Genomic DNA, 115,343 nt, shown 5'->3' on the forward strand with positions numbered 1-115,343 from the left:
TCTCATCCAGCAGATTTCACTCCTGTATGTACTACAGAAATGAGCGGTTTTGCAATTAGAAAAAATGAATTTGATGAGCTAAGTACAGAACTAGTTGGTTTGAGTATTGATAGTATTCATTCACATTTAGGGTGGGTGAACAATGTAAGAGAACATACAGGAGTATATTTTGATTTTCCGATTATTGCGGATATTGATATGAAAGTTTCAAAATTATACGGCATGCTACAGCCAAATGAAAGTGAAACAGCTGCTGTTAGAGCCGTATTCTTTATCGATCCAAAAAAGAAAATTAGGCTTATTATGTATTATCCGCTTAATATCGGTAGAAACATGGATGAAATACTACGCTCTTTAGAAGCTTTACAAATTTCTGATAAGCATAAAGTAGCGATGCCATTAGATTGGAAAAAAGGAGATAAAGTAATCATTCCTCCTCCAAAAACATTAGCAGAGATGGATGCACGAATAAACGATGATACTTGTGAAAAAGTAGATTTTTATTTAGCCAAAAAAGAGTTGTCAAATTAATGGTTTCACAAAGATATGATGGTAGCAGTGCTGCCATCATATTTTTTATATGACTTACTTTTTATCTTTCTTAAAACCGTAGGTCATTTGCCCAATGAAATCTTTAGGAAACTTGTCATCGCCTTCAAACCCTAGATCAATAGTGCCGCTATCTTCGGGTATATAGTGTGTTTTAAAAATGTAATCCCATAAACTTAAACTTATTCCGAAATTTACACCGTACTTACCTTCAGGCAGTGTATAAGCGTGATGATATAAGTGCATTACTGGATTGTTAAGTATATATTTTAATGGACCCCAGGTAATTTTAATGTTAGAATGATTAAAATGGCCGATAGTAATGGCTAAAAAATGTACAATATAAGCTTGTTCTGGTTCAAAACCACCAAGTATCATCACCGCAAAAGTCTTAAGAGGTTTGTATAATAGGTTTTCCATCCAATGATACCTCAAATGTGCCGCAAACCCCATTTCTTTAACACTATGATGCACTTGATGATAACGCCATAATATTGGAAACTTATGCAGTAAAATATGTGTAAACCACTGTACGAAGTCTAAAATTATAAAGAAAACAAGTAGTTGAGACCACATAGGCCAATTAGCAATATGGAGTAGGGATAAACTTTTGGTTGTAATCCCAATATCTAAAAAGAAAACGCTAAGTAATTTATAGATTCCGCTAATAGCGATAGAAAATATAAAGAAGTTAAAGAACATATAGAATCCGTCCATCCAAAAATCCTGTCTAAACATAGATTGACGTTTTCGCCATGGGAAAGCCATTTCTAATAACCATACAAACAAAGAAATAATAGTAAGTCCCCAAAAATAATTTTCATAATAGGGTACTTCAAATAGTATAGATTTTAAAGTCCAATCTAAAGTTCCTTGAAAGGCATTAACAAACGCATCTACATACTTTTCCATATAAAACAAAAATACATTTATTCTATTTTGCAACCTGTAACAAAAGTCACAAAACTACAAACAGGTTTAAATACATACATAGTCGACAATAGAATCATACTATTACACGTTGATATAAAGTATCCTTCAATCACTATACAGAATAGATAGTTGTAACATGTGTCACATGATTTGTATAGCTATCATTATATTTTTGTTTAAATAATCGATTAATAATACCGAAATGAAAATCCATAAAGGATTTAAATTACTGATTGTATGCGCTCTTTGTGCTAGCCTAGTCGTCATAGCAATCATAATTATAGATTTTTTTAAACATTAAAAATAAAATTATGAAAAAGAATATGGGCGGCTTAGACCGTATTATTCGGCTGTTTGTTGCTGCTATTGTAGGTGTTCTATATTATACAGGTGTTATTCAAGGTACTTTAGCATATGTACTTTTAGGACTTTCTACAATTTTTGTACTTACCAGCTTTATCAGTTTTTGTCCGCTATATGCATTAGTGGGTCTTAATACTTGTAAGGTTAAGGCTTAATACCAAATTTGGGAAGCTGCCTTAAAAGCAAAACTTCGATATATCTTACTGTATTTAAGTTGGATATAATCGTCAAAATGTGATATATAAACTCAATAGTTAAAGGGTCTAATATGCACAATGAAGTGAACTTTCTAGGCAGCTTTTAAATCTTTGACCTTTTAGGGTCGAAGCCAAAGCAGATTAACTCATGAATTCCAACTTAAATACACACACAAATGAAAAAAATACTCATATTATTAGGAATCACGGCTATAGCATTCACATCTTGTGAAACGGATATAGTGAACTCAGAAAATGAAATACAAAATACAGAAGACGCTTCTTTAAAATTTGGATACTATACAGGCAATGAATATTTTATGGTAGCCAACAGAGGGGCTTCTACAGTTTCTGTTTTTAATGCCAGAACCACTGATTTTGTACAAGATATTGCCTTGCCAGACGAAGGTGCTCAACCTACATATCTTGCTCACAGTCGCATTAACAATAATGTATATGTTGGGGATTTTGCGAATAAAAAAGTGGTATACTATGATGGAGCCTCTTTTGAACAAAAAGGAGAAATTGAAATAGAAGAAGGGGCCTTTCATATGTGGATCAATGATTTTGCAGGACAATTATGGATAAATAATATAGTATCTAAAACTACCTCTGTTATTGATTTAAGATCAAATACGGTAATTAAAAATATTCCTTTACCTACACCAGAACAAATCCCAGGCTTAACAGAAAATGCCGTCCAACACGATGTTACACTTTCACCAAGTGGTTATGCTGCTTATGTAACAGTGTTAGATGGTCCAGATACTAGTTACGTGGTTATGTATAATACACGAACTCTAGAGTATATTAAGCATGAAACAGTAGGGGGTGATGCACATTTACTTCCTGTTGGGACAAAATTATATGTTCCTTCTCAAAATAGTAGTTTACTTACTGTATTTAGCAGATTTAATTTAAATAAACTAGGCGAAATTCCTTTTGAATCTACTCATGGTGTAGCAAATAGCCGTCGTTTTGTATTTACTACGGGCATTGCAGATAATAAAATAGGTGTTATAGATCGTTTTAGAAATAAGGTAGTGTCTGAAATTGATACTGATTTTAATACTCCACATAATCTTGCTGTAAATAGACGGGGTACTATTTTATTCTTAGCACATTCTGGAGGTACTGCAACAAAAGTTGTATTTTATAAGGTAAAGCGCAATGGTAAACTTGAAAAAATATCTGATTTTGATTCAGGATTAAACCCTTTTGGAGTGCTTAGGTATTAAACACCCGCATTAATATACAAAACCCATTTGCCATGGTAAATGGGTTTTACGTACTCATCAATCCTTCACGTTAGTAAAGTAATAACATAACACAAATCATAAAACCCAACTACAATGAAAGCAATTACAATAGTATTAGCCTTTTTAATGATAAGTACTTCATGTAAAGATGATGATGACATGTCACCTGGTACTAATCCACCAGAAGTCTTAGGAATGTCGTTTACACAAAGTTCAATAGTTTTTGATGAGTCGTATACCGCTTTAAAAAGTAGTATCGATGCAAACAATAATATTAATATCATTGCAGAAGTAAATCATACCATGAATGCCACATCGGTAGGATTAACACTTAATCCAACAAGAATAGTGTTTTTTGGAAATCCAGCTCTAGGAACCCCATTAATGCAGCGTAATCAATTAGCGGGTTTGGATTTACCTCAAAAAATATTGGTTTATGAAAATGACCTAAACGAGGTATATTTAGGGTTTAATAATACAGCCTATTTATCTGCAAGACATGGATTAGATAATGTAACTACTTTACCAACAATCGAGGGTGCGCTCACTAATTTAAGTACCGGTGCCGCTATGGGAGAATTAATGGCTCCTCAAAATAGCATGCCAGATCAAGGTGAAGGTATTGTTACAAAAACCAGTAACAAAACTTTTGAAGATACGTATGCTAGTTTACAAATGGCAATTGATACAAATCCAAATTTAAGAATTATTGCAGAAGTAAATCATGAAATGAATGCAATGGGAGCGGGAATGGATTTGAATCCTACAAGGCTTATCATTTTTGGAAATCCAAATCTAGGTACACCACTAATGCAAAATTCACAAACAACAGCATTAGACCTACCTCAAAAAATGTTAGTATGGCAGGATGATGCCGATGTAGTTCATGTATCTTATAACGATCCCGCGTATTTAGTAAAAAGGCATGGTATCACCGAGAATGAAAATATACTTAGTACAATCACTATGGCACTAGATAATTTGTCTAACGTGGCTATTATGAATTAAATATTATTGTAATAGGAATAGTAAACCCATTATGTATTTGCTTTTTTAAACAGCAAAGGCACAATGGGTTTACTATTTATTGTGTTCAATAGCTTTCAACCGTTTCTTTCATGACCTTAGGTCTAATTTACTTTTCGATAAATATCTTATTTTTCTTTTGAAAATATGTGTTTATACGTGTAAGAATTATTTTAGACTATGTAACAAAAGTTACAAGAATTGGTGGTGCAATCCAGTAGTTTTATAAAGTTTATCTAAAAAAACAACTTTTATGACTACACATCATCAAGTATTAATAATAGGAGGAGGCACTGCGGGCATTATGGTTTCGGCACAGCTTCTTAAAAAGGATAAGAACCTTGATATTGCAATTATTGAACCTGCAGAAACACATTATTATCAACCCGCATGGACATTGGTGGGTGCAGGAACATTTGATTTTAATAAAACTGCAAAAACTATGGCATCTGTAATACCACAAGGAGTGCAATGGATTAAAGATTATGCAGTATCATTTGATCCTGATGTAAATACAGTGATCACAAAATCCAAAGGCGATATTACATATGATTATTTAGTGGTAGCACCTGGACTGGTATATGACTTTTCATTAATAGATGGACTAAAAGAAGCTATTGATAAAGGAGTAGTATGCAGTAACTATACTGATCCAAATCACACTTGGGAGGTTGTTAAAAACTTTAAAGGAGGAACGGCATTGTTTACACAGCCAACTACACCTATAAAGTGTGGGGGAGCTCCACAGAAAATTATGTATCTAGCAGAAAATCATTTCAAAAACAAAGGATTGAAAGCTAAAACGGATATTATTTTTGCGACACCGGGTTCTGTGATTTTTGGAGTAAAACCTATTGCAAAAACATTAATGGAAGTGGTAGATCGTAAGGATATAAATGTACGATTTCATCATAAATTAATGCGCATAGATGCTGATAAGAAAATAGCTTGGTATGAATTGGCTAAAACTATAGAAGAGAATAAATGTGTAATTATATCCGATAAAACCGAGGGAAAAATCTTAGACCCATCGGTTCAGCATAATTACAAGAATGTAAAAATGACTATTGAAGGTAATCGCTATGGTATTCATTATGATATGTTGCATCTGGCACCACCATCAGTGGCTCCAAAATTTGTTCAGGATTCATCTTTGGTAAATGATGCCAAATGGTTAGATGTAGATCATCATACCATGCAACACAATACGTATGACAATATTTTTGGATTAGGGGACGTAGCAGGGTTGCCAACAGCAAAAACAGGTGCTGCAATACGTAAACAAGTGCCTATAGTGGTTGATAATATTGCCTTACTTATGAAATACAATAAAATTGGAAACCAATCGTATAACGGATATTCATCTTGTCCTTTAGTAACAGATTATGGAAAAATGGTATTGGCCGAATTTGATTATGATAAAAACTTTATTCCAGATCCTAAGTTAAAACAATTAATGATCAATGACTCATCAAAAGAGCATTGGAGGTTATGGATGCTTAAAAAATATATGTTACCTTATTTGTATTGGAACAAAATGCTAAAAGGTCTTAATGTCTGATACCTGTTTCTGAACTTGTGAAAGAGGCATTATCTTAAGTGTTTTGCCTCTTTTATGTATCGTATTGTTATGAAATTAAAGTTAAAAGATTATATGTTTGTTGGTGTTCAAGGAGTGTTATTTCTTGTGTATCTCCTTATACCAAATGTGATACCTTTTACTACAGGAGTATCCTTAGCATTTTTTGGGATATGCCTTGTTAGCATAGGGGTGGTTATCTTAATAATCGCAATGCTGCAGCTACATAGCAGTATTTCTCCTTTTCCTACTCCAAAATCTAATGCTACTTTAATTCAAAACGGAATATTTGCCTATATAAGACATCCTATCTATACAGGGATTTTGTTAAGTACGTTTGGTTATGGTTTATTTGTAGGGAGTTTATTTAAAATACTAGTAATGTTAGCTTTGTACATTCTTTTTCATTTTAAGTCGGTATACGAAGAGAAACGTCTAAGACTAATGTTTGATCAATACGCCTATTATCAAAAGAAAACAGGAAGGTTTTTTCCGAGGATACGATTACGCTAAGACCTCTTTTTTGGCCGAAGTTTTCAGGTAGTATAAAATTACCATAGAAAGTACCGCACATACCAAAAAACCAATAAATAAAGGAAGCGTAGAGCTACTCACAAATTTTCCGATATAAATACTGATTGGCACAGCCATGATAGTAGAAACAAATCCCGTTATAGCAGCTCCTATACCAGCAATATGACCAATAGGTTCCATAGTCATTGCGCGTAAATTTCCGAATAAAAACCCAATAGAAAAGAACTGTAATCCAAAGAATATTAATAAAATAATAATATTTGGATTGGGAGTGTTATAAAACAATATAATGTATGTCAGTGAAATACCAAAAAACGCAAGGAGGGAAGTAGTTATCAATTTTTCCATCCCATACTTTAGTACTAGAGTTCCGTTTAAATAAATGGCACTTCCGATCGAGATAGCTAATAGTCCAAATATATACGGAAATTCATTTTTTAAATGATATTGTTCTTCAAAAATCTGTTGAGAAGCACTTAGGTAAACCATAAAAGAGCCCATGATAAAGCCAGAAATTAAGGTGTATCCAATAGTAGTTTTATGTTTTAGTAATTCTTTTAGGCCGTTACTAAAAATAGAAGGTGTAAATGCGATACGTTTTGAAACCGCTAAGGTTTCTGCTTGTCGTTTCCAAAACCAAGCCGATACCAGGACACTAAACAATAGCTGTACATAAAAAATAGCTTTCCAATCGTAATGATCTAAGACAAACTTCCCCATAGCGGGAGCGATAATGGGCACCAAAATAAAAACAACGGTTATAAAAGACATAATTCTAGCCATATAATCACCGCTATAAATATCTCTGATCATAGCAATACTGATAGTTCTGGGTGCAGAAAGACCGATACCTTGTAAAATCCTGCCTACGACCATCATTTCTAAACTGGTAGCAAATACACAAATTAAACTAGCCACAATAAAAAGCGCAAAACCCATATATACCACAGGTTTTCGTCCGATACTATCTGATATAGGGCCAAAAAATAAGGGCCCAATACCTAATCCCAGAAAAATCATGGTAATTAATAATTGATTATCTGCAGGATCTGTGGTGCCTATAGTGATTCCTATAATATCAAGAGCTGGTAATAGAGCGTCTATGGCTAAAGCTACTATAGACATTAGGGATGCCATTAGCGTAATAAATTCGAATTGAGCCAGCTTCTTTTTTAACATCCCGCAAAAGTACACTATTATCTCATATCAATATTTATAGATCTTGTATATTGTTGTAACGTAATGCTCTTTTTTTAAGTCCTTTAGGATAACCAATACTAACATAGTATGAAAAATGAATATTTTTTAACCAATATCTCTAAAACAAAAAGAGTAAACAGATACTTTAAATTAAGTGCTTTAACTATTTTATTATTAAGTATTTGTAATAATTATAATTTATTTTCTCAACAAGAAAATCCGGTTGATAAAGATCCAAAAGTATCAATTTCTGATGCATCCTATGTAGATAAGTTAAACCCTGGGCAATATGCTACATTTACGATGGATTATAAAGTGAATTCTAATTTGTTTTTAACTTTAAGAGGTGAATTAAGATCGCACGGTTTTGTGCAAGTATTTAAAGTACCGCTTATGGCAAAGCAATATGTCACTAAACAGTTTTATGTTTTAGGAGGTGGAGAAATAGAGATCACTAGAAATTTAGTGGATCCTAGGTTTTTATCTGCTGAGGAAGGAGAAGAATTTGAAAACGCAGAATTAGAGATAGAAAATTCAAGAAATGACAGTCCGAAACCATATTCTGCAGAGATTTATTTTAAATACGGATTTGGATACGAGGTAAATTCTAATTTTTCCTTAGAAGCAACTCAAGAATTGTTTTTTAATAGTGATAATTTTGGTGCTTATTCAAACCCAAATATGTTTTCTCTAAAAGGTAAGTTTAAGTTCTAAATATCTAAAGGTTATAAGGTTAAATGATTAATTATTAGTTAAATAAAAATATGTGATCTTTGATTTTTGTACATTGTAAACTAGTAGGAAAAATTTATACGTATGAGATTTCTTTTTTTAATCGTTCTAGGAGTGTTGTTTACTGCTTGTGGTAGTACAACATCGACTGTTGTTGATGCCGAGAAAATCAAAGCTTTAGATGCTTTGGTAGCACAAAAGAATTTTGAAATAGTATCAGATTGGGCATATCCATTGGCAAATGCTAATGTTAATGCTGTTGCCATTAGTGGATTATTACCACCGGGAAGTAATGCTAATTCGATTAGTTTGGTAGGAAATCCTAATCATTTAAGAATATATGGAGATAGCGTATCCATTTCTTTACCATATTTTGGAGAACGACAATTACCAGGAAGTTACAATCCCAGAACCATCGGATTTGAGTATGACGGGATTGCAGAACGCCTAAATGTAAAGTATAATGAGAAAAAACAACGCTATCTGATTAATTTCTATATTAAAAACAGAGAAGAATCTTGTAAAGTGATGTTGATACTTTTTCCGGATTTAGAAAGTGATCTAATTATTAATAGCAGCCATCGAACAACAATTAGCTACAGAGGAAATGTATCGCAGCATTCAGAAAATACGACTACCATTACAGAAAATGAATAATTATACGCTTTAAGTTTTTACGATTTTTCAACCTTTCTGATATATTCTGTAGGTGTAAAATTTGTTATCTCTTTAAACGCTTTATAAAAGGTAGACTTGGAATTGAATCCAACTTCAAATGCAATAGAAATTAATGTAAATTCTTTATGTTTATTTTCATTTATTCTTTGTAAAAAACACTCAACTCGATATTCGTTAACCAGTTCATAAAAAGTTTTTTTGTAGATATTGTTTAGAACCCACGATAATTTATTGGTAGTAGTATTAATTTCATTTGCTAGAATTGATAAACTCAATTCTGGTCGGCAATAGCCTTTCTTTTCTTCTAAGAAAGTGTCAATTAGATTTTTAATCTTAATTATTTCTTTTTCATCAAGTTTATTCTTTTTTTTAGATTCGTTTTCCTTATTTAAAGGAAATCTAATTTTAAATACTTCTGGGTGTTTTAAATTATAAAAACCTACTATATAAATTTGTATACCAAATATTAAGCATGATATATCCCAGATCATTCTGATATCGATTGGTAATTTAACAACAAAGCGTTCAACAATACCTAACAACCAAAAAATCATATAGACCAACAAGCAAACAAGCATGATCTTTATATACTTTATAATGGTTTGATTAAAGGATAGTTCTTGTTCTTCATTCTTCTCATAGTAATTTAGTAATCTATTAGATTTGAATAAATAAGCCGAAATAACAATGAAAAATACGACATCGTTAAAAAACAATAATGTATTAAAATAACGGCTTAAATCCTGTATTGAATCATAAATATAAACATGAAAAAAACAGTATCCTAAATACAATAGTGCTGGCAAATAGTGATAGTATGCTAACTGATAATTTCCATTCTTATAAAAGAGTAACCGCCTAATATAGGTATAAACTAAAGGGCCAATAAAAAGATAAAAAGTATTAATGATATTACCATATAACCTCAAAAAATCTCTTTCAAATTGATGGCCCATAGCTCTTTCGAATAAAAAGAGACTATAAATTGCCAATAAGTATTGTATAGCTCTGTTTGCTCCTGTATGCTTTTTAGGGATATACTGAATAGCAAAAATCAAAAACACACACTGACCAATAACCAATACCAAAAAAAGCTCATATAGCGATACATTCATGCAATTAGAATTTTAGCATTGCTGCGTTTTAATATAAAAAAAAAGAGTTTACTCTTTTTTATCATTTCATTTAGTTAGAATCTGATTTTTATTTACGTACGGACTAAAAAAATAGTCTGATACTATAGTTTAGGACATCTAATGACGAAAATGGTTACATCTAATGATAAAAATTAATTTCCTTTACAAGAAACCAAATTACGAATATGAAATCTAATTATTTATTTATCCTTATTACATGTTTATTACTATCATGTAAAAACAGTGGTCAATCAAAATCGAGCAATACATCATCAAACGAAATTGAGAACTTATTTTTTTCAACAGTAGACTTTACAAAAGCTAAAATTTCTTCTGAAGCATATTCAAAAAACTTCGATTTACATAACGACAACTTCCTTAGTATTGCTTTCACCTTAGATAAACCATTGATAAAAAGTCTTCAAGAGTTGGCACCAAGCCTGTCTGAAGAAGAATTGTTAAGTAAAGGGAATTTTCAGTTTTCATATTTGATAGATGGAAAATTAATTTATGTAGAAAACTTAAACACTGGAGCAGGACCAAAAACTCGAAAAACAGAGATGCTTAAACAAGTAGTGCCATTAGTAGCACCAGAACGAATCGGTTTTTGGGGCTGGTATATGTGGCAAAGATTTATGAAAGTTAATGGCGGGTTAGATGCGTTTACCGAAGGAAATCACACGTTAAGTATAGCAATAAAGCCTTATTTAAAGGATGGTACATTAAAAGTTGGCCCTCTTTTGGCAAAAGGAAATATCGCTGTAAAAGTGCCTAAAATTTATATAGATGAAAATTTAGTTCCTGTTCAGAAAATACAACCAAATAGTGGTTGGGAAATCGCTAAAGATAATTTTGACAACAATAAAATTGAAGCACTCAATAGAAAAATAGCAGAAGGTAGGTTTGAAGATATTAATAGCATTGTGGTGATAAAAGATGGTAAACTTTTAATAGAAGAATATTTTAACGATGCAACAAGAGATAGTTTACACAACCCTAGGTCAGTAGGAAAATCATTTGCCTCTACAATACTAGGAATTGCTATTAAAGATGAATTTATAAAAGATGAAAACACTTTGCTAAAAGATTTTTATGATTTAAAATCATATAAAAATTATAGTGCAAAGAAAGATTCTGTAACATTAAAATCACTTTTAACCATGAGTTCAGGATTCCTTGGTAATGATTGGGATAACGACAGTCCAGGGACCGAAGATAAAATGCAATCTACCGATAACTGGGTGAAGTTTACTTTAGATTTACCCATGCATAAAGACAAAATCATAGGCAAAGACTATAATTACTTTACTGCTGGTTCTAATTTGTTAGGAGATATTATTCATAAATCCGTTCCAAACGGACTTGTTTCTTATGGCGATAAAAAATTATTTGCCCCATTAGGCATTACCGAGTATAAATGGTTTCATACCCCTCAAAATGTTGCATATACAGGCGGTGGTATAGAACTACGAGCTATTGATTTTGCTAAATATGGACAACTTTATAAAAACAAAGGACTTTGGAATGGTAAACAAATCTTAACTAAAGAATGGGTAGAAAAAAGTTTAGCCAAACAAGTATCACAGGATTACGGTGGAATAAAAGGGATGCATTACGGTTACCTTTTCTGGAATAGAGTATATACAGTAAATGATAAAGATTATGAAGTATCTTTTTGCACGGGTAATGGAGGCAATAAGATTTTTATTTTTAAAGATATTCCTTTTGTTATTGTCATTACGGCTTCGGCTTATAACAAACCTGGATCTCATGCCAATGTTGATAAAATGATGATTGATTATATATTGCCTGCAATAATAGAAAAACAATAAAACCAGTTGATATGCTGCTCTTAATTTTGCCTTGAAATAGTAAAGTCGTTATATCTGTAATTATGTAAAATACTACGTATGCGCCAATTTACGATACTATATTTGTATTATAATATTCTGATTTATAAAACTTTGCTTTTAACCAAAGCAAAGTTTTTTTTTAGTTATTTTAAAAGTTTTCTAACGCAATCGAAGAATGAGATTCATGAACTCCTCTAAAACAATAAAAACCTTGTGAACTAAATGTTTCTTTAAAAAAAGGTAATAGAATACTTATTGCCCGTTAGACGATAGGAGAGTAGGGGAATGTGTGTGAAATGGGTAACTACCCTAAAATGCTTAATTTCTGTCTCGCCTTTTCAATATGTTCAGTAAGTAAATACGTGTCTTTATCGAGTTTTAAGGCTATATTGAAGTTCTCCAAAGCTTTATTATAGTTTTTAGTATCAAAATAATATATCCCTAAATTCATATAGCAATAAGAATTTTCATCATCTAATTCTAAAGATTTTTTAATATCCATAAGCCCTGCCTGTAAATCACCTAACTTAATCTTTGCTAAACCTCTATTGTTTAATGCATACGCATAATTCTCATCAAGTGCTAAAGCTTTATTAAAATCTTCTATTGCGATTTCATATTTTCCTAAAAGATTATAAGTATACCCTCGATTATTAAAAGAATTTATATTATTCAGGTCTAATTTTAATGATTTAGTGTAATCTTTAATGCATTCTTCCAAACTACCTTTGTATGATTTAATTAATCCAGAATTAAAGTAATCATTAGATGAGAATTTTCTCTTATGCCTTTTTGAGAAATCTCTATTTATTACATCAGCCTTGTCATAATCTTTAATTTGCAAATATGATGAGATGGCTAACCGATAAACAAAGTCACGTTTAATCCCTGATTTTATAATTTTTTCAAAAAGCGCTCCAGATTTTTCAAATTCCTGATTGTTATAATATTCAACGCATTTATGATATTCTTCTGGCAAGTTGCGGTACTTAAGTAACAATTTTATTTGTTGACCATCATTATGAACTTGTTTACCACTATGTAATGTAATCGGCTCGGAGTCTGGAACAATATTATGATAGAAATCTAATAAAGAAGATACAGCAATCATCATTGTAATGAATGTAATACTATCAGAATTACTTCCAAATAAACCTATATAAAGACAAAATGAACCAATAATCAAAGAGGTCAATGGCCCCATAAATATAATTACAATTCCTTTATTGATTGAAATATCTATTTGCTCACGAACACATAAGCCATACTCCCAAAGTAAAGGATTGTATTTAAAAAAAATCTCCAATCTTCCTAATCTAAAACGTAAGCTTTTCTTTGGATCACCATAAGAACCAATATAGATAGTCACTCCTTCTTTAGTATATAATAATGCGGGTATTGCGTGCCCCATTTCGTGTAAAAAAGTAGTGAAAGGTCTTAAAATCGCAAGTGTGGAGATAAATACAAGATAATGATGAAATTTCATAGTGATTTTTAACTACATCAATAATTGACAATAAAACTAGAAAAATTAATGTTTAAATAGCAATTTTATATAATGCAAATTATGAATTACAATCTGTATCATAATGTACTTGCGTTATGTCACTTTGCTTTGGTCAAAAGCAAAGTTTTTATACCTCTACAGTTTATTTTAAAAGTTTTCTAACGAAAAATTCTTTTAAAAAGGTAATGGAACACTTATTATGCGAGCCGACGGCAGGAGGGGAGTGGAATGTGTGTGGAATGGATTATATGCTAAATTTATCTTTTTTAGTAACAAAGCCTTTCTCCTTAGCGTAAAAGACAATAGTTCCTAAAGATATAGTGGTGGGCAAACTGAAATTTCTATTATTATAACAATATTTAAGTAAATTTTTACTCTCAAGTTCATTATGTCTTTCTTTATCTAATTCGCACAAACTTAAATAATATTTTTCTCCAACGTCATAACTAAAAGCACTAGCAATAGCAACTGCCACTCTGAACCATTCATCAAATGAATTAGTGATGGAAAAGTTTTTTCTCTTTAAATATTTAATTATCAAACCAATTTGTTTTCTGTGTTCTTGTTTGTTTAAACCTTCTGTTGCAAAAGCACTTTTTGAAAGAGATTTATTAATTGGTTCTCGATTTATATTTTTTCCTTTTGATTCTAACTCAACTATTTTATCAGTATATATTTTCGAATCACTATTTAAATATAAATCGTCATCCCAAGAAACAAAACATAATCTTGTTACATCACTACCACTATTGTCTAGTTCTATATTGTAATTTGATTGAAAATAATGTTTTAAAGAGTCAAAACTTGATTTATGCTCACTTGGACTACTTTTTAATTTTACTAAAGCTTTCAATCCTTCTCCAGATGGTGATAACCAAACTGAAAAAATATAGTCATCCTTTTTCAATATGTTTTTTGTGGATTGGACTTCAGATGTCTCTATATGATCTATATCCAAAATCATAAGATTATTATAAACATCTAAGTCTTTTAATTTTCTTCCATTTATAAAAGTGCCACAAAATGTAACAATAGGAAGTTTTATTTTTAGACTTTTATAAACATCATAATTATTACTACTAGTATTAAGTCTACATTTTTGAATTATAGTTTTATATTTCCCTTGCCTAATATCTTCCAGTTCCTCAAGTAAATCTACCTGATACACTGTCATTGAGTATATATTTTGAAATTTAGAAACTTTCATTTTTAGGCTTAAATTTAAAATATAAATATAGTATATTTGGTTATAAGGCGTAAGCAAGAGTGGAATTTACTTCCATTATATTGAACAGGTATAAGATTTTAAAGTCTTTAGGTGTTAGTAGCATTAATTTTTATGATTATAACCGAAAACACTAAAACAATTTACGAACCTAATAATCCTGATGCTTATGGTTTCTGCTGTATTTGTATGTGCAGCAATGTATCTCAATCAAATTGATTTCTACGCTCTACGCCTTATTTTTATATGAAAGAACTAGAAGATTATTATACAAATTCAACAATCATTAAAATGCTCTGTAAACATAGAGCGGGTATCTCTCATAAAAGGCATAAAAAACATATGATAAGAGATATTAGTCTTCATAAAAAGACTAATAAAATATTGATTTCTGATAAAGACAAAGAATTCTATAGTATTCAGTCTCTATTTCCTACGAGGAGAAACTGGAAGAAACTTAATCAATATGAGAGGCTCAATCCAAATCAATTTAATAATAGTTTGGAGAGGAATGAAATGAGGTTGTGGAAATCTTATAAATATGAAAAGTACCTCATTAATTTTAAAGGAAAGATACCTGAAGTTTGGTATAATAATTTAATTACATTCTGTGATGATATAAGAAGTAAAGTAAATGGTATTTCATCAGATGATTATCATATAACTAAACCGCAAATATTCCCTCTTCCAAAGTCAAATAAGAAAGGTAAATATATTTATCGTCCGATTGCAAAATATTCTTTAAAAGATAAAATAATAACTTCTTTATTGTCTAGATACTTGACTGTTAATTTTGATAATATATTTTTAGATTGCTCCTATGCATTTAGAGCAAGAAAGAATGGTAGCATTCCAAATCACCATGATTCAATAATTGAAATTCTAAAATATAGGAAGAAGAATAGAAAACTTTGGGTTTCTGAATGTGACATTCAGAAGTTTTTTGATACTGTCCAGCATAAGCATCTCCAAAAAGTTTTTAATGAGACTATAGAAGAGTTAAATAAGCTAGGAATAAATATATCTTCCACGGCGATTAAATTATTTAATCTATTCTTAGATTCTTATTCTTTTAATGAAGATGTTCTTACGAAGAATAGTAATCCTAATTATTTCAAAAATAATGGAGTTCCACTTGGAGAGTTTGGCTGGGTTGAAAAAGAACTTGTAAGTAATTATAGTCAAAATTATATAGATGATAATAGAATAGGAGTTCCTCAAGGAAATGCTATATCTTGTTTTATTGCGAATTTAATACTCAATAAGATAGATAAAGATGTCAAGAACGTCAATAATGAAATATTATATGTAAGGTATTGTGATGATATGGTTTTAGCTCATAAAGACAGAGATATATGCAAAAAAGCTTTAGAAGTATATAAAAAAGGAATCCGTAATAACTACTTATTATATCACGAACCCAAGGAGTTTAGAAATTATAAAAACTCTGCAAAGTCATTTTGGAAAGTAAAATCAAAAGAACCATATTTTTGGGGTAATAAATTCACTAATGAAAAAAACGTTCCTTGGTTATCTTTTGTTGGATATCAAATAAATTATAAAGGAGAAATAAGGGTCAGGAAAAGTTCTATACAAAAAGAAATAAAAAAACAGATTAGTGAAACTCAAAAAATATTGATTTCACTAGGTATAGATAATAATAGAAACTTAAAAGATATAAATGAGTATTCACGAAAGAGCAAAAACCAGATTGTTTTTAGTCTACAACAACGTTTAATTTCTATGTCTGTTGGAAGAGCTACAATTTATGATTCTGCTGCCACTGAAAATATTAATCAAGGTTTGTGTTGGACGAATGGGTTTCATTTATTGGGAAGGAATAGTGAAATTAAAAAAAGGATTATAGCTAAACAATTAAAGGAATTAGACAAAAGGAGGGAGGAACAAATAACTTATTTACGTAGAATGATTGCACATTTAGAAAAAGAAACAGATGATCAAGATGATTTGCCAAAATATATGGAAGATTTATATTTTGGAGTACCATTTAGCTATTATAACTATGTCAATCCTTTGTTTAGTAAAAAAAACTAAAGTTAGATGAGAGTAAATGGTGGGACGAATAGTTGAAGATTATTAAATTTATTAATTGTAATTATCTAAATTAGCAATTGAAAATTTCCTTCATAGAGAATTTAATGATTGATAAAATACAAATAAAAGGTTATAAGTCTATTAGAGATATAACAATCAAATTAAACCCGATTAATATACTTATCGGTTCTAATGGTGTTGGAAAATCTAATTTCATTTCTTTTTTTAAGCTTCTATATAATGTTTATGAACAGAGGTTGCAAAACTATTCATTACAACAGGGAGCAAATAATTTACTACATTTTGGAAGAAAAGAAACAGATTTTATTTATGGGAAATTGTTTTTTAGAGATTCGCTGAACTCCAGTGATAGTAATAGTTATTATTTTAAGTTAATACCAACTGAAGATAATTCTTTATTCATTGAAACTGAAGGAAGTGGTTATCGAGCTAGTTGGGACAATGATACTTCTGATTATTTTTATGTTTCAGATAGGAAAGAGAGTCATATTAAAGATTCTGGTTCTTATAGAGACAAATATTTAAGATACTATTTTGAATCATTTAAGATTTATCATTTTCACGATACTAGTTCATCAGCTCCATTAAGAAGTTCTTGTCAAATTAATGATAACATTATATTAAAAGAAAATGGTTCAAATTTACCTGCATTTCTATATTATCTACAAAAAAGACATCAAAATAATTTTAAGAGAATAGAAAAGACAATTAACTCAATAGCTCCCTTTTTTGAAAGGTTCGAGTTAAAACCTGATAGATTAAATCCTGAACAAATTAAACTAGAGTGGATTGAAATAAATCAACCGGATAGTTATTTTAATGCTACACATTTTTCTGATGGTACAATTAGGTTTATAGCATTATGTACATTATTAATGCAACCAAACCTTCCAAAAACAATACTTATTGATGAACCAGAATTAGGTTTACACCCAGTTGCGATAAAAAAACTTGCTGGCATAATTAGAAAAGCATCGGCTAAAACTCAAGTTATCATTTCTACACAATCAGTTACGCTTGTTGATAATTTTGATCCGAATGATATAATTACAGTAGATAGAGAAGAAAATCAGTCAGTATTCTCTAAAGTTAACGAAAATAATCTAACCAATTGGTTGGAAGATTATAGTTTAGGAGATCTGTGGAGTAAAAATGTAATAAAAGGACAGCCTTGAGAAGATTATATTTTGTAGTAGAAGGTTATACAGAAAGAGAATTTGTAAATAAAACTCTTTTACAATATTTTGTATCTAAAGGTATTTATGATGTTAGAGCTGTAGAGATAACAACGAGTAAAGGACATAAAGGAGGTCTAGTGAATTATCAACACTTGAAAAATGATATTAATAATTTTTTAAAAAGTGAAAATCAAATAATAGTTACGACGTTTGTGGATTTCTTTAGGTTACCAAATTCAATGCCTAATTATAATCAGCTCGATACTAGAGTTGGAGTAGATGATAAAATTGAATTATTAGAGTTAGGAATGTCAGAGGATATAAATGATCATAGATTTCTACCATATGTTCAAAAGCATGAATTTGAAGCTTTATTATTTTCTTCAAAAAGTGGTTTTGAATTAATGTATGATAACCATCGTATTGTTAATGAGTTATCTGATATTGTTGATGAATTTGATAATCCTGAAGATATTAATACTAGACCAGAATTTGCTCCATCAAAACGTTTGATTAATATTCTTTCTAATAGAGGAGAAAGGTATGATAAAGTCGCTGAAGGTAATTTGATTGCAGAAGAAATAGGAATTGATGTAATATTGGCTAAATGTCCTAGATTTAAAAAATGGATAGAGAAACTTGAAGAATTGATAAAAAGTTAGTGCTTTAACATTATGTAAAATAGAACCTTTTTTTAACGGCCTCAGAAAAATTTGGTTAAAACAATAGGTAAAGGAGTGTCAATATTTTAGAGATTTAGTACTAAGGTTTAATCAAAGCTATTCATTTTCATTAAAGTTCTTAAGCGATCTTATTAGTTAGAATGCTTTCTAAAATATAGCGACTGCGCCGTACATTGTTTCCAAAGTTTTGTGAAGCCTTGATTTTTTGTTTAGCTCACGCGTTAATATTTTATTGGAGTTCGTGAATCTCCTAAAGTCGATTTCTTTTTGTATCAAGGAAAAAGATAATGCAAACTCTTAGAAAAGTTTAATTTGTGTTCTACAGTTAGCATGTGCATAGAAATTATCTCGTAGAGTAGTAATTTTATGCTTATGCGACAACGTCTCGAGAATCGCGTAAAAACTTTTTTCACGTATGTTTATCAAATACGCGATTTATAATACAACTAAAAGTTTTGCTTTTTTGGTGTGGCCAAGCGATGGCAAATTGTGTTTAAAAATAAATGCCATAATTGGTAGCCAACCACATCGACTCGCTAATAATTCAAAAGATTCTCAATCTTTAGAATTATTCCGTACATAACGGCAAATTATAGCTACAAATGTGAGCAGAATGTTTCAACAATGGATTTTTGAAATTATGATGACCCAAGTAGCTACGATTACTATGAAATAGAATTATCCTGGGATATTTTACACGAGTTTTTATAATTGATCACAAATCAATTATAAAAAGCTGCGGGTTGATGTAGCTGTGAACATTATTGCAGCATAGAAGAACTATAAATACCGTAAAACGGCTTTGACATAATATCTATCGATATAATACGCTGGCGCATACTTATATCTGATATTATATCAAATACGCGGTATCCGTCGTTTTGCTTCAATAGATACATTTGTACTATAATTTATATTATGTAAAATAGAATATTTCGAACCACTCCCGCACAACCTTTTCCTTTCAATATGATTTTAAGTCAAACAAACAACGAATACTTTACTTCTCATAACTTCATTAGAATTTAATATTTCGCACTACAATCCAGAAAATTTTAAATACGCGATTCTCAGCGATCGACATTTTGCCATAATTTGTACAGAATATTTCTCATAGCTATAAATCGCGTATTTGATACTTAGTTTTAAATTTTATCTAATTTTTATACCATGTTTTTATTTCCAGGTAATGATGTCTTCAAAAGCACGTCTAGATTTTGGGAATGCTGGATCTGCTTTTCGGTAACCAAAAGCCAACATAAATGATAATCCGTATTTATCTGTATCTACATCAAACTTTTCTCTTAATAAAGCTTCTGCTTTTTCTTGATGAAAACCTTCTATGGGACAAGAATCAATTCCTGTTAATGCAGCAGCAGTCATCATATTCCCTAAAGCAATATAGGTTTGTTTAGAAGACCAATCGAATAACTTCTTGTCTGTATCTAAATTAAAATCACGGTCTTGAAACTCTCTGTAAAACTTAGAATACGTTTTAATAACATCCTCTGGAAATTGTTTTACATCTTTCATCATATGTTTAATATAATCCGCATCGTGTTTTACCATTGGTGCTTTCATGCTTAAGCCTAATATAAAATGACTAGCTGTATCTAATTTTAAAGGGGCTCCCCAAGCAACAGGTTTTAATAACTCGCGCAATTCTTTATCCTGAACAACTATAAAATGCCAAGGTTCGAAACCAAAAGAACTTGGTGATAAATTGGCTGTTTTTAGGATAAAATTAATGTCTTCGTCTGATACTGTTTTGGTAGCATCAAATTCTTTGGTTGCATGTCTATAAGTAAATGCATTTAAAATTTCGTCTCTGGTAATATTTGGTATGTTCATTATTAAATGGTATAAGTTTAAAATATTTATACTATCAAAAGTATAGTTAGTTTTGATTTCTTACAATAACTATCAAAAATGATAGTATAAAATTTGGATAAATGAATTATTTAACTAACTGTATATCAATTAATTGTGTGTATGTTAAATTTGCTATAAAAAGTATAGTTGTATTATTTATTATAGTATCGTAATTTTGTAGCACTCAATACAATATCTTATGTATACATTTAAAGGAAAAGAATATCCATGTTGCGCAAGTCTAACTATGGGCATTATTGGCGGAAAATGGAAAACAGTTATATTATATCATTTAATTGAAGGTCCATTACGCTATAATGAGTTAAGAAAAGAGATGCCAACAGTTACAGAACGTACGTTAAGTTTACAACTAAAGACGTTAGAAGAAGATGGAATCGTTAAAAGAAAAGTATATACCTCTAAGCCGCCTTTAAAAGTAGAATATTCGTTAACCGATTTTGGAAAAACCCTAATTCCGGTAATCATATCTATTGCAGATTGGGGTGTTTATGCTGTTGAGAAAAAAGAAGAACTGGCAGTATAAAATCATCTAGACCAGAACTATACTATCCCATACTATACATAGTACTCCCCTCCTAACATTTCTTAGATGATAAGCGTTCTGTTGCCTCATTTTAAAGAAGTTCATAAACCTCTATTTCATTTGTAAAAGAATAAACAAAATCACTTTGAGCTCTGTCAATATGGTATGTATTGTAAACTTTTTGAGGATAAATTACTCTGTAATTTGATAATAATCAGGATTAGTACGTGCATAAGTGTAACAAAACGACTAAAATTCTATCTTATAGTTTATAAATCAATCAAAAAATCATTAAACATGTCTAATCAACAAAAAACAAAATTGGTACATCTTATGGGTACCATTTTTTTAGCTGCACTATTTTCTATACCGTCTTATGCAGCTTTGCCTACTATAGCTGTAGATCCTGTGATAACAAAAAAAGACCAACCAACCGATTCATTAGTATATAAACAGTTAGACGATTTGAGCCTAAATCAGTCAAAAACTCGTAGGGATAAAGGTGTTATTCGCTCTTTTAACGATCATCTTATTTCTAAATCTGAAATGGATGCTTTTATAAAACAGCAAATGGACTCACTTGATATACCAGGATTGTCTATAGCATTTATTAATGATGATAAAATTGTATATCACAACGCATTAGGTGTTAAAAACAACGAAACCCTAGAAAAAGTAGACAATGCTACAATTTTTGATGCCGCTTCTATATCTAAAACCGTATTTAGCTTTTTTGTTATGAAAATGGTTGATGACGGTCTTTTGGATTTGGATACACCATTATATACGTATATGGAATATCCAGATATTGCCTATGATGAGCGTTATAAATTAATTACTGCCAGAATGGTGTTATCACATACTAGTGGATTTCCGAATTGGAGATTTTTGGATCAAAATGGAAATTATAACCCCAATGGCAAACTTACCATACAGTTTGACCCAGGAACAAAATTTCAATATTCGGGAGAAGGCTATGAATATCTTGCTAATGTTGTTGCACATCTAAAAGGTGTGGATAAAAATGGATTACAACGTTTAATTAACACGAGCATTTTTAAACCTCTAGCGATTAAACATACAAGTTTTGTTTGGAACGACTATATAGAAAATCATCGTGCAGATGGTCATTTAAAAGGGAAACCAAATAAAGGATATAGCAGCAACGCCAAAGATCCTAATTTTAAAGCATCGGCTAGTTTACAAACAGAAGCAAAAGAATTTTCAAATTTTTTATTGGCTCTTATGAATGCTAAAATCTTGTCAGAAAAAAGCCATCAAGAGCTATTAAAAATACAGTCAAGCTCTGTAGCAACTAAGAAGTCAAAAGCTCGTAAATATGGATTGGGTATTGCTATAGAAAAATCTGATTATGGTACGAATTACTTTCATGGAGGCGATAATTTGAGCAGTACTGCATTATATATGTTTAATAAAGAAAAGAAAGTGGGTTATGTGTTTTTTACCAATTCAGAAAAAAGAAACAGCTTTAATAAAAATCTACGAGACTTTCTTTTAACCAAGTAATTACTTGTATACCTACTTAAAGCTCCAAAGCATAAACATATGCTTTGGAGCTTTTAAAGTATTGTCAAGTATGGGCATTACACTCCCCTCCTCTTATCGATTTATGGCTGATTGATTAATAGCTTCGTACGTTCTATTAATTTTGAAATTAAAACGTCATCATAAGCATCTGGATGTGCTTTTGCAAACTCCCCTTTTGGGTTGCCTTTATCGTTATCAAAATAACGCCCTGTTATGTCATTGTATTCTTCAGAAACAGCTAGTTCGTATAGTATATCAGATCCTTTTGTTGCCGGCGACCAATGTTGGCCATAGGCTTCATTAGCCATGCGTGTATTTAACAAAGAACCTGGGTTAACAGCTAGTACCGAAATATCATGATACTGTTTCGCTAAATCAAAACTCCACATCGTTAATGCCAATTTACTTTGTGCATATGCTTCACTAACAGTATGCATAGCTAACCCGGCTAATGTAGCATCAGTAACATGTGATTGTGCTGCAGAGCTTAAATTAATAATTCTTGGTGCCTCTGACTTTTTTATAATTGAAAGAATCCTATTGGTTAACACATAAGGTGCCAAATAATTTACAACTAATCTAACATCAAATCCTTTAGAACTACTGGTTGAAGTCTTAAATATACCGGCGTTATTAATCAATACATCTAATTTAGGTATTTTATCATTGATTTGAGCTGCCATTTTTTGAACATCATTTAAATCTGAAAAATCAGCAACAAAGCCATCGATTTTCTCGTTGTTTGAGAGTTCTTTAATTTCTAAAATTACAGTGTTTAGTTTTTCTTTATTTCTTCCGTGAACATAAATGGTATATCCATCTTTAGCCAGTTTTATGGCTGTTAACTTTCCGATTCCGTCTGTGCTTCCTGTAATTAAAATCGTCTTATTCATCTTGTTTTGTTTGATCTTTTGAATGAAATTCTGGCAATACATCTTTAGAAATTTTCTCTAAAGTTTTCTCTATATTCATCGTGTTAAAACGCAAGTTTAATGCTAAATGATTGACACCAATACTTCGTAATTTATCTAAATAATCGGTTAGATAATTTATTCCTAATCTAAACCCTAACTGAATCGGTTGTGGTTTGGTATTAGGATCTTTTAACACATCTAAATACATGGGTTGCATAAAAGGTTTGTCGTACTCTTGCGTTTCAGCCACCAATTCTCTGTATTGTCTAATTGTATTATTTTGGGTATATAAATCTCTTGGATAATTCATCCAACCATCTGCATTTTTAGCGTTCCACTCTAAAGTTTGCCTGCTACTTCCTGTCATTAATAACGGAATTTTATGGGCTGTTGGTTTTGGTAACATATCAATATTTCCTTGTAAAATACCGTGGTTCTTTGTTTCATAAATTGGAAAATCATTCTGAAGTTGTCGTATGTAGTTAAATGATTCTTGAAACAGTTCACTTCTATTTTCATAATCGATCCCCATTGCAGGATATTCATCATATCGGTCTCCAGATGCAACTCCTAATAATAATCTTCCATTAGATAATTGGTCTATTGTTGTTGCGGATTTTGCAATATTTAGAGGGTGGTGTAATGGTAAAGCAATACTTGAAACACCTAGGCTTATTTTGGTAGTTTGTCCTACCAAAAATCCTAAATAAGTAAACGGATCAAAAGTTTGACCTGCATCACCAAATGTAGGAACATGAAACGGAATATCTCTAATCCAGAGTGCTTTAAACCCTAAAGCTTCAATCTGTTTAACACGTTGTACATGATCTTGCATGGTTGGAATTGCGCTTGTCGAATAGTTCTCGATAGGCACCACTATACCAATACTCAGTTCATTTTGTTTAAAAACGGAATTATAAGCCTTATTTATCTTTTCAAATTTCATATAACGATACAATAAAAACGGATGTCATAATTTTAAATAGAGCATCCGTTTTGAAAAAAATACTACTAATTAATTTCTTGCAAATCAATTAACATAGATTCCCAATTTTTTTGATTTTCATGATCAAATTGAGCTCCATTTTCATCAGCAATTGTAAAACGTTTAATCGCTGGTGTTTTACTTGTCGCTTGGAATAATTGATAAGCTTCTTCTTTTAAAGCTTCCTTAATAGGCAAATCAATTGAAGCATATATTGCGCGTTTACAAGCAGTAATTGAGTTTGCGGGAAATTTTGAAATACGTTCTGCCAAAGCATCTACATAGGGTCCAATTTCACCTGAATCGAGTGCTTTATTAATTGTACCATATTTTTCAGCTTCATCTGCATCCCAATCTCTGGCTCCTAGAATAATCTCTAGTGCTTTACCAAGGCCTGCTTGTCTAGCCATACGTGATGCACCTCCACCACAAGGTAAAATCCCCATACCGACTTCCATTTGCATGAATTTAGCTTTTCCTCTAGCGGCAAAACGCATATCAAGGGCTAATGCCATTTCGTGCCCGCCACCTCTGGCAAAACCTTCAATTTTAGCTATGGTTGCTTGGGGTACATTGCTTAGTCGCTCTAATACTGACTGTAAGTCTAATAGTTCTACTTCGTTTCTTGGCACTGCTTCGGTAGACATATCTCTAAGTAAATTAGTGTCATAATGACATACCCAATAGCCAGGGTTTGAAGATTGAAAAACGACTACCTTAACACTTCTATCTCTTTCTAATCGTAAACATAGACTGCTTAAGTCTGCAAGCATCTCCTGTCCTTGTACGTTTACAGGTCCAAAGTTGATATCAATTATTAAAATCCCGCCTTTTTGCTCGGCTGTAAATGTTTGAAAATTTTTATACTCCATGATTTATGGATTTTTAAGTTACTACTGTTTTATTATGTGATAATTACAGTACAAACTTACCTTAGAACCCCAGGGTTTATTTGGTAGAAAACCATGTGTTATTAGTAAAAAAAAAGGTTTGTAATAAGAACCCCTAGACTAAATTAGCTTTAAACTCACTAAGACTAATATTTTTATAGGTTTTAAAGGTTTTATTTAGGTGGCTAGAATCTGTGAAACCAAGTTCTAAAGCAATTTCTGAATCTTGAGAATCGGTATATTTTAATCTAGTTTCAACGAGTTTCAATTTATAGTGAAGAATGTATTTTTTTAATGAAACGTCGGTGTGCTTTTTAAAGTACTCACTGATATAATTACTGGCGATATGAAATTCTTTTGCCAAATTTTTAGTAGATAATAACTCAGGATTGTAAATATTAGAATGAATGTAGTTTATGATTTGCTGGATTTTTGAAGACTTAACTTCCTTTATCGTTTCTATATTTATATACTGAATATTTCTAGCAATTAAATGAAGTATAACTGATAACGAATTTTCAATGATAAAGATATCAAAAGACTGTCTATTCAGATATTCGTTAGCTACCATATTTACAAGAGAAACTAAATGTTTTCTGTCAGGATCTGATTCAAACTGCATTTCTCTAAGCTGATGGCTTTCACTATTTAAAATTTCTTCAATTTTACGAAACCAATGATTAATAGGTAAAAGTGTATTTTGAGAACTAGAGTTTCTAAAAAAACTCTTTAGGAATTTAATAGCAGTGACTGTTGTTGGTGTTTCTGCTTGAATTATGTAAATGTCATCTGGTACAAAAACGAAAATACTGCTTGCCGAATAACTAACTTTTTTACCATTTATTTTTATGGCACCATTCCCTTTTTCAATATATACAATTTCAAAAAAACGTATCGTCGTATATTTACAAAATGTGAAAAATGTTTCCTCTTTATAGTGATGAATTACGATATTTTCGATAATGGTTCTTGGCACACCATAAATATATAACAAAATTCAAATTAGGAAAGATGTTTCTAGACTAAAGCCACTCAACAAACACCCCACTTCACTCCTATTCAGGCCTAAGGTTCTGAATGATATGGAGATATACTAAATGTCTCCTGCTTCTTAAAAAAGTAACTGTTTTCTAGCGATGAAAATCCTTTAAGTATTACAGGACGATACGTTTTTATTATTGTTTACTTTCTTATTTGATATTCTTAATAAAAGCGGGTAAAATTCGTTCTGCGATTATTTGCAAGGTGCTGTTATCGTTTTCATGAGAAGTAACTACAATTACAAGGTCAAGTTCCTCAATCAAAATGATATATTGACCACCACCACCTTGGGCAGATCTACTGAAATAACTTTTTTTGCCAGATTTTAAATCTGCACTCCACCAGTAATAACCGTATCCCTGATTAGAAACATCTTTACCTCCTCCATAAATATCATCATCACCCGTATAGAGAATTTTATATGTTGCTTTGTTTATAAATGCTTCTGGTACGAGCTGTTCTCCATTGTATTTACCTTTGTTAGCGGTCAAAATCCCCCATTTAACCATATTTCGTGATGTCATACTTGTGCCACTTCCTGATCTTGGCAGACCACTGATATCGGTTTTCCAATCATAATTTGTGATTCCCATTTTGTCAAGAAGTTCATTTTTAATAAAGTCTTTGGCAGATCCGGGCACAACGGCATCAAGAACCTGCATCGCCAATACTGGATCAAATTGATATTTAAAACTTTGAGATGTAGCAGTAATAGGCGCACTATGCTCTAGGTAAGCTTGTACTTGGCCCTGACCTTTTAATTGATTTGGGTTTTTCTCGATTTCTTCACTCTGTTTTTTACTAATACGGATACCAGAACGCATAGTCATTGCCTGATGTAATGTGATTTTTTCTACACCTTTAACAAATTTTGTTGGATCCAGGTCTTTGAGAAAACTTACAAGGGGTTTGTTTAGATCTTCCATAGACAGATATCCTAATTGAATGGCGCGACCGATCGCTAAACAGGTATACGCTTTAGTGGCCGAAGCTTGGAAATGAGGCAGATTAATACGACCTTTATTATAATAGGATTCAAAAATTAACTTGCCCTTGTGAGCAATAAGAAAGCTGTCAAAAGGATCATGCTTGTTGTCTGCTATCTCCTGTGACAATTTAAGAATCATCTCTTTATTACCGCCATCTACACCTAATTTACCAATAGGAATACCGTCTTTTTTGTCTTCTGGTGTTGTACTGATATATGCATTGTTAAGCTGCGGAATTTCCCAGAAAGAGATTTCATTGTTATTACTTGAAACATGACTCATTAAGGATGATAACCAAGCGACACTGCGAACTACTGTCATAGGGAATGCAGTTTGGTGAGTACCATCAATCACTTCTCTTAGTACGGATAACCCATCATCTCTTCTATTTTTTAAAAGACTAACAAACTCCTCGATAGGTTCCATTTCTTCTTCTAATGAGCCATATGAAATAAAAACATTGGCATTCAGGCTACTACTTTTATCTGATGCCTTATAAGGTCCGAATTTCGTATTAAGTTCGGTGAGATACTGAACTTCATTTTTGATCGATGGACTGCCAAGAATATAATTATTAAAGGTATCGGGTTGAGTTAACAGTATATAAGCGCCAAATTCCCCACTCATTGAATATCCAAAATACGTACGACTGTTCGGATCAGTTCGATAGGTATTCTCAACATACTTAATTACATCATTGCGAATAAAATCCAAATGTTTATCAGCTTGTCCCAATTGGTATTTTTTTTGAATTTCAGGTTTATTTGATTTACGAAAGCTGTAATCTCGGAACCGACTCACATGCGCTCCTATTTCTTTTTTCAGGTTTTCATTTATGTCTTTCTGCCAAGAAATACCAACTAGAATCACATCTTCTAACATGTATTCTGTTGCTCCAGATAACATTTCGAGATGCCACATAGCGTCTGTATAATATAGGACAGGATAGGTTTTATTATTGTTCTCAGAATAATCTTCAGGCAATTCTATATAAAGTTCATAGTTTCTTTCTGTTGTAGTATCTTTTATTGGAACAACTTGAATATGAGGTGATACCAAGGAAGTTTCTTCTCTATTTGAGGTAAACTCTTTTATACTATTTTCTTGTGTAAAAGTAATATTTGTCAGTATTAGAAATAGTAAAAGGAATAGTCTTGTTTTGTTTATCATAGTTTTAATTATGTTTAAATATTTGCTTTGCTATTTCATTTGGTTTTATGACGTGGTTGGTACTCTATTTTTTGAAATAATTGTTTAGTTTTTTAAGAATTATTGTTTGGGTCTTAGGTTCTCGATAACCTGAGCATCTACCCAATAAGGGTTTCCAACCAAATATTTACTTCCATCTGCTCTAACTTTTTCATCTCCCTTATAAAAAAACAAGTATTTACCGTCGGGTGTCACTCTAGGGCTCTGGTCATACAATCCTGTGTTTATGGTATCGCCCATATTAATTGCTGCTCCCCATGAACCATCTTTTTGTCGAAAACTAATATAGATATCAGCACCATAATCACCCTCTTTCTCAACATCCCACATTAAATAGGATTCATCTGGAGCGATAAAGGGGTGGGCAACCCATTTTCCGGTATTAATCACTTTATCTACTGGTTTAGGAGCTTCTCGCACACCGTTTATAAGTTGAGAATATCTAAGAACGCCATCCCCTTCTCTAGTATATTCATCAATATAATAAGTTCCTTTATCCGATACTGACAAACCATGAATAGGGATATCTTTAAAAGGATCAAGACTTTTCATTTCTGACCAACCAGGGTTGAATTGGTCCCTATATTTCTCTGTGTCGGTTGATAAGACAGACGCACTACTCCATTTATGATTTTTATATTGCATAATGAACAGTGTGCGCTTTTTATATTTTCCACCGTATCTACTAAAATAAAACTCTTTCATATCTGGTGTAAAATCACCACCAAATTCTACATACTCTTCTGTAGAAACAATGCCAGGAGCAAATAACTCCGGAATCAGACCTGGGGGTTTTTGGCCAAGGTAGCGATCTTCTAAAGCTGGGAAATCAGGGTCATTTACACTATTTTTTTGAGCAAAAGCAGTGTTTAACCAAATAAAAGATGTAAATAATAAAATTTTAGTAATTTTCATTGTTTGCGTTTATATACTTGTTTTTACAATTTGTATAATTCTAACTTACTAGATTGACTTGTTCACTAAAAGAGCTACTTAGTTATACTCTAAATATGCTACCCTTTTTACTTTTCATAATCTTTATCATTATCAATTACTTAATGGTCAGATTAACATATAGGAATTTGATTTATTCATTTTTTTGTAATTCATTAAGCCTGTGCTTGACTTCGTTATTTTTAGGATTTAATTCAAGTGATTTTGAGTAATTTAAAATGGCAAGATCAATTTCTCCTATTTTTTCACAGGCTTTTGCATAACTTTCATATACTTTGAAACTATTTGGATAGAGCATCATATTTAATTTGAAAGTGTTTTGCGATAGTTTCATTCTGTTATCATGGTAAAAATCATACCCTACATCATTTATGTGATCTTCAGTTACTTTAGGGTTATTAGGGTCATGTTCGATTAAAGTTCTATATGCTTTAAATGCATTTTCAAAATCATCTTCAAGAAGGAATTCTACAGGATCTTTTTTATCAGTATCTACCTTGGCAAAAGTTGAAGTTATTGTTCCATCGTCGCGATTAACATAAAGTAACTCGAGCGTTTCATTTTCAGAATTTGGTTTAAATTGTATAAGCCGACTTGAATTTCTTCTAACAAAACTACTATCAGAAACTTTGACTAGTTCTTCAGTTTCTACATCAAGTATATTTTTATAGAATAATAGATTGTCCTTTTCAAAAACTTCTACAGTTGCTACATCAGATTGGTATCTACCAGTAATTTCATCAACTAAAGCTTGCTCAATTTGCATTTTTTCATATATCGGAACATACGCATCCCAATTATACGTTTGAGCTACAGATCGAATCACTTCTGCATTAAACTCTGGAAAAGTAGAGTTAGTCATGACAACCACACCATATCCTTTGTCTCTATGAGCCACAATTTCAGCATAGAAACCTGTATTCCATCCGTGATGCCTTAAGTAGATTTCTCCCTTTCTATTTAAAAGCTGAAACCCTAAGCCCAATGTAAATGACCAAGCAGTATTACTCACTCCATATGGTGTACCCATTAATTCTGTCAGATCTTTTGATAATCCTTTAGTATTCTTACCTTCTAGGGTTTGCTGTACATTGGTTAGAAATTTTGCGTAATCCTGAGCAGTTGTCCATAATCCAGCAGAAGCCATTGATGGCTGAATCTTTCTTCTACCTTTTACCATAGAACCATCTGTTAAATAACCAGTTGCTGCCTTCGTTAATTGCGCTGTTGTAAGCGATTGGTTAAACGTACTATTGTTCATTTCTAAAGGTTGTAACACGTGTTCGTGCATAATCTCCGGGAATGTTTTTCCTTCAACATCCAGCATCATTTGTTGAATAGGTACATAGCTAGCATATGCAAAACGAACACTTTCACCAGGCTCTTTGTTAGTTGTAATTGGTTCATTTTTAGCTGGATAAGTTCCGTTTAAAATATCTACAAGTGTTGGAATTTTTTCATTTGCATTATATGATCCGGTTCCACGAGGGTATATTCCGGCAGAATGATTTAAAAGATTTTTTATGGTTACTTTCTTTCCTTTAGTAAATTCATTTTCTGGTACTTTCCAGGATTTTAAGTACCTGTTAATGTTTTCATCTAAGCCTACTTTATTTTGTTCAACAAGGCGTAATGCACCGTAGGCAGTTACCGGCATACTAGTTGCCGCTGCCTGGAAAAGGGTTTGTTCTGTAACAGGAACTTTACTTTCCTTATCCATCACACCATACCCTTTTGCCCAGGCAATTTCACTATTATGTATGATTGCAATACTCACGCCTGGAATGCCATAGTGTTTCATTCGTTCTTCTATAGACCATGTAGAATCACCCTCTATATGCACCCGAGTTGTAAGACCAGTTTCTACCTCTTTAATTATATCAATTTCGGTATCAGTATTTGATTTTTCTGCACATGAATGAAATAGAATTATGGTTAAAAGAACCGAGATACATTTTTTCATACTAATGATTTTTTATAGAATGATTGATTGTTATAAGACTTTACTTTAATTAAATGTTGAATAAAAATATAGTATAATTCATATCATATACCTTAAATTGGATGAAGCCAACAATTAAATGATAAAACCATTTCGTCATTGATATAAGGCTTTGGTAAAGAAATTATAGAGATTTGTATTTATAGGTATTATCTTTATTTTTTAATAAAAGAATTTATGATTAAAAAATCTTTGAAATACGCCATACTCATTAATATAGGAGCTTTCTTGTTGGTTTTTATACTTGAAACATTGAGTAATTTGTTTTTTAGAGATAATTTTGATACTAGTTTTTCTTTTTATGTACATGGACTTAATTATACTGTTATGATAATGGGGTTCATTTGGTTAAATCATTTTGTTCTTATTCCTTATTTCTTAGATAAGAAAAGGTATTTTGCATATGGAATACTACTCATCGGGAGTATGCTTATTTTTTCCTACTTAAGAACGAAAAATTGGTCTGGTACTTCTAAAATATTCTTCTTTCTTCTTTATACAACAGGAGCTGGTATGGCTGTTTTTTTCTTAAGAAGAAATATGATCATCCAAAAAAAAAATGAGGAGAAAGAAAAATTACAAAAAGAGATGGAGCTTAACTATTTGAAGGAGCAGGTGAACCCTCATTTTTTATTTAACTCTTTAAATAGTATTTATTCCCTTTCAAGGCAGCAATCACCAGAAACTTCTGATGTTGTAATGCAGCTATCAGAATTAATGAGATACCAGCTAGAGAGCTCTAAAAAAGATACTGTTTTATTAAAAGAAGAGCTTGAGTTTATAGAAAATTATTTGTTAATTGAAGAAAAAAGATTAAGTAAACGTTGTACTATTGAATTTTTAATTAAGGGAGATGTATTAGAATTAAGTATCGCTCCAATGCTACTTATCCCATTTGTCGAAAATGCTGTGAAACATGGTGCCCAAAGTACAAATGAACAGAGTACAATTGATATTTCTATCACTATAAAAAACACCACCCTTTATGTTTGTGTAGTTAATTCAAAACCCAATATGGTTGCTGCATCAAAAAGAGAAGGAATGGGTCTTGAAAATGTGAGAAGACGTTTAAATCTATTATATCCTAATTCTCACGTATTAGAAATTGATGATATGGAAAAATTATATCGCGTAAATTTATCTATCGATTTAACAGCTTCAGTATTAAAAAATAGTTAATGATTAAAATTGGTATCATAGATGATGAAATACTAGCACGTAAAGTGTTAGAAGAGTATTGTGCTAAAATTGATAATTTTGAATTAGTATTGAGTACAGGGAATCCATTGGAGTTTATCAATTTTATTCAACAAAATGAAGTTGATCTCATTTTTCTGGATATAGAAATGCCCGAACTTAATGGCATAGAAATTTTGCGTTCTATGATCAATCCGCCTAAAGTTATTTTAACTACGGCTTATTCTGAATATGCATTAGAAAGTTATAACTATGGTGTTATTGATTATTTATTGAAACCTGTAAAAATTGAACGTTTTTTGAAAGCCATAAACAAAGTTTCTGCTTCAAAAATAATACAACCTAAAAAAAATAGTGGTACTAAAGAGCTTCAAATAAAACATGATGGTATGCCTGTTAATATTTCATTTCAATCAATTCTGTATATTCAGAGTTTTGGAAATTATTTAAAAATATTTACAGATTCAAGAATGTACCTGATCTCTGAAACACTGACTAATATAAATACCTTATTATCTGAAAATTTTCAGCGTACACATAAATCATATATTACCAATTTAGATAGAGTCACAAAGGCAACCAGAACATATTTGTTAATAGACAATAACAAAGTACCGGTGAGTGCAACGTATAAGATTATTGTTTCTGAAAAATTAGAAGTTTTAGCAAAATCATAAAACGATTATTGTTGATTGTAAGACGCACTGATACATGCAATTTGAAAACAAGGTTTTTTAATTTCGGATGAAAAACAAAATTTCACCCGAAATATTTACTTTAATTAAACAAAATTCAAAATACCTTAACTATTCTATTCCAAATGCCTCACTAAGCCCCTGTTTAAAAAAACCAATAAAAGGTGTATCATGACCTCCGTTTCCTGTTAATATGTTGGCGTTTTTTGACTCTAAAAAGGCAACTTCTTCTGCCGTAAGACTACCTACAGCTTGGTCTGTTGCTCCATAAATGTAAGTTAAGTTGGATAAGTCATTAACAGTATTGAGAAGTTGCGTATATCGATTCATACCTAATCCAGCGGCCAATCTACCAATATTTCTTTCAATCACATCCATACCTGGTTCAGGATCTACTATGGGAGTCACTCCATTTTCAAAAAAACCAAATCTTCCTTCAGAAAGCCCTTGCCAAACAACATCATTTATATCTAATCTTCCTGTAATAATTAGATATTTATCGGCACTATCTATTCCCTTTTTGGCAATAAGTTCTTGTGTGATAAAGGCACCAAATGAAATTCCTAAAACATAAACGGTTCTACCCTGATCTTTAAAATATTTGATAACTTGATATAGTGTTTCTATACTTTCGGTATTAAAACTAACGGCTTGAGCTAATGTTATATCATTGCCTTGTAAAATAGTTGGGTTAAGTGTTTGTGCTTGGTGTACATTTACAGTTAAAATATCGGTAGTATTAAAATTTTCAAAAATGTTATCTACTAAATCTGTACCGAGTTCTATATCGGGGCCTGCTTGGGCATTGATTAGAACTGTAGGTGCACTTTCATTTCCTTTAAAATAAATTAAATCCTTAATTTCTTGTGATATTCCAACAGGAGTTACTGGTGTAGGATTTACGGGTGACTGATCATCATCCTTAGCACAGGAACATATAAAGATTGAAAAAAATGCAATTAGAATTAAATTGGTAACGAAATGATAACAATTAGAAATTTTCATTTTTGAGGATACTCTTTTCATTAATGTATATTTTTTAATTTATTAACGTAAAAGTATAGTTGTCAATTAAATAAAAAAGTCTTTTTAGTGCTGAAGAAGTACTAAAACGATAGTATCATACGAATCAGGACGTTTTTTGAAGTTTTCTAAAAGCCCCAGGTGACATTTTTAAACTCATCTTAAAAGCACTATAGAATGCACTCTTTGATTTAAAACCAACTTCCATACCTATAGCTTCAACAGAATATTTATTAAATACGGGATCATGCAATAGATCTTTAGCTGCTTCAATTCGATACTCATTTACAAATTGGATGATGCTTTTATTGATTTCCTGATTTACAATTTGTGATAAGACCCCTTCACTTATTCCTAAGAGAGTTGCTAGTTCTAACCTACTTAATAGAGGATTTTTGTATAACTCCTCCTCTTCCATTAACTGATAAAGTTGAGTAATGATTTTTGAAGTAGTCGCGCTTTTTATTTTCCTATTGATCTTGAGGCTAGATGTCTTTTTTGAAACTAAATACTCATGTATTTCTTCCTTTTGGGCTATTATTTGTAGTTTAAATACTCCATAGTACAAAACCCACCACAAGAATAAAGAAAGTAATATCCATAACATATAAATAGTATATACTGAATTGAATATGTAAAATTCTATTCTAGTAAAAATCCAATTTATAATAATACCTATAATAAAAAGGTTTACTCTTAACAACCAACGTCTTTTATCGTCTGAAATACGAGTAGCATTTTTTATTAATTTTCTTCCCCAAAAAATCAAAAATATATTTAATGCAAAGGATGTAAAATCTTTAATGTAGTATATCAAAATATCAAAAATAGAACCATACAGATCAAGTAAGAACATAGAAATTTCAAGAAGAACAGAACAAACGAAAGGAAGATACATCCATTTATATCTATTGTTATTTAGAAGCTCATGCTTAATTTGAATTATAAAATAGGTGAATAATGTAGCTGCAAATAGCATATCTAGCATGAAAAGGTTTAAAATTTCAAAAGCGATATTATCTATGGTAACCCCAAGCAAATCTAAAAGGATTAAGGTGGCAATTAGGAATAAGGATAGCGAGAGATAGTTATTGGCGCGACTTTTATAAAAAGAAGTCGTAATTAAAGCGATACTTACAAAATATCCCATAATGGCACTTGCAATCATGGCAAAGTTTAGAATTGTTATATCCAATATTTGTGAAATTAATTATAGTAATATTCCCTAGTTATAATATAAACTGATTATTCATTTACAAGAACAAAACTAGTTTTTTCATGGAATTAAACGGTAGTATCCTTAATAAATACTACTAAAGAGTAAACATTTATAGCGTACATATTTAAATCATCAATTGATAATTAGGTGTTCATATAGCGTTTCGCATGTAGTACAATAACTCAAAATATTCCCGTCAAATCCCCATTAAAAAAAGGGGGGTATGTCAAAAAAAATACAGTTAAAGGTCTCTTTTTCAAAATGTTGATAGATTATATTTTTGAGAATATTAACAAATTAATCTTAAAAATTATATAAAATGGGGTTTATTCTAAAGGGAAATCTGACGGGGGAAATATGCAAAGATTGTAAAGAACCATTATTTGGTTCTATTGTACGCTTTTACAGAGTAGAGAATCTAGATATTGATGTTGTGACACAAGTATCAGCAAATCCAAAAGATACGTTGCAAATTTTGGGAGAAAAACAAATCAAAGCTAAATCTAAATTATTGTTAGCTGAAGCAGAAATTGATGAAATAGGAAATTATGAAATCGAATTAAAAGGAAAATATGCTGAATATGATGGACCTATTATGATCGATATTGTAACAAAACGTGTTTATAATCAAAAAAGTAAAGACCGCGATTCTATTCAGTTTACACTTACTACATTACAACCAAGATGGAGACAGACTGAACAGGGGATTGTATTTTACTGGAAACATTGCATTAACAGTCGTTTTTGGTGTAGAATACGTGAATTATTTGATGCTTGGGTAATTTGCGGAGTATTACTGGATTGTAAAAATGACAATATTCCAATTCCTGGGGTTAAAGTAATTGCAATGGATGATGATTGGATTCATGATGATGAATTGGGATCGGATACTACAAATAGTAACGGACATTTTAGAATAGATTATAGCAGTAAAGATTTTAAACAAACATTTCTTTCTCCTTTGATCAATATAGAAACACCTTTTCCACCTTTTAATAGCGGACCGGATGTATATTTTAAATTAGAATACAATGGCAGTTCTATAGAGTTCGAAAAACCATCTGATAAAAGAAATAATGTGGGACCATGTCTTTGTGTAAGGCTTTGTTTAGAAGATATCGTGATTACTGAAATTCCAATTCCTGCATCATTTACCAATATTGGGTTAACCCGAAGAATTAAAATACAAGATGAAATTAATACCGCAAACGGAAAAACATTGCGGGCAGGGTTTAATGAATACGCGTTTTATAATACTATTAACCTTATCGGTACCATTACTCAAAAATTAAATGGTAATCAAATGGAATATATGTTTGAATACCAAGAGGTTGGTGCGCCTAATAATATTCCTGTATCAGGAGGTTGGCTTCCTGTAACACCAGATATGATTCCTCCTACAACCATCGGTAATCATATTACCCTTACCGGAGATCCATCAAATCCAGTATTGAAAACACCATATATTACAGATGGAATTGCTCCCGATATTAATTTTAACGGAAATTGGATTCCCGTACCAGAAGAAAGTAATTTTGAGCCACATCAAGATACTACAATTCTTAAACTTAATACTGTTTCGCTAACCAATTTGACATCTTTGAATATGGCATCACCTACATCAGATATCGGTACAGCAACTGTTTCTGCAGGAAGACCACATACCAGAAATCGTTATTTCGCCATTCGAATGAAACAACGTGAATTAAATAATATAGCAACAGAAGTTATAGCTGGAACCTCTAAGCCTATTGCGATTTTTAATGTTGAATATAATAATGTAAATAAACACGGTAATTGGGCACCAGACATAAAAAATAATCAACGTGCTTCTGTTTCGGTTAATATTGATGAAATTGTTTCTGCAACTACGGGTTGTAATAAAATTACTAATGCATTACATGTAAAATATCATGCTAGAAACGAAAACTTGTCTTCTGTATCTCTATCCATAACAGGACCTAAAAAACCAGGTCAAAACTTTGGATTTGCTGCCATACCATTAATGTTGGCACCAGAAACATATGGATCTGCTCAACTTATTAATTTACCAGAATCAAATCCAATTAGTCTATTTGATGTCAATGACTTATTACCTTGTGCATATACTGTACATTTAAGCGCAAAAGTGAAGCTAACAACGGGAGATGGTGAGCCCGGACCAATACAGGATTTTATTTCGTTCTGTAAAGTATAAGTGTATATCAACCAAACTTTAAACTAAAAAGAGGTACTATACTTTTCGTATAGTACCTCTTTATTATATCTTCTTTTTCAATATCAAAAACAATCACTCATAAAGTTTGATTCATTTGTATGAATAATCAATTAATTAAATTCATGTCACAGTCAATTTGCAATTCTAATTGTGTTTTCAGCTTTTCTAATGCATAAAAAAGGAATTAGATGACAAATAGATATTATATTTAAGGCATATATTATAATATGATTACTAAACCCGAGTATGTATATATTGCTTTTGATTTATTTCCTTCACAAAAAGGCGCTGCAACACATATCAACCATTGTTTAAAAGCTTTACAAAACACGTTTAAAACCGGATTACTTATCTGTTTGGGAAATGATGACATGCCTGTTTTTCAATTTGATAAAGAAAGAAACCTTTATGTGTATCGGTGGAAAGAAAAGGTAGTTAATTTTTTAGAACGGACTCAAAAGTTTCAAGCAAGTGTATTAGAAATTTTAAAAATTCCGCTTTGCCAAGCAATTAAGCTTATCCATTTTAGAGATATCTGGGGTGGAATTCCGGCGTTAAAAACAGATTTAAATTGTAAAACTGTATTTGAGGTTAATGCGTTTTCGCATATAGAATTGCCAAATCGATATCCCAATATTAGTGAATCGGTATTACAAAAAATTAAAAATTTTGAAGACTATTGTATTACTAAATGTGATGTAATAATAACTCCTTCAAACGTAACCAAACGATTTATTAAGGATCATTTTAAGATTAAGTCATTAAAAATTAATGTGATTCCAAACGGGGTTCAGTATTATGATTCAAATATTTTAGAAACCAAATACGACTCTCCTCACCCCTACATCTTATATTTTGGAGCGTTACAAAAATGGCAAGGCATTAAAACACTTCTAAAGGCCTTAAAAGAAATTGATGATTTAGATATTAGATTACTTATCTGTGCTTCGGTTCCCGAGAAACGTACACTAATTTATCATGATTTAGCCAAAAATATCGATGTTTACCATAAGGTAGATTGGTTATATGAGCTAGACAAGCAACTACTAGCTTCAAAAATTAAAAACGCTCTACTTACTGTTGCACCACTTTCATCCTGTAATCGAAATATTATACAGGGCTGTAACCCACTTAAAATCTTAGAATCTATGGCATATGCTACACCTGTTATAGCCTCTGATATTCCTGTTGTTCGTGAACTAATAAGTGATCGTAAAACAGGATATCTAGTACCTTCTGACAGACCAGAATTATTAGGTAGAAAGATCAGAACCTTACTAGAAGTACCTAAAGAATTAAAAAAAGTAGGTTTAAATGGAAAAAAAGAAATTGAAAAAAAATACCTTTGGGATTATCAGGAAGATAAAATGAAGAACATATATAAAACGGTACTTTTACATGATTAGAAAAGCACTACAGCTTGACGGCCAGCGGTTTCGTAAAACAAAACAGTTTAAAGCAAAAAGGCCAAGTGAATACTGGTTGCTGTTTTTTAAGAAACATGTATTGTTAAAGGAAAGATGGAAATTTAAAACATTTCATTTATTAGCATTAGTCCCCGTACTTTTGATATTCTTGTTTTATACTACTACGTCAGACACTGAAACTACAATTGTAGTTGGTTTTATTAGTACGTTTATTACAATAGCGGTATTAACTTTTTTAGCAGGTAGTTCCCCTAAAGCATTTGTTCCTATTGATGAATTTGCTGAGTTGGCTAAATTTATAATTTATACTAAAGGCGATATTTATAAAAACATTATCAGTTTACGTTTAAATGCCGGACAAATTGAAGATGCCGCAAATCTACTTAAACCAGAAGATATAGGATTTAAAAATGGTTCAGGCACCACATATAAACCATATCAATTAGAGCGTTTTTTTACTCAATTTGTATTTAAAGAGGGAAGTTCTTGCATGGTGTCGCTTTATCAAATTTCATTACGAGTATCCTCTACAAAACGAAGAAGCAGCGGTAAAGTCAAAACAAAAATAAAGCACAAGCACAAGTTTTTTTATCAATTGATTTTAAAATTAAAAGAATCGGATTACTCGATCTCCGATACCTTTTCAACAGATACATATGATATAACTGTGAAAAATGAAAATGGCTTCAATTTAGTAAAAGTAAAATGTAAAGAAAAAGTGAGTCAAATTGCTTCAGAAGTAAATAGTGTAAATAAACACGGTATGTCAATTTATACGAAAATGCTAAAATATCTAGTTCATGAACAAGTACTAGTTCCAAAAAGAAATCAAAAACTAATAAATTAAACACGCGATTATGAATTGTCAACAAAAATCTGGTGTGTTTTTAAATTTAGATTGCAAAAATCCAAAAGCACATACTTGTAATAACTGTAAAAAAGATATTTGCGAAGCACATACACACACACTTGAATCAAAACACCTGTGTGAAGACTGTTATTGGGAAACGTATCTATTTAGTACTAAAAAACGTGATGTTTATGCAGACGATAACTATATAAATGATACTTATGTAAATTATGATAGTACATCACAAACTTCATCACCACCATCAGGTTTTGATGGCGGATTTGGAGGAGGAAGTTTTGGAGGTGGTGGTGCTTCTGGTACTTGGACAGAAGGTGATATGCAAAGTTTGAATGATACAAGTACAGGTGACACTTTGGGTATGTTAGGAGCGGATGATACGTTTTTTTATAGTTAATTGAAACGAATGATTATAAGTTGGTTTACCGAAAATTACCCTCCAAATAAAGGAGGTATGTCCAGAAGTTGTGATCGAATTATTGGCAATTTACGCAGGCATCACACGATACATGTGTATCATTTTACAAATAAAAATAAAGCATTTAGTATTGAAGCTCAGGTAAATGGGGAGTATACAGCCATTCCTGTTTTTGAAGACAGCTCACATACACTTAATATGTTATGGGCATTTATTAAGAATAAAACAACAATCTTAGAAAGTGATATTCTAGTTAGTTTTGGTAGTAATTTATGTTTAAAAGGAATGCCACAAATAGCAAACTGGTTGCAAAAACCTGTAGTAACTTGTTTTCGAGGTAACGATTTTGATTCTGCAATTTTTTCTAATAAAAAACAAGATCTGCTTTATGCTATTCAGAATTCAGCAGCAATAGCTTGTGTTACTAAAGAAAAGGTAGACCGCATAAAACATATGAAGCTAGATACTAATGTGTGGTACACACCTAATTCTATTCATATAGAAGATTGGAAAATATTACAATCAGATATTAGATTAGCAGCAAAATACAAGACAGCATTAAATACAGATAAAAAAAATACGGTCATTGGATTAATCGGATTTTTAAAACAAAAAAAAGGAATCGATTTCTTTATCTCTAGTTTACAAAAATCTCAATTTGCAAACACAGTTCATTTGCGTATAGTCGGAGAAATAGAGCCACATATAGAGATGTTATTGATTTCAAAAAATATTGATTATTCTATAATAGTCCCAGAATCTCAGACAGAACTAATAGCCAATTACTTATTGTGTAATTTGATTGCAATTCCTTCAATTTATGATGGAATGCCTAACGTTATTTTCGAGGCAGCAGCATTAGAAATACCTATTTTAGCTTCTAATGCAGGAGGTATTCCTGATATATTAAATCAGGATAATGCGTTTATCTTTGATGTGTTATCAGAAAACTCATTATTAATGGCTTTATCTAATTTTGAAAATAGCTCTAAAACTAATTTAGAGCTGAAAATTAAACTTTTAAAAAGTAGATTAGAAAAAGAATTTACTCCAGATCAAGAAAGCAAAAAATATTTAGATATATTTAAAAGTATAAAAGAACAAAAATGAAATTTTACACGAAAATAATAAGTCTTTTATTGCTAGTAGTAATCACTGCTGCTTGTAAAAACACAGAAAAAAATACAACAAATCCTAGTAATTCAAATGCTGTGAATCATGATGTAAATTACACATCAAAAATGACTAAGGCAGATAAAAAGAAGTTTTATGATGCTAATAATAACGTAGTTTATGAGATAAAATATAAGCCAGATGGTTTTAAATTAAGAACGGCTTCATCTAAACTTTTATGGAAAATAAAATTATATGATGCTAAGATCAAAATTAGTGACAATGAAGAAAATTTGAATCCTTATGAGATCAAACTAGTAAACGATAATACAGCTAAATTGGTGAAAAATGATACTAAATTGGCAAGGTTAACGTATACTGCATCATCCAATACCCAAACAATAACCTCTACAAATGGATTAGAACCAAAAGAAATAAAGGGAAACTACGCTCCTAGCCTACTAATAAATATGATTTCTGAAATTTCTAAGGATCAAAAAAAGATTATAATTAATGAATTGGTTTTAAAAGGTTTTTAATGCATGTTTTTTATGCACATGGAGGTGGCTTAGGTCATTTAACACGTATTAGTAAGCTTATAAAAATTCTAGAAATTCCAGTTAATGATGTACTCATTATTACTCCATCCACTTTTACTAAGTACTTTAAATCGTATACGTTTGTTAAAATTTTATGGAACGAAACTGTTGCTGAATGGTCAAACACGATAAAAAATACTATTGAATCTTATACTATAACAACCTTTTATGTTGATACTTTTCCGTTTGGTATAAAAGGCGAACTCAGCTCTGTTTACACTGCGTTTCCTAAACTTGAATATGTTTATGTTTCCAGAGTATTAAAATGGCAAAACTATCTAGATGCTATTCCTGTAAAAACTGCAATTAAATTTTCGAAAACAATTATACTAGAAATAATGTATGATGAACATATGATCTGGATAAAAAATAATTCTAAAAAGATTAAACAGATCATGTTACAAAACAAACAAGTTTCTTCTATTTCCTTTCATGATAAACCTTACATTTTAATAGTACATTCTGGAGGAAAAGAAGACGTATTAAAAATTTGTAATCGAGCTAGTAAAGATTATCACAATAAACCAGAAATAGTAATGGTAGTTTTTACTCAAGTAGACATTAACATAAAAGATTCTAGAATACTACTACATAAAGATATATATCCTGTTTCTCAATATTTTGAACATGCCAAAAAAATATATACTGCTGCAGGATTTAATAGTATACAAGAATTACAATCATATAATGATAAACATGTTGTAATACCATTAAACAAATTATATGATGATCAGTTTTTTAGATACGAAAAAAGATTGAAAAATGATAGATTGCAATAGTTTTAATAAAAAGAGACTTAAAAATGAATATCAAATCCATCTTTAAGCCTCGAGATAATTTAAGTATACTCATACGTATGTGAAATCATACTCATAAAGTTATTGTATTAATAATCCCTATAAATACGAGCTTCACCTTGAATAGTATTTGTAACACCGTTATAATCTACATAATTACCAGAAAAATCAATAGATATATACTGACCGATACCTCCAGGGCCTGGTGTAATGGCTATTAAGTCAAAAGTCATAGGCGTAGCAAGAGCCATAGTTGCACTTGCATTTAAACCATTTACATGGCTTAGATTTTCTATAAACATAGCGTTAGGTCCAGTACCAAATGGATACCCAGTACCTAATGTTAATGTATTACTATATATGTATGTTGTACTTGTGCCATTTGATGCTTGCACAAGCGCACCTGTATTTCTTATAGCACCGAAAGGTTGTAATAAGTCATACTGATAAGGACCTGTAGTTGTATTTATACGGTATCGTATATACTCACTCGCTAAGCCACCGCAAATTACTATGTTTTGAGTATTTGCACCCGGATTTACGGTTGTAGTTGTTGTAGAACCTTGTGCAGTAGATAAGTCTACCGCTGCAATGGTAATATTTGATGGTAAAGTGCAACCAATACCGGCATAGCTATACGTACCCCCAGTTACTGAAATACCCGTAATAAATTGTCCTGATAAAGTATGTGTAAGTGTAACATAACCATTAGTTACAGGTGCAGCGGTACAATCGGTAACGGTTCCCGATAAGTTAAATGATTGAAGAGGATTTGGTGTTATTGGAATTGTAACATTAGTTGTAGTAGTAAATGGTCCAAAAGAAGGATCTAGATATAATACATTTCCACAAATATCAAGTATGGTAATAGTCATTGTTTGATTTGATGGTACTTTTCCGCTTACTAATCCTGTTGCATTTGTAATAGCAAATCGTGTAAATCCACTATATGTAATTTCAACACGCAATCCTGCAAGAGGATTTGAAGTTATGGCATCAATAACAGTAGCTGAAAAATTGACAACAGGAAAAGGAGCATCACAATTCCAGAAAGAGAAATGCGATACTTCTGCAACATAGCGGTTTCCATCTTTATAGGCTATCGCTTCTTCGTACCATACTCCTGCATGTTCATTAAAAGACCACATCGGTACTTCGTTTGCAGCAGTAGCTATTTGATCAGGATGTATAGGTAGAATTACTTTTGCAGGGTCAATGATTTGTAGTTTCTCTCCGGATTCTCCTCTTAGTTCTACTTGTACCATACCATAAGAACCGAGAGCTACTTGGTCAAAATCTCTTGTAATACCATATAAATCCCCAGGCATTGTGTTTGCAGTATCTGGATTAAGAGGATTTAGGTAATTAATGCTTACGGCAACTTCACCATTATATGGGTTGCCCGATTCATCAGTAAATCCAGAGTTAAAATATACAACACCTTCACCTTTATCGGATTTAAAACTTACCTTACCTCCTTTTTTTGAGTGTATACGGCCTACTTGATTAAATTTAAATAACTTTATGGTAAAATTGTTTTGGTTACCTCTGTCTAGATCAGGCACCATAACCCTAGATCCTTCGAGATATCCGTCAGCAAAAGCACGTATATACGCAAAATATTGTTGTACTTGAGCGTTTGAAAAGGTTACAATTCCGTTTTCGTCGGTTTCCTTTTCTTGTCCTCCTAGGGTAACTCTTGCTCCTTCTATAGGTTCATTGTTTTCATTTATTATTCTACCTATAAAATTGGCCTTAACAGATTCTCCATTATATTTTTTGGTATACTCGGCCAGAACATGATCTATTTCACTGGGTTCGGATTTTTCATGTGAATAGTTGGCATTTATGTTTTCAGTATTTTCAATTAGATCAGCATCTTTGTCGCAGGCTGTAAAAGAAAAAACGATAACGAGTACATGGAGGATTTGTTTTAATAACACTTTTTTCATGATAATAATATTTAGTTGTTAGTCTTGATAAGTTATTGATTATCAGAAGCGATAACTGGGGGCTTTGAACTTGACTTTCTAAGGAAAACAACTGGAATTTAGTAAGGAATTCACGTATATAGTAAAGACCATTTTACTAGTATTATTATGTATTGAAAAGGTAGTTGCACCTTTTTATTCGACTTTATACCGACTTACAGAAGATTTTGAATATCAATAAAAAAATGCAAAAGTTAAAAAAGTGTTCTTTTATGAAAAGAATGAATAGACATCCAAAAGAATAAACTCTTTAATTCATTCATTTAGGTTTTTAATTTATGAATCGAAGCTCTATTCTTAAATTGACGATGTAGAACTATGGATTTTTGTATATACTACCCTATTTATACAACACGTTTCACGGTACGATACGCTATTTACATCACACCTTTTTAAAATAAGATTATCTATATTACTTGAATAGTGTTTTTATACCGTTTTTTAATTCGAAAATGGTTTTTACCTCATTGTTATCTAGAGATTTATCAAAAACAGTAAGCTCATCCATCAAACCAATATAGCCTAAACCAAGCATGATTTTAGCATTTTCTTCTTCCCATGTAAATGGATCATTAATATCTTTTATCTCACCTATAAATTTACCATTAAGGTATAATTTAAATACAGATTTTGTAGTATTTACTTCTGAAAAAGTAATAGCTATATGAGTCCATTTTTCATTTTCGAAAGGAGGTTGTTTTACCGTAACAGTGCGTTTATTCCACTTGGTGTCATCATTTTTATTTTCTGGATTCCATACATTTAAATCTCCTAATGCACCAAATCTAAATTGCCTTGGATCATGATCTGTAAAATCTACCCATAAGGCCGCATCGTTATATCTAACGTCTGTAATACATATTGGGTCGCAATAGCCCGGTGCTAAGTCTTTGTTGGGGTCTAATTGTAACCAAAATGATACAGTACCACTCCATGATGTATTACTATACCGAACATTTTTAGTCGCCTTATAAAAAATGGCTGATTTATTTGCCTTTTTAAAATAAAGAGCATCACCTGTAAGACCTTTGTTTTTGGCTAAAACAACATCTGGGTTATGTAAACCAGGTTTTGCACTATCAGATTTATTATAATTCTCAGCTGTATATATCATCGCATCACCAATAGCGATATCGGCAGAAGTTTTTCCATTAAAAGAACTATAAAAAGTTATGTGGTCCTTTAATTCTTTGTTTTGCGAAAAAGAAATACTAGTAATGAGAAAAAAGAATACTTTCGATATCGATAACAACATATTAGTTTTCATGACTTTTGATTAAAGATTTATATTTAAAGTGATCATATTTATAATCATTTTAGTAAAAATCACAAAGTTATGATGAATTAATAGTCTCAAATAGTTTTGAAATTGAGATATATAAAATTATAACTGAAATATTTTCAACTATAAACGTATCTAAACTATTCTTCTAATGTTCTTCACTATATAACATTATTACTGCAATTGTATTAGACTATACTAAATCCTTAATAGTTATATCTATTTATTTTTTAACATAGTAATCTTTTTAATCATCGTTTTTGCATTACCGTTTGTTCCTCCTAATTCGACCGCTTTTTTGTAATTTTTTAAAGCTATATCGTATTGTTTTTCTATAAAATAAGTTTCTCCTAGACTATCATATGCATTGGCATGGTTAGGGAACTCTAATATTAATAATTGAAATATTTTTCTTGCATCCTGTATTCTATCAAATTCTAACAGTTCATAACCAAGCTTAGTTAACTCTCTTGGATTATCGAATGTATATTGATTTGCAGTATTACTGTTTTTTAAATTATAATACGCTTTAATACCTAAATCCACATTTTTAACACACTCTTTTTTAATCGCCTCACCTACCGATTTATAAGGTTTATCTAGCAAAATATTGTGTATTGTGTGAGCTTTAGGTATTACGTTGTTTCCGTTATTAGATAGTAGTATGATCGTTATATTGTTTTTAAAATCATTTAAATAAACAGACTTAAACTTATATGATGTGCCATCGTGTCTTTGAAGTTTCAATTCTTCAAAATACTCTCCGATAGATGCTGTTTTTCCATCCACATACGGGTTTTTAAGTAAAGTATCAAATGATTCTTGTGTTATCAATATATTAGAATTCATGGCATTAATCCATTTATTTAGGTTGTTTATATCTGTCCATAACCAACCACTTATGAACTCTATTTCTGGACATGAAACCTTATTGGCGTCATAACAAGATGTTCTGTTTGGGTACCCTGTTTTTGGGTCAAAAACGACGTTAGTTAACTTTAATGGTCTAATTATATTTTCTGTAACAAAGTCTTCAAATGATAGACCAGTAACACTTTCTATAATTCTTTTTTGTAAAAATACGTTACTGTTGTCGTACAAGAAATCACTTCCAGGTTCAAAAAAAAGGTGATCACTTTTCCGAAGTATCTCCCAAGCAATTTTATCACTTTTTGTTGTTAAAAAATCTATTTTGGCAATACCACTTGTATAGTTTAATAAATGTTTAATCGTTACCTTTTTAGACCAATCCGGTAAGTTTAAGTTAAACTTTGAAATCGTATCATTTATAGTTAACAAACCTCTTTCTTGAAGCATCATTATTGCGACACCATTAAACTCTTTGGCTATTGAACCAATATTAAAAATAGAGGTATCATTAAGTTTAATTTTTTGTGATGCATCTGTATATCCAAAAGGTTTTTGATATATAACAGTATCGTTTTTAACAACAAGTACATTACCATTAAACAAATCTCTGTTATAAGATTTTATCATTAAAGAATCTATAGTATCAACGTATTTAAGTTGATTTTTTAAAGTGTTATTTACAGGTTCACAGCTACAAAAAACTGTTATAATCATTCCGAAAATTGTACTTTTAACGATGTTTTTCAAATTCATAAAGAATAGTTTTTTAAATCACTTTTATTTAAACTCAAAACAAACATATTGGGAAATTTGAATTCAAAGCAAGTCAATACTGTCTGTTTTCCACGAAATAAGCCTAGTAAAATTTAGTCAAAACAAATTCTAATAACATTGTAATTAGTTTAATTTCAGTTGTTTGTTTGAATTAAATAAGAATTATTTATCAATAAAGGACACAAGTGGAATCTGTATGCTAATTAATTGCTATTTTTCAGAAAATATTACATTTTCCAATCCATAAATTAATATCCTATTGGTATATAAAATGAGAAAGGTTGCAACTATCATTATTCTTTTCTTGATTATATTGAATTACCAACAAATTCATTCTCAAAAAAGTATTTCTAAAAAATCAACGCATTCTTTGGTATCTGAACGCTATGAAAATCTTTTTCAAATTTTTGAAGATTCTAAGAATGATATTGAAACTGCTGAGCGTTATGCAAAAGCGTTCCTTTTGAAAGCAAAAAAAGAAAACGATACCATTAAAAAGGCAGAAGGATACTATTTATTAGCTAGAATACTGTGTAGAATTCCGGATTATGATAAAGCATCCATTTATTTAGATTCGAGTATTACTGTTTCAAAAGATAAAAATGACTTTGTTTACCCTGCTAAATCCCATATCCTTAAGGCTAATATTAATGGCTCGCAAAGCAAGTACCAGCAAGTGATGGATGAATTAGGAAAGGCTAATGGGTATACAAATATCACTAATAATGAAGATCAGAAATACGAAATTAAATATCTCTTTTCCTTATTGCAAAAAAACTTAGGGGCCTATGAAAAGAGTATAGAAATTCTTAAAGAAGTTATAGTTTATTATGAAAAAAAATATCTTGTAGATAAAAACTATGAAGATGATTACATATTGTCACTATACGCATACAGCAGTGCTCTCAACTATTTGAAAAGAGCTGACGCTGCAGATGTAATTAATAAAAAAAATACGCGATTAAGCTTAAGAAGTAAAGACAGCATTCTTTATGATAGGATATTATTAGCTTCTGCCATTACGCATTATTTAAAAAAGGAATACAAATCTAGTTTAGATAGCATACAAAAATCGAAAAAAATAGCTAAAAGTAAAACAAAGCGGATTGGTACCGTGGTTACTACAAACTATTATTTGGGCAACATTTACTTAGAACAAGGAAATAACGAATTAGCCATTAAACATCTTAAAAAAGTAGATTCTCTTGCCTTTTCTGAAAAGTATTTTCCTCCTGGATTAAGAAAGAGTTATGAACTTTTAATTAAATTTTATAAAGATAAAAATGACGCTTCCAAACAATTATTTTATATAGATAGACTATTAATCGCAGATAGTATCATGGATAATGATGTTAAGTATCTATCGCGTGAAATGAATGCAGAATATACTACACCGAATTTAATTTTAGAAAAACAGCGTATTATTGATTCGTTAGAAAAGAGTAAAAACAGAACCATATCTGTATTTGTTATTTTATCTATCTGTTTACTCCTGCTTTTTATATGGAATCGAAAGAAACAAAAATTGTATAAAAAACGTTTTCAAGAACTTCTTGAAAAAACATCATCACCAGAAAATAAAGAGATTTTAATAGAAAATGATCAACCAAAAAATAACACAATCCCAGAAGATGTGGTGCAGGATATTCTTTTAAAATTAGAAAAATTTGAAGCTAAGAAAGGATATTTGAAAAAAAATCTAACCGTAGTAAAATTAGCTAAACAACTGGATACCAATTCTAAGTATTTCTCAAAAGTAATTAATACATATAAAAACAAGAGTTTTACGAATTACATCAATGAACTACGAATTTATTATGCTATCGAAGAACTAAAGATTAATCCTAAATTTAGGAAATATACGATTAAAGCAATAGCAAATGATATTGGGTTTAATACTACCGAGGCTTTTTCAAAGTCATTTTATAAAATCACAAATATCTTTCCTTCATTCTTTATTAAAGAACTTGAAAAACGAGATCTGTAAAGACCAGTTTATTATAAACGACAGAATTAGTGTTGATATATATAATCAGGAGGTTTTTTGAAATTTTCTATATGCCCCTGGAGACATTCCTAAACTACTATTAAAGGCATTATAAAAAGCACTCTTTGATTTAAAACCAGATTCCATACCGATAGCTTCGACAGAATATTTATTGAATACAGGATCATGCAATAGTTCTTTTGCCGCTTTGATTCGATATTCGTTTACAAACTGAATAACATTTTTATTGGTTTCCTGATTTATGACTTGTGACAAATCTCTTTCACTCGTTCCTAACCTAGTAGCTATATCTAATCTACTTAAAAGAGGGTTTTTATACAATTCTTCCTCATCCATTAATTCATATAACTTTGAAATTATATTAGAAACAGTAGTTTCGTTTATTTTTCTTTTTGTCGAAGTACTATTTGCTTTTTTAGTTACTAAGTACTTATGTATTTCGTCTTTCTGAACGATTATTTGTAGTTTGAACACTCCATAGTACAATATCCACCATGATAAAAAAGAAAGCGATATCCATAGCAAACTTGAAGTATATTCAGAATCGAAGACGTAGAATTCAATGTTAGATAAAAGCCAACTTAAAATAATGCATATTATAAAAAAGTTTAGCCTTAATAGCCATCGCTTTTTATCTTCTGAAATGGTATTGGAGTGTTTTACCAATTTTCTACTCCAAAATATTAAAAATACATTGTATATAAACGATGCATTATCCATAACATGAAATATAAGATCATTAAAGACCGAATTATAAATATTAAAAATAGAATCTAAATAGACTATCGTTTCTATAATAAATGAAGCAATAAAAGGAAGATAAAGCCATTTGTACCAACTTTTTTGAAGGTATTTATGTTGAATTTGAATTAGAAAATAAGAAAATAAAGTTACCGCAACCAAATACTCTAATACAGGGTTGTTTAAAAAATCCAAAACAGTGTTTTCGATGTCAAACCACCCTAACAAGGTTAAACTTGTTAGTAAAAATAATGATAGTGAGAGATAATTGTTTGCACGATTCTTATAAAAAGAACTACTAATTAGTGAGATACTCGTAAAATAGCCTATAATTCCACTTGCAATAATGGCAAAATCTAATATGTTATTATTCAATTGTAATAGAAGTTAATTATACTAAATAACTTAACAATAAGTCTAATGTTGCTAAAAAAACAATAAAACCAAAATTCTTGAAAACATTTAGATTAATTATTGATATAAATCTATCAATTTTAGACCTTTAACTATATTAACCAGTTTTTCTTTCTGAATTTTATCAAAGTAGAATAATTGAAAACTCCGGACAAAGAAATATTGAGATATAAACCAGTTCAATCCAACTATTCACTAAAGGCTATTGACTTAAGAATTACTTTCTTACTTAAGATATTTTACTGTTTTATGAAATTGAATTTAAAAACTATTTAAAACTACTTTTTTTAGTCGAACACTTATAGGAATTTTATACGCTCTTATAATAATTTGGTTTTCTATTATTGTATCTACCTTAAATTTTGATACTATATACGATTTATGAGTTTGTATAAAATCATTATCTGGTAATTGATCTTTAAAACTTTTTAAAGACATATGTGTCACTATAGTTTCAGTTATCGTTACTATTTTAATATAATTCTGCATTGCTTCTGCGAATAAGATATCATTTATCTGAATTTTTTTTAGTTGTTTATCACTTTTTACAAACAATACTTCATGTTCGGGTATATGAATGTAATAGTTACTGATTTTATTAACCGACTGCAAAAATCGCTCGAATGATATGGGCTTTACCAGATAATCCAAAACATTATAAGTAAAACTTTCTAAGGCGTACTCTTCATAAGCAGTAGTCATAATTACAGTAGGAGAATTTTTTAAACCCTTTAACCATTCAATACCCGATACTATAGGCATATTAATATCCAAAAAAAGTAAATCGATTTGATTATTTTCTAGATAATGATTAGCCTGTAGCACATTTTTACATAGTGCAATCACATTTAAGAACGAAATCTCTTTGCAATATTCGGCAATAGCCTCTCTGGCTATAGGTTCATCATCAATAATTAAACAGTTAATTCGTTTCATTTTAGCGTATTACAAATTAATAGATAATTCTACACTATGATTAGTGTTGTCTTTATTGATTTTTAGTTGATGTGTATTGGGATATAATAACGATAATCGCTTTTGTACATTAATTAACCCAATCCCTCCGGCACTATTTTTATTGATTTGATCATAGCTATTTATAACATTTAGATTAAGCTCCCCTCCTTTTTCCTCAATTTTTATTTTAATTGTATTGGTGGTATTGTCAATATGATTACTACAATGTTTAAAGGCATTTTCTATAAAAGGAATCAATAGCAAGGGTGCTATTTTTAATGTGGAATCCTCTGATTTAATATCATAATTTAATTGAAGATCCGAGCCTTTACGAGTTTCTTCAATTTTAATATATTTTAATACATAATCCAGTTCTTTTTCCAATAAAATATGAGCATTACTTTCATATAATTGATAGCGAAGCAAACCCGAAAACTGAAGCAATGTTTGTTTAGCCAAGTCGTCGTTTTTACCAATTAAATGATAAACACTATTAATTCCATTAAATAAAAAGTGAGGATTTAATTGAGCTTTCAAGTATTTTAATTCTGTTTTATAGGTTTCTTCTAAAAGTTTCTGTTTTGCTTTTTCTGATTTTTTGTGTTCTAATTTAAAAATGTAGTAGAACCCAACGATACTATATAATAAATTAATTGCTGTGTTTCCAATAAAACTTCCCACAAACGCATCTTCTATATAGATTTTGTAAATACCTTGAAGGATAGAATCAAAATAGGCCTCGATTATAGAAATTACAATGATTATGGTAAAAGAAATTACATAAAATTTCAGTTTTTTATTTTGTATATATAGTTTTGGGACTAACCAAAAGACTTGTGCATAAAATAATACGGCATTAAAAAAAAGTCCATAAGCATAGGCATAAGCTAAACTACCAAAAGGAGATATAAAACCATTCCAATCAAGCTCCATCCCAAAGGCAATTAACGAATAATTGAATAGCCAGAACAATAGATGTCTTGCAACAATTAATACTGTATTCGGTCTATTCATTTTTGAGAATTTTAAGCAAAGGAAAGCATAATTTATATATGTTATACTGTTTTTGAACGTTCGTCACTGATTATGCAACGCTTATCAAGTTATTATTTTTACAAACATTTATTTGCATTGTTTTGTTTTCAGATTTTACTCTCAACAAATAAAAAGCACACGCTAATGTTTTCAAGAGATAATTTAAAAAAACAAGATGGTAATGATAAAAAAAGTAAAATTAATTCTAGTAATATGTACAACAATCTTTATAAGTTCTTGTGCTAACGATGATGAAAAACCTAATAGCTTAGAATCAAATTTAGGAATATCACAAGAAATTAAAGATTTAATTGTTTTCGAAGGAGATCAAGATGCACCTATAGTAATCGTTAATGCGCAAGCTGGCGCAGACGATGAGCTGCATAGAGATGATGTTGAAGATATTATTTCAATTTTGGGTGATACAGGGTTTTTAGCAGTAAATGTGCATCAAGCACAAACCATAAATCCAGATTTAATTAATCGTAGTGATATAACGTTAGATCAGGCCATCAGTATGAATACACAAAGTATAGAAATGCTTTATAAAGTTATTAAATACTTTAAAGATGATGGTAGAACGGTTTATGTTTTTGGAAGCTCATTTGGTGGTTTAGTAACTCAAGGTCTTATTGCTAAAAAAGGAATAGATGTAGCAGATAAATATCTAATTGTGGCAAATAGATTAGATATAGATGATATCATTTGGCAAGGACTAAGTGAAGGAAGGTTTGGTTTTTTTGAAAACGGAATCAATCCTGTGGTCTCTCTAAATCCAGAGGAAAATGTTATCGAACGAAATACTGCCAGAATAATTGCAGGATTTACTATGTATAGATATACAGAACTATTTAAAGATTATAATGACTTATCCAAAATTACATATGTTTATGGAAAAACAGACGAAGTCGTTGGTCGCCTTACACCAGCAGAAATTGAATTTATGGAGTTAAAAAAAATTAGGATTATCGAAGGAAATGGAAATCATGATCAAACAACTAGCGGGGATACTATAATCCCAATCTTTACAGATTTATTTGGGATGAAATAACGATTAACAACAATAGGCTTTATTAAAAAACTATAGATAAATTTTCTATCGTTTTTACAATTTTCTTTTACTTAAGTTACTTTCTATGAAAACAAAACTGTTTTTTTTAATATCAGTTTTTATACTTTCTTATACTACTGTATTTGCTCAAACAAAAATTAGTGCTGAAAAAAATAACCTTGAGTTTTTAATAGGTTATAATTCGGGGGCTTTGAAAAATCTAATATTTGCTCCTGTTAGACGCTATGATTACAATGCACTAAACTATCAATTTGGATATACCCGTATCACTAAAAGAGAAAAACTGTTTGAAGTGCAGTTGAATTATTTGAGTTCAGCATTAGAAACTAATATTATTGCGGAGCCTAACCCCGAATATTCGAAAATTGTATTGAATTTTTCCTCATTAAAACAAATCCATAAAAGCGACAAATTCAAAATTCATGTAGGCTTACAAACCCAAACAAATGTTTCTTCTTATTTTGATTGGAAACAATATGATTTTCAACAAAAACTTGGAATAGCAGGCCGATTTACCTATCTGATAAATGATACACATTCATTATCCTCTAAACTAACATTACCTTTTATCATGTGGAGAACTTCAACTTTTGAAGAAAACCTTTATACTATAAACCGATACCAAAGTGTGTTATGGTCTACCGAATACAAATACAGGATTTCAAAGCATTTAGATTTTAAAGTGAACTATAATTTTAACTATGACAGGCTTCAAATTTCTAATGCATATAGAGAATTACAACATCAGGTTAATTTGGGTATTAACTTTAAATTTTAAATTATGAGACTTCTAACATTAGTGATATATATTGTATTCATTTTAATAATTACATCTTGTACAGATGCTTTAATAGGAGATGAAGGAAAACTAGATGAAGATATTTATCTAAATTATCAAACTGTTACAAGTTTAGAATTACCGTTTGATGAGGAATGGTATGTAGTCAATGGAGGAAAAACCCATAAAGAAGGCGCACATCATTTTACTAGTCGTGGCGTAGGAGAACGGTATGCTATTGATTTTCTTATCGTAGTAGATACCGTATTAAGTAATGGTGCTATAAGAAAGATACATTTTTCAGGAAATTGGAGAAAAAATGAAAATCATTATTGTTTCGGAAAACGGTTAAATGCCCCAGGGAATGGTAAAATTATAGAAGTAGTTAACAACATTGATGATAACCAACCGGGTACTATAAATAGGGATCAGCCTGGTGGTAATTACATTATAATAGATCATTTAAACGGTGAAACTTCAATACTGGCTCACTTAAAAAAAGGGTCAATTATAGTTTCTGTAGGAGACACCGTTGTTAAAGGGCAAGAAGTTGGTAAAGCAGGAAATAGTGGTGCTTCTGATACGCCTCACCTACATTATCAATTACAAGGAACATCTGGTAGGTTAGGCGGATTAGGACTTCCCTCTCAATTTTTGAATTATTATAAAAATGATGTACTTACAGAACGAGATGAACCAATAAGAGGTCAAGAGGTTAGAAAAAACAATTAAACTATTGTCTTATTTCTAACACATACACTAATTTTTAATCTAATAACATTATCATCGTTCTATGAGTTTATTACCAATAATAGCTTCATAAACTTGACTTCTAAGGGTTCTACTTATTTTGATTTTATTTTTACCTAAATAAATAAGATTCCCTTCTAGTTTAGTGATGTGATTATATGCGACCAAATAGTATCGGTGAACTCGTATAAATTTTTCCTTCGGTAATTCTTTTTCTATCTGTTTTAATGATACTAAAGTAAGATATGTACTATCTTTTGTATGAATTTTTATGTAATCTTTTGCGGTTTCTATAAAAGTGATATCATTAATCAAAACTTTGATAATCATCCCATCACATTTGATAAAAATGTGGTTTTTAATTTCTTCTTTTTCTGTTTTTTTGTGATCAATAGCAATTGTTTTATCTACTGCTTTTAGAAATCGACTGTATGAAAATGGTTTTAATAAAAAGTCAACTGCATTTAGTTCGAATCCATCTAAAGCAAATTCGCGATGCGCTGTAGTAAATATTACTTGTGGTGGATTTGAAAGAGCTTTCATAAACTCGATACCAGTCATATCCGGCATCTGAATATCCAAAAATAAAATGTCTATAATATGTTGCTTTACGTACTCTAATGCTTCAATAGCTGAAGAAAAAGACTTAGCATGCTCCAAAAATGGAGTTTGCTGTATAAAATCCTCTAGACCATTTCTTGCTAATGGCTCGTCATCAACTATTAAACATTTCATTTTCATTGAGTTGTATTTTTAAATTTACTGTAAATTTATCGCTTTTAGAGACGATGTTAATTAAATGTCTGTTAGGATAAATTAATTCTAATCTTCTTTTAACATTTGATAAACCAATACCTTTATTCTCTTTGTCTGAATTTTCTAAGCTTTTACTCGAAACTGTATTTTCGATTTTAAAATTGAGTATATCTTTGAATTCGATGTTGGCCTGTACACTTATACGATAGCCTTTACTACTCTGTCCGTGTTTAAATGCATTTTCAACAAGAGGCAATAACAACATAGGGGCTATTGTTAATTCTTCTTCACTATCAGGTAAAATACATTCTACAGTAACCAGATCTTCATGCCGTATTCTCTCAATAGCTATATAATTTTTTAAATTCTGAAACTCTCGTTCTAGCGCTATACTTTTTTTGCCATTTTCATACAATTGATGACTCAAAATATCAGAAAATTGAAGCAACATTGTTTTTCCACTTTCTAAATTCTTTCCGAGCATAATATAAATACTGTTTAGAGAGTTAAATAAAAAGTGAGGATTGATTTGATGCTTTAACAAATTCAATTCGGTTTCTAATTGCTTTTGTTCTATTTCTCGTATCGAACGATCCTTTCTGTACCATTCATCTAATAAAAAAAGTGTCATTGATAAACATAAGGATAAAATCACTTCGGTCATTAAAGCTATTTTCCCAGGAAGGCTTGCAAAAAATAATGAAGTAGGTACATAAACATTGATGTTTTTAAAGTAAAAATGCAGGTAATAAGACGAAAACAGCGTAACACTTATAATACTGATTATCAAAAGAACCACATAACTAATGATTCTTTTTTTTAATAGAAATCTAGGCATCAAAAAATATAGATTAAAGTAAACCAAGATAGCATAAGGAATAAATGCGAATAGATTGGTTTCTATATTATCTAATATATCCGCATGGTAATTGAAATCATGAATACTCCACAAAAGAAGAAACAGTATCCAAAAAATACTATGCTTGATTATTTTGCCATATGCCATACATCTATACTTTTGATTTAAAGCTTAATATTATTGACTGAGCATCATTTTAAAATCACTCCCTGTTTTACTCTTGTAATAATACTTTGATGAATATTTGAAATATTCTTTATAGGATTCTTATTCAATACTAAAAAACTAGCTTCATATCCTTCCTTTAATTTTCCGATTTTTCGAAATGGAAAAATTGTATTTGTGGCATTTTCTGTCCACATCTTCAATAGTTCTAGATTGTTAAAGATATTTAATTGGTGTAAAATTTGAAATTCTCCTGATGAATTATCATTGTACATATCTGATCCTAAAGCTAAAGTTACCCCTTCATTTTTTAAAAGTTTTAAGTTAGCAGTAATATTATTTAGCAAATCATTATAATTAGCACTCTTTTTTCTTTTGGTAACTAATGATACTGTGGTTACTACTACAATACCTTTTTCTTTGGCTATAATGACATCTTTTTTATCAAGGGGTTTTCCATTTTTTATTTCTGGAAGGTGAGCAATTTCATCTACACCTGCGTTAACAGCTACATGAAAATCATAAGCTGTTTCGACATGTGCACTTACACGTAAACCTTTATGATGTGCTTTTTCAACAATAGGGATAATTAACTTGGGATTCAGTCCTTTTCTCCCAAAAAACGCAGGATCATTTTTTCGTTTTTCATATTCTTCAGAATGCAATAGGTTTAGTTTGATAAAATCTGGTAAAAATGACATAATACTATCCCATTTATTTTCTAGATCTGCTTTATTATCAATATTTACATAACCATGAAATTCTATATCTTCAATAGTATTAAACAACCCTTCAAAATAGCCCTTATCCAAGTACTTTTTTCTTAAAGCAACTGGATGACCTCCACTAGCGGTTAAAGGCGCATGAGCTAAACTTATATCGATTCCCTCTGGCTTATTGTAATTAAGCATTAAAGGAGCAATTCTTTTTTTTATTGATGAAAGGTGTTTTACATAAAAGACACCATTATCTAAGTACGAATCGATTCTTTTGTTCAAATCATAAGCACTTTCAAGATTGTGATTATGAGCTTCTGCAAACGGAGGAATTACATATTTTCCAGCTAAATCTATAATGGTATCAATCTTTTTATCAGGACTTTTAAAACGAATAAGACCATCCTGAAGCCAAACTGTTTTATTTTGAAATAAGGTACCATTAAACCATTTTCCTTTTATGAGTTTTATAACCTTAGCATTAAGATTCTTTTTAGCGTATATCGTTTTTTTTATATGGTTTTGAGAATTACAATAACTGCCTAAAAATATAAAAAGGATTAGTATATAATATGATTTCATATATGACAATATTTACGATTGTACTAAAGAAATGATATTTGGTAATGTTATTAAAAACTAATCGCTAGCCTGAGTATAGTAATAGACAGAAAGTATTACCTGATAGATAAACTAATTCTAAACATTCTAACACTTTAATCGTTCTCTTATTTGTGTTAGATGATCGTCTACAATCAATTTACCATCTATAAAGACCGTTTTTAACAATCCTAAATCCTCTTCTGCTTTAGACACTTGATCTTTAAAGGTTATTTGTCCATCTATTTTGAATAATTGCATTAGTCCTTTAGCAGATTTTTTAGTACCATCATCTGTTATAGGGTCTTTAAATATTTCGCGACCTTCATTATTAACTTCGACATAAGTAGCTTTCATTGCGAATCCAAAAGTATCCCGAGTATTATATTGGTAAGTAAAACTACCAATCCCCAAAATCACATTTGTAGAAGCGAACCCTTTTTGTTTAAGACGTTCACAGATTTGCGTAGCTCTGTCTATTGTTATACTATCACCATAAATTGCTCCAATTTTTGGATTTAGAACTTTGTATCCTTGATTATTTATAGTGCCGCCAAATTCATCCCACAATAATTCTATAACTCCTTTTGATACTATTGGGTTTTCGTGTGCACATCCGCATATGATATCTACGGGGTCTCCAGAATCAGGTCTAATGACTAACTTACCGTCACGTTCTAGAATTTCTTCTTTTAATATTGGTAAATACTCGGTAAGTACCTTCCATAAATCCCAAGTGTCAGAAACTATAGATAGTATACCTGTTGGGTAGGTTTCTAATAATCTTCTAAATGTGCCTATTTCATCATCTTTACTACCAGCACACATTACGCTATGCTCTGTAGCATTTACGCTACCGATCACTAGTTCTTTGGTAACATCTGTATTATAAAAAGTTTCGAATGCTTTAGCAACAGGAAGTGTATCACTACCAGAAAAAGATAACGCATGCCCCATTCCGCTTAAAATTGCAGATTCGGTTCCAGACATTCCTCTCATAGAGAAGTCATGACCTTGCCAAGTAACAAATTCTGAATTTTCTTTATCTGTTTGAGAAGCAAATTGAGTTAATATCTTTCGGTATTGTTTAGCAATAGTAGCGGAAGTACAGGGTTGCCAGATAACACTTGACAGCAAGGTTTCTAAGTAATTTGTTAACCAAAAGAATTCTGGTTTAGTATTTACTAGGGTAAACATAGGAACTCTAATAGGTACTTCAGTTCCCTCGGGTAGTGCTTTAATTTGAATTGGCAAATAGCCTAAGTCGTGCAATGCTTCTATATGTGATATGTTGTAATCGATACCTAAATAGTTATCTACATATTTTTTATATTCTAGGGTTACTATGTCTTTTGGTTGATTAAAAAAATCTTTATTAAACCGTTTTATTAAATACTCTTTAATAAAATATTGTAACCCAAAAAAGACTACATTATCTATACCTTCTACTCTACTCTTTCTAGGAGTCCAGTTAGAATATACGACTGTTGTTCCTTCTGGGTATTGTTCTTTATGACCTAATTTATAACCGTCTGTTAATAGTAATGGATTCATTTATAATATATATTGCGTTATTTATACGCAAATATATAATTCTTCTTTTAAACTAACACTATATTTTGCGTGTTTTTTACATAAAAATAAGTTCTAACCTTGTAATACCTTTAATTCCTACCTTTTTCTTCTGGGTACAACATGGGTAGCACATCACTTTGCCAATAGTTCTTTGTATCGATATCAAGGATTGTTAGTTTACCTGTAAAAGCAGCTCCTGTATCGATATTCCAGAGTTTATATGCCTTGATTGGGGTGGTTTGATCATAATTTGTAGTGGGTGTATGACCAATATAAATTTCAGAATAATGTTTAAATCTTTCTGGGGGATAAGAATTCAAGGTTTCTTGATTTACCTTAGCAGCAAGCATAGCGGCTTCCCAAAGTGTTCGATCCCAATAATAATTAGATTCATATTCTTCTTTACCTACTCCATGCATAGATGTAAAACCTGCATGTACAAACAAACGATTATTTTTATCCAAATAATAATCCTGTAAGTTGTTGAAAAATCTTTTGTGTGTGTCTTTGGTTACATAACCTGTACGGATATAACTTTGAATAGTTTCTTGCCCACCATGTGCTAACCAAACAGGATTAGTTGTGCCTCTTTCTAACCATAATCCACACCAAAGGTCATGATTACCTTTTATAAAAACACAGTTATTGGATAGCGATAGTTCTATTAGTTTTTCTATAGTTTCGGCAGATTGACTCCAACCATCTACATAATCTCCTAAGAAAATCAGAGTATCCCCAGAGGTGATTTTGGCTCTATCTAGCACTTGAAGTAAAGCTTTATATCCCCCATGTATATCCCCAATTACCAGTGTTCTCATTGTAATTGATACATTATATCAGTTCTCAGTACGTATTTAATTCCTGAAATAATTGGTTTGCCTTCATGTCGTAAAGGATGATGAAATAATAAAGCATCGCCAATTTGGGGCTTTATCGTAATTCCTTCTTCAAAATAGGTTTCCCCTCCTTCAAAATCTTCATTTAAATATATCAGAAATGAATAAAAACTACGTTCTTTCGTGTTTCGTTCATATTTACCATCTCTATGCATTTTGAATCTTTCACCATTTTCATATTTGTAAATTCGAAACATCTCATTTATTCCAATAGCTTTATAGCCATCAAAAACCTGTTTTACGTGGGGTTGTATTTGTAGCCAGATCTTTTGCGCTAGATCTATATCTTCAAACAGAATACGCTTATTGTTACGAATACCTTTAAACATAACTTGCTTGCCATCAATATTGACCTTGGCTTCTTTAAAAGAAACTCTTTCTCCTTTCACTATAAAATGATCACACATTTGTTTTGAAAGAAAATTTTTAACCATAAAAATTTCAGGATGTAATTCAATTTTTTTGATCATTCTTTTAATTTTTAAACTCAATATACTCTGGTAAAACATGATCGGTTAACCAAACACCATTATCTGACTGAAAGAATTCTACACCATTTGTATGCATTGCTCCGGACCTTAAAGTAAGAACAATGGGTTTGCCCCTTCTTGATCCTACTTTTATCGCTGTTTCTCTGTCTTGGCTAAGATGTACATGATGTCTACTCATTTTTAATATTCCTTTTTCTTTGATGGCATCTATAAATTTAGAAACAGTACCATGATATAAGAACTCTGGTGGTTGTTTTGGTATATAGCCTAAATTAATGTCTAAAGAATGTCCTTGATTTGCTCTAATTTTAGATTGATCATCATTAAAGGCAAATCGTTTTTTATCATTATTCTGAACAATTTCTTTTAATAAATCAATGTCTAAATTAGGGCTATGGTTTTTACTTTTTGATAGTAATTCTGTTACATCGGCCCATCCATTATCATCTAATTGTAATCCTATTTTGGCAGGATTATGTCTTAAAATTAGGCTTAAAAATTTGCTTGTATTTTTATGATTTGTTTTCATTTTAAACTTTTATTATAATCAAGAAAGATGGAATTCAAAAATTGATTAGATAGATTCATTAATATGAACTTTTATTTCGCCCTCATTGAAATGTGAAGTAGCCCAAACAATACCTATATCCTCTTTATCTTTAACATCATAAAACATATTTATTCTTTCTGCTTCTTGGAAAAGGTTATCCTTTATAAATGTTGCAAAATTTATTAGTTCTTCATGTGAAATTACTGATTCAATCTCTATTTTTATGTTTCCTCTTTTTTTTAATCTCAGATAATCTTTTTCTCTAATTTTGAAACCAACCTGTTTCTTACCTATAATGAATTCGGGTATATATTTCAAATAACTTAATCTACTCCCGTTAGGATCTAACACTTCTTCTCTAAAAAAATTATAAGACTCAGGATGTAATTTCATCTGAAAATATTTCACTCCTCTTCCCTTTAAGATATTCATAATATTTTCTTTCTGTTCCTCACCCATTCTTAAACCAAAATAGATTGATCTTACAGCTCTAAAATCATAGCTATATTTACCCCATAAATCAGTAACTATTCTATACTCATTTTCATACACCCATCTATTCGACTTAAATCCTAATATTTTTTGAATCAATTTATTTCTTTCCACTCCGACCTCAATGAAAGAGAGATTTGGAGGTTCACTATTGTAAGTAATAGGAAAGGAAAATACTCTGTTAGACTGATAACTTTCTAATAAAATATCTAAGTCATATTCTATGCAAAATCCCTTATGAGCATTTGAATAATGAGCCCATAAAAGTTCATCTTCATAAGTAGTAGAAACTGAATAAATACCTGCTTTTGAACAAGTAGATATTAGTTTTTCAACAGATTTATTAAATCTTGATAGTTTTTCTTTTGGCTCTGTTCCAATGAAATTCCCAATTAAATTAGACTGAATACGAAACTTATCCCAATTATTTATCCCTTCACAAGGATCATTCAATTCTGCAATTGAAGAAGCCCAGAAATAATTTTTTTCAAGTGATTCCAGATCTCTCGAAAATTCACCTCCTCTATATTTATACACCAAATTAGGTTTCACGTCTCCTTTTCTTTTTCTACTTCCAAACATAATATTCAATTAAAATCATACACATATACATCTAAGTCATCCATCAATAAAGTTTCTTCAATTATTGGCTCTATTCTTTGCCATTTTCCTCCGGCGAGCCCACATCCTATTCTTGGCATATGTATACTCGCATCTAGCTTTTCCGCTTCTAGGGCTATCTTTTCTAAGCAAGTTTTAACTGCTTCATATCTAATAGGTACACCATTACTACCCGTTTTCATTCCTTGTTGCGCTATCATATTACCTACGTAAATATATTCAGAAACTTTTACGATTTGAATTGCTCCTAATTCAAAATCATTTTTTGCTCTATTACGATGCCATTGTCTATACGATTTCTCTGGTTCGGCCCATCTTTTAGAAATTGCTAACACAAAACCTTTACCCCAACCTCCCAAATTATTGTAAATATGAACTACGATCTTAACTCCTTTAGCTTGAGGCGCTGTAGCATCTCCTTTTAAATAATTAATCCTTTTCATTTCAACATTAAATATTTATTCAAGTCGTCATTCTGAAAAATTAACGGCTTTTCATTAGGAATTAATAACGCTGTTAAATCATTTGATTTTACAAACTCATATTGTTCTTTAACAAATTCTGAAATATCCTCTATCTGGATAATATCATCCTTAGCATAAGATTTTATAAATTCATTTCTTAAACCAATTTGTATAGCTCTACGATCCAATTTAGTTCCATAAGGATCATGATCTGGATCCCATTGTAATCGAACATTAGATTTTTGTATATCTTCTTGCCAAGCATTATATGATTCATATAATCCTGGTTTAAAAGAAGAATACACCGCATTTTGCACATAATTTTCGAAAGCTTCCCTTTTAAGGTGTATTGCTAGTACAACTTCTTGTCCTTCTTTTGTTCCCCACCCATTACGAAACATCATCCATAAAAAATTTGGTTTGATCCAAGTCATTCGATTTAAGCTAAATTCACCACCAAAATATTGATTTTTTACTGCAAAACTCCCAATATCTGGTCGATAAGATTGATAGACTATAATCTTCTCTTCATTATATTGTGCCATTATATGATAACCACTTTGCGGCCAGTCATTTTGTTGTTCTATATATTTTTTTAATTGTAATTTCATTTTACTTATTTTAACTCATCTCTCACTTCCATCAAGGCAAAACCCAGAAGGTTCTTTCCTCTCCATAAATTAGGATTTTGAGCGTTTTCGTTACTCTGCCCCATCCCTATACCCCAAAATTCTATCTCTAGGACTAGCTTCTACTAAAATTCTTTTCTTTGTATTTAATAAGAACTCTTTTAAATCTTCATGTTGAGAAAACTTATATAAGTTCCCTTTTTTTACGATTTCATATTTATGATGATCCCAAATCACTGGATCAAAATTTTTTACTTTTCTACCCAATTGTTTTGCTTCCATAGGATGATTACAAACAATTATTTCTTCCAAAACTTTATGATCTTCAAATAACCGAGCTTTCTCAGCCATCATCCAATGTTCTGTAGTTTTATAACTAACACTTTCAACTTCAAAAGAAGAAGGCCACCATTGACTAAAACAACTCTTACCAATACTTCCATCTTTGTTTGGTGTATGTCCCCAAAAGAAAAGGTATTTTAGACTTTTTCCTTTGTTAAATCGTTCTTTTGTATTTTGTAATGAATACTTCATTTCAGTTTCTTTCTAATTTCTAGAACTAAATGTTCTAATTTACTTACTTGTTGTACGCCATAGCGTTCACAAACAATATCCACATTTCCTTTTCTCCAAAAACCATCAGGACAGCATACGATAAGTTTTCCACTATTGGCAAACAATCCTAATTCTAGTAAAGATATTGAAGATTTTGCCGATGGATCAAAATACATTATGATCATATCTGCTTGTTCTAATGCTTCTAGTTCCCAAGTTACCTGTTCTTTAAACTGAACATTACTAATTTCTTGTTTCCAACTATTATCCCAACTTGATCGTCTTGGGTTAAATAAGGTTACGTTTTCTTCTGATAATTTTTCAATTATATTATCCTGCCATCGTATAGCTGTATCCCCTTCAATACTACCTGCAAGAAAAACACTGATTTTACCTTCTATGACCAATTTCTCTGTCGCTTGTATTACCTTCATTATAGTACAGGTATTTGAGTTATTACTTCTTGATCAATGTCTTTACACGAATTTGTAGTGTAAATGGCATCAAATTGTTTTCCCAGTTGTTCAAAACCATTGCTAAAGATTCCATGACTTATAGCTAAACTTAGTGTACCTGCATTTTTTTGTTTTAAGGCTTCTGCCAATCCAAGAAAAGTACCTCCCCCATCACATATATCATCAACAATCAAACAGTGCTTTTCTTTAAGATCTTCTTCATATACTCTAAAACCTGATAATCGTCCAGTTTTAACATCTCTTTTTTTAGAACATTCTATGACCTCAATGCCACCAAGATACTCAGATACTTTATAAATCTTTTTTAAAGCTCCTCCATCAGGAGAAACCAAAACTACTTCTTCGTTAATCTCTTTTATGCTTTCTTTTATAAACTCATAATTCGGAATCACTTTTACATTGTTTAGTAATGCGGGAGTTACTTCAGAGTGTGGATCAAAAATGGTTACCTGATTGTAATTTTGAGTATTGATGATATCTGCATATACTTTAACACTTAATGATTCTCCTGGAACCATAACTCTATCTTGTCTTGCTGCAGGAAAATACGGAATAAAAGCATTGATCACCTTTACACCCATTCTGCGTAACGCGTCTGTAGCTACTAACAATAGGCCTAAATCATTGAATGAGTTAATACGGTGTGTAATTGTAACTGCATCTTCTAAACCTTGTTCTAGAATTTTTATATGTGGTTCTCCCCCTGTAAAGGTAAATGATTCAAAATCTATTGATTTATCATATGGTGCGAACGAAGGATCTAAATGTAAATATTTCATCTGGATTTTTTTATTTCTTAAGTATTGTCAGATAAAATTCGCCATTAATAAATATGGTATTGGTATTTAAATTAGTACTATGGCTCATTTTATTATTGTGTTATTTTTACGCAAATTTATGTTTCATGAATGAAACCACCAAATATTTTGCGTAAAAAACACATTAAATAAATTAAAACCCTTCGATAATGTTTGTTAGAGCTTTAAAATCAGCTATTTAATATCAAAAAGAAATCCTTCTTTTTATGTGTAAAGTATTGTTTTTTATTAAATTGGAATAAATTAGCTGGTCTACCTCTACCCTCGGATACCTTTTCGTCTAATTCTTCGAGGATATTAAAGCTAAGTATTTTTTTTCTGAAATTTCTACGATCAATTTGTTTCTCAAGAATTGTCATATATAGTTTTTCCAGATCAGAAAATAAGAATTTGTCGTCTAACAGATCAAAACCAATAGGTTCATATGTTAGTTTATTGCGGAGTCTTTCTTTTGCTTTCTCTAGTATTATTTTATGATCAAATGCTAATTCAGGGAGCTTTTGGATATCAAACCAAGCAACATCTTTAGCGTCGGTATCTGCTTTAATTTCATGATGTTCTGGTTTTACTAAAGCAAAATATGTAATACTAATTACTCTATTTCTAGGATCTCTATTTGGCTGTCCAAATGAATATAACTGTTCCATATAATCAACAGTTACATTAGTCTCTTCTTTCAGTTCACGTTCTACCGCATGTTCTAGACTTTCATCTTCTAAAACCAAACCGCCAGGTAATGCCCAAGAATCTTTAAAAGGATCTATATTTCTTTTAATTAATAATACATTAAGGGATTTGTTCTTATACCCAAAGACTACTGCGTCTACTGCTACTTTAATATTTTGGCGTATCATATACGCAAAACTATGAATTTAACTGAAAAATTGATAACTAAAATGTAAGAAGTTTGTAAAAATAATAATCATGAAATAACTATTATGTATTATGATTAATAGATTTTCTATTATTTGATATCTAATTGGTATGAGTGCAAAAATTAGCAGTATTTTTAATGAAATTGCCTATTAAACTTACAAATGACATCAAGGTGACATCTAAATGTCGTTATAAAAACATGGGCGTGATCGTAACTTTGTAGTATCAAAAAAACGAAAAACATGAAAACCAGTTCAATCGGAAAAAATTTAATCTATCAAAGAAAATTAAAAGGACTCACACAAGAACAATTGTCTGAAAGTACCCAAGTCACCGTAAGGACCATTCAACGTATAGAAAAAGGAGATGTAAATCCACATTTACAAACAATAAAACTACTAGCTAATGCTTTAGATATAGAAGTTAATGATCTTATTGTTTTAGAAAACCCTAAAGAAGAAGACATACAAAAGAAGTGGCTTGTTTTACTACATAGCACACCTTTTTTAGGATTCATTATTCCCCTTTCTAATATTTTACTTCCACTATTTCTATGGATTCATAAAAGAGAAGACAACAGTATTTACGATACGCATGGCAGGAAAATCATTAATTTTCAAATTAGTATGACTTTTCTTTACCTTTTAAGCTTAATTGCTTTAGTAACTATTGAAAAATGGGGATTTTTCCTTTTTATTGCGGTCATTCCATTTGGAATTTTAGTTATGCTTATTAATATCATAAAAGTGACAAGCTCCCAAAAATGCTTTTACCCATTGTCATTTCCATTCATAAGAAAAAAAAAGAAAAATAAATCATCAATATTATCTAGTTTGGTAATTATTGGACTATTATTTTTTACTAGTTGTAATCAAACAAATATCAATACTATAGAACGTTTAGATGGAAGCTATATTTCTAAAGATTCTTTAACTAAGAAAATAAACCAACTTATAAAAGACGCACAAGTGCATGGAATGGCTGTTACAGTATTTAATCATAAAAAACCTATTTATCAAAATACTTTTGGATACAAAAATGTCCCGAAACAACTTATTCTTACAGATTCTACTAATATCTATGGTGCTTCCTTAAGCAAGGCTGTCTTTGGCTTACTTGTTATGAAATTAGTAGAAAACAATATAATTGATTTAGACATACCCCTTGAATCGTATTTACCAAAGAAAATTTATGAATATGAGCCACAAACTCGTTGGCATGATAACTATTCAGATTTAAAAACAGATAGTTTATATCATAAAATAACAGCAAGAATGTGTCTAGCACATACCGCTGGGTTTAATAACTGGAGATTTTTTGAAACTGACAGAAAATTAAGAGTGAATTTTGAACCAGGTTCTAAATATTTCTACAGTGGCGAGGGCTTAGTATATCTACAAGTGGTTATAGAAAAACTCACAAACAAACCTCTTGAGGAACTAGCTCAAGAACTTGTTTTTAAACCTTTAGAAATGAACAATACATCATACCAATGGCAACCAAGATTTATGAATGATTTTGCTCATGGTCATACTACAAAAGGCAAAGTCTATGATAAAGATATTGATAATGAACCCAGATCTGCCAGTACTCTTGAAACCACAGCAAGTGATTATACAAAATTCTTAACGGCTGTGTTGAACAAACAAATTCTAAATACAGAATCTTATAATGAAATGTTTAGCTCTCAAATTAGAATTAGATCTTTGGCACATTTTGGTCCTAATTCTAAAACACCAACCAATAAATATGATGCTATTAACTTGAGTTGTGGGTTAACTTGGCTAAATTTTGATACACCTTACGGTAAAGCTGTGACTAAAGGCGGACATGGTGATGGATTTCAACATTATTCAATTTTATTTCCAGAAGCTGGTAAAGGAATATTGATCATGACTAATAGTGATAACGGAGAAAGTATTTATAAAGAATTATTAGAGATTGCATTAGCGGATATTTATACCCCTTGGGAATGGTCCAATTTTATTCCTTACACCAAAAATTAATGCAACATTCTTTTTATTAGTTCTTAATTTAAGGATGAATACATAAAATGACACCAATTTTTCTTGACAAACATAGAATTTAAATTAACATAAGAAATTATAATTACAAAACCTTGATTCATAAAAAAGTTACAAAACGGTATAATATAAAATTGTATTTTTAGTTTAATAAACCGACTAAAAAACTCAACCTTTTAATGTATCCTATTCTAAAAATAAGATATTTACTTTTTCTTTTTTTTCTTAACACTTGTGATTCTGAGGTAAATAATCTGAATATCAATGATAAAGATTTGGCTCTAGCTAATGGGGTGATGTATTATAAAGATATGCCCTATTCAGGAACACTTTCTTCTAAAATTGATACACTTATTGTGAATAGAATAACATATTTGAATGGAAAGAAGCATGGTAAAGAACAAAAGTTCTTTTTCAACGGTGAGTTAGCAGCAGTACGCTTTTATACCGACGGTAAAAAATCCGGAACTCATAAAGGATGGTGGGATAATGGACAACTAGAGTTCGTTTATCATTTTGATGATAATGGAAATCAAATCGGAATGCAACAAGAATGGTATAGTAATGGGCAGTTAGCCAAAGAGTTTAACTTTACCAATGGCAAGGAAGATGGCACACAAAAAAAGTGGGATTTTAAAGGTAAAATTATAGCAAATTACCTTGTCATAAATGGTGAACGTTTTGGCTTAATTGGATCCATAAATTGTAAACCTGATAACTATGTTGATTAAAAAAATAAGCATTTTGATAATTTTTTTAGGAAGTTTTTTTATTTCCTGCAAACAAGAAACAACTACTAAAATTGATAAATTACCGTATTATAACACTTCTGACTTTACTCCTACCTGGTTATCAAGCGAAGATGAACTAAAAAAGTTTCACAAGATTCCGGACTTCAAGTTTACAAATCAATTGGGTAACGAGGTAACAAACACTAATTTTAAGGGATATATTTATGTAGCTAATTTCTTTTTTACTACTTGCCCAAGTATTTGTATAAAGCTTACTAATAATATGCATATGCTACAGGATATTTATTCTAAGGATGAAGAAATTAAATTAATTTCTCATACTGTTTTTCCTAGTTATGACACAGTAGAGGTTTTAAAAGAATATGGTGATTTAAGAGATGTAAATCCCAAAAAATGGCATCTGGTGACTGGTGAGAAGGAAAAGATATACAAATTAGCAAGAGAGGCTTATTTTGCTGACGAAATTTATAACGAAACGAATGACGAAAATGGTTTTATACATACCGAAAATTTAATATTAGTAGATAAGGACGGCCATATACGAGGTGTTTATAAAGGTACTTTGCCTGAAGAAATCAAACGTATTGAGAGACATATTGAAATTTTAAAAAAAGAGTCATAGCATATACTACCCTCAAAATATAATTCTTCATTTTTTTGTAAAGAAAAATTCTTTTTCTTCCTGATTATAAGCTAAATAGAAAAACGAATTAGATCATTCTATTAAAAATTTAAGTGTTTTTTTAGTTATCTGTTAAAAAATTACCTTTTTAATAAAGGAGTTTGTACTTTTAAGTTGTTATACTATAATAGGGATTCATGAACCTCTTATTCCCCTAGAAAATTTTGTAGAAAATAATAACCAACTCAATGATTAATACCTTGGTATTGATTGAATTTGATTTTCACACATAATTTTTAACTTAATCTTAGTAGTATGAAAAAAACCGAACTAACTAACAAAACTCAACTTGGGATTATCATCCCATTTAAAAGATGGCTTACTCATATTTTGGTCTGCGTCACCTTTTTATTAGCTCCGATTCAATCCATTTTTACTCATGGTACTGTAACAAACCCACCTAGTCGTGTGTGGATTTGTTTTCAAGAAGATCCCCAAAGCCCTGATTCTCCTGCTTGTGAAGCATCAATTATCGGTTGGGGAACACAGGCATTCTATGACTGGAACGAAGTTGCAAGAATGGATGCGGGTGGTAGACATAGAGAAATTATTGCAGACGGTAATCTAGCCAGTGCAGGACGACCTGATAAATACGGTGGATTAGATCAAGTAAGAAATGACTGGGTTACGACACAGGTTACTCCAGGTCCTTACACCGTTACTTGGACCAATACAGCACCACATCAAACTTTGTATTATGATGTATATATAACAAAAGCAGATTGGACACCAGATCAACCGCTTACTTGGGATAGCTTAGAACTTCTAACACGTACAGGCCCAAGGCCGGCTTCCGCAACCGATAATATAGATGTTGTATTACCACAAAGAACAGGTAAACATGTAATCTATAGTATTTGGCAACGTTCACTTACCCCAGAAGCTTTTTATTCTACAAGTGATGTTGATTTTGGAACTACATCATTACCTAATCAACCACCAGTTGCTAAATTTATTACTGATAATGGCCGTTGTGGAGGTCCTGATGTTACTTTTGATGCCTCTGATTCTTCTGATCCAAATGGTGATACATTGACATATACATGGGATTTTGGAGATGGAACTACAGCTCAAGGTGTTAATGTTTCTCATACTTATGCTAGTTTAGATAGCGCTACTGTTACATTAACTGTAAGTGATGGTGAGTTTAGTAGTGGCTCTGTAGAGACGATTAGTCTAGTTGTAGATCCAAATTGTGAAGAAATTCCTTGTCCTTTTGACACTCCATTACAAACAGCGTTACCATCAATAAATGCTTCATTTAGTAACGTATATGTTCTAGGTGGCGGTGGTCCTGATTTAAGCACGGTAACTGACTTTACAATTAACTGGGATGCTATTAATAATGGATTATATCAATTATCCATAAATACGAATAACGGTATACCAAATTGGTGGAATAATTTATTAGAAAGTGCAACATATACTTTTAATGCTGCTAATCCAGAAATTACGCTTACTGGTACTGGTTTTGCAGGTCTAGATGGCACTTATGCTGTAACAATTGATAATGGTAACTTTGTTATGGTTTCGCAAACTGAAGGTTTTACTATTTACTTCAGTACTTCTAGTACAGCCCCTGATTGTGAAGGTGTAACAACTCCTCCTACAAATAGTGCTCCTGTAGCTTCTTTTATTGCTTCTGCTTTAACGGGAACAGACCCATTCGAAGTAAGTTTTGATGCCTCAGGATCTACTGATGCTGATGGAGATCCATTAACATTTAATATTGATTATGGTGATGGAACTTTTGGAAGAGAACCAATATCTACTCATACATATTCTGCAGGAGAATACACTGCAACCCTTACCATAAGTGATGGAAAAGGTGGTGCTGCTACGGCTTCAGTTTCATTAGTAGTTGATGGTGATATTGTAGTAAATCCTCCAAGTGGTGATTGTGCGTTTGAAACACCATTAAGTGCACCTTTAGAAACAATATTCACTTCGTTCAATAATGTTCATGTTTTAGGTACCGGTGGTCCAAATATGGAAAGTGTTACCAAGTTTACTGTAAACTGGGATTTAGCAAACAATGGTTTGTATCAATTTTCATTTGACTTAAATGTAGCACCATGGTATATTAATTTCTCAGAAAATGTTCAAAGTTTTAATGAAGCGAACCCTGGAATTTCTATAACTGGTTCAGGTATAACTGGATTGGATGGAGATTACTTTGCAGCTATTGATAATGGAAACTTTGTGTTAGTTGCAGATGGATATAGTATTTATTTTAGCAATACTGAAACAGCTCCTATTTGCGACCCTAAAGTATCAACAGCTAAAGATGATCAAATATCTTTTAAAATGTTCCCTAACCCTGCAGTTGAAAAAATTTCTATACTAAATCAGACAGGTTTAAAGGATAATTTAATAACTATTTCAGACCTTACCGGGAAGAAAATAAAATCACAGTTAGTAAAAGAAAGTACAAATACTGTGACTATAGATGTTTCTGGAATTGAAACGGGATTATATTTGGTAAGAATTTTAGATCCTTCAGGATCAAGTCGTACATTAAATCTATTAGTGAATTAGTAAAATCTTGTTTGAAGATAATTCAGACTTGTATTAAATACACAGATTAAAATGTTTCTGTTAAAAAAACAACCTTCTAATTTTTAGAAGGTTGTTTTCTTTTACCATAAATAAAAGATGCTTCAGGTACAAAACCGAAGCATCTTTATAGTATAAATTTATTCTTTTTTAGTTAATGATTAGTTTTTTAACTATTTCCTCACTTCTTTCAGATTTGATTTTTACAATATAAATTCCAGAACTTAGTTCTAAGCTATTGGCAGAGAAATTATTTATTCCAGATTTTAATTTTGCTTCATATTCCTTTTGTCCTAAAGTATTAAATATCTTTACGATCGTATTTTTAGTGTTTTCAGAACTTATATTAAGAGAAAATTGATCATTTGTTGGATTAGGATATAATGTTGCAAAAGAAGATATTTCTTCATCATCTGTACCTAAAATTGGAGTTACCTTACCAAAATCACTAGGTATTTGTGCAATTAAAGCTCCTCCACAAGTACCTTCATAAATCCTAACATTAGAGAATGTAGAGTTATTTCCAGATCCTGCATCGTTATCATTAATAAATACTAATCTGTCCATAGATCCAGTATAGAAGTTTCCAACAGGGATAATGTATTTAGTAGTGCCCGAAGAATAGTTATCATAGTTAGTTACTCCATAATTTTGAGTACCATGTACTTTAAAATAACGAGATGATGTTAACGAATTGTTGTCTTCGAAACCTAATCCATGTATTTCTCCTTGATTTGTACTACTGAAATCAAATTCAATTACTGTATTTGCGGTAACATCATAATTCATTAAAATGTATTTCCAAGTATTATTTGTTAGTGTTAAGGCATTACCGCTGTTACCGATAGAGAAATCACCTGCTCTATCTTGAGTAAAAGGATCTATTGTAAAATCGTTAAAATTTAATGCCTCACAAACTGGATCTGGTCCACCCCCTGATCCGTTTTGGATACTTATTGCGTCTATTGCTATATCACTTTGCCATCCACTATTACCAGAACCTGTTACTACATTAAAACGTAATTGTACACTTGCATTTCCTGCGTATGCTGCAAGATCAACATCTGTAGCAATCCAGTTGTTACCTTGTGTTCCATTTTTACTAAAAACAGTTGTCCAAGCACCGGTATTATCTGTTCTGGCTTCTACTTCCAGGCTATTGATTGCACTACCAAACATATGATACTGAAATGTAAGAGTTGGTGTAGTTAAACTAGTAAAGTTTAAACAAGGCGAATTAAGGATAGCGCTTTTGTTAGGAAATCCAGAATTATTTCCTGAAGCTTCTACGTAAACATAAAAATCACCATCAGCTCCATTACTAGGACCCGTTTGACTAGAAGGAGTACCACCAGAATCTCTTGTCCAATTGATATCATCTCCTGAGGTCGCATTAGACCAAGCACCAAGATTAGTTTCAAAACTTTCGTTATACGGGAACGATTCTATAGTAGTAGTACATGCCGTTGGATTTGGATTTGTACCTATTTCTCCATCAATATCAAATCTAGAAAAGAATTTCCATATTTCTTCAGAAGTATTTACATTTCCTCCATTCCAGCTATGTCCTTTACCCTGGACTCTAATAAATTCTGCTGTGACACCATTATCGCCGTTATCCCAAATAGATCGTGTTGATCCACCACCTAATTGAATAACCTCTGGTGTAGCGTCACCATTGTTATTCGCAGACCAGTACTCCATAACATCTTGTATTGGTTCATTAGATCCATTACCGTTTATAGAAATAGTATTATCTCTAGTCCCCGTAATTTGCAACACAGCAGTTGGATGCTGTGGTTGACATTGATTTCGGTCTATCCATCGTCGTGTCATACTACCTGCTACAGAAGCTACGGCGGCAATTCGTGGACTTAATTCGCAAGCCAGTCTATAACTAAAAAAACCACCATTAGAAAAACCAGTAGCGTAAATACGTTTCGGATTGATATTAAACTCGCTTTCAATTTTATCAATTAAAGCATTTGAAAATCCTAAATCATCTTCGTTGCCACCAAAGTTATTGTTTATTGCCCATCCAGCAAGAAAACCTAAACCTTGTGGTGTAACAAAAATAAATTGATTGTCTTCTGCAAGTTGTCTAAAATCGCTCTGGTTATATTGTACGTTAATATTATTTGTAAAACCATGAAAATTCAGAATTAGAGGTGCTGGTTTAGAGGCGTCATAGCTAGCAGGAATGTAAAGACGATATTGTCTTGTTTTTCCATCATGTTGCAATGTTGTATTTATTACTTGTTGGGCATGTATGGCGACAGTAGTAACAAATGTAAAAATCAAAAGCCATAAAGTTTTTTTGGTAAACGTTAGTTGAGTTTTCATTTTAAAGTTTTAAGGGTTAGTGTGAATTTATTTATTTAAACATATTATTCATGCATAGTATTTTTATTTGCAATAATCGAAAAAAAATAGCATATAATACGTTTTTTTATGAAAAAATGTTAATTTTTTACGAAATTCATTATAATTATCGAATAAAACATATTTGCTCTACTTTTAATATATGAAAACACTTTAGTCAGTTCTTTAATATTTTTTGTGACTTCTCTTATAAATAAATCTACTTCTACCCTATTTTTTAATATATAAAAAACTGGTTTGATGTCTGTTTTACTACTATTATTAATTCGATATTTTTTGAAGTATTTATACGAAATTTAAATAGCTATTTTATCTCCTTTCATTGTCATATTTTCTATACTTTTAATGTTTTTCTATAAAAACAGATCGTTTAAAACAATGAAGTCTTTTTAATGAATTCTATATCAACTTTAAAAGAAGAAATAGATTTAATCTGTTCAACCGTAGTAAATTCTCCAGAGGGTAGATTAAACCTAAGAAAGAAGTTTTATCTAAAGTATGGATTCTCTAAACTAGCTAAATATGGTTATGGTCAATCAGAGATAGATTTTATTGAATGGGAAATTAAGAGAGGTGTTCTAAATGATGTCGATGATATTCATAAAAAAGGAAGTGTTTGGTGGAGGAAAATGAATATGCAAATAATTCATGACAGTGAATTTGCTCGATTGCTTTTTGAAACAAAATCAAATTGTAAATCGATTTCAGAGTCCGTTAAAAATTGGTTAAATTATCTTAATAAACCAGATTCAAAATCTTGGTATCAAGCGCATAATGGAAGTGTAATCAATGCATGTTTTCAGTTTAGTAAGGAAATTGAAATAGAGTCACATTATGAAAAAATCTTTATTAAGGATGTTTTGATGCGAGTTTTGTTTGCCCAAGCAATGGTTGAAGGAAAAGAATTTGCTTTTGGTAAATTAGGAAAAATTCTTGCTAATCCCATATTACCAGCAGTTAAAATTATAACAAGAAGGCAGAAATTATACCCAATTAGTTATCCGTTAACGCAAGAAAATTATAGTTCTAATGAAGTTTTTTTAGAGCATCATATCAGAACTTTTGTTAATAAATATGTTATTGATAAGAATGAAAAAAAGTTATTCCAGTTTGCTGCAGAACTAATAGGAATTACAGAAAGAACAGAATTTATAATGTATTGGATGTCAATAATAAATCAAGAGTCTGTAGCTCGGTTATAAACTTATAATGAAAAAGAAAATAAGTATTTTAGGAGGAGGTATTGCTGGACTAACAAGTGCCTATGAACTAACTAACGAAGACAACTGGCAAGATAAATATGACATTACTATTTATCAAATGGGATGGCGATGCGGAGGAAAAGCTGCTACAGGCTTAGGAAAAAATGGTAGAATAGAAGAAGTTGGAGTTCATATCTTTCAAGGTTGGTATCACAATGCTTTTAGAATGGTTAAAGAAGTTTATAAAGAGATTGAAGAAAATAATTTAGCTCCTGATACCCCATTTAAATCTTGGCGAGATGCATTTATTCCTAATCCGTATACTTTTAATACTGAGTATGATAAAAAAAATAAATCCTGGCATAATTGGACCATGGTTTTTCCTAATAATACCTATACTCCAGGTACTGCAATACAAACTGATTTTTTTACCTTAATTAAAGAAGGATTAGGTATTTTGATAGCAACCTTAGTCGGATCACCTTTTCAAAAGAAAAAGAATGGGAAAAAGAAAGTAATTTCTAAAGTACTTCAAAAAATGTTTTTTAAGGTTAATGTGCCTGAAAGAGAAGAAAAGAATCCAGAAAACCAATCTAATACGATTACAAATCGCATTTTAGGAAAAGTATCCAAAAGTTTAGAATTGATTATTGTAAAACTGACCACATATCGGTACAGGAAAAATAAATCTATTTTTATTAACCTATTAGTTAAGATTTATAGAGGATTAAAGAACTTTTTTCAAATAGGAGCCAAACATTGTGGAAACAAAACCAAAAAATTGAGAAGGGTCTTAAGAATGATTGAACTTGGTTTAGTATGTATAGAAGGTATCTACACAGATGTTTATGATTCTAAAACAGGTATTTACAATTGGGATGCAATTAATGATTATGATTTTCGGGAATGGTTATGCAAACACGGTGCTTCGAAGGAGTTATTAGAATTCTCAATTGTACGATTTATATATTATGGTACATTTGGTAATGTTTATGGTGGTAACGGCACTATTGAACAAGGTAAGATTGGAGCCGATATAGGTGTAAAAATGGTAACAAAAATATCTAATTATAAAGGATGTTTTGTTTGGTACCTGGCTGCCGGTACAGGAGGCACTTTTTTAGCTCCATTAACATTGGTGTTAAAAAATAGAGGAGTTAAATTTGAATATTTTCATAAGGCTACTAAAATCGCATATTCTGATAACGAAAATATTCAGGAAATTGAAATTGATGTTCAAGTAGATTTAAAAAAAGAAATTTCAGAATATAATCCTTTCATTATTCAAAAAGGGATTCATCAATGGACCTCTGAACCCGATTTAAGCCAAATAGATCCGGTACAAGCAAAACGTATCGAACAAGAAAATATAAATTTAGAATCAAGTTTCTCAGATTGGAAACCTGTGGGTTCTAAAATTCTAAAAAAAGGAAAAGATTTTGACCTAATAATTTTAGCAACCTCAATACAACCCATAAAATATATCGCCAAAGATATTATTTCTAAAAATCTGCAATGGAAAAATATGGTAGATAACATTGCAACTACTCCAACTTTAAATGTTCAATTTTGGCTAAATAAAACTGATAAAGAACTTGGTTTTGATCACGGGCAATGGGGTATGCAAGAAGGACAATATGCCAATACAGTTATTTATGAAGATTATTTATATAGCTGGACATCTATGTCTTATCTCGAAAAGATCGAAAACTGGAAAAATCATCAACCCCATCAAATTTCTTATTGGTGTGGTGTATGGCCAGAAAATACAGGAGTAAAAAATCATGGAATTCCTGCTCTAAAAAATCATACGCATAAGTGGATGAACTCTAATATGGAATGGTTTTGGCCAAATGCAATAAAAAATGACGAATTTGATTACAATCTTCTATGTTCGAACAAAGAGACTCTGTCTGAAAAATTTGACGATCAGTTTTTTCAAATCAATGATGACCCTACAATGCAATATGTTTTAGGTAGACCCGGTACTAATCAATTTAGGATCAAATCTGATGAAACGGGATATAAAAACCTTTTTTTTGCAGGTGATTGGACCGATTTTGGTCTTAATGTTGGCTATATGGAAGGTACGATACAGTCTGGAATTCAATGTGCTAATGGTATAAAAAGACGCTTTTATAATAATATACTTTCTCAACGAAACTTATTATAATAAAAGGTTTAAAGGTATATTCTAAATAGATATGCATCTTTGACATAATCTCCTTCTCCTACTCTACTCTAATTATTTTTATACTCTGCAGTTATGTAAACCCAATTACTCAGAGATATTTAGGGTAATTTATTACTCAATTTACCTACATTTAGTATAGCTCATATTTGGTATATGCTACCATTAAGATTTTTTTAACCATTTTTAATATTTTTTACAAAAAAAATATTTTTCAAAGTTGAAAAATTGAGGTTTGTATTATAGACTAACACTTTTAAAAACTTGTAAAACAATAACTATCAAGTAATTACTGAATAAACAATCAACAGATTTATATTGATTAACCATCATGATTTTACGGGTAAAATCGTGTTAATCAACTTCTCAAAACAAGTTTTTTACTTATAAATAGATAGAACTGTACCAAATTATAATTTGGGTCTTGCTTTTTAGTGCCAAATTATAACTTGGTACTCATCCCTGCACATTCTAAAGTAGTTTTAACATGTGATTATTGAGATATTATCTAAAATGAAACACAAAACATTTATGATAATATAAAATGTTTCAATTGAACACTAAATCATTATTAAAACTCTAAAACCATGAAAACCTTCAGTACACCTTCATTATCTTTAAGTGTATCTATAATCGTATTGTTTTTGACCAATAGTAATAACGATACAAAAATCTCCAGAAAAGCTGATATTACGAATTCTGTTAGGGATTTAAAATCACCTATTTTGATTAATAAATCAGAATTAGATATTTCGAAAAATTTTGAAACCTAAAACATAAAATAGCGTGCATCAGCACTTATACATTTAGTATTATACTATAAATACCTAAGCTAAACTTCCCCTAAGAAGGTTTGTCATCTACAAAAAAGACTATAACCTGATTTAAACGCTGACCATTTATATTATTAATAATACGTTTCTTTTTAAATTTTTTAAAAGAAAATAGTCATCTAAAAAACATAGAATATTAGTGTCTTATTGAAATAAATAGATCAATTCAGCATCTTTTAATAAAAACCTTAATACAAATAGAAGTGTTAAGTAGCTCCATATAATCAACACTTTTTATTGTCATCAATATTCATTCGAAAATAACTAGTATCCAGAAAAAAAATAAATGAAAAATCTTATTATCGGTTTAATTTTCTTGTTAGGAACTCAAATAATTCTTTCTCAAAATTTTAAGGGTCGCGTTGTCAACTCTTTAAATAAGCCTATTGCCTATAGTAATGTAACGGCACAATATGTTGATAATAATGCACTTATCAAAGGAACAATTACAGATGATGAAGGGCGCTTTTCCTTATTAATTAATGCAGAAAAACCCTTTTACATTACTATAAGCTTCATAGGATACAAAGCATGGGTTTCTCCTAATTTTTATACTACAGGACAAAACTTAGGGATAATCATTCTTAAAGAAGATAAAACAGAACTAGAAGAAGTCTTTGTTACCGCCAATAAAGAATTGATAATACGAAAAGGGGACAAAATACTAATGAATCTTGGGAGTAATATTCTCACCAAAGGCAAGAATCTAACAGAAATACTAAAATATGCTCCAAATGTTTGGGTCGATCAAAGTAGCAATGAAATCAATTTAAAAGGCGTATCCGCTATTATATTAATCAATGGAAAAAAAACGAATATGTCTAGAGAAAGTTTAATGAACTATCTAAATACATTATCCGAGAAAGAACTAAAATCTATTGAAATCATATCTAATCCTTCTGCTAGATATGATGCCGAAGGTCAAGGGGGTATCATTAATATTATTACCAAAACGTCCAATACTAAAGGAGTAAGTGGATCTGTAAATTCGATGTTAAATTTCTCTAAATTATTAAGTTACGGAACTTCATTGCAATTAAACTCTAAAATAACTAAAAAACTATCTCTAAACTCTTATCTGTATTATCAACAAAATGAATATAGAACAGACGAAAATAGAGTCGAAACTATTTCCCTCCCGAAAACTATTTATGAATATGAAAAAATAGACAGTACAAAAAGCATAGATAGACTTGCTAATTTTGATTTACAGTACGATTTTTCAGATAATGATCAAGTTATCTTACAATACAGAATCTTTGATAAGGACTTTAATAGATCACAGAATAATGACCTAATAATAACAGATGATCAAGCAATACAATCAAATGGATTATATGCTAATCTTGGAAAAAATAATTCTTCTGCGTTTGGAATTAATTATAACAAAACTATTGATTCTCTAGGGCAAAATTTAAAGACGATTTTTGATTATTATACTTCTGAAAACAGTAGCGACAATGATTATTTAAACCTGTTTTTTGATTCGAATACAGCACTTATAAATTCGAATACTAGAAGATCAAGTGCATTATCATCGTTTAATATTATTTCGTCTCAAATAGATTATCAAAAGCCTATCACTAACAAACAAAACTTAGAAGTTGGCGCAAAATATGGATATGTCAAAAGTCAAAGTAACTCTATTTTTGAAAATCTAATTAATGGGATATATATAAGAGATGAAAATTTCTCGAATAAGTTTGATTATGACGAACAAATCATTGCACTATACAGTTCTTTTGCTGCAGAAAATATATTCGATTCTAAACTAAACCTACAAATTGGATTTAGGGGTGAATATACCAAAGGAAATGGTGAAATTTTAGCTACAGAGTTTACCTTAAATAAAAATTACTTTGATGTATTTCCTAGCTTATTTATTTCCAAACCATTAAAAGATAAATCAAGTATTGGTTTTTCGATTTCCAGAAGAATAAACAGACCTAATTATAGATTATTCAACCCAACTATTTTTTATCTAACAGATTTTACTTCACAAGTAGGAAACCCAGATCTAAATCCTTCATATACGAATGCTTTAGAGTTAAATTATAATTCATCTAATTTAAATCTTCAATTATATTTTAATGATATTAAAGGAGAACCACGGGAAATCTTGACACAATTATCCGATACTGAATTACAATATCAATGGAGAAATATCGAAAAAACTTCAATCTATGGTATTTCATTATCATATAATCGTAAACTAACCAATTGGTGGACATTTTTTGCTAGCTCTTCTTGGTACGGAAAGAAATACATTTCCACCTTTGAAGATGCAGTAGAAAATATTGAGACTTCTAAAGGTACAATTCAAACCCGTATAGCTACTGCATTCAAACTTCCATCTCAGATTACTACCGAAATTTCATTTCAATATAACGGTCCTGAAACCTACGGACAATTCGAATCTGGCGAGAATTATGCATTCTATATAGATCTGTCTAAAAAAATCACAAACAGCTTATCTTTTTATCTACAGATAGTCGATCCTTTTGATAGGCTGAGATATCAATTTACAAATACCCAACAAAGAATTCAAACAATACAAAATAGAAACAATTTTAGTAGAGCTCTTAATTTTTCTATACGATATGACTTCTCAAAAGGTAATAAGACCAAAAATGTGAAGTACAATCGAAGTAGTCAAAATGCAAAAAATAGATCTACTTAAAAATATTATTGCGCAGTAATGAGGTGGAATCCGAAAAACCTTAAAAAGAGTAGGAAACAAATTATTTAAATTTTTACTAAAATGAAAAACGTTAAAAAAAGTCCAGCAGAATTTTTAGGAGCTAAAGTACTTTCACCAATGGATCAAGATAAATTAAAAGGTGGGTTCGTTACTCGTACAGGAGGACAGCAACAACAACAGCAACAACAACAGCAAGTTGCTGTTTAAGGCTAGTAAAGAAGAAAGAGAGAGAATTCTCTCTTTCTTCAACTAAAATAGTACAGGTACTAAAATTGAGTGCTTAAAACAATTGCTATAGTACCTGCATATAACGCTAAAATAAATAAATAATGTTAGTTAAAGAAAACATACCAAAACAGCAAGAAAAGTTTGATTCTGATTGGTGGAAACATACTTTCTTAAAGAAAACTAAAACACTAAGTAAAACCTCTGTTTTTACAAATTGTATTTCTAGACAAGAAACAGCGGCTATGCGATTAGAGATCATGGATATTTTAAGAACTCTTTGTGAGTTAAGAACCGATCAATTTGGGTTTCGTGTATTTGTTGAAGGTAAACAATTATATAATAAAGAAATGGATTTGGTTTATGATTCACCTCCTAAAAAAAAGGAAACTATTAATGATTGGACAAAGCGAACTTTTAAGAACAAAAAGTTTGGAATGATTATTAATAGAGGTGAGAAGATAAACAAATTGTTGGCCCAAAGGATCGCACACAAAATATCTCCCCTATTACCGCAAGTAGGCATCCCATTAATGGGAATTAATTTTACCATATTCATTGGTAATTATGGTTGGACACCATTAGGTATACATACAGATGCGCCAGGAGAGAGCGTTACTCATTTTCATCTTGGTCCTGGTGATAAGACAATGTATACATGGGATAAGAAAACATACGAAAAAAAAGCCGGTGATCATAAGTTTAACAATAAAGATGTAGAACAATACTTACCACTGGCAAATGTTCACCCTTTCAAAGAAGGAGATCTCTATTACATGCCACCAAATGAATATCATATTGGTAAATCAGACGAATTGTCTATGGGTTTAACGATGTGGTTTAATAACCATATGAAAAGGGATTTGGCAAAAAAAATATTACAAGTTATTGTGGATCAATATTTAGACGAATGTACAGAAACAATGCTTCCTGATAAAAGAGAAATAGATGATTTAAGTGCTGCACAACAAGCTATTGAGTTGTTTAAGATACCTCAAGATCTTGCGCAGTTAACATTTAAAGATTTCATACAAGAAACATTTAAAGATTATAGATATTCTATGTATAGTAATTCTGGTTTCTGGACAAGGCCATTTCCGAAAGAAAAAGAGATTGAGTATACTAAAAAAGACAGTATTATCCTTGAAAAACCTTTTGAGATCAAGTACTCTGATTCATTAGATAAAGAAAATCTTTTAATTTATGTAAGAGGTACAAAGCTCGTACTTCATAATCATGATAAAATAAAAAAACTAATTAATGAAATCAATAAAGGAGAAGAAATGACCGTAGCTAAAGCGCTTTCCATTTTAGACAAAGATTGGGACGAAAGTATTGGTATATATATCCTTACACTTCTTGATACACATAATGGAATTAAAAAAATATAGCATCATGATATATAATAAATTCATTATTAGCATACCATTTAAACTTTTAAAACTAATAGAATATGGAAAAGAATATTATACCACCAGCACCATTGGCCGAAGCTAACACTACAAAATCAAATATTGTTTATGCTAAATCAAAAACGAATCATTCATATTCATTTTCATGTACATTCGATTCAAAATTTATGGATAGAATAGTAGATATCATCGCTAGAGCATATCATGAATACTCAAGTGACTACATAAATGAATACTATATCCAAATACAAGAAAACCAATATTGCTTTACCATTGAGTTAAAAAGTTCTGAATTGAAACTAGACTATAAGTTTGATCATCCTAGTGAAGAAGATAAAAAAGAAATCACATTAAAATTTGATCAAATGGAGGCTTCTATTTTAAAATTATAGAGGTACATAAGTAGATTAATTTACGTTCATTAAGTCTATTTTCAAATCCCTTTTTAATTAAAAAGCATTTTATTTTTTATTCAAAGCACATATCCAATGTTATTTCGACGCAATTTTAAATTCTTACCCCAACATGACCAAATGGATTGTGGTCCGGCATGTTTACAAATGATTGCTAGGTATTACGGTAAGAGATATTCATTACAATACTTAAGAGATCTTTCTTCTCTTACACGTGATGGGGTAAGTTTGCTAGGAATAAGTAAATCGGCAAATGCTATTGGGTTAAAATCAATTACATTACAGATGGGTTTGGAAGACCTCGTGCTCCAGATTAAGTCTCCAGCAATTTTACATTGGAATCAAAACCATTTTGTAGTTCTCTATAAAATAAGAAAGAAAAAGATTTCAAATGAAAATGAATTTATTATAGCCGACCCTGGACATGGTATCATTAAGTTAAGTGAGCATGAATTCAAAAAACAATGGTGTAATGCTAATAATGAAGGGGTTATTTTATATCTAGAAACTACAGATAAGTTTTATAATAAGAAAGCAGTATCAAAAGATACCAATGATAGTTCATCTTTCCTTCTATCATACTTAAAATCATATCAATGGGAAATAACTCAATTATTATTAGGAGTTTTTGGAGGATCTTTAATTACACTAATCTTTCCTTTTTTGACCCAAGCATTAATTGATAGAGGTGTCAAAGATCAAAGTTTAGATATTATAAAAATTATCTTGTTTGGCCAGTTATTTCTTTTTTTGGGCTCTGCGATAATAGAAATTATAAGAAATTGGATTACCCTATATATAGGAAGTCACGTAAATATCAAGATCATTTCCGATTTTTTGATGAAATTAATGAAACTTCCTATTAAGTTTTTTGACACTAAAATGATGGGTGATTTTACGCAGAGAATTAATGATCATGAACGAATTGAAGAATTTCTTACGTCACAAAGTTTACTGACACTTTTTTCACTCATTAATCTTTTAGTATTTCTTGTTGTATTAGGTATTTACGATTTAAAAATTCTTATAACTTTTTCTATACTAACTTCTGTTTCTATTTGCTGGATTTTGATATTTCAAAATAAAAGAAAAATATTGGACTATATTAAATTTCAATGTAAAGCTCTAAACCAAGACTCAGTATACGAATTGATCAATGGGATGCAAGAAATTAAATTAAATAATTTTGAAAATCATAAGCGAAATGAATGGGAAGATCTTCAAGTAAAACTTTATAAAATAAGTACTAGAATATTAAAATTAGATCAATATCAGACAACAGGCTATACTTTTATTAACCATTTTAAAAATATACTAGTTACTTATTTTGCAGCCAAAGAAGTTATTTTAGGAAATTTAAGTTTGGGGGCAATGCTAAGTATAACATATATAATAGGCCAAACGAATTCTCCTTTAAATCAATTAATAGAGTTTATTAGATCCTTTCAAGATGCAAAAATTAGCTTGAATAGACTTAGCGAAGTACATGCTCAAAGAGAAGAAGAGCAAATTGACAATAGTCCACAGATACTAAAAAGTAAAAACTTTGATAATCGATACGGTATTCATTTAGTTAACCTTTCATATTCGTATGATGGAGTTCAACAACAAATTCTCAATAATTTAAATTTGTACATTCCTAAGGGAAAAACTACCGCTATAGTTGGAGCAAGTGGTAGCGGAAAAACAACATTAATAAAACTACTACTTAAGTTTTATACGCCCTCAGAGGGAGATATTTTTATAGATAACAAAGGGTTGAAAAGCATGTCTCCTAAAGAATGGAGAAGTAAAATAGGAACTGTTATGCAGGATGGTTTTATTTTCTCGGATACAATAGAAAGAAATATCGCTACAAGTGATGAAGAAATAGATAAAAAACAACTACAATATGCTATAAGAGTAGCAAACTTAACAGAGTTTATTGAAGGATTACCAAACAAGCTAAAAACAAAGATTGGAGCTTCTGGTAACGGAATTAGTGGGGGACAAAAACAACGTATTTTAATTGCACGGGCAGTGTACAAAAATCCTGATTTTATGTTTTTTGATGAGGCTACAAGTGCTTTGGACACAGAAAATGAAAGAATTATTATGAAAAATATAAATTCATTTATTAAAAACCGCACGGCAGTAATAATTGCGCATCGATTAAGTACAGTTAAGGGTGCTGATCAAATAGTTGTTTTGAATAAAGGTAAAATAGTAGAAGTAGGTACACATAAAGACTTAGTTATCAAGCAAGAATACTACTTTAATCTTGTAAAAGATCAACTTGAATTAAATAAACAAAATGTCTAATAGAAAATTTGAAATATTAGTATTAGAAAATCGAAATGGATTATCTAAATATGGGGGGATTATCTCACTGGTTATCATTGGATTATTAGTTTTTAGTATATTTTGGGTGAAAATTCCAGAGTATCAAAAAGTAATAATTACTACTAACAGTGTTGCTAAAGTAACTCTAAATCAAAGTAATATTTCAAAAAAAAGTGGAGATTCTATTGTGGTTAGAAATGATAAACAAGAGTCTAAGGTATTGATTATTGACACCATCAATATCCAGAATGGAAAAACTACTCTTTTTTTTAAACTATTAGATTCGGATCTCGAGACAGCTGCTTATAAGTTAATTGTAAAAGAAGTTTCATTATTCGAAAGCCTTATTTCACCGTTCTTTAAAGCCGAAAACCCTTCTAAGTCTTAGTCTAGATTTATTCGCGATTTTTCATTTATAAAATAGGGTAAAAACTTATATTCGCGCCATGTGGATGTATTTGGGCTTATTGGCGGCACTTTTTTTGGGTTTACACAATTTATGTAAGAAACATGCAGTACAAGGAAATGAGGTTTTTCCTGTACTTTTGGGTACTATTGGATCAGGTTTTTTAGTACTCCTCCCCTTTTTTATAGGTTCACTCTATTTTCCCGAATATACCAAACAAATGGGATTGTATATTACTAAGATTTCTTGGGCGACTCATGGTTTTATTTTTATTAAGTCTATGATTATGGCTGCGTCATGGGTTTTAGCTTATCAGGCATTAAAACACTTACCAATAACTATTGTTACTCCAATACGCTCGGCAGGCCCATTTTTTACTTTTATTGGTGCTATCTTAATTTATCAAGAAAAACCTAACTCTTTACAATGGATAGGATTTTTTCTTATTATTTTTTCAGTGATACTATATTCTAAAATAGGAAAAAAAGAAGGTATAAACTTTAAGAGAAACAAATGGATATTTGCCATTATTGGTGCTACATTTTTAGGAGCTTCTAGTGGTTTGTATGACAAATTTCTAATTCAAAATTTAGCATTAAATCCACAAACTTTACAATTTTGGTTTTGCACGTATACCGCACTAATTTTGTTTTGTATTCTATGTGTAACATGGTTTCCAAATACCGAAAAAAGAAAAGCTTTTAAATGGCGTTGGACTATTGTAGCAGTTGGTATTTTATTGCAATTAGCAGACTATTTTTATTTTAAAGCTCTGCAAGATCCAGATGCATTAATTATGTTATTATCCGCCATAAAACGAAGCCAAATACTTATTGCGGTCGTTATTGGAGGACTCGTTTTTAAAGAAAAAAATAAACGTAAAAAATTAGTTCCCTTATTCGGTATTATGGTGGGAGTTTTTTTGATTTTGTATTCATAGCAAAATCATAATATCATTTTTTAAAAAATCTTTCGAATTATTCTAAGGTTTGCCACCACTTATCATTAACAGTAGTATCAATAGAATCATTTTCTTTTAAAAAAATTGATTCTCCTATTTTAGGTACAATAATATCTATATTTAATTCTTTTGCTGTTTTGGTAACTCGTTCTATAGGATCTGTCCAAGAATGCATTGCTAGTTTAAATGCTCCCCAATGAATGGGCATAATTTTACGCGCTCTAATATCTAATCCAGCTTGTGCTGTTTCCTCTGGAAACATATGCACATCTGGCCATAGTTCATTATATTGACCACATTCTATCATTGCAAAATCAAAAGGTCCAAATTTTTCACCAATTTCTTTAAAATGATCGTCATAACCACTATCACCACTAAAAAAGATATTTTCATTATCTGATTTTATGATCCAAGAACTCCATAAAGTTTTTGTTCTATCTGTTAACCCCCGACCTGAAAAATGTTGAGCAGGGGTACAAATAAAACGTAATCCTTCTAAACTTATATCTTGCCACCAGTCTAGTTCAATAATCCTTTCTTTTTCTACTCCCCATTTCTGTAAATGAACACCAACACCTAATGGTGTATAAAACATTTTTACTTTATTTTTTAATTTCTTAATGGATCCATAGTCTAAGTGGTCATAATGATCATGAGAAATAAGTACAGCATCTATTTTTGGAATTTTTTCAATTTCTATAGGTAACTCTTTACTAAAGCGCTTACTACCTAACATAGGATGCGGAGCGGGGACATCTCCAAACATAGGGTCTATTAAAATATTTTTATGATCTATCTGTACTAAAAATGTTGAATGTCCAAACCAAATAAGACGTGTCTTGTCATTATATTCTGCAATATTTGTAGAATCAATTTTGCTTACCGGAAGATCTTCTTTTGGGGTTGTTTTAGGTTGCGGACTAAAATACCCTACTAAGCTTTTACCCATATCACGAAGACTCATATCTAGCTTTACTTTATGTTTATTAACAAATCTATCGTCTTTATAGTTTTCTGAGGTTTTATAAAATGCTTTTTGTTCGTCTGTTGCTTTTCCTCCAAACTCTGGGCTTAAATTAATAAACAATACTATAACTACTATTAATACGGTAATAATGACACCTATACTTATAATCATTCTTTTAAAATATTTTAAAAATTTATTTTTCATTTTTTAAGTATAAACTTTAATCTTATATTTTTTGTTTTGACCTAATCATTTCCAATAAAGATTTTTCTATGAACACCTTTATCTTAAAAGAACTGTAAATAATACTATTTTTTCAAGTTTAATGTATGTAATAAAACATTTTGCATCTATTTAACATTAAAAGAATAATTGATTCTTAAAGTTAAGCTTATCATTTTAATTCTTTTAACATTGAGATCTTGCCAATTTATTAAACACTTTAAAGTGATCAACTGGTTTTTTTTAGGTATGTAAAGTTCTATACAGGTGATAAACTTATTTTATCCTTTTGTACTTATTTTCTACAACTATACTCTAGCTATTCATCACTTAAGCTTATTCCCCCATAGTCTAAATAATACTTTAGTATCAAGAAAAAAACATAAACAATATTTACTAATACTTCATAAAATGAAAGACAAAATTTTCACCATATTATCTAAAAAACACATAGTTGTTCTTACAATGTTACTTACCCCTTTGTTTGGTTTTATTGATAGAAATTTAGTTTTCTTTTCGGCATTAGGTATTGCTTTTTTAATTTTATGGGGAAGTAATTTTAAGTGGTCTGATTTTGGTTTTGGTAAAAGAATAACTAAGAATATGACTTTAAAAAGTTTTCTAATTGCCTTATTCCTTGTTTTTATTTTTTATACCATAGAAGCATTCTTAGAAATTTACTTTGGTAAAATTGATATTTCGTCACTTGATGATCTTAGAGGTGATATTGTAAACTATAGTATCACTTTAATTATAGTCTGGATTTTTGCAGCATTTGGAGAAGAATTCTTATTTCGTGGGTATTATATGAAACGATTAGCTATATTATTTGGAAATGGTAATAAAGCTTGGTTATTCTCTGCAATTATTGTTTCAATTTATTTTGGGATATCACATTCGTATCAAGGTTTAGCAGGAATCATAGGAATTACACTATGGCATTTTTGTGTTTCTTTAATTTTTTACAAAGACAAAGAAAATTTGATATCTGCTATATTAATACACGGATTTTATGATACTATAGGTTTGACACTTCTTTTCTTTAGTCAAGAAAGATTAATTTATGATTGGGTGTTACAGTTGGTATAATATAAGATATATAAATTGTAGAATTTTCACTTTATTTAGATAAGATCAACTTTAAATTGTATTAAATTAAGAAGTTTGTAATTTTGCTATGTTGCATATGAATCCTTTTCTATAAATGAACAATCCACAAGAATATCAAAAATTAACTGATTTTATTTCTAAATGGATAAAACCATCAGACGAAGATCTAGAGCAACTTCATTCAAAACTTGTGATAGAAAACTACGGTAAAGGTGACGTTTTAATAAAACAAGGTCAGATTTGCAGTTCTTTAAAATTTGTGATTTCCGGAGTGTATAGGGTATATCAATTAAATAATGGAAAGGAAATAACAAGTTACTTTAATTATGAATCTCGAAACCCTTTTATAGCCTCATTTGTTAGTCTTCTAAAAGCACAACCCAGCAATGAAATCATCGAATGTATTGTTCCGGGTAAAGTACTATCGATCAAATATTCATATTGGACTGCTCTATACAACATTAGTCAATCTTTTAATACTTTTGGGAGACTGATGGCAGAGTTTAATTATATTCTAGCTATTGAAAGAATAGAATCATTACAATATCTAAGTGCATCAGATAGATACGAAAAATTCATAAAACTATATCCTGATCTTCTTAACATGATTCCGCATCATTATATCTCTTCTTATTTAGGAATTACCCCTGAATCTTTAAGTCGTATTCGAAAAGTAGCATTAAAAAAGTAAATCTTATCATACATCAATGCAAAAGTTTTTCATTTCTAAGAACTTTGATTTTTAGAAATTTAAAACTTATATATGTATACCACTACAAGGATAAATAACTTACCAATTATTGAAATTGAAAACTTTTTGATAGACAAAGAGTTAAATGAAATTTTAAACCCACGAATATTAAATTTTGAAAAAGCAATCAGCCACTATCCCAGTTACTACAGGAATAATGATCGTCTTGTAGAGGATAACCCAGAGTTATCAGAAATGTTGTATGATAAATTAAAGCAACTTGATATCCTTGATAAAGAAACAAAAACAAAAAGTATTGGTCTTAATGAAAAGCTTAGGTTTTGTAAATATCAAAAGGATCAGTTGTTTTCTAAACATCAAGATGGTATTTACTATCCCGATGCTTTTTCTGAATCCAAATTCACTTTCTTACTTTATCTTAATGATAATAAAGGTTTCGAAGGAGGAAACACGGATTTCTACACGCTAAAAACAGATAATAACCCCATCAAAACTATTGTTCCAAAAAAAGGAAAACTAATTGTGTTTGATCATCGACTATGGCATAAGGGAGCACTAGTAACCAAAGGGAACAAATACATACTTAGATCCGATATTATCATTAAAAGACAGACTAAAAACACACATCATGATGGGTATATATGGAATTTAGTTAAGTTAAATAAAAATCAACTTTTAAGTTGTGGTCGAGACACTTCAATAAAGTTATGGGACACCAATCTTCAATTACAAAAGAGTCTTAAAATACACTCAAAATCAGTTTTAAAAGTGGTACGTCTTACTGCCACCGAGTTTATTTCCTGTTCACGAGATTTTACTTTAAAACGCTGGAGTATATCTGGCCAAACACTAGCCAGCACGACTCTTGACGAAATGATTTTAACTATTAAAATTAACGCAGATAAAAACATCATTGCGGCTGGAACCAGTGGTAAATTATATCTATTAAATACAGCATTGTCTGTAATCAAAACTATAAAAATTCATAAAGGTTGGATTTGGGGATTATCTATTAAAGATAACGATACTGTTCTTACTTGTGGAGAAGATGGAACAGTGCATTTTACAAACACAAGGCTAGAAAAAACCACATGTATCTATAAGAACAAACAACCCTTATTTTGTTTAAGCATACTTAAGAAAAATATGATTTTTGTAGGATCCCATGACGGGACTATAATTCAAATTTCTTTAGACACTCAGAACATCTATAAAATAAAAGCTCATGATGATAGTATTAGATCGATTATATATTATGAAAACAGTATTATAAGTTGTGGAGAGGATAACAAAGTAGTAACAGTCGATTTACAATCGTACAAAGTAGAAGAAATATTTAAATCTGATAATTTTGTACAAGATATAATTCGAATAAAAAATATAGTTTATATAGCCGGTTATAATGGAATGATTACAACTAAATCATTGTAAATTGAGTATCTTTCAGCATTATGAACTTAGACCCCAAAACGACCTTAGGATTAGTAAGAAATCATTTGCAACAATTTGCAACCGTATCTGATAAAGATTGGGATTTTTTTTCTTCTAAGCTTATTAAACATGATATTCCTAAAAAAACCGCTTTTTTAAAATTAGGTAAAGTCGAAAATTATATTTCATTTATTATATCTGGATTGGTTCGTTTTTATATACCTAATGCTGACCCTGCTAAAGAAATTACATTTGGATTTTCTTTTAAAGAACAATTCATAAGCGCATATGATTCTTTCTTAAGTCGAAGACCTTCTCTTTATGAATTAGAAACACTTACTCATACTACCATTTTAAGTATAACATACGAGGATTTACAAAAAGTATATCAAACTACCCAAATAGGAAATCTTATAGGTAGACTAACAGCAGAAAGACTTTTTCTTATAAAATCTAAAAGAGAACAAACTTTACTACAATTTACGGCAAAAGAACGCTATTTAAATCTATTTAAAGATCACCCAGAGGTTATCAAAGAAATCCCATTAAAATATATAAGCTCATATATAGGTGTTACACCACAAGGCTTAAGCCGGATTCGCAAAGAAATTAGTTAACATAGATTCATTGTTATATCTATATTCTAGAAGTAATTTTGCAAAAAAATATGTTATGGCAATATTACTTTTAGTTTTGCTTTTATGGTATTCAGGATTATTTTTTCAGTCTTTTTTTCTTCATAGATATGCTGCTCATCAGGTGTATACTATGTCTAAAAGAACTGAAAAAATCACTTTTTTCCTTACCTGGCTTTGTCAAGGGCCAAGTTATTTAAGTGCTTATGGTTATGGTGTTATGCATAGAATGCATCATGCATATACCGATACCGAAAAAGACCCTCATTCGCCTAAATATGATCATAATTTATTTGCGATGATGTGGAAAACAAAAAATATATACGGAGACATAAACAATAAGCGTATAGAAGTTGATCAAAAATTCACAAAAAATGTCCCACAATGGAAAAATTTTGATCGCTTTGCCAGTTCTCGTGGTTCTCGAATTGCATGGATTGTTATTTACACAATCATATTTGTATTCTTAGTAACAGCTTGGTGGCAATGGCTATTTTTGCCAATATTATTTTTAATGGCCCCAATTCATGGAGTGATTATTAATTGGTTTGGTCATATTTACGGATATGTAAATTTTAAGACTACCGACACATCAAAAAACCTATTTAGATTTGACTTTTTAATGATGGGTGAAGGATATCATAATAATCATCATAAACATAGTTCTAGAGCCAATTTTGGAGGGATACATTGGTATGAAATAGATGTTACTTACATGATTATGCGTTTCCTTAATAAATTAAATATTATAAAACTTAAATAATGATTTAAGTTTTATAATGAAATGAGTCATCATGTTGAATATTGAACCTTCAAAATAGTAACTAATTATACCAGTTTAGTATATAGGTAAGCCATTTTATATACAAGAGAAATCTAATCTAAATTCGTATGATTAGATCTTATTTTTTCGAAAAGATGATGGTGTTAGACCTTCAAATTTTTTAAATGCACTATTAAAAGAAGAAAGACTACTAAAACCAGTGTCAAAAGCAATTGATGAAATAGTATATGCATTATTTTCTGCTTTTGAAAGTAGTACTTTTGCCTCCTGAATTCTGTAAAAATTAATGAAATCATTAAAGTTTCGATTAGCATATTGATTAATAATTAATGAAGTCAATTGAGGGCTTTTTCTAATTATCTTACTTAATTTAACCAAAGAAATATCAGACTCAAGATATAATTTTTCTTTTTCGACATGTTTCAAAATTTCAGTAAATATAAATTCATCATCATTTGTTTTAAATACATCACCATCAAGATCCGTAGATTTAAGTACTAAAGCTTTATAACTTAAAAAATAGATTACTAACGAATATACAATTGGTCCTACTATATAAGGAATTGTTTCATCCAAGATGTTTATCACATAAGATATCCAGATAAATACAAAACCTATTAGTAAAAGTTGTAACCATTTTAATATAGCTTTTTGCGATTTTGTTTGTGATTTCTTTGAATATTGTTTTTTCGTTTGGTGTAATACTCTCCAGGCTATACCTATATAAAATGCCAGATGTAGATATATAAAAATAAGTCCACTAGAAAAAATGACAATTACGAATTTACTGTTTTCATACCAGTCTCTGGTAACAAAAAGACTAGCAATAAAAATTAAAATAAAAGGAACAAGTTCTAAAATATAATGTCTTGGAAGTTTAAAGTTAGAACGTGTCATTCCAAAAATGTAAAATTTTAAAAATGGTCCTATTATTAATAAAAATGTTAATCCTAAAAAAATAAATATAGGTTCTAAATCGTCACCAAAATTTAGCATAACAGATTTTCCTATCCTAAAAGCCATAAATACAAGAATCCATCCCAACAAAAAATTGGTTAAAGACTTCTTGTTTTTGAAAATCATTAGATACAACGCAAATAGTACTCCATGTAATAATCCAGCACTGCTAATAATAATTAATAAGATATCTAAAAAACTCAAATGACTGTTTTTATGAATAGAAAAAATATGAAGTTTACAAAGAAAGTAAACTACTCCATAAATTGTTGTTTTACTACTATAAAGAAACTACACATATTATTAATACGCAATATCTTTTGTTTTTTTCTTTGCGTAAGCAGTTAAGCCTATAAGGTTGTAAAAACGACTAATATCACCTCTCATCACTCCAACAACACTATGCATGGCAAGAAGTTGCCGGGCTAATGGTTTACGATCTATCTCACAAATTTGTTCAATCAATTGTTTTGCTTTATCTACTCCATGATCTTCATACATCTGCAAAACACGTATTGCATTTTCTTCGGCAGTAATTTCTCTATACTTAGGGGTGTAGCCTAATTGTTTAATCATAGTTTCAGCTAATATCCAAGTTGACCAAGGGTTTTGACCTGTTACTAAATTATTGTCATGACTAATATTTTCTAAATACATTGTTCCTTCATTAAAACGTGCTCCTTTTGCAACTAAGCCATCTTGTAAAAGAAAAGGGAAAATTTCTCTAGCATCCGAAATTAAAAGTAGTTCTTCTTTATTAGTAAAACCACTTACTGTTTTGTTTTCTAACAACGGGCGTCCGTTATCTAAAGTTACATTTACCAAGGCAGCAGGACCATGACAAACAGCTCCTATAACTTTATTGTCCTGGTATAACTCACGCACTACTTTCTGAATATCTTTATTATTAGGAAAATCAAACATAGCTCCCTTGCCTCCTACAAAAAAAATAGCTTCATATGCTTCTGGTTCAATGTTTTTTACTGCAATAGTATGTTTCGTTTTATACTGTGCAATACTATCATTTAAAAATGCAAAATCAAATGCTCCCATATCTTCATCATCAATTACTATAGGTGGTGTTCCCCCAAGTGGACTAGCAATATCAACTTCGAAACCATTCGCTTCAAAAACATAATATGCCCGGGACAATTCGGTTAATTCGTACCCCGTTTTTTTATCTGTATCCCCCATTTTATCTGTACTGGTTACTATAGCAAGGATTTTTCCTCGTGATGATATTACATTTTGAGATAAATAAGGCAAATCTGAAACTTGTGTCTTGGATACATTGGCATACATCTCTTTTGGAGGTAAAAGACTCATAAACCACCATCCAAATAGTAAAAGTAAGATAACTATACTGGTAACACTTATGAGTATCCATTTTAAGGCTTTATATTTTTTAAACATGACATAAACTTTTATGATTATACCACGAAGTACTATCTAAATGTCCATAAAAACTGACGAAATGATAATTCTGTCAGAGTAAATTATTAATTAAATAGTCTATAATTGATAATTTGATGTGTCAATAAAAAATGTAGTTTTATAATTGCAAAGGTCATTTTAATTAAATGATTTTCTAAAAGCAATGGGAGTAACAGTAGTTTTATTTTTAAACAATTTACTAAATGATGCAGGATATTCAAACCCTAACTCAAAGGCAATTTCACTTACACTAAGTTCTGTGGTTGATAATTTTTCTTTAGCAACTTCAATTAATTTATTATGAATATGTTGTTGGGTACTTTGCCCACTAATTGTTTTTAGCATATTGCTTAAATAGTTAGGAGAAAGGTTTAAATCATTAGCAATTTGTACAACAGTAGGAAACCCATTAATCAGAGTGTTCTTTTTACTAAAATAACTATTCAAAGCTGTTTCTAATTTTACTAGAATTTCGTGATTTGTAATTTTTCTGGTAATAAACTGACGTTGGTAATAACGTTCTGCGTAGTTAAGCAGTAGTTCAATTTGAGAAATAATTATATTTTCACTGAATTTATCAATATTGGATTGATATTCCCTTTTAATATTTTTTAGTAGCTCAACAATAATACTTTCTTCTTTTTTAGAAAGAAAAAGTGCTTCATTGACAGAATAACCGAAGTAATCATAGTTTTTTATCGATTTTGCCAATTGTGTATTCCATAAAAAATCTGGATGGATGAGTAATAACCACCCAGATGCATTTGCTGTTATATTTTGTTGTATTTGAATTGTAAGAACTTGTTTTGGTGCAACAAAGGCTAATACCCCTTCATCAAAATCATATTTTTGTTGCCCATAATTAAACTTTTCATTTACATTCCTCTTTAAGCCAATAGAGTAAAAATCTTGCATCCATTTAATTTCATTAGAATTCGTGGGATAATTGACTTTACTATAATCTACTAAACTAATTAATGGGTGTTGTGGTTTAGGCAGATTACTATATCTATGAAATTCACTAAGCGTTTTAAATCGATACATATTTTTCATACTTGAAATTTAACTATCCGTTTTCTTTATACAAAACCATTCTTGTAGATAAATAATTACATTTTAAAGTTTTATTATTAGCTACACGCCCTAATCATTAAATCCTGTTGATGTTCCTAATTCTTGATGTGCTTTCATTGCCTTTTGAATGGTCTCTATTTTAAGATTTGCATAATGATAAGCATCTTTTCCCATGAAAAAATGTACAGGTGGGTTTTCTTGTTCACTTAGTTTAATAAGTACTTCGGCTGCCTTTTTTGGATCATTTGGTTGATTTCCATTTATTTCCTTCAGATGTGTTTGTTGCATTTCACGAGCCAATTTGTACTCTTCAATTGGCTTAAATGGAGTTTGAATAGATCCCTTAGACAAAAAGTTTGTTCTAAAATAGCCTGGGTAAACTAAAGTAGTGTGCACTCCAAAAGGCCTTATTTCTTCAGCTAATGCTTCTGTAAACCCTGCCATCGCAAATTTTGTAGAACAATAAATACCAAATCCTGCAAAGTTACCTGTATAACCACCTACTGATGCAATATTGAAAATATGTCCTGAATGTTGTTTCCGTAAATGAATTGACGCATTCCGGATTACGTTTAGTGAACCATATACATTTACTTTAAAATTGTTTTCAACCTCTTCTTCTGAAAGCTCTTCTAATGTTCCTATTTGACTATAACCAGCATTATTTACAATAACATCAATTTTACCAAAATATCTAATCACAGTATTAATACTGTTTTTTACGTTTTGGTTGTTCGTTAAATCCATCTCTATTGGTAAGAATTTTTTATTTTCTGTTCCAATTTCCTTAATTAAAGATTCTTTATTTCGTGATGTTGCTGCAACATTAAAACCGTGTTCCAGTAATTTTTTGGTAATTGTTAACCCCAGACCTTTAGACGCTCCAGTAATAAACCACACTTTTGTTGTATTCATAAGTATTTAAATTTATATTCGAATACAAAGGTGGTTTTAAATAAACCTATTCACTTTTCCAAATCTAAGAAAGTCATAGTCAAATCTACTTTTAGGGTACATTACTATTTACAATTTTGCGAGTAATAAATTGATGTTTATAAAAATGGTAACTATAACTTAATGTTAATTATATTAATGAAATAATTATACCTTTACTAGAATCGTCTATAACTGATCTGTTGCATTATACAATATGAAAATGAAATAAGTTTACTTCTAATTTCATATTATTTTGAACCCATAATTATATATTTTATGAGCACTAATTTTTTTATAATTGTTTTCGCGAAAGATTATTTGGTATTTCCCATTACTTTTATGTTCAATATCAAATAAGAAACTTTTAATTTTTTTTGGTTTATAATCAGACTTATATACAAAAATTCGTAATCTACCAGAACTAAAAAAATTACCACTATCGGGATGATCATTAAACAATTTCAATAAATCAATTTCTGCATCTTTTTCACTTTCATACTCAAATTCTTTAGTTATTCTTTTGAGAACTCTATGATGCCAATTAGGATGTTTACCGGTACTTAGGTTTTTTCGGGGATGATTTTCAATTGGGATTTCAATATTTTCATGATAAATATCGTAATAATAAAATTTTCCTAATTTAAGTTTTTTTACTCCTAATTTTATATAATTACCATAATATCCTTGTTCTTTAAGATTTTCAACATTATAATCTCTAACCCAAAGGATCAATTCATTTTCTATATTATAAAAAATAGTATTTGGATTACTTGTTTCGAATTTGTTTTTAAAGAACATAAGCTTGCTTATTGCTTCATCATAAGATCGAAATCTATATATACGTGGTATTGTAAACAGTGAACGAATTTCTGGAGTATAAATACTTGGAATTATTTTGTTTATTTTCATTTCTCTTTTTTTTCAATGGTTTTCATAGCTTTAAAGTATTGATGGGGTTTACAATTTGTTAATTTTATTTGTTCTTTGATATGTTGAAAGTTAAAATCATCATTGTTGTTTCTATAAAAAACATAACAGTCTGTTAAGACATTTATCAAATTATAATTACTTTCATTTTTCGATAATAGGTTAGTAGATTCTTTAAGTAATTTTTCAATTAAAAATCTATTATCATTGTTCTCTAGCATTTCTATATATGCTTGATTATTTAATAATATTCCCTTTGCTATTTCATCTTTGTTTGGTAAAACAATACAATTAATTTTTTCATTGACTTTTTTTAAATTGTTTTCTTTTACAAATATCTCTGCATGATAAATATTATTTAAGAATTTATTTACCGAATCTTCTATGTTCGAAAAATGAGAATCTGACTCATTGAGAAAATGCTTAGCTTTACTTATTCGGTCTGTTACTAAAAAATAACACGATTTTATTTGACATATTTTTCCTAGTATTTTAGGTTCATCCATTACTATTTCTATCTCTTTGTCTACTTGATTTAATAGACTCTCTGCATGTTCATAGCGCCCCTTTAATAGATATATAAAACATTTCGTTAGATTACACAATAAGTGATTTCTTTTCCATTTTAAAAATGTATGTTCAAAACTAGCTGTTATTGATAAGAACATAGAATTCTTAATATGTTCTAAAGCTTCATTAAATTCATCTTTGCTAATTAGAATTTCAGCCAAAATTCTTTTTGTTTCTGCTATATCAAATTGTATTTCTTCATCTTTTTGTGGTAACTGTGTGAAATGAGACAATGCAAATTCAAGTAGTTTTTTGGATTCTTTAAGTCTATCTAACTTATAATAGGAAAGCCCTAATTTTTTACCAACTTTGGCTTTCAATTCAGAGGAAATATCAGGTTGGATTATAATTTCATATGCTTCTTCTAATAAGGAGATAGATTTACTAAGTTCCGCTTTAGAAATTCTTTCTTCTGCTTTTAGTGCTAAATCATAAGCCGTTTGCGGATTGTGATCGGGATAATCAACCAATTGATACATAATAAATTTATGTTGTTCTTTGGCTGTATTCAATAAATCTGATCTGTACTTCGCAAAACGTCCATTTTTCTTATTTATCGAATTACATAATGATAGAATAAAGGAGTCTGCATTAAGTTGTAGGTCTGGATCCGAATTGACTATTACGAACGTTTTTAACTTAGGACAATTATTTAGAAACTTAATTGCTTTTTTATCTATATTTTGTTCTCCTAAGTAAGGAATCCAATATAAGTTTCCTCTTATTAAATTTGGATTACTATCGTTCCATTCCTTTAACGTTTGCATTATCATATCATCCCATCCAGAATATCCAATAACTATTAAGCTAGAATCAGAAATATGTTTTTCGAAAGCTTTTTTTAATTCTTGATTATACCATTTTTCAACTTCCTCTTTAGTATTCAATAAATTATAGCCAGTATGTCGACCATGAAGGTGGACTATTTGTGGATAAGAAGGTGACTGCGAAGGTTGTTCACTAGACTCTACTTCTCCAAAAATTCTAGCAGTATGGTTTAGAGAAAGAATTGAGGTCAGAAGTAAATCATCAAAATTAGTTGTATATACGGTATCTCCCCATTTTGGGTAATCTTTAAGTAAACCGGCTAATCCTATATGAGCTACATTAATACCCCTTACACGTTGTATAATACTTGTCAAAAAATAATGATGATCATTTTTATACCTTAATAAATGAGTAAATAGTTTTTGATAGCAATTTGGACTTTCTCTATCAATATTTTCAAAATTATCTGTTGTCTTTAACCAAGAATATGCTTGATCGATTAATTCATTATACCTTTTGTTGTTAGTTTTTTTTAATTCGTAGTACCAATCTAGATATGATTTCAATTGTTTCTGATCATATCCAAATCCAATTAATTCGTCCTCAAAATCATCCGCTCTAACATCTCCTATATATTCATAAAGAACTATAATATGACTAACTTCTTTAGCCAAAGGAATTCCTGCGCTTTGACTAAAACCAGCGCCAATTAACCAAGTAAACGGAATAGGTGTTTCAGTATTAATATCTCTTTCTATCCTAGAAAGAAATTTTCTTAATTCAAGTAGTTGATAGCCCATTAAAAAGATATTTTTTTTCAACAAAAAACTAGATTACGAGTAGCATAACTACTTAATCTAAAAAATATAAATACAAAAAATGGGATTATTTACTTGAGTACGAAAAGCATAACTAATATAATAAAAATTACCTAACTATCTATAAATGAGAATAAATAAGTAATTCTAAAAGCGGTAATTACACTTTAAAAAAACAAATTATTTGAATTGTTTAATCCTTATTTACTCAAACTATTAACTATCTTGAAGATAATGGAGTGAAAATTGTACCAATTTTCTCAAAATCAAACGCTTTTGATAGAGTAGCAACAAAGAAGGGCCTAGGATTAAAAGCACTATTAGTCACTTCAGCTTGTAAAGTTACACCAGACTTAGGCTCGGTAATCCATGCCCTACCGGAAAAAAATAAATCACTTTGTTGAACCAATATTGAAGAATTTGAATTACTCTTTTCAAAGTCTATAAAATAATTTGAAGCATAACCAACAGAACCATGTACACGAACGCTAATCTGTTTATTTTCTAATGCTAAAAAAATCCCTAACACTCCTAAATTAAATGAATATTCATTAAAAGTATCCTTTCGTGGTGATGGTAAATTTTGTGGACGAGCTGTTTCTTCATTTATATCTCCTATTTTTGGTATAGTATCTAATTTTGGAGATCCAAAGTCACTAATACTTGTTTTTGTTCTTCTATAAATAAACTCAAGAGATGGTGAGTAATATAAATTAAGGGTACTATTAGGTGATTTTTTAGAGGTAATTTTCCATAATGGACTAATATAAGCTCCTAGGTTATCAGAAAAGCGAGTACGTCTAATGCTTCTTGTTTCATTAATCACTTGATAAGATGTATCACTAACAGCTTCTACAGCAACAACTCTTTTCAATATACCCGAAGAGTCAATTTGACTTAATGCTCTATTACCATAAAGGCTGAGATAAAATCCAACTTTTTTCTTTAGTGTTTGTTCTGGGCTTTTAAAAATATTAGCCGCAAAAAACAGATCCTTTGCCTGTATACCTTCGACTAAATCAAAATTAGTGCCTATATATCCCAAATATTCATAACCATTAACAATTCTTATTGGCTTTATATTGATTAAAATAGACTCAAAATCACCTATATTCGGTATTTTTGCTATTGAATCTCCTTTGAACAACCTTATGTTTAGTTTAATCGTTCTTGTTCTATCAGACAACGTATCTTTCTTTATTTTAATAAATATTTTTTCTTTTTCTTTTAATTTAGATGCCAAAGTTGGTTTATAATAAATTTCATAATCTTTTGAAGATAATGTTGTTTCGTCATTATCAACTTGAATTATAAGTTTATAATCCTCTTGATTCTTAAGTTCCTTAATATCTGTTCTAAAACTGATTGACTTGATTTGATCTGTTTTTTGTTTTCTAAAAGAAGTAGATATTGTGTCAAAACTTATATCTACGTATTCTTGATTATATCCATTAAATGATATTAGTGTTAGTAAACTACAGAAAGTTAATTTACTCAACTCTTTTTTTTGTAATATAATTATTAAAGAAATTGTTTTTTTCAGTTTCATGAGAATGATTTTTAAATTAACATAATTTGTATAGGCATTGTTCTGACGAATTAATATTGTATTTACATGTCTATTTCTATCTGCTAATAATGATTCTAGGGCAGTAATATTTGTCAAAAATCGATAAATCAAACTATGAAAAACATACCCATTTCGGGGTATTTCTTAAATAAACAGTCAAAAACTAATTGATAATAGTTAAATGTTTAGGTAAGTATTAACATTAGTTTATGACTACATTTATAGTTATATAACTATATTTGTAGTCGTAACTAAAAACAGTCATACATTTTACCTATGAATGAATTAACAAAAGCAGAAGAACAAGTAATGCAATACGTCTGGAAACTTGAAAAGGCTTTCTTAAAAGATATTGTGGACCAATTTCCTGAGCCGCGTCCTGCATATACAACTATCTCTACAGTGGTAAGAGTTCTTGTTAAAAAAGAATTTTTGGAATTTACCACCTACGGAAAAATACGTGAGTATTATGCTACTATTTCAAAAGATAACTACTTTAAAAGACATATGAAAGAAGTAATCGGGAACTTCTTTAATGGCTCAACAAGTAAGTTTGCATTATTTTTTGCTAATAACGAAGATTTGGATCTAACCGAACTTGAAAACATGAAAATGTTGTTAGAAGATAAGATAGAACAATTAAAATCTAAAGATGACTAACTTATTCTTATATATTATACAAACAGCTTTTATATTTTCTGTATTGTATATATTGTTTGTGTTATTTTTAAAGCAACTAACTTTTCATCATTTAAATAGGATTATACTGTTATTACTGTTGCCTATTTCTCTATTAATTCCATTAACAAACGGTATATTTCCTTCTAGTTTTTCAGATGTGATTATCGAAGTTCCTCTATTTGATCAGGTAGCAATGATAAATACAGATATTGTTGATATACAGGGTGTAAAAACTAATGATATAAACTCTTCATTTAATTACTTAGGTATACTCATTACGATCTATTTAATTGTTGTTGCTATCTATTTACTTAGATTTTTCTTAACGGCTAAAAATCTATTTCTTTTAAAGCGAAGGTCTTATACAAAAAAAGAAAATGGTTATAAACTAGTGATAGCAGATGTAGCAAATATTTTTTCTTATTTCGATTCTATATTTATTCCTAAGCAAAAAATTAAAACTTATGATGAATATGTGCTAGCACATGAAAGGATGCATATTAAATTAAAACATTCTATAGACGTCATAATAACCGAAATTTACATTGCTTTTTTTTGGTTTAACCCATTGAGCTATTTATATCGAAAGTCTTTAAAATCTGTACACGAATTTCAAGCAGATAAAGGTGTATTACAAAAAGGGGTAAAAACTTCTGATTATATGCAATTATTAATGCAAACTCTAGAAGTTCAGAAACCCAACAATTTATATAATTATTTTAAACAACCCATTCTAAAACAAAGAGTAATCATGATGACAAAACCAAAGTCCAACAACCTAGCAAAACTTAAGTACAGTATACTTTTACTCATGTGCATATTTTTAATTTCTGCATTTACCAAACCTAATATTTCGAATAAAAATAGTAATGATATTGAGTTTGTAACTATTTTAAATGTTTTAGATGCGTGTTACATCTTAGAAGACGAAACTTTACCTCCCTCTCTATTCCCTGTTCAAAATGGAACAAAAGAAAATATCACATCGCATTTTGGAGTAAAACGAAAGCACCCAAAAATTAATAAAGGTGTTGCTCATGGGGGTATTGATATTAGAGCTACTCCTGGTACTCCTGTTATTGCAACTGCAGATGGTATTATTTCAAAAGCATCTCTTGAGGGTGATTGGGGAAACCTTATAATAATTTCTCATGCAGATGATCATGAAACATGGTATGCACATTTACAAGGATTCAACATCAAGGAAGAACAATCGGTTAAAAAAGGAGAGATTATAGGTTATGTTGGAAACACTGGACTTTCTACAGGACCGCATTTACATTATGAAGTAAAATATAAAGGAAAAAGAGTAAATCCTTTGGACTACATTAACTAATAATCAAATGCAGGCAAGAGCACAACAAAATGTACTCTTGCTTGCATTACTTTTTAAAGATTTTACTTAGAGTCCATCTTAAAACTACCCTATTGCGGTCATTTCGTGAAGTGAAAATTCCTCTACAGCACCATCAGTAGCTTTCATATACTCTACTAAATGTTTATTATTCATATGCTCTTGCCATAATTCACGACTCTCCCAATTTTCATAAAACAAAAACAAATTTTCATTCTCATTATCTTGATGTAAATCATAGTTAATACACCCTTTTTCTGCTTTGGTAATATCTATTAATTTTAATAATTCAGTCTTTACTAGTTCTCTTTTTTCTGTTTTAGCCCAAATTTTAGCTATAATAGTCAATTGATTACTCATACGTCTTTTTTGATTTTATTTTTTGATAACTTGTTTGTGTTTTGTTTTACAAAGATAACGTAAGTGAATACTATAGAAGACAACTAAAGATATATACAATAAGAGCATAGTATAAAAAGTCAAACTAAAATTGATAATGAAGCATTTGGATCATTAAAAGGAAGCCTACTTAAGATAGTTACATCATTTATGTATTCATCCATACCTTAAATTCACTTGTCTTTGGCCTACTAACAATAAATTCCTGATCACGAGGGTTTAAAATCGAAAGTTTTACTCTATGGTTAAAATAAGGTTCAATTTTCAGTATTGCTGTTTTAGCAATAATTTGTCCACGATTTATTTTATAAAATTGCGCTGTATCTAATGAAGTATAGAGTTGATCAATGGTCTCATCAATTATGTATCTTTTTTCTTTGGTAATACCGAAAGCCATACTTTCTTCTGAATAAACATATAGTAAATCTGAAATCTTAAGTTGAATAAATCCACTACCCTCTTTAACCAAAATTCCTTCTCGTTTAGGTGTAGTATTCATACTGTTAAGAAGTTGTTTTAAAACATCAGGATTGACAATATTATTACTGTTTGACTTATTAAATTTATGTAGTGCCAACGCCAACTCTTCTTGCTTAATAGGCTTTAGTAAGTAATCAACACTATTAACCTTAAAAGCCTGAATTGCATACTGATCAAAGGCGGTTGTAAAAATAATAGGTGCTTCTATCTCTATTTTTTGAAATACTTCAAAACTCAACCCATCTGCCAACTGAATATCCATAAATATTAGATCCGGTGCAGTATTTTTTTGAAACCACGATACAGTATCCTCAACAGTATCAATAATATCCAAAAGTTGATATTCGAAATTACAAGCTTTTAAAATACTCTGTAGTTGATTTGCCGCTCTAGGCTCATCTTCAATTATTAATACGAGCATAATGATTCTTTTTGTCTGATGAATTTAATAATGGAAGAGAAACCTCAAATCTAGTACCATCATTTTTAACTTTAATAGGGATACTAGAGATTAATTTATACCTTTTTTCAATGTTTTTTAAACCTACTTTTGTTGAAGGTAATTGAGTAGATTTTGACTGAATTTTATTACTAACTACCAAGTGATCATCGATTACTTCTACATGTATAACTAGTGGTTTGGCCTTAGAAATAATGTTATGTTTTATTGCATTTTCTAATAAGAGCTGAAGACTCATCGGTACAATCATCTTACCCAATTTATTATCTGAAATATTCCAGTTTAGTTGTAGGTTGTCTCCAAATCTTTCGGATTGTATATGAATATAGGCTTTTGCAAACTTCAATTCATCTTTTACCAGAGTTAGATTAGCATTTCCGGACTCTAAGATGAATCGATACACATCAGATAGTTTATCTACAAATTGTTTAGCATCTTCTTTAGAGTTTTGATCTATGATATCACGCAACGTATTTAATGTATTAAATAAGAAATGAGGCTGTGCCTGATTTCTAAGTGTATCTAATTGCGCTTGCACAATCACTTGTTTTGCTTGTTCTTCTTCTCTAATTGATTTCTTAAGGCGTATATTATAATAAATAGCCTCATATATCGCCATGGTCATTGTACTAATAATGATAATAGGTAATAGCACTATCGACGAACTTATTGATTTATAGTTTTTACTAAAAATAGAAGATAATATACTATTACCTATAATATCAACTAGTATTACGGTACTTACAATAGCAACAAATAATAAGATAAGTCGCTTAATATCATCATCAAAATTTGGGTATTTTTTTCGCAAAAGAATTATAATAGCTCTAATAATAAACCAATCACAAATAGTAAAAAATAAGGAAACACTCCAGTTAATAAGCGCTTCTATAAATGGAAAGCGAAAAAAAGAATTATTAAAAAGATAATCCGTTATATAGCTAAGTACAAAAACGCCTATGACAAAAAACCAAAAGTCATCAAAACCTAAATATTTTATGCGTTTTTCCTTATTGAATATCATTATATCTTAGTTACAATTTGATAAGTGGCATACCTTGTTTTGCCTGAAGGAATGTAAAAGCGATCCATCCTGCATAGCATAAGCCAAAAACAGTAACAGCCATAATCTGATTTCTATCTTTAGTTTTCCATTTACGAGATAACCATAATGCGAATAACGGAATTATTTGTATGCCATGCAATCCAAAGAAGTGAGCAATCCTAAGATCACCAGCGATCGTGCTCCAATTTACTAATGGTAACCCCGCTCCCCCATCTGCAACCCCAACATTATGGGCCATCTGACTTATCATTTGCCCTCCTACCCAACTTCCAAAAAGAACTACAGACCATCCCATGAATAAAGCAACTTGTATTGATGTAGGAATTTTAACTTTTAACCTGGCAGAATCTATAATAAATAATACCATAATAAGTACATTCACAGCAATTAATAAACCCATTGCAGCAAATAACAACCCATCAAATAGTGTAGATTGGTTGTAGTGAGATTTAACCCCCCTGGCTGCTTGATATAAAATAATTCCTATTTCTAATAATAATGTCCATGAGACAAGGTTATTGATTATATTTTTCTTTCGTGAAGAATAGGGATAAATAGTCATTAGATACCCCACTGTTAAAATATAAATCCCTCCGGAAATAGAAAATTTTAAAGGTTTGACCCAGACGTTTATTCCCATTAAGGTTCTATCATCTATTAAAAGGCCTAATAGACACCCAATAACGGCAATAAAATGAAATAATACTATACTATATAAAATCGGGCTTTCTTGCCTTACAATACTGAATACTTTTTTGATACTATTCATGTTTTTTTTGTTTTAATGTTTTTAGAATGATAAATAATAGAAAGCCTACTGGGCCGAACATGAATGTTCCAAAAAGACATGGTGCCATTAGCAATTGGTGTATTCCTACTTTTTTATTTTGATCTAACATCCACATCCCAACGATAAGGTCAAACGCTAAATAATGCACCCAGCCTGCCAATACTGCGTTTTCTTCTGTGAACAGAGCCATTACAGATGTTAAACTGCCAAAATCCATCCACCCTCCTATTAGTATTGCTTGAAAAATGTAAATAGCATAAATCACTGACAAAAAAAGTGGGATCACTTTATAATCAATTAAAAACCGTGTTACTTTCCACTTTGGTAAAAAAATCATTAAAACCCACATAGGCATTGCAATCATTCCTACTATTGAAAAAACTTGTGTTGGAGTCATATTAGAAATATTTATTAGCTCGTTTTTTGATTATTGATGACTCAAATATGATATATATAGACAGAAAATGAAATCACTTTATGTTGAATCGTCGTTAATCACAACTGAACTGTCAACATTTGAGTATTAAAACCAAAAAAGCCACTCCGAAGAGTGGCATATGCTTTATGATCTATGTAAAATTCTATAACGCTATAGGGTCTGATAGGTCCACTGTGACATGGTGACAACATGCATTCCATGTTGTAGAATAAAAATACCCCGTAGGACATGCATTTGGGGGAAATCTATCTGATTTATGACATACCAAGTTGTCAGAATTAGGACGAAGCCCTCCATTTATCATTTTTTGTTCTGTTTTGTTTAAAACCGATCCCAATTTTGAAAATTTTTGAAACATATTATATTGTTTTTATTATTAATATGAATCTAAACTAGTCTGAAAATTAAAACAACTTGGAAATCATATGTTCGGATACCGTATATGTACAAGAAATAGTTAGAAACACTTACCTTTTAGTGCATTATCTAATTTTTTAGAGTTCCAAAAAAAACTATAAAAACAGCTTAACTGAAAAGACAGAAATATTATTTAATTAATAACGATAACATTCACTTTAAAATTTAATTGATACTTAGTTTTACAACTTATAATCTACAACCAATTAAATATAAGTAAAATGAAAATTATCAAATTAACAATCAAACTTTTAATGATAACCTTTATCATTAATTCATGTAGTAAAGATGATTCTTTAGAAGAGTTAAGTACGACAAATTCTACTACAGCTGATGAAAACGACCTTTTAATTAAAGAGTATCTATTCAAAAACGGATTAGCCTCTGAAAACGATGACATTTTAATTACTAAGGAAGATATTTTAGCCGGTGATATGGTTTATGACAGAGCATATTTAGAACTGCAAATGTCTGAACAAAAAAGCAATGAAAAACAATTGGCGTACTTTGATCCATATCGTATGAATTATGGAAATGCTGCAAATATTTTATTTTATAACGGCATACCACAATCTCAACCACAATGGCGTGCAGCATTAGTAAGAGCCGTAAATATCTGGAACGATGCTAACTTATGTTTAAATGTTCGTATCTCATTCATTAATTCAAATTCTCCTTTTATCCCTAAAACCAATGTAGTACTTGCTAATCCTGGAAGCTTTTCAAATCCTACTAGTGTAATTGCAGATGCAAGACGTCCAGAAAATGGTAGAGCTGGTAAAAGAATACGAATTAACTTTCAAACTTTTAATGCCTCAAATACTACAGATGAGGCAATGACAAATGTATTGGTTCATGAAATCGGACATGCTATTGGTTTCGGACACACTAGATTAAGTCGAAATGTGGTTACAACAACTCATATACCTGGAACAGCTACAGGTGCATCAGGGGATTTTAGTTCTGTAATGTGGGCAAGCGCTTCGACAAGTACCACAACTGTAAAGCCTTTTTCTAATGGAGACATTATTGCTGCAAGAGCGTTGTATCCTTCAACTGCAATGAATAGACAACAATATAATCTAAGTGGAGCTATTGATCAAATAACACCTGTTGATCATAATGGTGATGGACAAGAAGGATTTGCAGTCTATGCTCCATCAGCCCAACGAATTAATTTTTACGATGTGCAAGGCAATGGTTTTGATTTTATTTCTAATTCTAATGCAGGAATTGCTGGTTTTGACTTAAAAAGTGGTAAAGATCGAATTGTAGCTCTAGATTATGATGGTGATCAGGATGATGATCTATGTTTATACAGACCTGGAAATCAAGTCGTATATATAGCTAGATCTAATGGAAACGGAAGCTATACTAATATTGTTGCTAGTCATGGTGGTTTAGCTGGTTTTGATATGAAAAGTAACATAGATAAAGTGGTTTCTTTAGATTATAATGGAGATGGTAAAGATGATTTATGTTTTATTAGACCCGGAAGTCAGGTAGTATATATCGGAAGATCAAATGGAAATGGAACTTTTACTAATGTAGTTGCAAGTCATGGAGGTTTAGCTGGTTTTGATATGAAAAGTGGCTTAGATCAAGTTGTTGCCTTAGATTATAATGGAGACGGTAAAGATGATTTATGTTTTTACAGACCTGGTAGTCAAGTTGTATATATCGGAAGATCAAACGGAAATGGAACTTTTACTAATGTCGTAGCTAGTCATGGCGGTCTGGCTGGTTTTGATATGAAAAGTCGTTTAGATAAAGTTGTTGCCCTAGATTATAATGGAGATGGTAAAGATGATTTATGTTTTTATAGACCTGGTAGCCAAGTTGTATATATAGCCAGGTCTAATGGAAATGGAACTTTTACTAATATTGTAGCCAGTCATGGCGGTTTAGCTGGATTTGATATGAAAAGCACTATAGATAAAGTTGTCGCTATGGATTATGATAATGATGGTGATGATGATATCTGTTTTATAAGACCAGGAAGCCAAGTTATTTATATCGCAAGATCAAATGGAAACGGAACTTTTACTAATTTGGTAAGTAGTCACGTTGGTGTAGCCTCTAATTATACTGGGAATTGTATCAATTAAGAATTAGTTTCAAAAAATAAATACAAAAAAAGAGATTGTCCTTACGGGCAATCTCTTTTCTTTTTAGTAAAACTAATCTTTCCAGCCCCATGGTGCCTCAGGTATAGTAATAGGATTCTTCAAATCCATAGCTATTTTAAAAACACGTTCTGTACCTAATCTTCTAAGGTTATAGGTAAAAACACCCTCATTAATAGTTATCCACCAAATATTAGTAGCTGCATCAGGGATCATAGATTGTGTCTTACTATCTGCAGGAAAAAATTGAACATTGGCTTTTCCTATATTGGTAGAAATCCCTCCATAAAAATTGATTTTATCTTCTTTTCCATCTTCGTGTCTATGATCATGTTTTAAAGAAATACGATCATTTTGATACGTTAATATCCAAGTTCTGGATTTATCATCTCCTACGTAAAAAGGAATTTTAATTTCTGTTTCATTACAAGCGCGTAGATGCATCACTAATTTTTTGCCACCGAAAGCTTTATCTTCTTTAGGGAGTATCAAAGTTCCTTCATATGCTTTACCACAATGAGTTTGTAATGTATTCCAAAATTGCTTGGCCGGATTTTCTTCTTGTGCACCAACAACTATTGAAAATAAACAAAACCAAATCAAAAACTTAACAGTATGCATTATATCTACCTTTTTTACAACCGAAGAAAGGTACTAATAGTTATCCCAAAAGTTAATGTAATTTAGAAATAAATTGAAAAGCATTATCCAAACTTGTAGCTTGAAGCATAATATTTTTTGTTTCTTCATCTTCTCCACCAGAAGTGACTAAGCCAACAACATATCCCCTCTTGTCAATTATCGGGGCCCCACTTAGTCCTCCTAAACTTTCTGGCCCTTTAACTTGAACAAGGTTATGATAATCACCCTCAGTATTTAAAAATGTATACTCATAAAATCTTTGTTTCCCAATGGTATCGGCATATGACCAACCTACTACGTATAAAGGTTCATCTTTTTTGAGCGGTTTTTTTCTAAATTTTAAGGGTTTATGATTTGTTGTGTTTTTTTTGATCGAAAATACTAACCAATCATTATAGGTATCCCAATTGGTATCCATATAACTCCATGTAAGTGAATCTTTTTTGTTTCTATTTAACAGCTTATCTGTTAAAACATAGGATGAACTATCGTTTTTCGGATGCATTTTCCATTCTTCTAACTCACCCTCAAAATCAACGAATTTCATATTATCAGTTTTAGATATCATTAGAACATGCTTTGCTGTAATGGCATATTCCTTATTATTATGTTGTACTAAAAAGCCATTAGATGCATTAGGATTATTAAACTTAGTATCTATATAAGAGACATTATTAATAAGACCAATAGGTTTTTCTTTTAACCTATTAACAGAAGCACAATTTACAGTAAGGCTAGCTATAAGTATAATTATCAATGTATTCCTAATTCTCATGTTATTTCGTTTTTTGAATAGTTAATCACGATAAACTTAATTGGTAAAACTACTTATATCTTAAAAAATATAAGAAACACAAGTAACCGGATATGTATAAAACGTTTACCATCATTTTTTTGTTTTTTATACGGTTTCTTTTATTCCATATACACTTATGCACTGTACAGTGTTTTATTTACTAAAGTGAAATTAAAATTATTATATTTCATGCATGAGCTTTCATAAAAAAACATTTGGACATATTCTTTTTTGGATTGGGGTTTTACTATTTTATATATTCTCTTCTATGAGTCCAGAATTATTTGGCCAATCTGTAGAAACTACCTTGTTTAGACTTCCATTATTAATGATTGCTGCATATACCTTTAATTATTGGCAAATCCCATTTTATCTAAAACAAAAAAAATATCTAATTTTTGGTTTGTCTATGTTTTTTATGATCATAGTGTTGACTATAATCTATCGTATCATAGGGTATTATTATTTGGATAAATATTGTGAAGATGGACCTTATCCTTTAATTAGTTTAGAAGATTTCCCATTTTATATGTTATCCTTTCATTTTCCTGCGCTAATTATGTATTTCTATAAAACGAATAAGGAAAGGGAATTTGAAAAAGAAAAAATGTTTCTGTTAGAGAGTGAAAAAATATCTACAGAACTTAAATACTTAAAAGCACAATTAAATCCTCACTTTTTGTTCAACACATTAAACAACTTATATTCTTATGTAATAACCAAATCTCCAAAAGCACCTGATATGGTATTGCAACTATCAGAGATTTTAGATTATATCTTATATAAAAGTCAACGAGATACTGTGCCTTTACTAGAAGAAATCAATACAATAGAAAATTATATTGCTCTAGAACGTATTAAGTATGAAAAAAGATTAACAGTAAATTTTAAAAAGGAAATTTTAAATGATCAACAAAAAATTGCACCCCTCTTACTGTTATCTATTGTTGAAAATGCATTTAAACATGGTGTTAGTGGCAACATAACTAAACCAGAAATTAGAATTTCTATTTTACAAACGGCTTCTCATATTCAATTTAAGGTTTGGAATACTAAAACAACTGTATTAGATAGTAATAAAACAGATGATTATAAAAACGGTATTGGACTCACAAACATTAAAAGGCAACTGGACTTGTTGTATACTAATAAACATGAGTTTGAGACAGAAGAGACAAATACTTTTTTTAATTTAAAATTAAAATTAAATACAGAATAATATGGTTAGATGTTTACTTATTGATGATGAATCTCCAGCAATTAGTTTGCTTAAAAATCATATAGAAATGCTAAATGATCTAGAAGTAGTAGGAAGCTGTCATAGTGCTATTGAAGCTTTCGAGATTCTTAAAAAAAAGAGAGTTGATTTGGTTTTTTTGGATATTGAAATGCCCGTTTTAAAAGGGATTGATTTTTTAAAAACACTTAAATCACCGCCAAAAGTTATAATTACTACTGCCTATAGAGAATATGCGTTAGAAGGATATGACCTGGATATTGTAGATTATTTATTAAAACCAATATCATTTGACAGATTTATAAAAGCAGTAGACCGTTACTACGAACGAACACCTGGTTTTTCTACAAATCCGGTTGAACTGACATCAAATGATGCCTTTTTCTTTGTAAATGTAAATAAGAAGCATATTAAGATATGGTATAATGATGTTCTCTATATAGAGAGTTTAAAAGACTATATAAAGATTCATACAACTCATCAAAAAATAGTTGTAAAAAGTAATATCGGCAAAATAGAACCCCAACTTCCTGAAGAACATTTTGTTCGAATACACAGGTCATATATTATAGCAATTGATAAGATTACTGCCTATACTCAAAAAGATATTGAAATAGATAATATCGAAATCCCTATTGGATCTAGTTATGCAGCAAAAGTTTTTGCACTTTTATCGCATACTTAACTATAAATAGCAAATATTAGTATATAAACAGTATTCTTATATACATTTCTGCCTTCTATCATTGTTTATACATGCATTTTCTACTTTTAAGAAATGACTTTTGTTTCCTTTATAATTTGGCTTTCAAAATAGTTAAAACATATTAATATGAGCCGTATACTACATTTAGTTACTTTAAGTCTTTTACTGGGTTTCTTTTCTTGTCAATCTCAAAAAACAGAACGTCAATTAGAAGATGAATTTGTGCAAAAGTATGCTCCCGAAAATTTAAATACACATGGGTTTACCTTAGCTGTAGATTCAAAAGTTCCGGAAGTACATCAACTTTTTAATGATTTAGAAGCAAATTTCTT

The 115,343-nt window shown here is 30.4% G+C and carries 105 protein-coding genes (2 of these 105 cut by a window edge); 52 read left to right on the forward strand and 53 right to left on the reverse strand.

Annotated features, from left to right (window positions below):
• Window positions 1–531, forward strand: the 3' portion of a protein-coding gene (locus D1816_RS03835; protein WP_066310302.1) for a peroxiredoxin. It extends 132 nt beyond the left edge of the window; 531 of the gene's 663 nt are visible here — the last part of the coding sequence; the start codon falls outside the window, past its left edge; it ends in the stop codon at window positions 529–531.
• A gap of 54 nt (window positions 532–585) precedes the next feature.
• On the opposite strand, the gene D1816_RS03840 is transcribed toward D1816_RS03835, so the two are convergent.
• Complete coding sequence (locus D1816_RS03840) at window positions 586–1,461, reverse strand: sterol desaturase family protein (RefSeq protein WP_066310299.1); 876 nt, start codon at window positions 1,459–1,461, stop codon at window positions 586–588.
• Window positions 1,462–1,793: 332 nt separating this feature from the next.
• On the opposite strand from D1816_RS03840, the gene D1816_RS03845 reads away from it, so the two are divergent.
• The 5 genes from D1816_RS03845 to D1816_RS03865 all read left to right on the forward strand — a co-directional run bounded on the left by D1816_RS03845 (window position 1,794) and on the right by D1816_RS03865 (window position 6,419).
• The gene (locus D1816_RS03845; RefSeq protein WP_066310297.1) at window positions 1,794–2,000 is read left to right on the forward strand and encodes a DUF2892 domain-containing protein; all 207 of its coding nucleotides are present in this window, start codon (window positions 1,794–1,796) and stop codon (window positions 1,998–2,000) included.
• A 218-nt stretch (window positions 2,001–2,218) separates the two neighbouring features.
• A complete protein-coding gene (locus D1816_RS03850; protein WP_118501237.1) occupies window positions 2,219–3,280 on the forward strand; it encodes a YncE family protein in 1,062 nt (353 codons plus the stop codon).
• A gap of 114 nt (window positions 3,281–3,394) precedes the next feature.
• Window positions 3,395–4,309 carry a DUF302 domain-containing protein gene (locus tag D1816_RS03855; RefSeq protein WP_082832314.1) on the forward strand — a complete coding sequence of 305 codons (915 nt, stop codon included), beginning with the start codon at window positions 3,395–3,397 and terminating at the stop codon, window positions 4,307–4,309.
• A 271-nt stretch (window positions 4,310–4,580) separates the two neighbouring features.
• Window positions 4,581–5,888, forward strand: coding sequence for an FAD/NAD(P)-binding oxidoreductase (locus tag D1816_RS03860; RefSeq protein ID WP_118501238.1), 1,308 nt, complete (start codon window positions 4,581–4,583; stop codon window positions 5,886–5,888).
• A 69-nt stretch (window positions 5,889–5,957) separates the two neighbouring features.
• Window positions 5,958–6,419, forward strand: coding sequence for an isoprenylcysteine carboxylmethyltransferase family protein (locus D1816_RS03865; RefSeq protein ID WP_158597733.1), 462 nt, complete (start codon window positions 5,958–5,960; stop codon window positions 6,417–6,419).
• Here D1816_RS03865 and D1816_RS03870 read toward each other — a convergent pair.
• Window positions 6,411–7,619 (reverse strand): multidrug effflux MFS transporter, encoded by a 1,209-nt coding sequence (locus D1816_RS03870; RefSeq protein WP_118501240.1) that lies wholly within the window; start codon window positions 7,617–7,619, stop codon window positions 6,411–6,413. The genes D1816_RS03865 and D1816_RS03870 overlap by 9 nt on opposite strands.
• 108 nt (window positions 7,620–7,727) lie before the next feature.
• On the opposite strand from D1816_RS03870, the gene D1816_RS03875 reads away from it, so the two are divergent.
• A complete protein-coding gene (locus tag D1816_RS03875) occupies window positions 7,728–8,354 on the forward strand; it encodes a hypothetical protein (protein ID WP_118501241.1) in 627 nt (208 codons plus the stop codon).
• A gap of 102 nt (window positions 8,355–8,456) precedes the next feature.
• The gene (locus D1816_RS03880) at window positions 8,457–9,029 is read left to right on the forward strand and encodes a DUF4251 domain-containing protein (protein ID WP_118501242.1); all 573 of its coding nucleotides are present in this window, start codon (window positions 8,457–8,459) and stop codon (window positions 9,027–9,029) included.
• A gap of 17 nt (window positions 9,030–9,046) precedes the next feature.
• Here the strand turns inward: D1816_RS03880 and D1816_RS03885 are convergent, their stop codons facing one another.
• On the reverse strand, window positions 9,047–10,165 hold the full coding sequence (locus tag D1816_RS03885; RefSeq protein WP_118501243.1) for an AraC family transcriptional regulator: 1,119 nt from the start codon (window positions 10,163–10,165) through the stop codon (window positions 9,047–9,049).
• 206 nt (window positions 10,166–10,371) lie between these two features.
• Between D1816_RS03885 and D1816_RS03890 the strand changes: the two genes are divergently transcribed.
• A complete protein-coding gene (locus D1816_RS03890) occupies window positions 10,372–12,018 on the forward strand; it encodes a serine hydrolase (RefSeq protein ID WP_118501244.1) in 1,647 nt (548 codons plus the stop codon).
• Window positions 12,019–12,343: 325 nt separating this feature from the next.
• On the opposite strand, the gene D1816_RS03895 is transcribed toward D1816_RS03890, so the two are convergent.
• Complete coding sequence (locus D1816_RS03895; RefSeq protein WP_118501245.1) at window positions 12,344–13,525, reverse strand: M50 family metallopeptidase; 1,182 nt, start codon at window positions 13,523–13,525, stop codon at window positions 12,344–12,346.
• Window positions 13,526–13,790: 265 nt separating this feature from the next.
• Complete coding sequence (locus D1816_RS03900; RefSeq protein ID WP_118501246.1) at window positions 13,791–14,753, reverse strand: BT4734/BF3469 family protein; 963 nt, start codon at window positions 14,751–14,753, stop codon at window positions 13,791–13,793.
• A 264-nt stretch (window positions 14,754–15,017) separates the two neighbouring features.
• Here D1816_RS03900 and D1816_RS03905 point away from each other — a divergent pair, with 264 nt between their 5' ends.
• From D1816_RS03905 to D1816_RS03915, 3 genes are all read left to right on the forward strand, one after another.
• Window positions 15,018–16,826: a reverse transcriptase domain-containing protein gene (locus D1816_RS03905; RefSeq protein WP_118501247.1), complete on the forward strand. Its 1,809-nt coding sequence runs from the start codon at window positions 15,018–15,020 to the stop codon at window positions 16,824–16,826.
• A 104-nt stretch (window positions 16,827–16,930) separates the two neighbouring features.
• Window positions 16,931–18,022, forward strand: a complete 1,092-nt coding sequence (locus D1816_RS03910; protein WP_118501248.1) for an AAA family ATPase — start codon at window positions 16,931–16,933, stop codon at window positions 18,020–18,022.
• A complete protein-coding gene (locus D1816_RS03915; protein ID WP_118501249.1) occupies window positions 18,019–18,687 on the forward strand; it encodes a DUF4276 family protein in 669 nt (222 codons plus the stop codon). Before D1816_RS03910 ends, D1816_RS03915 begins: the two co-directional genes overlap by 4 nt.
• Before the next feature lie 1,197 nt (window positions 18,688–19,884).
• On the opposite strand, the gene D1816_RS03920 is transcribed toward D1816_RS03915, so the two are convergent.
• The gene (locus D1816_RS03920; protein ID WP_118501250.1) at window positions 19,885–20,559 is read right to left on the reverse strand and encodes an NAD(P)H-dependent oxidoreductase; all 675 of its coding nucleotides are present in this window, start codon (window positions 20,557–20,559) and stop codon (window positions 19,885–19,887) included.
• Window positions 20,560–20,779: 220 nt separating this feature from the next.
• Between D1816_RS03920 and D1816_RS03925 the strand changes: the two genes are divergently transcribed.
• Together D1816_RS03925 and D1816_RS03930 are read left to right on the forward strand one after the other, a co-directional pair.
• Complete coding sequence (locus D1816_RS03925; protein WP_118501251.1) at window positions 20,780–21,124, forward strand: helix-turn-helix domain-containing protein; 345 nt, start codon at window positions 20,780–20,782, stop codon at window positions 21,122–21,124.
• Between the two features lie 297 nt (window positions 21,125–21,421).
• The gene (locus D1816_RS03930; RefSeq protein ID WP_158597786.1) at window positions 21,422–22,651 is read left to right on the forward strand and encodes a serine hydrolase; all 1,230 of its coding nucleotides are present in this window, start codon (window positions 21,422–21,424) and stop codon (window positions 22,649–22,651) included.
• A gap of 101 nt (window positions 22,652–22,752) precedes the next feature.
• Here D1816_RS03930 and D1816_RS03935 read toward each other — a convergent pair whose 3' ends face one another.
• From D1816_RS03935 to D1816_RS03965, 7 genes are all read right to left on the reverse strand, one after another.
• Entirely contained in the window at window positions 22,753–23,565 is an 813-nt protein-coding gene (locus D1816_RS03935) for an SDR family NAD(P)-dependent oxidoreductase (RefSeq protein ID WP_118501253.1), read from the reverse strand.
• Complete coding sequence (locus D1816_RS03940; protein ID WP_118501254.1) at window positions 23,558–24,532, reverse strand: LLM class oxidoreductase; 975 nt, start codon at window positions 24,530–24,532, stop codon at window positions 23,558–23,560. The genes D1816_RS03935 and D1816_RS03940 overlap by 8 nt, the downstream gene beginning before the upstream one ends.
• Window positions 24,533–24,597: 65 nt before the next feature.
• A complete protein-coding gene (locus tag D1816_RS03945; RefSeq protein ID WP_118501255.1) occupies window positions 24,598–25,443 on the reverse strand; it encodes an enoyl-CoA hydratase/isomerase family protein in 846 nt (281 codons plus the stop codon).
• Between the two features lie 133 nt (window positions 25,444–25,576).
• Window positions 25,577–26,437 carry an AraC family transcriptional regulator gene (locus D1816_RS03950; protein WP_118501256.1) on the reverse strand — a complete coding sequence of 287 codons (861 nt, stop codon included), beginning with the start codon at window positions 26,435–26,437 and terminating at the stop codon, window positions 25,577–25,579.
• Window positions 26,438–26,651: 214 nt separating this feature from the next.
• Complete coding sequence (locus D1816_RS03955) at window positions 26,652–28,661, reverse strand: serine hydrolase (protein ID WP_118501257.1); 2,010 nt, start codon at window positions 28,659–28,661, stop codon at window positions 26,652–26,654.
• A gap of 99 nt (window positions 28,662–28,760) precedes the next feature.
• Window positions 28,761–29,615, reverse strand: a complete 855-nt coding sequence (locus D1816_RS03960) for a hypothetical protein (protein WP_118501258.1) — start codon at window positions 29,613–29,615, stop codon at window positions 28,761–28,763.
• Window positions 29,616–29,787: 172 nt separating this feature from the next.
• Window positions 29,788–31,617 (reverse strand): serine hydrolase domain-containing protein, encoded by a 1,830-nt coding sequence (locus D1816_RS03965; protein WP_118501259.1) that lies wholly within the window; start codon window positions 31,615–31,617, stop codon window positions 29,788–29,790.
• A 216-nt stretch (window positions 31,618–31,833) separates the two neighbouring features.
• Between D1816_RS03965 and D1816_RS03970 the strand changes: the two genes are divergently transcribed.
• Window positions 31,834–32,835, forward strand: coding sequence for a sensor histidine kinase (locus tag D1816_RS03970; RefSeq protein WP_118501260.1), 1,002 nt, complete (start codon window positions 31,834–31,836; stop codon window positions 32,833–32,835).
• Window positions 32,835–33,530: a LytTR family DNA-binding domain-containing protein gene (locus D1816_RS03975; RefSeq protein ID WP_066310229.1), complete on the forward strand. Its 696-nt coding sequence runs from the start codon at window positions 32,835–32,837 to the stop codon at window positions 33,528–33,530. The genes D1816_RS03970 and D1816_RS03975 overlap by 1 nt, the downstream gene beginning before the upstream one ends.
• A 129-nt stretch (window positions 33,531–33,659) precedes the next feature.
• Here the strand turns inward: D1816_RS03975 and D1816_RS03980 are convergent, their stop codons facing one another.
• Window positions 33,660–34,574 (reverse strand): hypothetical protein, encoded by a 915-nt coding sequence (locus D1816_RS03980; protein ID WP_118501261.1) that lies wholly within the window; start codon window positions 34,572–34,574, stop codon window positions 33,660–33,662.
• Between the two features lie 103 nt (window positions 34,575–34,677).
• The gene (locus tag D1816_RS03985; RefSeq protein ID WP_147405105.1) at window positions 34,678–35,766 is read right to left on the reverse strand and encodes an AraC family transcriptional regulator; all 1,089 of its coding nucleotides are present in this window, start codon (window positions 35,764–35,766) and stop codon (window positions 34,678–34,680) included.
• A gap of 343 nt (window positions 35,767–36,109) precedes the next feature.
• Between D1816_RS03985 and D1816_RS03990 the strand changes: the two genes are divergently transcribed.
• The 7 genes from D1816_RS03990 to D1816_RS04020 all read left to right on the forward strand — a co-directional run bounded on the left by D1816_RS03990 (window position 36,110) and on the right by D1816_RS04020 (window position 43,212).
• Window positions 36,110–37,987 carry a hypothetical protein gene (locus D1816_RS03990; RefSeq protein WP_118501263.1) on the forward strand — a complete coding sequence of 626 codons (1,878 nt, stop codon included), beginning with the start codon at window positions 36,110–36,112 and terminating at the stop codon, window positions 37,985–37,987.
• A 248-nt stretch (window positions 37,988–38,235) separates the two neighbouring features.
• Window positions 38,236–39,414, forward strand: coding sequence for a glycosyltransferase family 4 protein (locus tag D1816_RS03995; RefSeq protein WP_118501264.1), 1,179 nt, complete (start codon window positions 38,236–38,238; stop codon window positions 39,412–39,414).
• Window positions 39,407–40,282, forward strand: coding sequence for a hypothetical protein (locus D1816_RS04000; protein ID WP_118501265.1), 876 nt, complete (start codon window positions 39,407–39,409; stop codon window positions 40,280–40,282). Before D1816_RS03995 ends, D1816_RS04000 begins: the two co-directional genes overlap by 8 nt.
• A gap of 10 nt (window positions 40,283–40,292) precedes the next feature.
• Window positions 40,293–40,700, forward strand: a complete 408-nt coding sequence (locus D1816_RS04005; protein WP_118501266.1) for a hypothetical protein — start codon at window positions 40,293–40,295, stop codon at window positions 40,698–40,700.
• A gap of 9 nt (window positions 40,701–40,709) precedes the next feature.
• Window positions 40,710–41,831: a glycosyltransferase family 4 protein gene (locus D1816_RS04010; protein ID WP_118501267.1), complete on the forward strand. Its 1,122-nt coding sequence runs from the start codon at window positions 40,710–40,712 to the stop codon at window positions 41,829–41,831.
• Window positions 41,828–42,373 (forward strand): hypothetical protein, encoded by a 546-nt coding sequence (locus D1816_RS04015; RefSeq protein ID WP_118501268.1) that lies wholly within the window; start codon window positions 41,828–41,830, stop codon window positions 42,371–42,373. The genes D1816_RS04010 and D1816_RS04015 overlap by 4 nt, the downstream gene beginning before the upstream one ends.
• Window positions 42,373–43,212 (forward strand): hypothetical protein, encoded by an 840-nt coding sequence (locus D1816_RS04020; RefSeq protein ID WP_118501269.1) that lies wholly within the window; start codon window positions 42,373–42,375, stop codon window positions 43,210–43,212. Before D1816_RS04015 ends, D1816_RS04020 begins: the two co-directional genes overlap by 1 nt.
• A 107-nt stretch (window positions 43,213–43,319) precedes the next feature.
• Here the strand turns inward: D1816_RS04020 and D1816_RS04025 are convergent, their stop codons facing one another.
• The 3 genes from D1816_RS04025 to D1816_RS04035 all read right to left on the reverse strand — a co-directional run bounded on the left by D1816_RS04025 (window position 43,320) and on the right by D1816_RS04035 (window position 48,126).
• Window positions 43,320–45,182 (reverse strand): carboxypeptidase-like regulatory domain-containing protein, encoded by a 1,863-nt coding sequence (locus tag D1816_RS04025; RefSeq protein ID WP_118501270.1) that lies wholly within the window; start codon window positions 45,180–45,182, stop codon window positions 43,320–43,322.
• Between the two features lie 451 nt (window positions 45,183–45,633).
• Window positions 45,634–46,488 (reverse strand): LamG-like jellyroll fold domain-containing protein, encoded by an 855-nt coding sequence (locus D1816_RS04030; RefSeq protein ID WP_118501271.1) that lies wholly within the window; start codon window positions 46,486–46,488, stop codon window positions 45,634–45,636.
• Between the two features lie 234 nt (window positions 46,489–46,722).
• The gene (locus D1816_RS04035) at window positions 46,723–48,126 is read right to left on the reverse strand and encodes a serine hydrolase domain-containing protein (RefSeq protein WP_233565309.1); all 1,404 of its coding nucleotides are present in this window, start codon (window positions 48,124–48,126) and stop codon (window positions 46,723–46,725) included.
• A gap of 292 nt (window positions 48,127–48,418) precedes the next feature.
• Between D1816_RS04035 and D1816_RS04040 the strand changes: the two genes are divergently transcribed.
• Window positions 48,419–50,134, forward strand: a complete 1,716-nt coding sequence (locus D1816_RS04040) for a helix-turn-helix domain-containing protein (protein ID WP_118501272.1) — start codon at window positions 48,419–48,421, stop codon at window positions 50,132–50,134.
• Between the two features lie 45 nt (window positions 50,135–50,179).
• On the opposite strand, the gene D1816_RS04045 is transcribed toward D1816_RS04040, so the two are convergent.
• The 3 genes from D1816_RS04045 to D1816_RS04055 form a co-directional block, all read right to left on the reverse strand.
• Window positions 50,180–51,271: an AraC family transcriptional regulator gene (locus D1816_RS04045; RefSeq protein WP_118501273.1), complete on the reverse strand. Its 1,092-nt coding sequence runs from the start codon at window positions 51,269–51,271 to the stop codon at window positions 50,180–50,182.
• Window positions 51,272–51,571: 300 nt separating this feature from the next.
• On the reverse strand, window positions 51,572–52,246 hold the full coding sequence (locus D1816_RS04050; protein WP_118501274.1) for a LytTR family DNA-binding domain-containing protein: 675 nt from the start codon (window positions 52,244–52,246) through the stop codon (window positions 51,572–51,574).
• A 9-nt stretch (window positions 52,247–52,255) separates the two neighbouring features.
• A complete protein-coding gene (locus D1816_RS04055) occupies window positions 52,256–53,281 on the reverse strand; it encodes a sensor histidine kinase (RefSeq protein WP_118501275.1) in 1,026 nt (341 codons plus the stop codon).
• A 202-nt stretch (window positions 53,282–53,483) separates the two neighbouring features.
• On the opposite strand from D1816_RS04055, the gene D1816_RS04060 reads away from it, so the two are divergent.
• From D1816_RS04060 to D1816_RS04070, 3 genes are all read left to right on the forward strand, one after another.
• The gene (locus tag D1816_RS04060; RefSeq protein ID WP_147405118.1) at window positions 53,484–54,353 is read left to right on the forward strand and encodes a hypothetical protein; all 870 of its coding nucleotides are present in this window, start codon (window positions 53,484–53,486) and stop codon (window positions 54,351–54,353) included.
• A gap of 85 nt (window positions 54,354–54,438) precedes the next feature.
• Entirely contained in the window at window positions 54,439–55,152 is a 714-nt protein-coding gene (locus D1816_RS04065) for a hypothetical protein (protein ID WP_118501277.1), read from the forward strand.
• 3 nt (window positions 55,153–55,155) lie between these two features.
• Window positions 55,156–55,884, forward strand: coding sequence for a M23 family metallopeptidase (locus D1816_RS04070; RefSeq protein ID WP_118501278.1), 729 nt, complete (start codon window positions 55,156–55,158; stop codon window positions 55,882–55,884).
• Between the two features lie 51 nt (window positions 55,885–55,935).
• On the opposite strand, the gene D1816_RS04075 is transcribed toward D1816_RS04070, so the two are convergent.
• The 15 genes from D1816_RS04075 to D1816_RS04140 form a co-directional block, all read right to left on the reverse strand.
• Window positions 55,936–56,637 (reverse strand): LytTR family DNA-binding domain-containing protein, encoded by a 702-nt coding sequence (locus tag D1816_RS04075; protein WP_158597795.1) that lies wholly within the window; start codon window positions 56,635–56,637, stop codon window positions 55,936–55,938.
• Window positions 56,618–57,664: a sensor histidine kinase gene (locus D1816_RS04080; RefSeq protein WP_118501280.1), complete on the reverse strand. Its 1,047-nt coding sequence runs from the start codon at window positions 57,662–57,664 to the stop codon at window positions 56,618–56,620. Before D1816_RS04080 ends, D1816_RS04075 begins: the two co-directional genes overlap by 20 nt.
• Before the next feature lie 44 nt (window positions 57,665–57,708).
• Complete coding sequence (locus D1816_RS04085) at window positions 57,709–58,980, reverse strand: amidohydrolase family protein (RefSeq protein WP_118501281.1); 1,272 nt, start codon at window positions 58,978–58,980, stop codon at window positions 57,709–57,711.
• Window positions 58,981–59,106: 126 nt separating this feature from the next.
• Window positions 59,107–60,552: a nicotinate phosphoribosyltransferase gene (locus tag D1816_RS04090; RefSeq protein WP_118501282.1), complete on the reverse strand. Its 1,446-nt coding sequence runs from the start codon at window positions 60,550–60,552 to the stop codon at window positions 59,107–59,109.
• A 110-nt stretch (window positions 60,553–60,662) separates the two neighbouring features.
• Complete coding sequence (locus tag D1816_RS04095; RefSeq protein ID WP_118501283.1) at window positions 60,663–61,391, reverse strand: metallophosphoesterase; 729 nt, start codon at window positions 61,389–61,391, stop codon at window positions 60,663–60,665.
• Window positions 61,388–61,939, reverse strand: a complete 552-nt coding sequence (locus tag D1816_RS04100; RefSeq protein WP_233565319.1) for a 2OG-Fe(II) oxygenase — start codon at window positions 61,937–61,939, stop codon at window positions 61,388–61,390. The genes D1816_RS04095 and D1816_RS04100 overlap by 4 nt, the downstream gene beginning before the upstream one ends.
• Before the next feature lie 4 nt (window positions 61,940–61,943).
• Entirely contained in the window at window positions 61,944–62,489 is a 546-nt protein-coding gene (locus tag D1816_RS04105) for an RNA 2'-phosphotransferase (protein WP_118501284.1), read from the reverse strand.
• A 45-nt stretch (window positions 62,490–62,534) separates the two neighbouring features.
• Window positions 62,535–63,584: a DUF2971 domain-containing protein gene (locus tag D1816_RS04110; RefSeq protein WP_118501285.1), complete on the reverse strand. Its 1,050-nt coding sequence runs from the start codon at window positions 63,582–63,584 to the stop codon at window positions 62,535–62,537.
• 5 nt (window positions 63,585–63,589) lie between these two features.
• On the reverse strand, window positions 63,590–64,066 hold the full coding sequence (locus D1816_RS04115) for a macro domain-containing protein (RefSeq protein ID WP_118501286.1): 477 nt from the start codon (window positions 64,064–64,066) through the stop codon (window positions 63,590–63,592).
• Window positions 64,063–64,698, reverse strand: coding sequence for a DUF4291 domain-containing protein (locus tag D1816_RS04120; RefSeq protein WP_118501287.1), 636 nt, complete (start codon window positions 64,696–64,698; stop codon window positions 64,063–64,065). The genes D1816_RS04115 and D1816_RS04120 overlap by 4 nt, the downstream gene beginning before the upstream one ends.
• 5 nt (window positions 64,699–64,703) lie before the next feature.
• On the reverse strand, window positions 64,704–64,802 hold the full coding sequence (locus tag D1816_RS26265; RefSeq protein ID WP_369887276.1) for a hypothetical protein: 99 nt from the start codon (window positions 64,800–64,802) through the stop codon (window positions 64,704–64,706).
• Entirely contained in the window at window positions 64,789–65,250 is a 462-nt protein-coding gene (locus D1816_RS04125; RefSeq protein ID WP_369887277.1) for an NADAR family protein, read from the reverse strand. The genes D1816_RS26265 and D1816_RS04125 overlap by 14 nt, the downstream gene beginning before the upstream one ends.
• A complete protein-coding gene (locus D1816_RS04130) occupies window positions 65,247–65,705 on the reverse strand; it encodes a nucleoside 2-deoxyribosyltransferase domain-containing protein (RefSeq protein WP_118501288.1) in 459 nt (152 codons plus the stop codon). The genes D1816_RS04125 and D1816_RS04130 overlap by 4 nt, the downstream gene beginning before the upstream one ends.
• Window positions 65,705–66,526, reverse strand: a complete 822-nt coding sequence (gene prs / locus D1816_RS04135; RefSeq protein WP_118501289.1) for a ribose-phosphate diphosphokinase — start codon at window positions 66,524–66,526, stop codon at window positions 65,705–65,707. The genes D1816_RS04130 and prs overlap by 1 nt, the downstream gene beginning before the upstream one ends.
• A 209-nt stretch (window positions 66,527–66,735) precedes the next feature.
• Entirely contained in the window at window positions 66,736–67,419 is a 684-nt protein-coding gene (locus tag D1816_RS04140; protein ID WP_118501290.1) for an NUDIX domain-containing protein, read from the reverse strand.
• Between the two features lie 264 nt (window positions 67,420–67,683).
• Here D1816_RS04140 and D1816_RS04145 point away from each other — a divergent pair, with 264 nt between their 5' ends.
• The 4 genes from D1816_RS04145 (at window position 67,684) to D1816_RS04160 (ending at window position 73,437) form a co-directional block, all read left to right on the forward strand.
• Window positions 67,684–69,447, forward strand: coding sequence for a serine hydrolase (locus D1816_RS04145; protein ID WP_118501291.1), 1,764 nt, complete (start codon window positions 67,684–67,686; stop codon window positions 69,445–69,447).
• 197 nt (window positions 69,448–69,644) lie between these two features.
• Window positions 69,645–70,196 (forward strand): toxin-antitoxin system YwqK family antitoxin, encoded by a 552-nt coding sequence (locus D1816_RS04150; protein WP_118501292.1) that lies wholly within the window; start codon window positions 69,645–69,647, stop codon window positions 70,194–70,196.
• 13 nt (window positions 70,197–70,209) lie between these two features.
• A complete protein-coding gene (locus D1816_RS04155; protein WP_233565320.1) occupies window positions 70,210–70,839 on the forward strand; it encodes an SCO family protein in 630 nt (209 codons plus the stop codon).
• 315 nt (window positions 70,840–71,154) lie between these two features.
• Window positions 71,155–73,437, forward strand: a complete 2,283-nt coding sequence (locus D1816_RS04160) for a lytic polysaccharide monooxygenase (protein WP_118501294.1) — start codon at window positions 71,155–71,157, stop codon at window positions 73,435–73,437.
• A gap of 168 nt (window positions 73,438–73,605) precedes the next feature.
• Here the strand turns inward: D1816_RS04160 and D1816_RS04165 are convergent, their stop codons facing one another.
• Window positions 73,606–75,798, reverse strand: a complete 2,193-nt coding sequence (locus D1816_RS04165; RefSeq protein ID WP_118501295.1) for a T9SS type A sorting domain-containing protein — start codon at window positions 75,796–75,798, stop codon at window positions 73,606–73,608.
• A 431-nt stretch (window positions 75,799–76,229) separates the two neighbouring features.
• Here D1816_RS04165 and D1816_RS04170 point away from each other — a divergent pair, with 431 nt between their 5' ends.
• The 10 genes from D1816_RS04170 (at window position 76,230) to D1816_RS04210 (ending at window position 88,482) form a co-directional block, all read left to right on the forward strand.
• The gene (locus tag D1816_RS04170) at window positions 76,230–77,039 is read left to right on the forward strand and encodes a hypothetical protein (protein ID WP_118501296.1); all 810 of its coding nucleotides are present in this window, start codon (window positions 76,230–76,232) and stop codon (window positions 77,037–77,039) included.
• A 7-nt stretch (window positions 77,040–77,046) separates the two neighbouring features.
• Entirely contained in the window at window positions 77,047–79,212 is a 2,166-nt protein-coding gene (locus D1816_RS04175) for an FAD/NAD(P)-binding protein (RefSeq protein WP_118501297.1), read from the forward strand.
• A 605-nt stretch (window positions 79,213–79,817) separates the two neighbouring features.
• Window positions 79,818–80,003, forward strand: a complete 186-nt coding sequence (locus D1816_RS04180; RefSeq protein ID WP_066310123.1) for a hypothetical protein — start codon at window positions 79,818–79,820, stop codon at window positions 80,001–80,003.
• A gap of 346 nt (window positions 80,004–80,349) precedes the next feature.
• Window positions 80,350–82,743, forward strand: coding sequence for a TonB-dependent receptor domain-containing protein (locus D1816_RS04185; protein ID WP_118501298.1), 2,394 nt, complete (start codon window positions 80,350–80,352; stop codon window positions 82,741–82,743).
• Between the two features lie 81 nt (window positions 82,744–82,824).
• A complete protein-coding gene (locus D1816_RS25570) occupies window positions 82,825–82,971 on the forward strand; it encodes a hypothetical protein (RefSeq protein ID WP_162900333.1) in 147 nt (48 codons plus the stop codon).
• A 122-nt stretch (window positions 82,972–83,093) separates the two neighbouring features.
• Window positions 83,094–84,380 (forward strand): cupin domain-containing protein, encoded by a 1,287-nt coding sequence (locus D1816_RS04190; protein ID WP_118501299.1) that lies wholly within the window; start codon window positions 83,094–83,096, stop codon window positions 84,378–84,380.
• A gap of 62 nt (window positions 84,381–84,442) precedes the next feature.
• Complete coding sequence (locus tag D1816_RS04195) at window positions 84,443–84,793, forward strand: hypothetical protein (protein WP_118501300.1); 351 nt, start codon at window positions 84,443–84,445, stop codon at window positions 84,791–84,793.
• A gap of 96 nt (window positions 84,794–84,889) precedes the next feature.
• Window positions 84,890–87,115: a peptidase domain-containing ABC transporter gene (locus D1816_RS04200; RefSeq protein WP_118501301.1), complete on the forward strand. Its 2,226-nt coding sequence runs from the start codon at window positions 84,890–84,892 to the stop codon at window positions 87,113–87,115.
• On the forward strand, window positions 87,108–87,524 hold the full coding sequence (locus D1816_RS04205; protein ID WP_118501302.1) for a hypothetical protein: 417 nt from the start codon (window positions 87,108–87,110) through the stop codon (window positions 87,522–87,524). Before D1816_RS04200 ends, D1816_RS04205 begins: the two co-directional genes overlap by 8 nt.
• Before the next feature lie 58 nt (window positions 87,525–87,582).
• Entirely contained in the window at window positions 87,583–88,482 is a 900-nt protein-coding gene (locus D1816_RS04210) for an EamA family transporter (protein ID WP_118501303.1), read from the forward strand.
• Between the two features lie 37 nt (window positions 88,483–88,519).
• Here D1816_RS04210 and D1816_RS04215 read toward each other — a convergent pair whose 3' ends face one another.
• Window positions 88,520–89,674 carry an MBL fold metallo-hydrolase gene (locus tag D1816_RS04215; protein ID WP_233565302.1) on the reverse strand — a complete coding sequence of 385 codons (1,155 nt, stop codon included), beginning with the start codon at window positions 89,672–89,674 and terminating at the stop codon, window positions 88,520–88,522.
• A 429-nt stretch (window positions 89,675–90,103) separates the two neighbouring features.
• On the opposite strand from D1816_RS04215, the gene D1816_RS04220 reads away from it, so the two are divergent.
• From D1816_RS04220 to D1816_RS04240, 5 genes are all read left to right on the forward strand, one after another.
• A complete protein-coding gene (locus D1816_RS04220; RefSeq protein WP_118501304.1) occupies window positions 90,104–90,781 on the forward strand; it encodes a CPBP family intramembrane glutamic endopeptidase in 678 nt (225 codons plus the stop codon).
• Window positions 90,782–90,896: 115 nt separating this feature from the next.
• Entirely contained in the window at window positions 90,897–91,493 is a 597-nt protein-coding gene (locus tag D1816_RS04225; RefSeq protein ID WP_118501305.1) for a Crp/Fnr family transcriptional regulator, read from the forward strand.
• Window positions 91,494–91,565: 72 nt separating this feature from the next.
• On the forward strand, window positions 91,566–92,945 hold the full coding sequence (locus D1816_RS04230) for a 2OG-Fe(II) oxygenase (protein ID WP_118501306.1): 1,380 nt from the start codon (window positions 91,566–91,568) through the stop codon (window positions 92,943–92,945).
• A gap of 20 nt (window positions 92,946–92,965) precedes the next feature.
• Window positions 92,966–93,562, forward strand: a complete 597-nt coding sequence (locus D1816_RS04235; protein ID WP_066310095.1) for a Crp/Fnr family transcriptional regulator — start codon at window positions 92,966–92,968, stop codon at window positions 93,560–93,562.
• 55 nt (window positions 93,563–93,617) lie between these two features.
• Window positions 93,618–94,343 (forward strand): acyl-CoA desaturase, encoded by a 726-nt coding sequence (locus D1816_RS04240; RefSeq protein ID WP_066310093.1) that lies wholly within the window; start codon window positions 93,618–93,620, stop codon window positions 94,341–94,343.
• Between the two features lie 132 nt (window positions 94,344–94,475).
• On the opposite strand, the gene D1816_RS04245 is transcribed toward D1816_RS04240, so the two are convergent.
• The 7 genes from D1816_RS04245 to D1816_RS04275 form a co-directional block, all read right to left on the reverse strand.
• The gene (locus D1816_RS04245) at window positions 94,476–95,525 is read right to left on the reverse strand and encodes an AraC family transcriptional regulator (RefSeq protein ID WP_118501307.1); all 1,050 of its coding nucleotides are present in this window, start codon (window positions 95,523–95,525) and stop codon (window positions 94,476–94,478) included.
• A gap of 99 nt (window positions 95,526–95,624) precedes the next feature.
• Window positions 95,625–96,734 carry a type 1 glutamine amidotransferase domain-containing protein gene (locus D1816_RS04250; protein WP_118501308.1) on the reverse strand — a complete coding sequence of 370 codons (1,110 nt, stop codon included), beginning with the start codon at window positions 96,732–96,734 and terminating at the stop codon, window positions 95,625–95,627.
• Between the two features lie 159 nt (window positions 96,735–96,893).
• Window positions 96,894–97,799: an AraC family transcriptional regulator gene (locus D1816_RS04255; RefSeq protein WP_118506208.1), complete on the reverse strand. Its 906-nt coding sequence runs from the start codon at window positions 97,797–97,799 to the stop codon at window positions 96,894–96,896.
• Between the two features lie 99 nt (window positions 97,800–97,898).
• Entirely contained in the window at window positions 97,899–98,744 is an 846-nt protein-coding gene (locus D1816_RS04260) for an SDR family oxidoreductase (RefSeq protein ID WP_118501309.1), read from the reverse strand.
• A gap of 264 nt (window positions 98,745–99,008) precedes the next feature.
• Entirely contained in the window at window positions 99,009–99,674 is a 666-nt protein-coding gene (locus D1816_RS04265; protein ID WP_118501310.1) for a hypothetical protein, read from the reverse strand.
• Complete coding sequence (locus D1816_RS04270; protein WP_118501311.1) at window positions 99,671–101,830, reverse strand: SIR2 family protein; 2,160 nt, start codon at window positions 101,828–101,830, stop codon at window positions 99,671–99,673. Before D1816_RS04270 ends, D1816_RS04265 begins: the two co-directional genes overlap by 4 nt.
• A gap of 238 nt (window positions 101,831–102,068) precedes the next feature.
• Window positions 102,069–103,397: a hypothetical protein gene (locus D1816_RS04275; RefSeq protein WP_147405092.1), complete on the reverse strand. Its 1,329-nt coding sequence runs from the start codon at window positions 103,395–103,397 to the stop codon at window positions 102,069–102,071.
• A 297-nt stretch (window positions 103,398–103,694) separates the two neighbouring features.
• On the opposite strand from D1816_RS04275, the gene D1816_RS04280 reads away from it, so the two are divergent.
• On the forward strand, window positions 103,695–104,078 hold the full coding sequence (locus D1816_RS04280; protein ID WP_066310073.1) for a BlaI/MecI/CopY family transcriptional regulator: 384 nt from the start codon (window positions 103,695–103,697) through the stop codon (window positions 104,076–104,078).
• Complete coding sequence (locus tag D1816_RS04285; protein ID WP_118501313.1) at window positions 104,071–105,435, forward strand: M23/M56 family metallopeptidase; 1,365 nt, start codon at window positions 104,071–104,073, stop codon at window positions 105,433–105,435. Before D1816_RS04280 ends, D1816_RS04285 begins: the two co-directional genes overlap by 8 nt.
• An 84-nt stretch (window positions 105,436–105,519) precedes the next feature.
• Here D1816_RS04285 and D1816_RS04290 read toward each other — a convergent pair whose 3' ends face one another.
• The 6 genes from D1816_RS04290 to D1816_RS04315 form a co-directional block, all read right to left on the reverse strand.
• Window positions 105,520–105,813, reverse strand: a complete 294-nt coding sequence (locus D1816_RS04290; RefSeq protein WP_118501314.1) for a putative quinol monooxygenase — start codon at window positions 105,811–105,813, stop codon at window positions 105,520–105,522.
• A 187-nt stretch (window positions 105,814–106,000) separates the two neighbouring features.
• Complete coding sequence (locus tag D1816_RS04295; protein ID WP_118501315.1) at window positions 106,001–106,753, reverse strand: LytTR family DNA-binding domain-containing protein; 753 nt, start codon at window positions 106,751–106,753, stop codon at window positions 106,001–106,003.
• Window positions 106,734–107,816, reverse strand: a complete 1,083-nt coding sequence (locus tag D1816_RS04300; protein ID WP_233565301.1) for a sensor histidine kinase — start codon at window positions 107,814–107,816, stop codon at window positions 106,734–106,736. Before D1816_RS04300 ends, D1816_RS04295 begins: the two co-directional genes overlap by 20 nt.
• A 10-nt stretch (window positions 107,817–107,826) precedes the next feature.
• Complete coding sequence (locus D1816_RS04305; RefSeq protein WP_118501317.1) at window positions 107,827–108,627, reverse strand: hypothetical protein; 801 nt, start codon at window positions 108,625–108,627, stop codon at window positions 107,827–107,829.
• Entirely contained in the window at window positions 108,620–109,045 is a 426-nt protein-coding gene (locus D1816_RS04310; protein WP_118501318.1) for an ABA4-like family protein, read from the reverse strand. The genes D1816_RS04305 and D1816_RS04310 overlap by 8 nt, the downstream gene beginning before the upstream one ends.
• 184 nt (window positions 109,046–109,229) lie before the next feature.
• Window positions 109,230–109,445 carry a hypothetical protein gene (locus D1816_RS04315; protein ID WP_118501319.1) on the reverse strand — a complete coding sequence of 72 codons (216 nt, stop codon included), beginning with the start codon at window positions 109,443–109,445 and terminating at the stop codon, window positions 109,230–109,232.
• Between the two features lie 280 nt (window positions 109,446–109,725).
• On the opposite strand from D1816_RS04315, the gene D1816_RS04320 reads away from it, so the two are divergent.
• Window positions 109,726–111,612 carry a M57 family metalloprotease gene (locus D1816_RS04320; protein ID WP_118501320.1) on the forward strand — a complete coding sequence of 629 codons (1,887 nt, stop codon included), beginning with the start codon at window positions 109,726–109,728 and terminating at the stop codon, window positions 111,610–111,612.
• Window positions 111,613–111,684: 72 nt separating this feature from the next.
• Here the strand turns inward: D1816_RS04320 and D1816_RS04325 are convergent, their stop codons facing one another.
• Both D1816_RS04325 and D1816_RS04330 read right to left on the reverse strand, forming a co-directional pair.
• Window positions 111,685–112,251, reverse strand: a complete 567-nt coding sequence (locus D1816_RS04325) for a hypothetical protein (protein ID WP_118501321.1) — start codon at window positions 112,249–112,251, stop codon at window positions 111,685–111,687.
• A gap of 52 nt (window positions 112,252–112,303) precedes the next feature.
• Window positions 112,304–113,047 (reverse strand): trypsin-like peptidase domain-containing protein, encoded by a 744-nt coding sequence (locus D1816_RS04330; protein ID WP_118501322.1) that lies wholly within the window; start codon window positions 113,045–113,047, stop codon window positions 112,304–112,306.
• 214 nt (window positions 113,048–113,261) lie between these two features.
• On the opposite strand from D1816_RS04330, the gene D1816_RS04335 reads away from it, so the two are divergent.
• The 3 genes from D1816_RS04335 to D1816_RS04345 all read left to right on the forward strand — a co-directional run.
• Window positions 113,262–114,287, forward strand: a complete 1,026-nt coding sequence (locus D1816_RS04335; RefSeq protein ID WP_118501323.1) for a sensor histidine kinase — start codon at window positions 113,262–113,264, stop codon at window positions 114,285–114,287.
• Between the two features lies 1 nt (window position 114,288).
• Window positions 114,289–114,990 (forward strand): LytTR family DNA-binding domain-containing protein, encoded by a 702-nt coding sequence (locus D1816_RS04340; RefSeq protein ID WP_118501324.1) that lies wholly within the window; start codon window positions 114,289–114,291, stop codon window positions 114,988–114,990.
• A 147-nt stretch (window positions 114,991–115,137) separates the two neighbouring features.
• Window positions 115,138–115,343, forward strand: the start of a protein-coding gene (locus D1816_RS04345; RefSeq protein WP_118501325.1) for a M48 family metallopeptidase. The gene runs 667 nt beyond the window's last position; only the first 206 of its 873 coding nucleotides appear in the window; it begins with the start codon at window positions 115,138–115,140; its stop codon lies off the right edge, out of view.

The organism is Aquimarina sp. AD10 (assembly GCF_003443715.1).
GTDB lineage: Bacteria > Bacteroidota > Bacteroidia > Flavobacteriales > Flavobacteriaceae > Aquimarina > Aquimarina aggregata.

Coding starts and splice junctions, on each gene's coding strand:
- D1816_RS03840 (WP_066310299.1), bottom strand. CDS start 1,461: ATGGAAAAGTATGTAGATGCGTTTGTTAATGCCTTTCAAGGAACTTTA.
- D1816_RS03845 (WP_066310297.1), top strand. CDS start 1,794: ATGAAAAAGAATATGGGCGGCTTAGACCGTATTATTCGGCTGTTTGTT.
- D1816_RS03850 (WP_118501237.1), top strand. CDS start 2,219: ATGAAAAAAATACTCATATTATTAGGAATCACGGCTATAGCATTCACA.
- D1816_RS03855 (WP_082832314.1), top strand. CDS start 3,395: ATGAAAGCAATTACAATAGTATTAGCCTTTTTAATGATAAGTACTTCA.
- D1816_RS03860 (WP_118501238.1), top strand. CDS start 4,581: ATGACTACACATCATCAAGTATTAATAATAGGAGGAGGCACTGCGGGC.
- D1816_RS03865 (WP_158597733.1), top strand. CDS start 5,958: ATGAAATTAAAGTTAAAAGATTATATGTTTGTTGGTGTTCAAGGAGTG.
- D1816_RS03870 (WP_118501240.1), bottom strand. CDS start 7,619: ATGTTAAAAAAGAAGCTGGCTCAATTCGAATTTATTACGCTAATGGCA.
- D1816_RS03875 (WP_118501241.1), top strand. CDS start 7,728: ATGAAAAATGAATATTTTTTAACCAATATCTCTAAAACAAAAAGAGTA.
- D1816_RS03880 (WP_118501242.1), top strand. CDS start 8,457: ATGAGATTTCTTTTTTTAATCGTTCTAGGAGTGTTGTTTACTGCTTGT.
- D1816_RS03885 (WP_118501243.1), bottom strand. CDS start 10,165: ATGAATGTATCGCTATATGAGCTTTTTTTGGTATTGGTTATTGGTCAG.
- D1816_RS03890 (WP_118501244.1), top strand. CDS start 10,372: ATGAAATCTAATTATTTATTTATCCTTATTACATGTTTATTACTATCA.
- D1816_RS03895 (WP_118501245.1), bottom strand. CDS start 13,525: ATGAAATTTCATCATTATCTTGTATTTATCTCCACACTTGCGATTTTA.
- D1816_RS03900 (WP_118501246.1), bottom strand. CDS start 14,753: ATGAAAGTTTCTAAATTTCAAAATATATACTCAATGACAGTGTATCAG.
- D1816_RS03905 (WP_118501247.1), top strand. CDS start 15,018: ATGAAAGAACTAGAAGATTATTATACAAATTCAACAATCATTAAAATG.
- D1816_RS03910 (WP_118501248.1), top strand. CDS start 16,931: ATGATTGATAAAATACAAATAAAAGGTTATAAGTCTATTAGAGATATA.
- D1816_RS03920 (WP_118501250.1), bottom strand. CDS start 20,559: ATGAACATACCAAATATTACCAGAGACGAAATTTTAAATGCATTTACT.
- D1816_RS03925 (WP_118501251.1), top strand. CDS start 20,780: ATGTATACATTTAAAGGAAAAGAATATCCATGTTGCGCAAGTCTAACT.
- D1816_RS03930 (WP_158597786.1), top strand. CDS start 21,422: ATGTCTAATCAACAAAAAACAAAATTGGTACATCTTATGGGTACCATT.
- D1816_RS03935 (WP_118501253.1), bottom strand. CDS start 23,565: ATGAATAAGACGATTTTAATTACAGGAAGCACAGACGGAATCGGAAAG.
- D1816_RS03940 (WP_118501254.1), bottom strand. CDS start 24,532: ATGAAATTTGAAAAGATAAATAAGGCTTATAATTCCGTTTTTAAACAA.
- D1816_RS03945 (WP_118501255.1), bottom strand. CDS start 25,443: ATGGAGTATAAAAATTTTCAAACATTTACAGCCGAGCAAAAAGGCGGG.
- D1816_RS03955 (WP_118501257.1), bottom strand. CDS start 28,661: ATGATAAACAAAACAAGACTATTCCTTTTACTATTTCTAATACTGACA.
- D1816_RS03960 (WP_118501258.1), bottom strand. CDS start 29,615: ATGAAAATTACTAAAATTTTATTATTTACATCTTTTATTTGGTTAAAC.
- D1816_RS03965 (WP_118501259.1), bottom strand. CDS start 31,617: ATGAAAAAATGTATCTCGGTTCTTTTAACCATAATTCTATTTCATTCA.
- D1816_RS03970 (WP_118501260.1), top strand. CDS start 31,834: ATGATTAAAAAATCTTTGAAATACGCCATACTCATTAATATAGGAGCT.
- D1816_RS03975 (WP_066310229.1), top strand. CDS start 32,835: ATGATTAAAATTGGTATCATAGATGATGAAATACTAGCACGTAAAGTG.
- D1816_RS03980 (WP_118501261.1), bottom strand. CDS start 34,574: ATGAAAAGAGTATCCTCAAAAATGAAAATTTCTAATTGTTATCATTTC.
- D1816_RS03990 (WP_118501263.1), top strand. CDS start 36,110: ATGGGGTTTATTCTAAAGGGAAATCTGACGGGGGAAATATGCAAAGAT.
- D1816_RS03995 (WP_118501264.1), top strand. CDS start 38,236: ATGATTACTAAACCCGAGTATGTATATATTGCTTTTGATTTATTTCCT.
- D1816_RS04000 (WP_118501265.1), top strand. CDS start 39,407: ATGATTAGAAAAGCACTACAGCTTGACGGCCAGCGGTTTCGTAAAACA.
- D1816_RS04005 (WP_118501266.1), top strand. CDS start 40,293: ATGAATTGTCAACAAAAATCTGGTGTGTTTTTAAATTTAGATTGCAAA.
- D1816_RS04010 (WP_118501267.1), top strand. CDS start 40,710: ATGATTATAAGTTGGTTTACCGAAAATTACCCTCCAAATAAAGGAGGT.
- D1816_RS04015 (WP_118501268.1), top strand. CDS start 41,828: ATGAAATTTTACACGAAAATAATAAGTCTTTTATTGCTAGTAGTAATC.
- D1816_RS04020 (WP_118501269.1), top strand. CDS start 42,373: ATGCATGTTTTTTATGCACATGGAGGTGGCTTAGGTCATTTAACACGT.
- D1816_RS04025 (WP_118501270.1), bottom strand. CDS start 45,182: ATGAAAAAAGTGTTATTAAAACAAATCCTCCATGTACTCGTTATCGTT.
- D1816_RS04030 (WP_118501271.1), bottom strand. CDS start 46,488: ATGAAAACTAATATGTTGTTATCGATATCGAAAGTATTCTTTTTTCTC.
- D1816_RS04035 (WP_233565309.1), bottom strand. CDS start 48,126: ATGAATTTGAAAAACATCGTTAAAAGTACAATTTTCGGAATGATTATA.
- D1816_RS04040 (WP_118501272.1), top strand. CDS start 48,419: ATGAGAAAGGTTGCAACTATCATTATTCTTTTCTTGATTATATTGAAT.
- D1816_RS04050 (WP_118501274.1), bottom strand. CDS start 52,246: ATGAAACGAATTAACTGTTTAATTATTGATGATGAACCTATAGCCAGA.
- D1816_RS04055 (WP_118501275.1), bottom strand. CDS start 53,281: ATGAATAGACCGAATACAGTATTAATTGTTGCAAGACATCTATTGTTC.
- D1816_RS04060 (WP_147405118.1), top strand. CDS start 53,484: ATGATAAAAAAAGTAAAATTAATTCTAGTAATATGTACAACAATCTTT.
- D1816_RS04065 (WP_118501277.1), top strand. CDS start 54,439: ATGAAAACAAAACTGTTTTTTTTAATATCAGTTTTTATACTTTCTTAT.
- D1816_RS04070 (WP_118501278.1), top strand. CDS start 55,156: ATGAGACTTCTAACATTAGTGATATATATTGTATTCATTTTAATAATT.
- D1816_RS04075 (WP_158597795.1), bottom strand. CDS start 56,637: ATGAAATGTTTAATAGTTGATGACGAGCCATTAGCAAGAAATGGTCTA.
- D1816_RS04080 (WP_118501280.1), bottom strand. CDS start 57,664: ATGGCATATGGCAAAATAATCAAGCATAGTATTTTTTGGATACTGTTT.
- D1816_RS04085 (WP_118501281.1), bottom strand. CDS start 58,980: ATGAAATCATATTATATACTAATCCTTTTTATATTTTTAGGCAGTTAT.
- D1816_RS04090 (WP_118501282.1), bottom strand. CDS start 60,552: ATGAATCCATTACTATTAACAGACGGTTATAAATTAGGTCATAAAGAA.
- D1816_RS04095 (WP_118501283.1), bottom strand. CDS start 61,391: ATGAGAACACTGGTAATTGGGGATATACATGGGGGATATAAAGCTTTA.
- D1816_RS04100 (WP_233565319.1), bottom strand. CDS start 61,939: ATGATCAAAAAAATTGAATTACATCCTGAAATTTTTATGGTTAAAAAT.
- D1816_RS04105 (WP_118501284.1), bottom strand. CDS start 62,489: ATGAAAACAAATCATAAAAATACAAGCAAATTTTTAAGCCTAATTTTA.
- D1816_RS04110 (WP_118501285.1), bottom strand. CDS start 63,584: ATGTTTGGAAGTAGAAAAAGAAAAGGAGACGTGAAACCTAATTTGGTG.
- D1816_RS04115 (WP_118501286.1), bottom strand. CDS start 64,066: ATGAAAAGGATTAATTATTTAAAAGGAGATGCTACAGCGCCTCAAGCT.
- D1816_RS04120 (WP_118501287.1), bottom strand. CDS start 64,698: ATGAAATTACAATTAAAAAAATATATAGAACAACAAAATGACTGGCCG.
- D1816_RS26265 (WP_369887276.1), bottom strand. CDS start 64,802: ATGGGGCAGAGTAACGAAAACGCTCAAAATCCTAATTTATGGAGAGGA.
- D1816_RS04125 (WP_369887277.1), bottom strand. CDS start 65,250: ATGAAGTATTCATTACAAAATACAAAAGAACGATTTAACAAAGGAAAA.
- D1816_RS04130 (WP_118501288.1), bottom strand. CDS start 65,705: ATGAAGGTAATACAAGCGACAGAGAAATTGGTCATAGAAGGTAAAATC.
- prs (WP_118501289.1), bottom strand. CDS start 66,526: ATGAAATATTTACATTTAGATCCTTCGTTCGCACCATATGATAAATCA.
- D1816_RS04140 (WP_118501290.1), bottom strand. CDS start 67,419: ATGATACGCCAAAATATTAAAGTAGCAGTAGACGCAGTAGTCTTTGGG.
- D1816_RS04145 (WP_118501291.1), top strand. CDS start 67,684: ATGAAAACCAGTTCAATCGGAAAAAATTTAATCTATCAAAGAAAATTA.
- D1816_RS04150 (WP_118501292.1), top strand. CDS start 69,645: ATGTATCCTATTCTAAAAATAAGATATTTACTTTTTCTTTTTTTTCTT.
- D1816_RS04160 (WP_118501294.1), top strand. CDS start 71,155: ATGAAAAAAACCGAACTAACTAACAAAACTCAACTTGGGATTATCATC.
- D1816_RS04165 (WP_118501295.1), bottom strand. CDS start 75,798: ATGAAAACTCAACTAACGTTTACCAAAAAAACTTTATGGCTTTTGATT.
- D1816_RS04170 (WP_118501296.1), top strand. CDS start 76,230: ATGAATTCTATATCAACTTTAAAAGAAGAAATAGATTTAATCTGTTCA.
- D1816_RS04175 (WP_118501297.1), top strand. CDS start 77,047: ATGAAAAAGAAAATAAGTATTTTAGGAGGAGGTATTGCTGGACTAACA.
- D1816_RS04180 (WP_066310123.1), top strand. CDS start 79,818: ATGAAAACCTTCAGTACACCTTCATTATCTTTAAGTGTATCTATAATC.
- D1816_RS04185 (WP_118501298.1), top strand. CDS start 80,350: ATGAAAAATCTTATTATCGGTTTAATTTTCTTGTTAGGAACTCAAATA.
- D1816_RS25570 (WP_162900333.1), top strand. CDS start 82,825: ATGAAAAACGTTAAAAAAAGTCCAGCAGAATTTTTAGGAGCTAAAGTA.
- D1816_RS04190 (WP_118501299.1), top strand. CDS start 83,094: ATGTTAGTTAAAGAAAACATACCAAAACAGCAAGAAAAGTTTGATTCT.
- D1816_RS04195 (WP_118501300.1), top strand. CDS start 84,443: ATGGAAAAGAATATTATACCACCAGCACCATTGGCCGAAGCTAACACT.
- D1816_RS04200 (WP_118501301.1), top strand. CDS start 84,890: ATGTTATTTCGACGCAATTTTAAATTCTTACCCCAACATGACCAAATG.
- D1816_RS04205 (WP_118501302.1), top strand. CDS start 87,108: ATGTCTAATAGAAAATTTGAAATATTAGTATTAGAAAATCGAAATGGA.
- D1816_RS04210 (WP_118501303.1), top strand. CDS start 87,583: ATGTGGATGTATTTGGGCTTATTGGCGGCACTTTTTTTGGGTTTACAC.
- D1816_RS04215 (WP_233565302.1), bottom strand. CDS start 89,674: ATGAAAAATAAATTTTTAAAATATTTTAAAAGAATGATTATAAGTATA.
- D1816_RS04220 (WP_118501304.1), top strand. CDS start 90,104: ATGAAAGACAAAATTTTCACCATATTATCTAAAAAACACATAGTTGTT.
- D1816_RS04225 (WP_118501305.1), top strand. CDS start 90,897: ATGAACAATCCACAAGAATATCAAAAATTAACTGATTTTATTTCTAAA.
- D1816_RS04230 (WP_118501306.1), top strand. CDS start 91,566: ATGTATACCACTACAAGGATAAATAACTTACCAATTATTGAAATTGAA.
- D1816_RS04235 (WP_066310095.1), top strand. CDS start 92,966: ATGAACTTAGACCCCAAAACGACCTTAGGATTAGTAAGAAATCATTTG.
- D1816_RS04240 (WP_066310093.1), top strand. CDS start 93,618: ATGGCAATATTACTTTTAGTTTTGCTTTTATGGTATTCAGGATTATTT.
- D1816_RS04250 (WP_118501308.1), bottom strand. CDS start 96,734: ATGTTTAAAAAATATAAAGCCTTAAAATGGATACTCATAAGTGTTACC.
- D1816_RS04255 (WP_118506208.1), bottom strand. CDS start 97,799: ATGTATCGATTTAAAACGCTTAGTGAATTTCATAGATATAGTAATCTG.
- D1816_RS04260 (WP_118501309.1), bottom strand. CDS start 98,744: ATGAATACAACAAAAGTGTGGTTTATTACTGGAGCGTCTAAAGGTCTG.
- D1816_RS04265 (WP_118501310.1), bottom strand. CDS start 99,674: ATGAAAATAAACAAAATAATTCCAAGTATTTATACTCCAGAAATTCGT.
- D1816_RS04270 (WP_118501311.1), bottom strand. CDS start 101,830: ATGGGCTATCAACTACTTGAATTAAGAAAATTTCTTTCTAGGATAGAA.
- D1816_RS04275 (WP_147405092.1), bottom strand. CDS start 103,397: ATGAAACTGAAAAAAACAATTTCTTTAATAATTATATTACAAAAAAAA.
- D1816_RS04280 (WP_066310073.1), top strand. CDS start 103,695: ATGAATGAATTAACAAAAGCAGAAGAACAAGTAATGCAATACGTCTGG.
- D1816_RS04285 (WP_118501313.1), top strand. CDS start 104,071: ATGACTAACTTATTCTTATATATTATACAAACAGCTTTTATATTTTCT.
- D1816_RS04290 (WP_118501314.1), bottom strand. CDS start 105,813: ATGAGTAATCAATTGACTATTATAGCTAAAATTTGGGCTAAAACAGAA.
- D1816_RS04295 (WP_118501315.1), bottom strand. CDS start 106,753: ATGCTCGTATTAATAATTGAAGATGAGCCTAGAGCGGCAAATCAACTA.
- D1816_RS04300 (WP_233565301.1), bottom strand. CDS start 107,816: ATGATATTCAATAAGGAAAAACGCATAAAATATTTAGGTTTTGATGAC.
- D1816_RS04305 (WP_118501317.1), bottom strand. CDS start 108,627: ATGAATAGTATCAAAAAAGTATTCAGTATTGTAAGGCAAGAAAGCCCG.
- D1816_RS04310 (WP_118501318.1), bottom strand. CDS start 109,045: ATGACTCCAACACAAGTTTTTTCAATAGTAGGAATGATTGCAATGCCT.
- D1816_RS04315 (WP_118501319.1), bottom strand. CDS start 109,445: ATGTTTCAAAAATTTTCAAAATTGGGATCGGTTTTAAACAAAACAGAA.
- D1816_RS04320 (WP_118501320.1), top strand. CDS start 109,726: ATGAAAATTATCAAATTAACAATCAAACTTTTAATGATAACCTTTATC.
- D1816_RS04325 (WP_118501321.1), bottom strand. CDS start 112,251: ATGCATACTGTTAAGTTTTTGATTTGGTTTTGTTTATTTTCAATAGTT.
- D1816_RS04330 (WP_118501322.1), bottom strand. CDS start 113,047: ATGAGAATTAGGAATACATTGATAATTATACTTATAGCTAGCCTTACT.
- D1816_RS04335 (WP_118501323.1), top strand. CDS start 113,262: ATGAGCTTTCATAAAAAAACATTTGGACATATTCTTTTTTGGATTGGG.
- D1816_RS04340 (WP_118501324.1), top strand. CDS start 114,289: ATGGTTAGATGTTTACTTATTGATGATGAATCTCCAGCAATTAGTTTG.